Below are 111132 nucleotides of genomic sequence, written 5' to 3'. Positions count from 1 at the left end.
TGCCCGGTGGCCACCTGACCCTGACCATCGACCCGATCAAAGGCCAGCGCTACCAGGGCACCGTCGACCTGGACGGTGCCAACCTGTCGGAATGCTTCACCAACTACTTCGTGCAGTCGCAGCAGCTCAACACCCGCTTCTGGCTCAATGCCGAAGGCGGCAAGGCCCGTGGCCTGCTGCTGCAGCAGCTGCCACGCGATCGCCAGCCGGACGATGAGGAACGTGAAGACAGCTGGCAGCATGTAATTGCCCTGGCCAAGACGCTCAAGCCCGAGGAATGGTCGGAAGACAACGAAACCCTGCTGCACCGTCTTTACCACGAGGACGCGGTACGCCTGTTCGACATCCAGCCGCTGCGCTTCAAGTGCAGTTGCTCGCGCGAACGTTCCGGCAATGCGCTGGTCAGTTTGGGCGAACAGGATGCCAAGGCGCTGGTCGAGGAGTGCGGCGGAACGGTAGAGATCGATTGCCAGTTCTGTAACGAGCGCTATTTCTTCGATGCCAGCGATGTTGCGCAACTGTTTGCCGGTGGCGGCACGGAAGCGGCGTCAGAAACTCGCCACTGAAACGTTTAATTTCAGGGAAATCTCCTGTCGAATTGCGCAAAAGAGCGGTTCTGACAGGAGGGGCCTACTTTTTTTGGGCGTTTCTGGCATAATCCGGCCACTTTTTTCGCTGTAGTAGTTTTTTCGAGACAACTACAAAACGTTTGGAGCACTCGGCCTCGGGCCGGATGGGGTATCTCATGACGCAAGCCAACAACACCGTGTACACCGACCTGAGCGTCGATGAGCTGGTTAAAGAAGCGCTGTCCCGCGGTGAAGGCGTGCTGGCCGATACTGGCGCACTGGTAGTCGAAACTGGCCACCGTACTGGTCGCTCGCCGGCTGACCGTTTCATCGTCGAAGAACCTTCCACCCAGGCCGCCATCGCCTGGGGCCCGATCAACCGCAAGTTCCCGGCCGACAAGTTCGATGCCCTGTGGGACCGCGTCGAGGCGTTCAACAACGCCCAGGATCACTTCGTTTCCTACGTCCACGTAGGCGCTGCTGCCGAGCACTACCTGCCGGTGAAAATGACCACCCAGACTGCCTGGCAGAACCTGTTCGGTCGTTGCCTGTTCATCAACCCGGAGCAGTTCAACCCGGCTGGTCGCGACCAGTGGCAGATCCTCAACGTCGCCAACTTCGTTTGCGAACCTGAGCGTGACGGTACCAACTCCGACGGTTGCGTGATCATCAACTTCGCCCAGAAGAAAGTGCTGATCGCTGGCATGCGCTACGCCGGCGAAATGAAGAAAGCCATGTTCTCGGTGCAGAACTTCCTGCTGCCGGCCGCTGACGTGCTGCCGATGCACTGCGCTGCCAACATTGGCGAGGAAGGTGATGTCACCCTGTTCTTCGGCCTGTCCGGCACTGGCAAGACCACCCTGTCGGCCGACGAAAGCCGTTACCTGATCGGTGACGACGAGCACGGTTGGGGCGAAGGCGTTGTCTTCAACATGGAAGGCGGCTGCTACGCCAAGTGCATCGACCTGTCCGAGAAGAACGAGCCGGTCATCTGGAAAGCCATCAAGCATGGCGCCGTGCTGGAAAACGTCGTTCTCGACGCCAACAAGCACGCCGACTACGCTGACGTCAGCCTGACCCAGAACAGCCGCGCTGCCTACCCGCTGGAGCACGTCGCCAAGCGCGCCGAAGCCAACCTGGGTGGCGAGCCGAACGCAGTCATCTTCCTGACCTGCGACCTGACCGGTGTTCTGCCTCCGGTTTCGATCCTGAACAACGAGCAGGCGGCCTACCACTTCCTGTCCGGCTACACCGCGCTGGTCGGTTCGACCGAAATGGGTTCGGGCGGCGGCATCAAGTCGACCTTCTCCACCTGCTTCGGCGCGCCGTTCTTCCCGCGCCCGGCGGGTGAATACGCCGAGCTGCTGATCAAGCGTATCAACGCTTTCGGCTCCAAGGTCTACCTGGTCAACACCGGCTGGACCGGTGGTGGCTACGGCGTTGGCAAGCGCTTCAGCATCCCGACCACCCGTGGCGTGATCGCCGCTATCCAGAGCGGTGCTCTGGTCGGCGCCGAAACCGAGCACCTGGACATCATCAACCTGGACGTGCCAAAGGCCGTGCCGGGTGTGGAAACCGAGCTGCTCAACCCACGCAACACCTGGGCTGACAAAGCTGCCTACGACGAGGCCGCCAAAGGCCTGGCCAAACTGTTCATCGAGAACTTCAAGAAATTCGAAGTTTCCGATGCAATCAAGGCTGCTGGTCCAAAGCTGTAAGCTGAACCCCAGTCGTAACGAGAAAGCCGCCCTCCGGGGCGGCTTTTTTGTTTTTTGTAGGAGCGGCCTTGTGTCGCGAAAGGGCCGCAAAGCGGCCCCCTTGGCTAGCAGCGGCGCTGCTGAATCTACTGAAACTGCTGGAATTGCTGGGGCTGCTTCGCAGCCCTTTCGCGACACAAGGCCGCTCCTAGCTGGGATCGCGGGCACCCAAAGGTCTCGAATTTCTGTTTCACTGTCAGGATCCATTGCGCAGATACGAGCCAGCCTGATGACCGAATCCCCCAACCGCACGGCCTTCTCCCACTTCCACCCAGTCCTCACCCGCCCCCAGGACAACGATGTCAACGGCCACATCGCCGGCGCCACTGTGCATGGCTTCTTCGAAACCTCCATCCAGGCCTTCCTTGTCGAACAGGCCAACCTGGACCTGCGCGATGGCGAGTTGGCGGCCTTCGTGGTGAGTTCAGCGGCAGACTTCTTCGCCTTGCCGGGCTTCCCGGATGTGCTGGAGGTGGGGCTGGGGGTGACGCGGCTGGTGGGCAGTACCGTGGAGTACCGCCTGGCGCTCTATCGCCCTGGGGAGACCGATGCGTGCGCGGCGGGGACGGTGGTGCAGGTATTTATCGAGCGTGCCAGCGGCCGTCCGGTGGCGCTGCCCGAGCCGCTGCAGGTGATACTGGCCGGCCTGCAACTCGGCTCGCAGGCATGAAAAAGCCCTGCCGGTGAGGGCAGGGCTCTTTTTACCCGCAGGCTGAGCCTCAGGTATCAGTCGCGCCAGTGGCGCTTGTGCTTGCGGTGGCCGTAGTGGTGGCCACGGTCGTAATGACGACGGTCGTCGTAGTCACGACGGTAGCGACGCTCGTCATGGCGCTCGTCTTCATCGGCCTTGTTGCCCATGTAGTTACCCAGCGCACCACCAGCACCGCCGCCCGCGGCCGCACCGATGTAACTACCGGTGGTGCCGCCCATCGAGCGACCTACCACGTTACCGCCTGCAGCGCCCAGGGCGCCGCCGATGGCGGCCTCGCCACGCTGGCGCTTGTCGGCACCAAGGGCACCGCCGGCCGCACCGCCCAGGCCGGCACCAATTGCACCGCCCGTGCTACCACCGATGGAGTTGCCCACTACGGAGCCGAGTACCCCACCCAATGCGCCGCCAATTCCAGCCTCGGTATTGCCGCCTGCCATGGCAACGCCGCTGAGCAAGCTGAAAGACAACAACAGAATCGAGGAGTACTTCTTCATCGAGAAAGCCTCATAGGGATGACGATGGCGAATTTGAGGCTAAGGCGAGCGGCTGGCAACGAAAATCCGACGAGTAACACGAGTTGTACACAATTCTCTAAGTTACTGTATTTGCTGTGAAACTTTATCGTTTTTCGCTTGTCAGAGGTATTTGTGACAAAGCCCTGGACCTCGCGGTTCAGGGCTTTTTTGGTTTTTGCCGAGGCGCTTGCGTTACAGGATACGGCCGTCGTCCCGCGCGCGTTCCAGTTTGATGGCAACGAATTTGGAGGTCGGCGTATGGCTGCCGTCGCCGATGCTCTCCAGCGGAATCAGCGGGTTCACCTCCGGATAGTACGCCGCCGCCTGCCCGGCCGGGATGTCGAAGGCCAGCAATGTGAAGCCGTGCACACGGCGCACATGTTCATCACCCCACAACGAGACAATGTCGACCTTCTGCCCAGGCTGGAAGCCCAGGCGGATGATGTCGGCCTCGTTGGCAAAAAGTACCTCGCGCTGGCCGCGCACGCCTCGGTAGCGGTCGTCCAGGCCGTAGATGGTGGTGTTGTACTGATCGTGGGAACGCATCGATTGCATGATCAGGTCCGGCACCTGACCGCTGGCACGAACGCGCTCGTCGATCAGGGTGTCGGGCAGCAGGTTGGCCTTGAAGTTGGCGCGGCCAGTGCTGGTCTTCCACTGACGGCTGCCGGCGCTGTTGCCGAGGTAAAAGCCGCCCGGGTGGGCAAGGCGCTGATTGAAACCGGCAAATCCGGCAATGGTGTCGCCAATGAGGTCGCGAATGCGCGCGTAGTCGGCCACCAGCCAGTGCCAGTCCACCGGGTGTTTGCCAAGGGTGGCGGCCGCGATACCGGCGACCACGGCAGGCTCCGAGCGCATCTGGTGTGAAAGCGGCTTGAGCTGGCCATTCGAGGCGTGAACCATGCTGAACGAGTCTTCCACGGTGACAGCCTGAGGCCCGTCGGCCTGCAGGTCGATGTCAGTGCGGCCCAGGCACGGCAGGATCAGTGCTTGCTTGCCGTGGATCAGGTGGCTGCGGTTGAGCTTGGTGCTGATCTGCACGGTGAGTTCGCAGTTGCGCAGTGCCTTGGCGGTACGCTCGGTGTCTGGGGTGGCCTGGGCGAAGTTGCCGCCAAGGCCGATGAACACTTTCGAACGGCCATCGAGCATGGCGTGGATCGCCTCCACGGTGTTGTGGCCGTGATGTCGCGGCACCGGGAAGTTGAAGCGTTTTTCGATGGCATCGAGCAGCGCCACTGGCGGCCGCTCGTTGATGCCCATGGTGCGATCGCCTTGCACGTTGCTGTGCCCACGTACCGGGCACAGGCCGGCACCCGGCACGCCGATGTTGCCGCGCAGCATCTGCAGGTTGACGATTTCCTGGATGGTCGGCACCGAGTGGCGGTGCTGGGTGATACCCATCGCCCAGCACATGATCACGCGCTTGCCACGGCAATACATGCGTGCAGCCAGCTCGATGTCGGTCAGCGTCAGGCCGGATTGTGCCTGGATGTGCTCCCAGGAGGTGGCGTCCACCGCTGCCAGGTATTCGTCCACGCCATGGCCGTGTTCGGCGATGAACACATGGTCGAAGATGGCGGGCTCGCCGTTGGCCTGGGCTTCGCGCTCCCACTGCAAGACAAACTTGGCCATGCCGCGCAGCAAGGCCATGTCACCGCCCAGTGCCGGGCGGAAGAAAGCGGTGTTGGTCGGCCGGTCGCTGTTGGTCAGCATCTCCAGCGGGTTCTGCGGGTGCTGGAAGCGCTCCAGCCCACGCTCCTTGAGCGGGTTGACGCAGACCACCTGGGCACCACGTTTCACCGCATCGCGCAGTGGGTCGAGCATGCGTGGGTGGTTGGTGCCCGGGTTCTGGCCCCAGACGAAGATCGCATCGGCGTGCTCGAAATCGTCGTAGGTGACTGTGCCCTTGCCGACCCCGACGCTCTGGCTCAGGGCCACGCCGCTGGCCTCGTGGCACATGTTCGAGCAATCGGGGAAGTTGTTGGTGCCATAGGCCCGCACGAACAGCTGATACAGATAAGCCGCTTCGTTGCTGGCCCGGCCGGAGGTGTAGAACTCGGCCTGGTCGGGCGTGGCCAGCTTGTTCAGTTCCCGGGCGATCAGGGCGTAGGCGGCATCCCAGCTGATCGGCTGGTAGCGATCGGTTTGTGCGTCGTAGACCATTGGCTCGGTCAGGCGGCCCTGGTACTCAAGCCAATAGTCACTTTGCTGGAGCAATGCGCTGACGCTGTAGCGAGCGAAAAACGCCGCGTCGACACGGCGTTTGGTCGCTTCCCAGTTGACCGCCTTGGCACCGTTCTCGCAGAACTTGACCATGCCGCTCTCGGGCGAGTCGCCCCACGCGCAGCCGGGGCAGTCGAAGCCGCCGTTCTGGTTGGTCTTGAGCAGGGCGCGAATGTTCTTCAGCGCGTTGTCGCTGCCGACCCAGGCCTTGGCTACGCTGCGCAGCGCGCCCCAACCACCGGCGGGGCCGTGGTAGGGCTGGTAACGAGGGGTGGAGGCAGGGGCGTTATCAGGGAGTTGCTGGTACGAGGTCACGACTGTTACGACTCCGCCGCAGGGCTGTAGACCCGCGGTGCACTGTGTTTGGGCAGATGAATAAGGTTGAGGTTGTGCTTGCGCGCCCATTGCAGGGCCAGGCCAGTGGGCGCCGAGAGGCTGACCAGGGTCTGGATGCCGGCGCGCAGCACTTTCTGGATCAGCTCCAGGCTGCAGCGGCTGGTGACGATGGCCAGGCCGCCGGCAGTGCTGATGCCTTGGCGCAGCAGGGCGCCGATCAGCTTGTCGAGGGCGTTGTGCCGGCCAATGTCTTCGCGGCCCATCAGCAGTTCGCCCTGGGCGTTCATGAACAGCGCAGCGTGCACGGCACCGCAGTGCTGGCCCAGCGGCGTGAACCCATCGATCCGCTCGCGCAGGCCTGCCAGCCATTGCGCCGGCGGCAACGGCGCGCCAGGCAGAGCGGTCAGCTCTGGCAGCGCCTGTTCCAGGGCTTCCACCCCGCACAGGCCGCAGCCGCTGGTACCGGCCAGCTGGCGGCGCTGGTTCTTCAGGTTCCAGAACGCACGGCTGGAAATCTCCAGGTCGGCATACATCGCCGAGCCGCTGCCGGAAAGCTTCAGGTCATAGATTTCTGCAGTGCCTTCGACGATGCCGCTGCCAACGCTGAAACCGACCGCAAAGTCTTCCAGGTCGGTGGGACTGACCAGCATGACCGCCTGGTTCAGGCCGTTGTAGGCAATGGCCAGGGCGACTTCTTCGGCCAGTGGCGTGCAGGCGCGTTCGCCGTCGCTGAGCTGGACGTAGTCGTAGGTGTTGCTGGCGGCGGGCAGGGCCAGAGGCATGGAGGCTGCGCAGACCGGAGGTTTGCTTTGCATCGGGAAACTGACTGTTGGCGGCTGTTTGATAGCACCAGCCTAGGCCGCTGTGTCGAGCGCGTCTAATCGCTAGGGTCTATGCCTTGATAGACGGCGTCGATTGGTCGCAGTGGGGCGGGCAGGGCAATCCTGGCCTAGACTCCTGGCTCCGAGGTTTACGTCAACAAGGAGCGCGTCATGAGCCTGTTCAGTTTCGTGAAGGAAGCCGGCGAGAAGTTGATCGACCTGCTGACTCCCGGCAATGCCAATGCCGAGCAACAGCTGAAGAAACACGTGGAAAGTGTCGGCCTGGGCAACCCGAACATCTCGGCCACTGTAGAGGGTGACAAGGTCATTCTCAAGGGCGAGGTGGCCAGCCAGGAGGAGAAAGAGAAGATCATTCTTGCTGCCGGCAATATCGCCGGGGTGGCCAGCGTCGATGATCAGATCACCGTGACCGGGCCGGTCGTGGCGGCGGCAAGGTTCGTCACCGTGAAAAAGGGTGACACGCTGTCAGCGATTGCAGTGGTGGCGTATGGCAAGGCCGATTACATCAAGATTTTCGAGGCCAACAAGCCGATGCTCAAGCACCCGGACAAGATCTACCCAGGGCAGGTGCTGCGCATTCCTGACTGATCTGTGTGGCAGTTTCGCGGGCACGCCCGCTCCCACAGGAATGGCGCCAGCTTTTAACATGTGGGCAAGACAGTTGCTCCCACAGGATTTTCACTGGTCCTGTGGGAGCGGGCGTGCCCGCGAAGAGGCCCTTACAGGCCAACCAGCAAATCCCGGTAATCTTCGACCGCCGCGAATTCCTCGGTATCGCGCGGCTGCGCCTTGCTGTCCGGCTGGCGCACCGCCAACAGGTGCCCCACGCCAAACCGCCGCGCACTGCGCAGGATGGCCAAGGTGTCATCGATGAACAGGCTGCGCTGCGGATCAAAGCCGATATCCGCCTTCAAGGCGTCCCAGAACTGCGGGTTTTCCTTCGGATAGCCGTAATCGTGCGAACTGATCAGCCGCTCGAAGTACGGCGCCAACTCCACCCGCTCGAGCTTCAGCGACAGTGAATCGCGGTGGGCATTGGTGATCATCACCACGCGCTTGCCGGCCTTGCGGATAGCAGCCAGGAAGGTATCGGCATCGGGCCGCAGGGCGATCAGGTCGGCGATTTCGCGTTTGAGCTCGCGAATCGGCAATTTCAGCTCGCGGCTCCAGAAGTCCAGGCAGTACCAGTTGAGCGTGCCGGCATTGCGTTCGAACAGCGGTTGCAGCTCCATTTCCGCCATGGCCCGGCTGACCCCGTGCAGCTCGGCGTAGCGCTGGGGCAGGTGGTCGAGCCAGAAGCGGTTGTCGTAGTGCAGGTCGAGCAGGGTGCCGTCCATGTCCAGCAGGACGGTATCGATGGCAGACCAGGGAAGAACAGGCATGGGAAACTCTCGATCAGTCGGCAAGCCACGGTATAGTAACGCGTTCACGCCAAGGAGCTGCCCCATGCGCCAGAAACCCACCGTCCTCAGTCGCGAGATCGTCGCCAGCAGTCGCCTGTTCAGGGTCGAGGCCGTGCAGCTGCGCTTCAGCAATGGCAACGAGCGTACCTATGAGCGCCTGGTTGGCCGAGGCAACGGCTATGGCGCGGTGATGATCGTCGCCATGCTCGATGCCGAGCACGCGGTGCTGGTGGAGGAATACTGCGGCGGCACCGACGAATATGAGCTGTCGCTGCCCAAAGGCCTGATCGAGCCGGGTGAGGACGTGCTGGCCGCGGCTGACCGTGAGCTCAAGGAAGAAGCCGGCTTTGGCGCTCGCCAGCTGGAGCATCTGACCGAGCTGTCGCTGTCCCCAGGCTACATGAGCCAGAAGATCCAGGTGGTGCTGGCCAGCGACCTCTACGAGGAGCGCCTGGAGGGCGACGAGCCGGAGCCGATGCGGGTCGACAAGGTCAACCTGCGCGAACTCTCGGCCCTGGCCATGCACCCGCAGTTCACCGAAGGACGGGCGTTGGCAGCGCTGTACCTGGCCCGTGACCTGCTGATCCAGCGGGGGCTGCTCGAAGCATGAACGACCTGCAACTGATGCACGAAGTGGTCAAGCTCGCCCAGCAGGCCGGCGAGGCCATCCTGCCGTTCTGGCGCGCCGACGTGGCAGTGACCAACAAGGCCGACGACTCGCCGGTGACGGCTGCCGACCTCGCTGCGCATCGGGTCATCGCCGATGGCTTGCTGGCGCTGGCGCCGCAGATTCCGGTGCTGTCCGAAGAGGACTGCAATATCCCGCTGGCCGAGCGCCAGTGCTGGAGCCGCTGGTGGCTGGTCGATCCGCTCGACGGCACCAAGGAGTTCATCGCCGGCAGTGAGGAATTCACCGTCAACATCGCGCTGGTCGAGAACGGCGAGGTGGTGTTTGGCGTGGTGGCCATGCCGACCAACGGTCGCTGCTATTTCGGTGGCCGCAGCTTCGGTGCCTGGCGCTGCGAAGGGGCTGCCCAGGCGCAGCCGGTTCAAGTGCGCAATGCGCCGCCTGCCGGTGGCCGCTTCACCGTGGTGGCCAGCCGTCGTCATTCCAGCCCGCAGCAGGAAGCGCTGCTGGCTGGCCTGAGTGCTGCTGTGGGTGAACTGGAACTGGCGAATATCGGCAGTTCGCTGAAATTCTGCCTGCTGGCTGAAGGCAGCGCTGATTGCTACCCACGCCTGGCGCCGACCTCGCAATGGGACACGGCGGCGGCGCAGGGTGTGCTGGAAGGCGCCGGGGGCGAGGTGATCGAGGTCGATGGCCAGCCATTCCGCTACCCGGCGCGTGAGTCCCTGCTCAATCCGTTCTTCCTGGCGCTGCCTGCCAACGCTAGCTGGCGCCAGGCGTTCCTGAGCCTGATCTGACGCTCCATTGTGTGGGGTTCACCCGCGAACACCGGCGTAGCCGGTGCCATGCACCGCGTTGGATTCTTCGCGGCTAAAGCCGCTCCCACAGGGTATGCGGACCGCTTGCGAACTCAGTTCTCTGCGCGACAGCGCAGCCTGAAGGGCTGGGTGATCTCCCACTGGTATCGCGCCAGCCTTGTCAGCGGTGCAGGACGTACTGGCCGCTGAAGGTGACGGCGGGCTCGTCGCTGCCAGCGTTGCTGACCGTGGTCGCCAGCGTCAGCCGCGCCCGGCCACGGCGCTGGTACATCGTCAGGAACCGCTCCCAGGTCTTTTCGTCTGGTGCCGCGCAACGCGCCTGCGCCGTACCGGTCACTGGCAACGGATAGCTGATCTGGCCCTCCTGGATGACGATATGCCCGTCATCGATGCCCAGTTCGCGCAGACGCATGTGCAGCCAGCCCCAACCCACCAGCACCGCGGCGCAGTACAGGCTGCCGCCGAACATGGTGCTCTTGTGGTTCACGTTGGCGGCCAGCGGCAGTTGCAGGCGCAGGGTCTGGGCTTGCCAATCGATGACTTCCAGGCCCATCTCCCGGGTCAGGGGAATGTCGCCGTGCAGCACGGACTGCAGGTATTGGCTATCGGCACTCATGAACGGTTTTCCTCGTGGTCGTCGCTGCCGCTGCTACCGCCTTCGAAATGCAGGCCGTGCTTGCGTAGCTTGTCGTGCAGGGTCTTGCGCGGAATGCCGAGGGCTTCGGCGAGGCTGCGCATGGAGCTGTGGGGTTGGGCCAGTTCGGCGGCGATCAGCGAGCGTTCGAACTGCTCGACCTGTTCGCTGAGGTTGCCCAGCAGGATTGGCGCCGCCGTCGGGGCAGCAGCAGGTGCCTGGCCATCCAGGGCCAGCTCCAGGCCCAGGGCAAAGCGTTCGGCGGCGTTCTGCAGTTCGCGCACGTTGCCTGGCCAGTCATGGCGCAGCAGCATGGCCCGCTGGGCCGGTTGCAGGCTGTGGGGCGGCAGGCCATGCCGCTGGCTGGCGGCATCGGCGAAGTGCTGGAACAGCACCAGGATGTCGTCCCCACGCTCGCGCAACGGGGGGATGCGCAGTGGCGCCACGTTGAGGCGATAGTAGAGGTCGGCGCGGAAGCGGCCCTGGTCGGCGGAGGTGCGCAGGTCCTCCTTGGTGGCCGCGATGATACGGATGTCCAGCGGGATGAGTTGGTTGCCACCGAGCCTCTCGACCACTCGCTCCTGTAGCAGGCGCAGCAGCTTTACCTGCACGTCCAGGCTCATGCTCTCGATTTCATCGAGGAACAGCGTGCCGCCATTGGCGAACTCGAACTTGCCGATGCGGCGCTTCTGAGCACCGGTGAAGGCGCCCGGCTCGTGGCCGAACAGCTCGCTTTCGACCACCGACTCGGCCAGTGCGCCGGCGTTGATGGCCACGAACGGACCTTCGCGGCGGCTTGACAGGTCGTGCAGGGCGCGGGCGACCACCTCTTTGCCGGCACCGGTCTCACCAAGAATCAGGACATCGGCACGGGTGCCCGCCAGGGCGCCGATCTGTTCACGCAGGCGTTGCATCGACGGTGAATGGCCGACCAGGCGCGTGGCCAGTTGCTGGCGGTCGCTCAGGGCCAGGCGCAGGCTGCGGTTGTCCAGCACCAGGCGGCGCACGGCCAGGGCGCGGCGCACGCTGTCGAGCAGGGCGTCGCTGGCGAAGGGTTTTTCCAGAAAGTCGTAGGCGCCCGCGCGCATGGCCTGAACCGCCAGCGGCACATCGCCATGGCCGGTAATCAGCAACACCGGTAGTTCGCTGTCGCCACCGTGCAGCTGCTCCAGCAACTGCAGGCCGTCGATGCCTGGCATGCGAATATCGCTGACCACCACGCCCGGCCAATCAGGCTCGATGCGCTCGGCCAGGCCTTGGGCGTCAGCCAGCGTGACAACCTTGAGCCCGGCCAGGTCGAGGGTCTGGCTCAGGGCCTGGCGCAGGTGCGGGTCGTCATCCACCAGGATCACCTGGGCCTGGCTGTCGATGTTAGGCTCGGTCGTCATGCCGAGGAATCCTCCGAAGTGGGCAAGGTAGCGCCGGGTGCGGCCACGCGCAGTTGCAAGGTGAGCAGGGCACCACCTTCAGGGTGATTGGCCAGCAGCAGTTCACCGCCCAACGTGCGCATCAGGCTTTCGCAGATGGCCAGGCCCAGGCCCAGGCCCTGGGTGCGGGTCTTGGTGGTGAAGAACGGCTCCTTGGCGTGCTCGAGGGCCTGGCGGCTGAAGCCTGGGCCGTTGTCGCGAATGTACAGGTAGACGCAGTCCTCGTGCTTCTCGGCACTCAGCCACAGGCGGCGCGGGTTGGCCTTTTCGGTCAGGGCATCGAGGGCGTTGGCCAGCAGATTGCCTAGCACCTGGCGCAGGCGGGTTTCGCCGGCCTGCACCCACAGGGTGGCCTCGGGCAGGTCGCGGATCAGCTCCACGGCCATCGCCCGGCGGCGCTTGGCCAGCAGCGCCAAGGCATCATCCAGTGCCGGTTGCAGGGCCACGCTTTCCGGGGCGTGGCGGTCGCGACGGGCAAAGGCGCGCAGGTGGGCGATGATCGAGGCCATGCGCCCGGTCAGCTCGCCAATCAGCTTGAGATTGCCGCGGGCGTCCTCGGTGCGCTGATGGTCGAGCAGGATCTCGGCGTTTTCGGCGTAGCTGCGGATTGCCGCCAGGGGTTGGTTAAGCTCGTGGCTGATGCTCGCCGACATGGTACCGAGTACCGACAGCTTGCCGGCCTGGACCAGTTCATCCTGGGCGCGCACCAGCTCCTGCTGGGCGTTTTCGCGCTCCAGCACCGCGCTTTTGAGCCGGGCATTGAGGCCTTCGAGGGCCGCAGTACGCTCGGCCACGCGTGACTCCAGCTCTTGGCGGCCACGGGCTTCAAAGTCGATACGGTCGATGTAGTGGCGCCGCCGCTGCATCACCAGGCCGGTAAACAGCATCAGTACCAGCAGAGCGCCAGCGCCAATCGCCATCACTGTCTGCACCGAGCGATCAACCAACTGGCGCGGGGCGAGGATGCTCACCTGCCAGCCGGTTTCCTTGATGTCGCGGGTCTGGGTGAGCCAGGCGTCATGGTTGAGCACCAGCGGCTGCGGGGCCTGGGTCGGGTAGGGCTGGATAGCGATGATCGCCTGGCGCTCGGCGTCGGTCAGCTCACGGGTGGCGCGAAAACGCCATTCGGGGCGTGAGGTGAGGATCACCACGCCGTTGTGGTCGGTCAGCAACAGCTGTTCGGGGGTACGGCCCCAGAGGGTTTCGGTGTGGTCCAGGTCGACCTTGACCACCAGCACACCCACGATACGCTCGCGGTCGCGCACGGCGGCAGCGAAGAAGTAGCCGCGTTTGGCCGAGGTGGTGCCTTGGCCGAAAAAGCGCCCCAAATGGCCGGCCATGGCTTCGATGAAGTACGGACGGAAAGAGAAGTTACGGCCGACGAAGCTGTCCGGCTTGTCCCAATTGGAGGCCGCGAGGGTATTGCCACTGACGTCCATCAGGTACATCACTTCGGCGCCGGTCTGGTGGACGATGTCCTTGAGCAGGCGGTTGGCATTGGTGACGGCTTCGAGGCGGAACGGGTCGGCCAGCACGCCGCGTAGTGCCGGGAGGTCGCCGAGGATCTGCGGCAGGGTTTCGTAGCGGTGCAGGGTGCCGAGCAGGTTGGCGACGTACAGGTCGAGGGTCTGGCGGTTCTGTGAAGCCAGCTCATCCTGGTAGTAGCGCTCGGCCAGATGGTGCAGTGGCCACAACAGGGGCGCCAGGCACAGGGCCAGCAGGGCCAGGCTACGCCAGCGGGGTCGGCGTGGGGGCGTGGGTTTTGCAATCATCGGGTCAATGCGCCAGAAGGGTCTGGCGCAATTATGCGCTACTTGAGGCAGTCGATCAGTGCCTGCTGCCAGTGCGGCAGGTGTACATCCCACTCACCAGCCAGGCGCGAGCAGTCCAGGCGTGAGTTGGTCGGGCGACGCGCTGGGGTCGGGTATTCGCTGGAAGCGATCGGCACCAGCTCGGCGCAGGGCAGGCCGCGTGCCCTGAGCTGTTCGCCGATAGCCTGGGCGAAGCCGAACCAGGACGTCTCGCCTTGTGCGGTCAGGTGATAGGTGCCCCAGGCGCCGCGTTGCCCGGCTTGCCAACGGGCGATCAGTTGCCGGGTGGCGACGGCGATGGTCGTGGCCCAGGTGGGGGCGCCGATCTGGTCGTCGACCACGCGCAGTTGCGGTTTTTCCTGCAGCAGGCGTTGCATGGTCAGCAGGAAATTGCGCCCGTGCAGCGAATAGACCCAGCTGGTGCGCAAAATCAGGTGTTCGCCATCCACAGCGGTGATGGCTTGCTCCCCGGCCAGTTTGCTGCGGCCGTAGACGCCTAGCGGGTTGGGGCGGTCGAGCTCGGTGTAGGGCAGGGCCTTTTCACCATCGAAGACATAGTCGGTGGAGTAGTGAATCAGCGGCGCACCCAGGCGTACCGCTTCTTCGGCCAAGACCCGCGGGCCTTCTGCGTTGATTGCGAAGGCCAGGTCCGGTTCGCTTTCGGCCTGGTCCACTGCGGTGTGGGCGGCGGCGTTGATGATCAGTTGCGGGGCCAAGCGCCGCAGTGGTTCGCGCAGGGACTCGGGCCTGGCCATGTCCAATTGGTCGCGGCCAAGCAGGTGCACCTCGCCGAGCCCGCGCAACTGCACTTGCAGGGCCTGGGCGACCTGGCCATGGTGGCCACAGACGAGCATTCTCATGGGAACAGGTCCGCGTCTTTCAAAAACACTGCCGCCTGGTCCTTGGCCGACAGGGTCGGCTGCTGCACGCCCCAGTCGATGGCCAGATCAGGGTCGTCCCAGCGGATCGAGCGCTCGGCGGCGGGATTGTAGTAGTCGGTGGTCTTGTACAGGAAGTCGGCGGTTTCGCTCAGCACCAGGAAGCCATGGGCGAACCCTGGTGGAATCCAGAACTGCAGGTGGTCAGTGGCCGTGAGGCGCCGCGCCACCCAACGGCCAAAGGTCGGTGAACTCCGGCGGATGTCCACGGCAACGTCCAGCACCTCGCCCTGGACCACGCGCACCAGTTTCCCCTGAGGGTTGTCGATCTGGTAATGCAGGCCCCGCAGCACACCGCGCTGTGAGCGCGAATGGTTGTCCTGCACAAAATGGCCGTCGAACCCGGTCTGTAACTTGAATTCGCGCGCGTTGAAGCTTTCGAAGAAGAAGCCACGGCTGTCGCCGAAGATCTTCGGTTCGATGATGACTACGTCAGGTATCTCGGTCGCTATGATGTTCATGGAGGTTTCTTCGGTCAGTGTGCTGATGGTCCGACCTTGAAAGGTCCGCTCTAGGTCCGCCGCCCTGCAACCTGAGCCTAGATCGGCTGGCGGCGAGCCAGCATGAGACTACCTGCGGATTTCATCTTTACATTGGGTTATCGGCCACAAGCCCGGCTTCCCGAGCAGAAAGATGAAACAGATTTCATCTTGAGGCCTTTTGGCATCCTGGTGCAGCCTGCGCCAAGCGATTATATCGAAGGTAAGAGCCTCAACGGCTCTGGCGAGCCTTTTATCGATCTATATCGGTAAAATTTGCGTTTCTATCGGGGCAAAATGAATTTTGAGGCTTCTAAAGTCGATATGTATCGGTTATAAATTAGCCAGTCGCGGCGAGCATCCTGCACCGTCGGAAATGCCACATTCATTTGCCATCCATCGCCCAGTGCCTTGCAGAGGTCAACCATGAAAACCCTCAACTCCACCCCCCGCGCCGACGGCTTCCACATGCCCGCCGAATGGGCGCCGCAAAGCCAGGTCTGGATGGTCTGGCCGGAGCGCTCGGACAACTGGCGCCTGGGCGGTAAGCCAGCCCAGGCGGCCCATGTCACCCTGGCCAAGGCCATTGCCCGCTTCGAGCCGGTAACCGTGGCCGTTTCCGCCGGGCAGTACGAAAACGCCCGTCGTCAGCTCGACCTGCCGAACATTCGCGTGGTGGAAATCAGCAACGACGACGCCTGGGTGCGCGACACCGGCCCGACCTTCGTGATCAATGACCACGGTGAAGTGCGTGGTGTGGATTGGGGCTTCAACGCCTGGGGCGGCTTCGACGGTGGCCTCTATGCGCCGTGGAACCGCGATGAGGAACTGGCGGCCAAGGTGCTGGAAATGGAGCGGTGCCAGCGCTACCACACCGAAGGCTTCGTGCTGGAAGGCGGCTCGATCCATGTCGATGGCGAAGGCACCCTGATCACCACCGAAGAGTGCCTGCTCAACCGCAACCGCAACCCGCACCTGAACCGCGAGCAGATCGAAGAGATCCTGCGCGAGCACTTGGCAGTGGAAACCATCGTGTGGCTGCCCGATGGCCTTTACAACGACGAAACCGACGGCCACGTCGACAATTTCTGCTGTTACGTAAGCCCAGGCGAAGTGTTACTGGCCTGGACCGATGATTCCAACGACCCCAACTACGCCCGTTGCCACGCCGCCTACGAGGTGCTGAAAAACACCCGTGACGCCAAGGGCCGCGAGTTTGTGGTGCACAAAATGCCAATCCCTGGCCCGCTGTTCGCCACGGAGGAAGAATGCGCCGGTGTCGACCAGGTGGCCGGTAGCCAGGAGCGTGACCCGTCGGTGCGCCTGGCGGGTTCGTACGTGAACTTCCTGATCGTCAACGGCGGCATCATTGCGCCGAGCTTCAACGATCCGGCAGATGCTCAGGCCAGAGCGATTCTTGCCAAGGTCTTCCCGGATCATGAGGTGGTGATGATCCCAGGCCGCGAACTGTTGCTCGGCGGTGGCAACATTCATTGCCTGACCCAGCAACAGCCGGCACCGCTCAAGCGCTGATCGACTGCCACACGAAAAAGCCCGTCAGATGACGGGTTTTTTTTGCCCTGCCGATATGCGGAGGGTCCGGTGGCATACGTTTTGTATTGTTTTTCAGGGGGTTACCCACGCAGACCGGGCACACCGTTCTGTAACAATCAAGACGTAAATTAGCCGCTCACGGGCCAGGGAGTACGTGTGGACATGAACGCAGCAAGTGAGACGGCTTTGCGCCCATCGGCAGTCAATCACCAATCGCTCAGGGTTGTGGCGCAGTGGTTGAAACACCATGGAGGCAAACGGGTCAGGACGACCGACCCACGACGTCTGCTTGACGGCCGCTACCCTCAAGGGCTGATAAGCGACGCTGAGCTGGAAGCGCTGCTGGGGGTCTGGCACTGACCAGGGCAGGAGCCCGACCCATGAATAACGCCACCGCAATTGCGGTGGCGTTTTCGTTTGCGGGCTCGCAAAGGCGGGACCCAATGGTTCGGACTTACCTGATCGGTCAATCCGGCAAATCATACAAAGGCGAAATTGCCTTTGGTCTTGCTAAACAGGCATGGAAATGCACCAGGCAAGCGCTCGATTTTGGTTATAACAACCTGCAATTCACGACTTTTTGACATTTGTAATCGCCCACGGCTAGGATTCGGCCAACGCTTGCTGGCCACCCATGGCCATGCTGCTGCGAAAGGCCCGCCACACCATTGTCGGCGGGCCTTTCAGTTCGGATCCGCATAGCGTCGAACCTACGAAGGGGCGTTGGTTCCTGGCGTAATAGTGCAAAGCGTTTTTGATTTAGAAATAAGGAAAACAACATGTTGAAAACCAGGATCAGCCTGGTCGCCCTGGCGATGATCGCCGCGACCCAGGCCCAGGCCAACGATCAGGCCGACAGCAAGGGCTTCCTCGAGGACAGCCACGCCAACATTCTGCTGCGCAACGCCTATATCAACCGCGACAAGAAGCACGGCAAGAACGACCAGAGCGAATGGGGCCAGGCCTTCATCGGCAAGTTCTCCTCCGGTTTCACCCAGGGCACCGTGGGCGTGGGCGTTGACGCCTTCGGCCTGTACGCACTGCGCCTGGATGGCGGCAAGGGCCGTAATGGCGCGGCCGGCGTCGACTTCTTCAAGCCCAGCGACACCGCACCGACCAATTCGCCGCACAACCTGGCCCGTGGTGGCGCTGCCATCAAGTTCCGCGTCTCCAACACCGTGCTCAAGTACGGTGACATGATGCCTGAGCTGCCAGTGCTGCAGTACGACGACAGCCGCCTGCTGCCCGAGAGCTACACCGGTACATTCATCACCTCCAAGGAAATCGAAGGCCTGGAGCTGAATGCCGGTCACTTTACCGAGGAAGCTCGCAAGAGCGCCGAAGGGCGTGACAGCGGCCACCTGAAGTCGATCGATGTGTTCGGTGGCAGCTACAAGTTCACCAACAACTTCACCGCTTCCGCCTACACGTCGAACATCGAAGACGTGATGAAGAAGCACTACCTGGGCATGAACTACGTCTTCCCGATCGCGGTTGACCAGTCCCTGACCCTGGACTTCAACGGCTACAAGTCGGACATCAACAGCAAGTACGTCCAGAAAGCCGAGCTGACCGGTGACGAAAACACCATCTGGAGCCTGGCGGCCACCTACGCCTTTGGCCCGCACTCGGTGACCCTGGCGCACCAGCGCAGCACCGGCAGCACTGGCTACAACTACGGCTGGTACCAGGACCGCGGTGGCGTGGGTGACGGTGGTTCGACCATCTACCTGGCCAACTCCTACTGGTCCGACTTCAACGCCGAAGACGAGCGCTCCTGGCAGCTCGCCTACGGCCTGGACTTCGGCGCCTTCGGCATGCCGGGCCTGACCTACAAGATCGCCTACGTGGCGGGTGACAACATCAACACCCACGGCTTCGGCGAAGGTAAAGAGCGCGAAATCTTCAACCAGCTGCGCTACGTGGTTCAGGACGGCCCGGCCAAGGACCTGTCGGTCAAGCTGCGCGGTTCCTGGGTGCGCACCAACAACGCGGTACAACAGAACGGCTACTTCGACGACGGCAACGAAGTCCGCGTATTCGTCGAGTACCCGATCAGCATCTTCTGATCCTGACCACTCGTTACGAGCAGCCCCGGCCTATGCCGGGGCTGTTTCTTTGCGGCGTACGCTGGCGGCAGCCGGCGCGGCCGGTACATCGCCTGTCTCCGGCGCAAAGCTGTCACTGCGCGCCATCCGCCACATCCGTGCATAGAACTCGCTTTCGATCGAGCCACTGAGCAATTCGCCAGGCCTGAGGAACTGGTGCAGGTCGGAAAACAGGCTGATCTCGCTGGTGCTGATACGCCGCGCCAGGTGCTTGGGCTTGAGCTCCGAAGGGTGTTCAAGGCCTGCGGCAGCGAGCATTTCGGCCAAGGCATGCAACGTGTTGCGATGGAAGCTGGCCACGCGCTCGGCCTTGTCGGGCACCACCAGCGCACGCTGGCGCAAAGCATCCTGGGTGGCGACACCGGTCGGGCACTTGTTGGTGTGGCAGCTCTGCGACTGGATGCAACCGATGGCGAACATGAAGCCACGGGCCGAGTTGACCCAGTCGGCGCCGATGGCCAGCACGCTGGCGATATCGAAGGCGCTGACGATCTTGCCCGCCGCACCGATGCGGATACTCGAGCGCAAGTTCAGGCCGACCAGGGTGTTGTGCACGAACATCAGGCCTTCACGCATCGGCACGCCCATGTTGTCGCTGAACTCCCGAGGCGCCGCGCCAGTGCCGCCTTCCTTGCCGTCGACGACGATGAAGTCCGGGGTGATGCCGGTAACCAGCATGGCCTTGGCGATGCCCATGAACTCCCACGGGTGGCCCAGGCAGAACTTGAAGCCCACCGGCTTGCCGCCCGACAGCTCGCGCAGGCTGGCGATGAAGTGCAGCAGCTCTGTCGGGGTGCGGAACGCACTGTGCGCGGCGGGCGAGATGCAGTCTTCGCCCACGCGCACACCCCGGGTGGCAGCGATTTCCGGGCTGACCTTATGGGCCGGCAAAATCCCGCCGTGGCCGGGCTTGGCGCCCTGGCTGAGCTTGATTTCGATCATCTTCACCTGCGGGCTGCGCGCCTGTTCGGCGAATCGTTGTGCGTCGAAGTGGCCGTCTGCGGTGCGGCAACCGAAGTAACCGCTGCCGATTTCCCAGATCAGATCGCCGCCATGCTCGCGGTGGTAAGGGCTGATGCTGCCCTCGCCGGTGTCATGGGCAAAGCGGCCAAGGCGTGCGCCCTGGTTGAGTGCGGCAATCGCGTTGGCACTGAGCGCGCCAAAGCTCATGGCCGAAATGTTGAAGATCGACGCGCAGTAGGGCTGGCGGCATTGCGGCCCGCCAATGGCAATGCGGAACGATGCCGGGTCGGGTGTGGCGACCGGCAGCATCGAGTGGCTGATGAATTCGAAGCCGGGCTTGTAGGCATCGTTGAGCGTGCCGAAGGCTTTCTCGGCGCTCTCGTTCTTGGCCCGGGCATACACCAGCGAGCGCTGCGAACGGGAGAACGGCAGCTTGTCGTCGTCACCTTCGATCAGGTACTGGCGGATCTCGGGGCGGATGGTCTCGATCAGGTAGCGGATGTTGCCCAGGATCGGGTAGTTGCGCCGCACCGCGTGGTGGCTCTGGCGCAGGTCGTTGAGGCCGACCAGGCTGAGCAGGGCGGTGACCACCGTCAGTGGCCAGAGCCAACTGTGCTGGGCAAGGAACGGAATGCTGGCGAAGGTGAACAGCAGGCACAGGGCCAGGCAGGCATAACGGCTGGGGAGCGAATCTTTCATGGGTCCATCGCAGGCTGGATGACGCGGCCTAGGATAGGCAAACCCCAGGTCGGGAAAACCTGGGGTTTTGGTAAAAGACTATTACCTGAGCGTGAGGGGCTGGATCATCGGGGCAGCAAGACACTGACGCGCAAACCGCCGCCTTCGCGATTGTGCAGCAGCAATTCGCCGCCATGGCTGCTGGCGATGCGCTGGGCGATGCTCAGCCCCAGCCCATAGCCCCCGGAAGCCTGATTGCGTGACCCTTCGCCACGCACAAACGGATCGGTGATGGTGGTTAGCAGGCCCGGCGCGATGCCGGGGCCGCGGTCGTCGATGTGGATGTAAACGCCAGTGATGGTGGTTTCCAGCGTCACCGAAACCTGCCTGGCGTAACGCAGGGCATTGACCACCAGATTCTGCAGGCAGCGTTGTAACAACAGGGCATCGACCCGCAGGCTACCAGCCTTGCCATCTACAGGTAGTGGTTCCGCGCTGCTGGCAAGGTCCGCGCACAGCCGCGCCACCAGGCGGTCGAGGTCGACCTGCTGAAGGTTTTGCTGCTCGCCAGCGCGCAGGTAATCCAGCACCTGGCCGATCATGTTGTCCATCTGGGTGATATTCTGCCGCAGGCGTTCGCGCTGCTCATCGTCCGGCAAGCGCTCCAGGCGCAGGCGCATGCGCGTCAGCGGGGTGCGCAGGTCGTGGGACACGGCGGCCAGGAAATGGGCCTTGTCTTTGACCATGGCGATCAGCCGTTGCTGCATGGCGTTGAAGGCCAGCGCGGCCTGGCGCACTTCCTCGGGGCCGTCCAGGGCCAGCGCTGGCTGTTCCAGGTTGCTGCCCAGCCCACGCGCCGCGTCGGCCAGGCGCCGCAACGGGCGCAGGCACAGGCGCACTGCGATCAGGCAGACCAGCAGCACGGCGACGATGCGCAGCGCATAGACCCGTAGCAGGTAGTCACTGATCAGTACCCACGCCGACTCGCCGCTCCAGCCCTGCAGCTCCTGCCCGTCGATGCTCAACCAATGGCCATCGGGCAACGGCACGGCGAACTGGATATGCGCCTGGGCGGTGCGCAGGCCGAACAGGCTGCGCCAGACGATCGGCTGACCCTGTTCGTCGGTCAGTTGCACCTTCAGCAGGCGCACTGCCTGGGCATGGCCCAGTTCGTACTTGAGCGCCTGTTGCAGCAACAGTTCGACGCGCCGGCGCCCGCGCGGCTGATCCTCCTGCTGCACAGGTTGGTTCTCGGCGCAACGCAACTGGTAGTGCGCGGGCACCTGCAGGTCTTGCGTGTGGCAATTGGCCTGGGCAATCAGTGGAGCACTGCGTGCGGCCATGAGCCGGATCGGTGCCTCGAGCACCTGGGCGAAACGCACATCGAACCAGATGCTGCTCGACATCAACTGGACCACCAGCGTGCCGCTGACCATGATCAGCAGTAGCTGGCCAAACAGCGTGCGCGGCCACAGGCGACGGAGCCAAGGCATTTCAGCCCCCGGCCTCGGCACGGCCGAGGCTTAGCAGGTAGCCTTCGTTGCGGATGGTCAGGATCTGGATATCGCCGGCCGGTGCACGGCGCAGTTGCTGGCGCAGGCGGCTGATACACATGTCCACCGAGCGATCATCGGGGTGGTGGTCGCGGCCAAACGCACTGCGTGTCAGCTGATCACGCGAGACCACCCGGTTGTTGGCCTCCAGCAGTTCACGCAGCACGCGGTAATCGGAGCGGGGCAGGGTGAGGGTTTCGCCGTCGGGGCGGGTCAGCAGGCGTTTGACGTGGTCGATGCTGAAGCCTGCGAAATGCTGGGCTTCGGCCGCTGGCTCTTCGGCTGGAGTATCCAGGCGTTGCGGGCGGCGCAGCACCGCCTTGATGCGGGCGACCAGCTCGCGCGGTTCGAAAGGCTTGGCCAGGTAGTCGTCGGCACCCACTTCCAGGCCGATGATGCGGTCCAGCGTGCTGCCCTTGGCCGACAGCATGATCACCGCCAGGCCCGCCGTCGCCTGCAACTGGCGGCACAGGCTCAAGCCATCCTCGCCAGGCAGCATCAGGTCGAGCACCACCAGGTCGACCTTGCTCGCGGCCAGCTGCTCGCGCATGCCTTCACCGTCTGCTGCCGCCAGTACGGTGTAGCCGGCATCGGTAAGGTAATCGCAAAGAAGTTCGCGGATCTCGTCGTCATCGTCGACAACCAGCAAGGTTGTGCTCATCGGGAAAACACCTGTTCGGGAGGGCCGGCAGCGCTCGTTACGTTCAATTACATCCCGGTACAAGCCGGGTATGGAGCCCAAAGGGCGGATCCCTAGAATCGTAACAAAAAATCATCTGCGAATACGAAACCTTCCCAAATGAGCCTCAAGAGCGCCATGAACGACTTCACTCCTGTTGTCCGGGGCGGTAGCCGCCTGCACCCGCTTGCCTTCTTCATTGCCGTCGCCATCAGTGGCAGCGCCCTGGCAGCCGAAAGCCAGCCGCTGGAACTGGAGGCCACGCAGATCGAGGACAGTGCGCTGGTATCGGCAGACGAAACCGGCCAGCTCGGCTACACGGTGGAAAGCACCCGCAGTTCCACCGGCCTGCAGCTGACCCCACGGCAGACGCCGCAATCGGTCACCACCATCACCCGCCAGCAGATGGACGACCGCGATGTGCACTCCATCGAGCAGGCGCTGGACACCACGCCAGGCGTGAGCGCCACCAAGTCCGAAGTGGGTGGGCGCACTGACTTCCGTGCCCGTGGCTACTCGATCAGCAACTGGAAGGTCGATGGCCTGCAGTTCCAGGGCGGTTCCGACTTCAGCGGCGGCGGCAACGCGCTGAACATGGATCTGTACGAACGCATCGACATCGTACGCGGCGCCAACGGCCTGCTCGGTGGCACTGGCGACCCGTCGGCCACCGTCAACCTGATCCGCAAGGCCCCGACTAAAACCTTCGGCGGCAGCGCCTACGCCACCTACGGCAGTTGGGACAAACGCCGCCTGGGTGCGGACCTCAACCTGCCGCTGTCCGAAGATGGCCGCCTGCGTTCACGTTTCGTGATGACCCAGGGCGACGCCAACTCGTTCCGCGACAACCAGTCCGAGCGTTCGCGTGCGGCGCTGGCAAACTTCGAATTCGACATCGACGATGCCACCACGATTGGCGCCGGTTACCAGTACGAATACAACAAGGTGGTCGGTGGCGGCTGGGGCGCCAACATCCCGATCTGGTACAAGGACGGCAGCAAGACCGACTTGCCACGCAGCACCAACGTGGTGCCGAGCTGGAGCTTCGGCGAATACACCACTCGCACCGCCTTTGGCTCGCTGGAGCACCGCTTCGACAACGACTGGACCCTCGACCTCAAGGCGGCCCAGAGCACGGCAGAAGTGCTCAACCACCGCGGCCTGGCCAAGGTCAATTCGGCCGGACGTGGCAGTTACGGCGGCTACTGGGACCAGGATGGCAGCGGCGCGGTGCTCAACGGCCTGCACAGCTCCAGTGACACCACCCAGCAGTCCGCGCAGATCGACCTGTCCGGCCCGTTCCAGCTGTTTGGCCGCACCCATCAGGCGATGGTTGGCTACAACGACAGCCGTACCGTGGCCTGGTCGCCGGAATACAGCTGCAACATGGTCAGCGACGACCGCGTCAGCGCACCCTCGGTGGGCTGCCAGTTCCGCGCCAACAACGGTTTCCCGCTGACCGACTGGCACAACGGCGTGGACAGCGATTACGACATGATCGCCTCGCGCACCGGCCGCCACAGCAAGACCACCACCCGTTTGCAGGGCATGTACGCCGCCACCCGCCTGAGCATTATCGACCCGCTGTCAGTGATCGTCGGCGTGCGCACCACCGATTATTCGGCAACCACCAACAGTGTCGCCGGCGTGCGCAGCAACCAGCAGAACAATGGCATCGTCACCCCCTACCTGGGTGCGGTGTACGACCTCAACGACACTTACTCGCTGTATGCCAGCTACACCGACATCTTCAACCCGCAGACGGCCGAGACCGAAAGCGGTACCAAGGTCGAGCCGATTCGCGGCCAAAGCTACGAGACCGGCATCAAGGGCGAGTGGCTGGACGGGCGCCTCAACGCCTCGGCGGCTTACTTCCGCACCAAGCAGCAGAACAAGGCGGTGCTCGACGACGGCCTGACCACGCCAACCGGTGGTGATGCCTACAAGGCTGGCACCGGCCAGGAAACGGACGGTATCGACCTGGAAATTGCCGGTGCGCTGACGCCGAACTGGAACGTGTATGCCGGTTATACCTACCTGTATTTCCGCCGCGTCGACAGCGACGGGCGCAGCGACCCGTCGCACCTGTTCAAGGCTTCGACCACCTATCGTCTGTCTGGCTCGCTGGATCGCCTGACCCTGGGGGCTGGGGTGAAGGCGCAGACCAACATCCGCGCCATTTCCAGCCCGGCAGGGCAGCCTGTGAACGGCGTGAGTGCCGGGGCGACCGACGTGAACTGGTCTGGTTATGCGATCTGGAATGCCATGGCCAAGTACCAGCTGACGGATGACACCACGGTGAGCCTCAATGTCGACAACGTCTTCGACAAGCACTACTACACCCAGTACGGCTTCTATGCCGGGGCGATCTACGGTGACCCGCGCAACATGTCGCTGACGGTCAGCACCGCGTTCTGATCAGTTGGGGCCACCAAGCGGCCCCACTTTGTCGGGGGCAACTGTAATGTACAGACCTTGAAGTCGACGCGATCCCTGTGGGAGCGGGCTTGCCCGCGAACACGGGCGAAGCCCGTGCCATCCACCGCAGTACCTGCTTCGCGGCTGAAGCCGCTCCCACAAGCCATGCGCAAGGCTACTCGTCCTCTGGCATTTCATCGGTGACCATGACGCGTACATGCGAGCCGCACGGGTCTTCCATGTGCAAGCCAAAATAGCGGGAGTCGTTGGCATCCCAGAACGCCTCGACCTGCGCCATGGAGGCATTGGCCAGCAGCACTTCGGCGTTGTGTTCCAGGATGATCGAGTAACGGATTTCGGCATTCATTGCACAGGGGCTCACAACGGCGGATTGGATTAATTGCTGGCGATGCCATTATGCCAACCTGCTGATTTTCAATCTTCGCCACTCGTCGCACGGTGTAGTCCGTCGTCGGCAAGCGATGCTCCTAAGGCGTGCGGGAGCTGCGCTTGTCGTGGCGATGAACCGCGTCGATGGGCCGCCGAGTATTAGAATGTACCTCTCAGCGTCAGCAGGTAATTGCGCTGTTGCGAAGGACGCGGCTGCTAAGGCGAAGACCAAGCCTGAGTCCGATAGGCCAAGTGATTTCCTGGGCGCTGGGCAGATTGCGATAGCCCATTTGCATGGTCTGGTATACGTTACATTCATCCGCCGTTGTCACGAATATGGAACATGTACCACATTCTCATTACCAAGCGCTTGGGCGAGCAGATTCGAACACGTCGTTTGAACCTCGGCCTCACCCAAAGCCAACTGGCAGATCGAGCGCTCCTGACCCGGCAAAAAATCATTGCCATTCATTAAAAGTGGGCGGGATGAATATCCTGGATTGGCAATCAATGAATATCTCTGCATGTCTGTAGCCCAGGCTGCCGGCATTCCCGTCCCGCCGTTTTTCCTTTCTGACAATGCAAAACTGTTCGTCATGCGTCGTTTCGACAGGGATGAACAGAACGACCCGATCGGTTTTGAAGACATGGCTGCATTGATGGGGCTCTCGGCAGACCAGAAATACAGCAAAAGCTACGCAGCAATTGCCAAAGCCATCCGCCTTTTCTGCGCACCAGAAGCGGTACAGCCTTCGCTGAGGCAGCTGTTCGCGATGGTGGCACTCAGCTGCATCGTCGGTAATGGCGATGCACACCTCAAGAATTTTGGCTTGCTGTACTCAAGCCCCGCGCAACGCGATGCCTGCCTGGCTCCCGCCTATGACATCGTAAATACCACGGCCTACATCCCGGAAGATGTGCTGGCTTTGTCGCTGTCCGGAAACAAAACGCTTTTCGCCTCACGCTTGGGGTTGCTGGAGTTTGCTGAAACGTGTGGAGTTGATCAGCCCCCGGAAGTTATCAGGCAGCAGCTAACAGCCCTTGAGCGGGTACTGGCAAACGCTCCTGAGCTGTGTGAGCAGGCGCCTCAGGTCGTTGCAGCTATAAAGCGAAGCGCTGGGCCGTTCATTCAGTCATTTGGATGAAGGGCGATGAAGGCTGATTAGATAGCACCAGCTCCTTGAAATTGCCGGGCCGCCTGGCTGCCCATCGCAGCGGTTCGTCGCCACTGCACGCCAACTGGTTGAATAGCGACGTGTTTCCATATGACCTGCTGTGGGTAACTTCACAGCGAGTTTGATGCGGTGGTGCGGCGAGTTACTCGGTCTTCTTGGCACTGCGAAGGCGCGTGACGTTCTCGCTCGTCTGCTTGGCAAACTCATGCGGCGTCACATGGTCCTCGCGGTTCGCCTCCAAAAACCGGCTCCACCAGGTCATGATCATCCGGCGCTCTTCGAGGAACTCGGCCTTATGGGTATAAGCGGCCCGCACGTTGTTGCGTTCCTTGTGGCTCATCTGCCGTTCGATGGCCGTCTCCGACCACAGCCCGGACTCGACCAGCGCACTGCACGCCATGGCTCGGAACCCGTGGTCGCAGATATCCACCTTGGTGTCGTAGCCCATCGTCCTGAGCGCGGCATTCACCGTGTTCTCGGACATCGGTTTCCACGGCTTGGCATCCCCCGCGAACACCAGCTCGAACTGCCGGTGATTGCGTGGATCTGCTCAAGCAAGGCCAATTCGAGCCAAGCATGTGTAAGAAACAGCATATTTCAGGCTGATATTCCGAAACATTTCTATCCCTGTCCACGGCAGTCGACTGCGCTAAATTCCTCCTTCTCCGGCATTTATGCCGTCCACGATTACAGCCTTGCCTTATTGGGTAGACCGTTGAGAAAGTTTGCGTTTGTGAGTGCAGCCGCTGAGCGTGAGTACAAGGCTCTGCCGCAGGATGTTCAGGACGACTTCGGCAAAGACCTGCGCCGTATTCAGTATGGTCAGGACCCCGAGCGGCCGATCAAGTCGCTGACGGAGTCGGTGGGGGCGGGTGCGATAGAGCTCATCATCAACGGCAGCCCTGCATTTCGCTGCGTGTATGTGGCCAAATTTGCGGACATGATCGTAGTGCTGCATTCGTTCGTGAAAACGACCAACAGGTCCGACCGGCATGCGATGCAGGTTGCTGAAGACCGGATGAAGGAGTTCAAGCACGAGCTTCGCAAGATGGGGTATCGGGTCTAGTTGCCAGGCATTTGAGAGATGACGATCTGCGGAGGGGAACCGGCATCGTTAGAGGGCAGGGTAAGGGTCGTGCGAAAGCCGAGCTTGTCGAGCATGTCCATCATGGCGTCGAGCGTGAATTTCTCGATCTTGCCATTTGCCAACTCGGAAATGCGGGATTGGGTCACGTTCAGCCTGACCGCCGCATCATGCTGCTTGAGGCCCATTTTTTTGATGCAGTCGGTGATGAAGATCGACAGGTCCATCTTCAAGGCCATCTTGCTGGCGGTGTTGGCATCATGGGTGGCGTGGAAGGGGCTTTCGTGGAATTGAAGCGCCATGGGCTGGCCTCAGTAGGAATATCTAAAATTTAAGATAAAATCGTAGCGGCCTCTGGGTGGTGAGTCAAAGCGTTTTTAGCGATGGATTTGTCTTTGAGCCGGGATGGCGATCCGTCAATTCGGTCTGTGTGCAGGTCAAGATTGCTGGGGCTGCTTTGCAGCCCATCGCAGGCGAGCCAGCTCCCACACCGATCGCGAAGCGTTCAGGCTGTCCGCTAACCTGTTGGCGCTGATTGGTGTTCGTATCGGAGCATGGTGAGTGCGCGGATGCAGTGCACTAAACACAAAAAAGGCCCACCTTTCGGTGAGCCTTTTGAGTATTGCGTATGGTCGCACCAGGAGTCGAACTAATAAAAATATCATTATTTATCAACGGGATATAAATGGCTGGGTAATTAGTATCCCTATTTGTACCCTTTAAATTTGCACGAAGTACCGCATCCTCCGTGCTATCCCCTCTAGGCTCTGTACGAAAAGAGATGTCGCAAACACCGCATGGAGCAAGCCAGTGAGACCATGGCGGCATAACTTTTCGCGAGCTTGTCGATCCGCTTCAATCCATACGAGCTACCGACTGATAAAGCACACTGAAGTTTAGAGACTGAAAAGCCGCCCATCGAGGCGGCTTTCGCTAATCTGAAGAGCTATTTCTTTTGCTTGGATCGTAATCTCAATTCTTTTACACGCTTGATAACATATTGCTCAAAAAGCGGATGATCTTTAAGTCCGGGTAGCTCGTCTCGTGATATAAAGGAACGCAGAACACCCCCACAGATATCATGCTCGCTCAGGTGTTTGTTTTTCTCAAAAGCCGCTGACATGATGGCGTTTATGCTGTGAAGCTTAGGCTTAAGACATGTTTCTTCAAGAATCTGATTGAATACTTCACGCCAAGGTCGAGTATCTAGTTCTACTATTTCCTTGCCTTTGAAGAACCACGAGCAGAACGCCATTCCGTCTACAGAAAACTCTTCATATTTGTTATCTATATCTTTATAGAGGCGGCGAGGATAGGAGCTTCGATCATCATGGGGAGCGAACTTTGTACGCTTGGTTTGAGAGATGGTTCCATCGAATTCATTAAGGCGCGCGCAAGCAATGGGGGCGTCTAACTCATTGAAAATTTTGTAAAAGACGGCCTCTTTAGACGCCCCGGTCAAATTCAGAACTTTTTTAAAAAAAGATTCGACCGAGGTGCACTCAGTGAAGATGGCCTTTAACCATTCGGTCGGCATTAACAGTTCGGCTGCGAACCTATTGGCCTCTTGCTCCATGAGTGAATAGTCTTGATCGTCGGAACCAGGCTCCAGGTGGGATACTACGGTGCCTGTATGCCATGGGATAACGATATGTCCGATCTCATGGGCTAACGTGAAACGTTGCCTCGTATCAGGGCAATTACTGTTGATGTAGATGGTTGGTCGGGCCTGCTTTCCAATTCCAACAGTTATTCCGTCAGCCTTGAACGGAAAGTTTCTGTAGCGTACTTCGCCAAAACTGCTTGCCAATTCCAGAAGATCGTAGGGCGGCGTTAATCCTTTTCGTTGCAGTACTCGTGCAGCCATCCGTTCTTCTGGATACATCAACTAGCTTCCTCTTCCTTCAGCCAATCTATAATGCGCTTTGCTTCCAATGCGGAGGGCGCGCGAGCAGCCAGAGCATATCTATCTCTGTTCAACTCTTCTTCAAAGCTGATTCCGTGCCTGCGTGCTGACAGAATATACGGAAGCATTGAAGGGTTAGTGGACCAAACCGAATATTCTTCCCAGCTCATGCCGAGATACTCATGGAGGTCTTGGTCAACACCCTCCCTACCTTCGTGCCAGTCCTCAACGAAATCATCAATCTCGTCGGTCAAAACATCGCCTCTAAGGCAAAGCTCTACAAAGTTCATGTCAATCCCCTAGTTTGGGTTAAACCGCCGTCCTCTGACGGGTGGTTTCAAGGTAATCCCCGTTATAGGACATACCGAGCCCAAGTGGTAACCACGCTTATCAAAAACTTCAAACTCTCCGTGGAGAGAGTCCCAAGAATAGTAGCGCTGCTCATTGGGATCAAAATAGTACTGCCTCCCACCCTCGACCTTATGCTTCTTAAAGCTGTCGACAATGGAAGGTCTGGGTCGTGCGATGCCGCCCATCGGAGCTCCTTCGCCTCTGCTAGCCTCGCTCCGTTCACCCGTACGCGGAGCCATTTGGGCGAATGCTATCTGATAACGCTTCGATTGTCTGTAATTGCAAGGCTTTGGGGAATCTACGGATGCAGACTGCGTGGCTTCGAGAGATGGGCGAACTGCATGAGGCCAACCCTCGGGCCTGACCAGCCATCGGATCCGATGGACTGGCAAGATCTTGATTCACTGCGGGCTCAATGCGGCGAGTGGGGTTGAATTTCAGAGGGATTCAGTCTGTTCGCAAGAAACCTAACCGACCTAACCTTTTCCCCATGGCTCAACATCAAATCCAGCGCCCGTAAGAGGGGCGTCGTCAAATGTCACGTTCACATGATGCGTGGATACATCATTGCACCTAGATTTCCTTGATACGCAGGCTGCGCTTGCGGAGGACTGCTCACTCCGTTGAGTCGCACAAGCATCGGACTCAGTGCTCGATTCTGAAAAAACGTGTGATCTTTGCCCCAGTGCAAATTGATTACACGAGGCTGCATTGTTCCCCCGGCTACAACATGAGGGCTGGGATTGATAGTGGTGTTGCCCGCTGCCGTGTAAACCATGATCCAGTCGCCCGGATTAACCCATCCGGGTCCGAACCAAAGCATGTCATCCTTGACAGGTATCGCCCCCCCATCTGGAGTCGGCATGCTTAGGCTCTGTACGAAAAGAGATGTCGCAAACACCGCATGGAGCAAGCCAGTAAGACCATGGCGGCATAACTGTTCGCGAGCTTGTCGAAGCGGGTCACGATCCGGCGGTTCTCTTTCAGCCAGCCGAACATGCGCTCGATGATGTTGCGCTGTCGGTATTTGGGCCGCTCAAACAGTCTTGGTAAGCCAGGCTTGGGCTTGCGCTTCATCGAGCGCAGCGGGATGACGGGTTGTATTCGATATTGATCGCAGTAGCGGCGTAGCGCTTCTGCGTCGTAGCCCTTGTCGGCAAGTAGCCATTTGCAGCGCTTGCGCGGGCGGCCACGTTGGCTCGATGGAATGCTGACCTCGTCCAACAGTGGTTGTGCGTAGCTGATGTCACTGGCTTGACCGCCAGAGAGGAGAAAGCGCAGCGGTGTTCCGTTGGCGTCGCAGAGCATGTGGATTTTGGTTGTCAGGCCACCGCGACTGCGGCCTAGAGCATGATCGGCAGGCTCGTCAGGCCCCCTTTTTTCCCGGCGCCAGATGAGGCTCGGGTTGCGCGTATTGCGGTTGAGTCGATCATCCAAGTTTGCAGATCGATCAAGCCCTGCTCATTCAATCGCAGGTGCAGACGTTTGAGCATCTGCTCGAAAGTCCCTTGGTTTCGCCAGCCCCGAAACCGTTGATACACGGTTGACCATGGGCCGAAGCGCTCTGGCATATCTCGCCATGCAGCACCTGAGCAGAGCACCCACAGCACGCCATCGAGCATCAGCCGGTCGCTCAGTCGGGGCCGGCCTCGGCCATGGGTTTCGATGAAGAGATCGGAGACCACATCCCAGGCCTCGTCCGTGAGTTCGTAGCGCCTTGCCATCACAGAATTCCTTTCCGTTAATGGCGCGTGACTCTACAAAATCTCAGCGCTAAAGGAGCGACGATTAGGTTTCTCGGGATTTCGTACAGAGCCTAGAGTTGAGCCCTTTGAACTGGAAGGCACCGCCTACCTTCTCACGAGGTTGTCCAGCATGATCAGACTTTGGGTATTCTCCACGGGAATGTGATCCTCACCCGCCTGGTGAGGGTCACACCCCAAAAAACGAAAAGGGAAAAGAAATGGGTGAGATAAATATCCCTCGCTCCCAGCAGGACGCTTTGAAGGCAATCGATATTTCAGCACTGGATAAGGCTATCGATGGATGCATTGCTGGCGAGTCTGCTGCGTCTCTGCAGCGCTTCCGGCTTTCGACCTGCGGCCCATATGTGGCGAACCTTTTAAGGGTGTTTGAGCGAGCGGTGACCAGGCACGGTGACGCCAAGTCAGCTAAGAAACGTGCTGAGACTGAATATGAAGTCCGTACTGCTGGCGATGACCTGGCACACGCAGTCTCGCAGATGAAACACCGTCTGGAAGTCGAAGCGGAAGAAGGTTTGCACTTCTACGTCGATGACCAGTTTATGCAGCCGACCTACTTCACCGAGAAATTGAGCGCTCAGGTCAGTTACCGCTGGCGTCGGTCGACTAGCGATGGATGGGAGTACGGGACGATCACCTTTACACACCAGGCATGCTCTCACCTCCGCTATGTGATGCCGAGCACCAGTCGAAAGCCCAGCGCCGCCAAACAGAATCAAGACCTCCAAGACAAACTTAGAAGGGAGTGGGAACACTTGATGAGCCTTGGGCTTCAGGCTGTCAGAGATTATTTCAGAGAGGGGCGAAACGGCTCTGGGATTCCCGCGACGTTCCAAACTAAAGAAAATCAAGGGCTGAACAATTTCAGTTGTGACTTCTGGGTATTTGGGAAGTAGCCGAGGGTGCCGTCGAAGTCAGTTGTGACTAGCGGTGCGGATGGTTTTAAAAATTTAACTAGGTTGTTGCGGGTATGAAGATATCTTTGATTGATAACGGATTGGATTCCTTAGAGAAGGCATATGACCATCTAAAAAAATACGAGGAGGTAAAGGCTGCCGGTAAGGGTGAGCGCGAAAGATTTTTTTTATTGAAAGACGTTACGTTGGCTGTGCAACACGGTGTAGAAATACTGTTTAAGTGCTTGCTGAGAGATATAAATGAAATCTTGATCTACTCTGAAGTAAATGCCAAGTATAAACAGGCGTGTGTAAAGCGGCGGGCTGGGGAGATAGCGGAGCTCTACGAATATGACGGTGTTCACACCGTAAGCTTTAGTGAGTCGATTGATCGTCTTGTTGATATATGTGATGTTGAGATTGACGGTAAGCTAAAGGCCAATTTGCTTAAGGTTCAAAAATGGCGAAACAGCATCACTCATAGCTCGGCAACATTGAACGAGTACGAAGTCTCGTCTGTTCTCTCTAAGTTTATGGTTCAGTTAGATGTTTTCTTTTCTAAGGCGCTGGGAGATAAATATACGGGAAGTCAGAATAAGAAAAAGCTTGATAAGGCTTTTGAGTCGTACACGGCGGTTCATGGTGCCCATAGTAATAGAGCTAAGCATGAGGCGATAGGAAGGCTGGTGTCAGCCCTTGAAGAGAATAATATAAACGATGTTACGTGTCCTGGGGTGTTCTTAGTAGATAGTCCAAAAGTTGCGTGTGCGATTCTGAGAGCTATTCAAGGCGGGGAGGTTAGCTACGGGTTTGATATGGCTAACATGCACTGTTCAGGTGAATCTGAAGTTGTGGGGATTTCTCCGGATGATGTGCTCTCTATCTGGGCGAAAGACAATATGTGCGAGTATCAAATTGGCATATCTGGAATGGTTGTATACATTCCAGAGATTGATGGAAATATGTCGCCTCTAATTTATATCTACTCAGGCGGATTGCCGGAGCTTGGTGATACTCCATATCTCAGAGAATTTGACGGTACCCTGTGTCAGCGAGGATTCAGGACCGGTGGTCATGATTGCTGGGCTAAGGCGGAGTACATTGACTTTGCGGAAGGTAAAGACGAAACCGAAGAATGGTTACTGTTGGAGCGCTTCATATCCAGTGGTGGGGTTTGCTTTATGAATGTTCAAACACTTGATTATGGTAAGGCTGATAGTTTGATGGGGCGATATCCAACTGCTCAGGAGCTGTATGATGAGTTTCGTAAAGCTCTTGCGAAAAAGAAATAATTTTTTCTTCGGTAGTGATCGCAAGAACATTGGATCAGCAGACAGCTGAAAAATGTTCCTCCTCCGAATGTGAGACAGGTATGAGAAGGACCGCCGCATGCTCTGGACGCCTGGGGCCATATCCTGGCACGTACCGGTAATAGTGGTTGCCGGCGCCGTCTCACATCGCTAGTGCTTTGATCACGCTTGACGGACCACGGGCCAGGCTGCTGGCAGTAGCCTCTGTCGCCGGACGTCTGAGGTCTTCCCGGATCTTGAGGCCGTCAAAGTCGGGGACCTGGCCGCCTCATACCCCTGACAGACCTTTGACGGATTTTGGACCACTCTGGACAGATCGGCAGCAGGCGCTGCGCGGTGATGTTGGCGCTATGGCTTGTGATACCTGGGCTGCCGGCTTTGTGGTGGTCTGTTCCGGTCGAACGCCCGTCCAGAATCGCCTGGTGAGACTAGACCCGCACTAGACCCTACTAGACGGTGAGCGGTGGCCCCCTGCGCTGGATCACTTGCCGGGCTTGGCCTGGGCCTATGCGTGATGGGCTGGCACGGGCTACACCGTCTAGTGCCGAAGCCCGAATTCTGGACAGGCTCTGGGCGGATTTGCGCCAGCGCCAGCAGGTAGGACGCCATGAAGCCAGCCGCGTGCCTGGTGCGCGGGCAGCTCGATCATGCCTGGCCAGCTTGCTCTGTCCAGAATGGCCAGCACCCTAGACCCGCCCTTGACAGTCCTTGACGGAAATTTCTGACCACGCTTGACGGATTGAGCCGCTGACGCTTGTGCATGATCGGCTGTAAGCCTTGCTGTACAAGGGCTGGAGCTGAGTCTGACTGACCGGCTGGAGCGAAGGCTGTCAAAAGTCGCTGTGTATGTCCGTCAAGAAACGCTGGAAGGCTAGAACCTAGGCAAAACCTGGCCATTAGATGATCAGCTGAATCTTCTCTCCAGCTTCTCGAGCGCTCTCCGCAATACCTTACCTTCTCCGTCTGCGTGCTCCATCCGCGTTCTTAATTCGTCGGTCCAAGCGACCAGCGAATCGCGCGCGGCAAGATCTCCGGGATTGTCAGCAAAGCTATTTATGTTTTGGAGCCGGCTTTCCCAGAACGCACACCGGTTGGTCAATTCCACGCCGTTTCTGGCCGCGATAACATCAATCACGGTACACGCTTCCCTCAGTTCGGCCAGGAGTTTAGCTGACTCCGTCCGGTCATGCCGAATAGCTTCGTCGAAGAAGCCACTATCGTCCTGATGACGTAGCACAAGGTTGAGGCTGGCGATCGCCATGTGGGTTTCGAGCTTTTGCGCGGCTACCATCGCCTCCCAGATGTGGGTTAGCGATTTTCCATGAGTAATCTGTTTCTTCCATATATTGAACCCTAGCAATGCAACGCATGCGGCGAACAGGCCCGCAGCTCCTCCAAGGAAAGAGCCAAGATGATCCAAGATCTCAAACCCTTCTTTGATCCCTCTATCAAGAGCCAACAGTGTGCATTGCAATGCAATGGCCACGAAAAGCAGCGCGGTGTTCAGTAGGCCTGAGATCTGTTTCTGCATTGTTCATTCTCTCCGTGATTCGTCTGATTTTCTGACGCTGAGGCTCTGAGCGGCAAGGCACAAATGACGATGGAGTTCCCGCGGACACGGTCCTTGGTAGTGAGGAAGACAGCGAAAGGGCACCCTCGGCGAAACTACCTATATCGATCGACTCGCCCAGCTCCAGTGAGTGGATAACGACACGTTGTGTAGAAATCGACACGGTGGGTTGGCTCTCGACGCGGTACAGAGTCGGCAATAACGTCCGCCGCCGTGCGCTAGAACCAAGCAGACCTGGCGGCGGAGCAAGGGCAGGCCTAGGGCGACCTGATCCTGGCGGCGAAAGTCCGTCAGGCCAGGGTTGGCCAGGAGGTCTGACGAGAAAGCGCAGGAGCAACACAAATCTGCAGGTGACGCAGGCCCAGCAAACGACCGAGCTGCCCACCGTGGGCTACCGGGAGCTGGGCAGTTATCAGAAAATGAGGCGCGCAGTTCATCCTGTTAAGCACCATCACATCGAGGACCGCACCATGTCCGTTATCGACTGCGACTACCTACCCGACCCAGAACCGATCACTTTTCCGCCTGAGCTGGCGCTACTGATTGTCAGTAAGGCCGCTGCCATGGCTGAGGCATTCGAGAGCAAGGCGCTCGACCAGATGACCCTGGACGCCAGCCGGGCGCTACGCGATGGAATGGAGCCGCGCAGGATCATCAGGCAGATGGGGCTGTAATTACGGGATTCTCCGTAGTTGCCTGGACAAGTGGTTACTGTCATCGCAACACCCGCCAGCGAGCACTCAGGGTCATTGGGTGGTGAAGCGCCACCCCATCGTTCAGGGGAGTGGTACCCGGCTATACATAACCCCCTGGGCACCGCTTAAACAATGGCTATACACAACCCCCCTGGCATCGGCTTGGTTGCATGAGCAATCCAGCCCAGCCGGCGCTCACTGGGTCTCCCTCCGAGGCGGATGATTTGAGAAACGGGGAACGAACGGGGAAAAATCGAGGGCAAAACCCCAGAAACGAAAAAGGCCCACCGTAAGGTGAGCCTAAGTCGTTGATTTATATGGTGCCGGCACCAGGAATCGAACCCGGGACCTACTGATTACAAGTCAGTTGCTCTACCATCTGAGCTATACCGGCGATGGGGCGTCATTATAACGATCGGTTGGCGCCTGTAAACCACTTCCTTGCGAAAGCGTGCAAATAGCCTAAGTCACCGGCCCAAAAGGATATTTTCTTACCAGCCGCGGTGGATGGTGTTGACGTTCGGTTCGGTCTTGCCGGGGTTGAAAAACAGCTTGTCGTTGTCGCAGCCACGCTTGCGGCAGGGGCTTTCCACGCGCAGGGGCAGGCCGTTGTCGCCGCCCAGCTGCATGCCGGGGGTGTTCCAGTCCAGATTGCTGGCAGGGTGCGGGGCGGGATCGCTGGCGCAGGCGCCCAGGGTCAAGGTGAAGGCTAGCAGGGCGAGGGATTTGGCTTGGGTCACGATGGTTTAGTCCGTTAGTCCATTGTCGATTCTGGCGCAACGCCAGATGGTCGCAGGGCTGGCGGGCAGCGTGCGACGTAGCTTTTTAATGATTTGGGGGGCGGATGATACACCGTCGGGCCTCTTCGCGGGTGAACCCGCTCCCACAGAGACCGTGGTGATATTGTGAGGGATTTCTGAACTTGAGACTAAATGCTTCAGGATTGGAGTATTTGGGAATTATCCTACGCGCGCAGTCGACCCTTCACTGTTGGCGGGGAAGTACCCCACCGTTAACGTTCTCGGGTCGTCAAATCCTGGCGACCGGGTGTGAGAACCCGACTTGAATGTATCGGCTGCGTTATGGCGACCGTGCACGGGCAGACCTTGGTCTGGCCGAGCTTCCTACATTCACTCGGTTTCTCACCCCGTGTACGGTTGCCGCCTCTGTTCCGTGAGAAAGATCAAGAAGTGGCAATTCCTTAATGAATGTAGGAATTCGACCATGAAAAAGATCGTCCCTGATCCACCCCGTTGTTTGATTCAAACCCCATATTTCTCCGTCCACAGCGACATCTCCCCCGAAGACGCCGTCACCCATGGCGCCGAGCTCATCCGCGGCGTCGCCGAAACCATCGACGAACACTGCCGCCTTCACGCTGGCGAACCTGGCTTGAACACGCTGGCCAACGCCGCCTTTGCGGCCGAATCGGCACTGATCCTGTTCCAGCATGCGATGGCGAGCATGAGCGATGAAGAGGGGCAGGCGCATGAGTGATACCGCTAATACCATCGTCACGGCAGGCGTGGAAACCTTCCTGGAAGCAGGAAATCCGACAGTGGATTTGTTGCGCGTGCAGCCGGGTATCCCGATCGACCAGGCCTACGAGCATGTTTCGGTGTTGCTCGGCTATATCAAACACCTGGTGCGCGAGGGAGATATGGAGGATGACCATAAGCTTTTGGGCGCTGCGGATTATCTGCTGGCCCTGGCAAAAGCACTGATGAACGATATCGAGATTGCCAAGAACAAGGTGCATTGATTCGAGGGCCGTTTCGCGGGTGTGCCCGCTTCCACAGGAGGCCCATTGCCTAATCGAATGTTTGTTTATGCACAAGAGGCATTGCCGCCGTGCGCGAAAGGCATGCCGCTTCTGCGTACCGCCGGTCTTTGCGCAAACACCTGTTTTTACTGGGCTTGAGCCGCATCTAGGAATAAGCCAAGCGTTTGAAATAGCGCTTGGCTCCGTCCAGTCATCAAAAGCTTGTTCACAGAGTTATCCACAGGTTGTGCTGCGGCTAACGGCCACGTTCGGCCAGTAGCAACAGGTTGCGTGGGGTGAGCGGGTAGTCGCAGAAAGTGCCCAAACGCACGTCGTAGCCCTGTTCTTCGAGGAACAGGGCGCGATCGAGCACCAGCCACAGTTCCAGCGGGCGGCGGAACAGGTTGCGCAGGCGTTCGAGGTTGCGTACTTCGGCCAGGCGCTGCCAGCCGGCGGCCTCCAGCGCGGCCCAGTCCGGGTTACCGCGTAACGCCACACCGCGCAGGTCGGCCAGCTCACGGCAATACTGCTCGAAAGGCTTGTCCAGCCAGGCGACTGGCAGGGAAGGGGTGGACAGGTATTCATCGCACTGGCGCTGTTCGCGCTGCAGCAGGTCGAAGCCCAGGCGCCGGGCCATGGAGCAGTCGCGTTGGTGGCGCACGCGGGCGCTGGCGGTGACGGCTTCGTTCAGCGGCAGGCCCAGGTCGATCATGCTCAACTGCAGCGAGGAGTTCTGTGCGGCTGTGGATAACGGCTGATAGTACTCGCCCGGGATGCGGTTATAGCAGCAAGGGGCCACGGCCAGGTGGCGGCAGCCGTGCTGGCTGGCCTGGCGCAGCAGGTGCACGTGCAGTTCGCCGCAGGCGTGCAGGGCGACCACGCTTTTCTCGTGGTTCAGGTGCTGGGTGCTGTCGGCAGCCATCACATCCTGGTGGACGTGGGTCGCGGGCAGGTGATGGTGGTCGCTCAGGGCCTGGCCGGCGGCCACCAGCTCGGGATTGTATTCCAGGCATGTCAGCTGCTGGCCGGGTTGCAGCAGGCGGCGGCCGAGGTGGCCTTTGCCGGAGCACCAGTCGAGCCAGTGACGGGTGTGTTCGCGAAAGCCCAAGCGGCGGCTGAAGGCTTCGATCTGCTGCCATTTACGGCCGGGGACGTTGACGTCCAGGCGGTGGCCGGCGGTGGGCAGGCCGGTGTCGGGGAGCTCGCCTAGGGCCGACAGTTGCTCGGCTTGCGCCGCCAGTTGCGGGAATGGGGCGGGCAGGCCTTGTGGATTGGTGTCGGCTTCGGCGTCGGCCAGGGTGCACTGGCGCAGGTGGGCGGCGAGTTCTGGGTATTTGCTTTCCCAGTCCAGGCGCAGGGCGGTGAAGGGCCGGGGTTTCCACAGCGGTTGGTGCTCGGTCAGGAACTGGTCGAGGGCCTGGAAGCGGTCGTTCAGGTGGTGGCTGTGGAGGTAGGTGGACATGGGGCGGGGCTTGAGGTGTGTGGTGGTTTTGAGGGCCTCTTCGCGGGCACGCCCGCTCCCACAGGTATAGCGCCAACCTCAAGAATGGCGCAGTACCTGTGGGAGCGGGCGTGCCCGCGAAGACGGCAGTGAGAGTTTCAACGACCCTGGCAGGCGTCCACGCGCAACCAGCGCTCCAGCAGTTTGAAGCCTTGCACCAGCACGAACGAGATCACCAGGTAGAACACCCCGGCAGCGAAGAAGATCTCTACCGGCAGGTAGGTCCGGGCAATGATGGTACGGGCCATGCCGGTCAGTTCCAGCAGGGTCACGGTACTGGCCAGGGCACTGGCCTTGAGCATCAGGATCACTTCGTTGCTGTAGGCCGGCAGGCCGATGCGCGAGGCTCGTGGCAGCATGATGTAGAACAGCGTCTTGCCCCGCGACATGCCTAGTGCCCGTGCGGCTTCGATTTCACCCTTGGGGATCGACTGCAGCGCACCGCGCAGGATCTCGGCGATGTAGGCGGCGGTGTGCAGGGTCATGGTCAGCACCGTGCACCAGAACGGATCGCGTAGGTACGGCCACAGGCTGCTCGAGCGCACTGCGTCGAACTGCGCCAGGCCGTAGTACACCAGGAACAGCTGCACCAGCAGCGGCGTGCCGCGGAAGAAGAAAATGTAGCTGAACGGCACGGCGCGCACGTACCAGTGGCGCGAGGAGCGGGCGATGCCCAGCGGGATGGCCAGGATCAGCCCGGCAACCACGGCTATGGCCACCAGCTCCAGGGTCAGGGTCGCGCCCTGGGCCAGGCGCGGCAGCCACTTGATGATGACTTCCCAATTCATTATTCAGCCCTCGCAAAGCCGCGAGCGGCGCGTTTTTCCATGAAGTGCATGCCGGTCATGGCGATGATCGTGAGGCTCAGATAGATACAGGCGGCGACCATGTAGAAGGTGAACGGCTCCTTGGTCACGGTCACGCCGATCTGCGCATGGCGCATGATTTCTTCCAGGCCGATCACCGACACCAGCGCGGTGTCCTTCATCAGGATCATGAACAGGTTGCCCAGGCCCGGCAGGGCGATGCGCCACATCTGTGGCAGGATGATCCGCGACAGGATACGGCCCTTGGACAGGCCCAGTGCCAGGCCGGCCTCACGGTGGCCCTTGGGAATCGCCAGGATCGCGCCGCGAAACACTTCGGTGGCATAGGCGCCGAAGCACAGGCCCAGGGCGATGACACCGGCGGCGAACGCGCTCAGCTCGAGGCCTGGCATGTTCAGGGCTTCGCCGAGGCTGTTCATCAGGCCGACGGTGCCGAAGTAGATGAGCAGAACCCAGAGCAACTCGGGCACGCCGCGCACCAGGGTCGAGTAGAAACCGCCAAGCCATTGCAGCGGCTTGATCGTGGAAGTCTTGGCCAGGGCGCCGAGCAGGCCCAGGACCAGCCCCAGCAACAGGGCGCAGAGCGCCAGTTTTACGGTCATCAGGGTGCCAGCCATCATGGCCGGACCGAATCCGTGCAGGTCGATATTCATGGGCAGGTCATTCTAGGGACCTGCGCGCCCCGGGGCGCGCAGGTCGGAGCGGATCATTCGATGCTGAATGGGAAGTACTTGTCGTTGATCTTCTTGTACGTACCGTCAGCCTTGATTTCCGCCAAGGCCTTGTTCAGCTTCTCACGCAGAGGGTCACCTTTACGCACGGCGATGCCGATCTTGTCGCTGTCGACCACTGGCTCGCCCTTGAACTCGAAGTTCATGCCGTCCTTGCTCTTGAGCCACTCGTACTGCACGTACTTGTCGGCCAGGATGCCGTCGATACGGCCGGACACCAGGTCCAGGTAGGCGTTTTCCTGGGTGTCGTACAGCTTGATATCTACGTCGTTGCCGTAGTTGTCTTCCAGCCAGGTGCCCGCCAGGGTAGCGCGCTGGGTGCCGATCACCTTGCCTTTGAGCGACGCCTTGTCGGTCTTGAAGTCGACGTTCTTCGGCGCGATGAACTGCAGCTTGTTGGAGTAGTACGGGTCGGTGAAGTCGACGGCCTGCTTGCGCTCGTCGGTGATCGACAGCGACGACACCAGGAAGTCGAACTTCTTGGCATTCAGGGCCGGGATGATGCCATCCCAGTCGGAGGTGACCACGTCGCACTCGACCTTCATCTTGGCGCACAGGGCGTCGCCGATGTCCTTGTCGAAGCCGACGACGTTACCGCTGGCATCCTTGTTGTTGAACGGTGGGTAGGCGGCTTCGATACCCATGCGCAGTTTTTCCGCGGCCATGGCGTTTGCCGACATCACCAGGGTGGCAGCGGCTGCCAGGAGGAACTTCTTGTAAATGTGCATGTATTGCTCCGTTAGCGGTGGCTGGACATGAATTGCTTGCAACGCGCCGAGGTCGGGTTCTCGAAGACCTGCTGCGGCGATCCTTGCTCTTCAACCAGGCCCTGGTGCAGGAAGACCACTTCACTGGACACCTGGCGGGCAAAGTTCATCTCGTGCGTCACCAGCAGCATGGTACGGCCTTCTTCGGCCAGTGCGCGGATAACGTTAAGCACTTCCTGGACCATTTCCGGATCGAGCGCCGAGGTCGGCTCGTCGAACAGGATGACCTTGGGCTTCATGGCCAGGGTGCGGGCGATGGCAGCGCGTTGCTGCTGGCCACCGGAAAGTTGGGCGGGGTAGCTGTGGCGCTTGTCGTGGATGCCGACCTTGTTCAACAGCGCTTCGGCGGCTTCGATGGCTTCGGCCTTGCTCTGGCCGAGCACGCGACGCGGCGCTTCGATGATGTTGTCGAGGATCGACATGTGCGGCCACAGGTTGAAGTTCTGGAAGACGAAGCCGATCTCGCTGCGCAGGCGGTTGATCTGGCGATTGTCGGCGGCGATCAGGTCACCGTTCTTTGCGGCCTTGAGCTTGAGGCTCTCGCCGGCGACGAGGATTTCACCCTGGTGGGGGTTTTCCAACAGGTTGATGCAGCGCAGCAGGGTGGACTTGCCGGAGCCGGACGACCCCAGGATGGAGATCACGTCACCATCGCGCGCGGTCAGCGAAATGCCCTTGAGAATTTCCTGCTCGCCGTAGCGTTTGTGCAGATTGCGGATTTCCAGCGCGGGCGTGGCCTGGGCCATGTGCGGTCCTCATGTGATCGGGTGCGTTCCCAGCTGTTGGCGGCCTTCCTGGCGAGCGCCACGCTAGCATAGCGGCAATATGACGGCCAACAGGGTCGCAGGGGGCTCAAGGCGTTGCCGGGGCAGTTTGTCGCATCGTTGCAGTGCAACGTCGCGCAGATGTCCGCAAAGGGTCTCGCCCAGCGCCGTAGCCTTGATGAAAAAAGGCGCGATGGTGCCAGTTTTGGCCGGCACTGGGAAGCGCTTTTAGACCATTCGCGGGTCTGGCTCGTTGCTGCGGGTGCGACCGTAGCCTGTTGAAGTTGGCGGGGAGGGTTGTACCTGCTGGTTGCACTTTTGTGCATTGCACTGGTGCAAAGGTGTTACCGGGGAGCACCTTTGGTGCGATTGTAAGTGGGTATTTCCGTAATCCAGACTTGGCATGGAGATTTGGCGTCCTTTCGGTCAAAGATTGGCCGAATGCCCTGCAAGCCGCGTATTTGATAGGCTGGCATATCCACCTGACGAACGTTTTGCGCACATGGCGCGGTTATTGCCAGTAGGAAACCGCCGATTGCAGCGATGCCTAGGTCAACCCCAGGTACGCTCTGTTAACGCAATCGGAGTGGTCCACTCCTTACAAAGGTAGTTTTAATGAGCGGTAACAATTCCAATGACCTCGCTCAGGGGCTCAAACAACGGCATGTCACCATGCTGTCCATTGCTGGCGTTATCGGCGCCGGTCTGTTCGTGGGGTCCGGCCACGCTATCGCAGCGGCCGGCCCGGCCGTACTGCTGGCCTATGCCGCCGCGGGTACCTTGGTGGTACTGGTGATGCGCATGCTCGGTGAAATGGCGATTGCCTCGCCGGATACCGGTTCGTTCTCTACTTATGCCGACCGCGCCATTGGCCGCTGGGCCGGTTTTACCATTGGCTGGTTGTACTGGTGGTTCTGGGTGCTGGTGATTCCGCTGGAAGCCAACGCCGCTGCGGCCATTCTTCACGCCTGGTTCCCGTCGGTGGACCTGTGGGCCTTCTCGCTTCTTATTACCTTGGCGCTGACCCTGACCAACCTGTGCAGCGTGAAGAACTACGGTGAGTTCGAGTTCTGGTTCGCCCTGCTCAAGGTACTGGCGATCATCGGCTTCATCGTCGTTGGCTGCATCGCCATGTTTGGCTTCGTGCCAAGCAGCCAGGTGAGCGGCGCTTCGCACCTGTTCGATACCCAGGGCTTCATGCCTAACGGCCTGGGCGCGGTGCTGGCGGCCATGCTGACCACCATGTTCTCGTTCATGGGTACCGAAATCGTCACCATCGCTGCAGCCGAATCGAAAGACCCGGGCAAGCAGATCAGCCGCGCTACCAACTCGGTGATCTGGCGTATCTGCCTGTTCTACCTGGTGTCGATCTTCCTCGTTGTTGCCCTGGTACCGTGGAACGACCCGGCCCTGGCAGAAGTCGGTTCCTACCAGACCGTGCTGAGCCGCATCGGTGTGCCGAACGCCAAGCTGATCGTCGACATCGTCGTACTGGTCGCCGTGACCAGCTGCCTGAACTCGGCGCTGTACACCTCGTCGCGCATGCTGTTCTCGCTGAGCAAGCGTGGCGACGCCCCGGCCATCGCCCAGCGCACCACCAAGGCGGCTACCCCGCATGTGGCCGTGCTGCTGTCGACCGCTGCCGCGTTCCTCTGCGTGTTCGCCAACTACGTGGCCCCGGCCCAGGTGTTCGAGTTCCTGCTGGCCAGCTCTGGCGCCATCGCGCTGCTGGTGTACCTGGTGATTGCCGTGTCGCAACTGCGCATGCGCAGCCAGCGTGAGGCACGTGGCGAGAAGATTGCCTTCAAGATGTGGCTGTTCCCGGGCCTGACCTGGGCGACCATCGCCTTCATCGTTGCCGTGCTGGCGGTGATGGCGCTGCGTGAGGACCACCGTGCCGAGATCATCGCGACTGCGCTGTTGAGCATTGGCGTGGTGGCGGCGGGCTTGCTGGTGCACCGCAAGCGTGAAGCTGCCGGGCGGGTGGCGCTGGATAACTGATCCGCGCTGCTTGAAATGAAAAGGCCGCATCCTCTGCAGGGTGCGGCCTTTTTTATTGTCTGTACCGGCCCTTTCGCGGGCACGCCCGCTCCCACAGGTACTGCACCGCTTTCGAAACCTTTGGTGCTCCTGTGGGAGGGGGCTTGCCCGCGAAGAGGGGGGAACAGGTTACCAAGCCTGATCAGCCAAACTGCTTCTGTTGTTGCTGCTGCTTGGCCACCAGTTCGGAAGCGGCGATATAGGCTTCCTGGAACTCGTCACTCTCCAGCCAGGCCATGGTGGTGTCTTCGTCGGCGCCGTCGAGCCAGGTGCGGTAGGCGTTGAACACCAGCACGATGTAGTCGGTGGCGTGCTCTTCCTTGTGGCCCTTGAGTACCAGGGCCAGCAGCGGGTCGACCAGGAACACCGAGATCATTGCTACCAGGCTGGTTTCCTGGGCGGCTTTCATCTTCGCGAACAGCTCTTTGTAGCTGTCGGTCTCCATGGCCTTTTTGAACACCTGCTCGATGCTCGCGCTGTCACCGGCACTGGCCTTGACCGCCTGGCCGCTGCGCACCATGCGGTTCTGCTTGGCTTTGCTGGCGGCGCGCTTGGCGCGTTTCTGTTGCTTGGTTGGGGTGGCCATGGGTGAATCCTTGGGTGTCCGGAAATTGCGCGTATTGAAGCGCAGCGGCCGGGGTGATTCAACTGGTGGGCGCTGTCGGCTCGTCTCCCTCGAAACCGCGCGATGCGCGGCCGACCAACAGCTCATCGGGCGCATGAGCCACGCGGTGATCCTTCCCCGGATAATCCAGCGAATGCAGGAAGTGCCGGATACAGTTGATCCGTGCGCGTTTCTTGTCGTCCGACTTGATCACCGTCCACGGTGCATCGGCGGTATCGGTATGGAAGAACATCGCCTCCTTGGCTGCGGTGTAGTCTTCCCACTTGTCCAGCGACTTGATGTCGATGGGCGACAGCTTCCAGTGCTTGAGCGGGTCGTCCCGGCGCGAGATGAAGCGACGCAGCTGCTCTTCGCGGTTCACCGAGAACCAGTACTTGAACAGCAGGATGCCGCTGTTGCACAGCATTCGCTCCAGGTCCGGCGCCTGGCGCATGAACTCCAGATATTGCACCGGCGAGCAGAAGCCCATTACCTTCTCGACCCCGGCGCGGTTGTACCAGGAGCGGTCGAAGAAGACCATTTCACCCGCCGTGGGCAGGTGCTGGATGTAACGCTGGAAGTACCACTGCCCCAGTTCCTGCTCGGAAGGCTTCTCCAGCGCGACGATCCGGGCGCCTCGCGGGTTGAGGTGCTCCATGAAGCGTTTGATCGTGCCACCTTTGCCCGCTGCGTCACGCCCCTCGAACAGAATGACCACGCGCTGGCCGGTTTCCTTGACCCAGCTCTGGACCTTCAGCAGTTCGATCTGCAGTGCGTGCTTGGCCTTTTCGTAATCCTGGCGGCGCAGACGGGTGCGGTACGGGTAGCTGGCCGGCAGGCGTGCCGAGGTGCTGTCCTCGGTGCTGCCCTTCGGTGCGCTGGCCACTTCAAGTGCGGCAGGGGCCTGGCTGACCTGGGTGATGGCGGGCTCGGGTTTGCGCTGGCGAGGGCGGCGGGAGCGGGCTGCGGCGGGAGCGCGAGTCGAGGTCTCGTCGGGGGCGGGGAGTAGGAGGGTGGCTTCTTCGCTCATGGAGGTCCTTGCGAGGTCGGGTCGAATGTCCACTTCTGATTTTGAGTTTGGGTATGGGAGAAGTTGTTGATGCTGATCAATGCCGGTGGGCGGAGGATGTGGCGCTGCGCATTCAAATAGTTTGAAACACGTCCAGATTGATGTAGTGTGAACTACGGTTTACATTTTTCCCATGCACACACTATTACAAACCGACAGCTACAGAAGGTGGTTCGCCGCGTTGCGGGATGCTCGTGCACAGGCTCGTATCAATGTGCGCTTGCGGCGGGTCGAGCTTGGAGTGACTGGGGACTGTAGGCCGGTAGGTGAAGGAGTGTCCGAGCTGCGGATCGATTACGGTCCGGGCTATCGGGTGTATTTCGTTCAGCGAGGCTACGAGGTGATCATCCTCCTGGCGGGTGGCGACAAGTCCACTCAGGCCAGGGATATCAGATCAGCCCTGAAGCTGGCACGCGAGCTATAGGAGGCCGCCATGACTGATACCAAACTGACCAAGTGGGATGCCGCGGATCACCTCAAGACAGAGGAAGACATGGCTCTGTACCTTGAGGCCTGTCTTGAAGAAAACGATCCGGTGCTGCTTGCCGCTGCCTTGGGCGATATCGCGCGTGCTCGTGGCATGGCGCAACTGGCGCGTGATACGGGCCTGACTCGTGAGGGGCTATACAAAGCCTTGTCGGCGGAGGGTAACCCTAGCCTGGCGACCATCATGAAAGTGATGGCGGCACTCGGCCTGAGGCTACATGCCGAGGTGGTGTCTCCGCGAACTGCCGGGTAGGGCTCGAGGTGTGGTGTGGCAGCTACAGATGCTGCTCATCCAGAAAGCAAAAATCACAGACAACAAAAAACCCGCACTAGGCGGGTTTCTTGTGTCGCTTCGGGTAACTTTGCAACCACCAGAAGCTTGAAGGTGGTGCCCAGAGACGGAGTCGAACCGCCGACACGAGGATTTTCAATCCTCTGCTCTACCGACTGAGCTATCTGGGCGACGAGGTGAATTAAATAGATTTTCTGACGGCCCGTCAACGACTTTTTGAAAAAATTTTAAATTAATTCCGTCGCTTACGTTTCATGGGGTCATTCGGAGGGTGGAACGTAGCCTTCCGCCTGGGCGTATTCCTCGCCGGCGAAGAACTTGTCCATCTCGCCCTGGAGGAACTTGCGGTCCTCGCCGTTCATCATGTTCAGGCGCTTTTCGTTGATCAGCATGGTCTGGTGTTTCTTCCAGTCTTCCCAGGCTTTCTCCGAGATGTGGTCGAAGATGTCCTGGCCCTTGGCACCGGGGTAGGGCGGGCGGGCCAGGCCTGGGAGTTCTTCTTTGTACTTGCGGCACATCACGGTGCGGGTCATCGGGCTTCTCCTGCTATCAGTTCGTCGGCCGCGCGTTTGAGCAGCTTCTTGACCGGGGCGGCGAGGCCCAGGCGCGGCGGGGTGGCGAGGTTATACCAGAGCCAGTCGGCCTCGGCCACGTGCTGGCCGACCGGTTCGACACGTACCAGCCACGGCTCGATCGCCAGCTGGAAGTGGCTGAAGGTGTGGGTCAGGCCGTCCAGTGCGCGGCTTTCGGCCAGGCGCAGGCCGTGCTGGTAGGCAAGGTCGTCGAGCTGGGCGAGATCGTCCAGCTCCGGCAGGCTCCACAAGCCACCCCATAGGCCGCTGGATGGGCGGCGGTAAAGCAGAATGGCGCCTTCATCGTTGGCCAGCAGCGGCATCAACGTGCGCCGTTGCGGCAGTGCCTTGCGTGGCTTGGGCTCGGGGTAGCGGGTTTCTTCGCCGTGCAAATGTGCTTCGCAGCCTCGCTGCAACGGGCAGATCAGGCAACTGGGCTTGCTGCGCGTGCACAGCGTCGCGCCCATGTCCATCATCGCCTGGGTGTAGTGGTTGGCGCGCTGCTGCGGCGTGAAGCGCTCGGCTGTGGCCCACAGCTGGTTGGCCACCTTGGGCTCGCCGGGGTAGCCGGCCTGGGCGGTGTAGCGGGCCAGCACACGCTTGACGTTGCCATCGAGAATCGGCGCGCGAATGCCCATGCTGATGCTGGCGATGGCACCGGCAGTGGAGCGGCCGATGCCGGGCAGCGCGGTAAGCTGCTCGACGCTACGCGGAAATTCGCCGCCATGCTGTTCGACGACGATCTTCGCGGCCTTCTGCAGGTTGCGCGCGCGCGTGTAGTAGCCAAGGCCGGTCCACAGGTGCAGCACTTCGTCCTCGGGCGCTGCAGCCAGGGCCTGCACGGTTGGCAGGGCCTGCATGAAGCGGTCGAAATAGTTGAGCACGGTGCTCACCTGGGTCTGCTGCAGCATGATTTCCGACACCCACACGCGGTATGGGTTGATGCCCTGTTGCCAGGGCAGGTCGTGGCGACCGTGCTGGTCGTACCAGTCCAGCACGGCGTTGGAGAACTGCGTGGGGGTCATCGCTTGAACAGCCCCTTGAGCGCGTCTTTCAGTTCTGGGCTCACTTTATCTCCGAGTTTTTCATCGATCTTGTCTTTCAGGCGGTTGCCGGCCAGCTTGGCCGCGACCTTGCCCAGGCCGTCCTGGTCCAGGCGGCAAGCCTTGGCGCCGATCTCCAGCGGGCCGCGGCAGCGCAGCGGCACTTCCACGCCCACGAAGCGTTCGTTGACCTGGCAGGCCGGGTCGGGCATGGCGCGCTGATCGCCTTCGACGATCACCCCGACGTTGTAGTCCATGCCCAGCACGCGCAGGTCGAGGTCGCCATGGCCGTTGACGGTCAGGCCAGGGATGCGTGCCTTGAGGTCCGGGTTGCTGGCCACGCCATTGCGAATCACCAGGCTGCCGCGTAGCTCTTCGAACGGAGTGTCCTTGCCACGTGGTTCGCCGCTCAACGTCTTGCGGTTAAGGGTGGCGATGGCCTGGCACAGTTGCTGTTCAAGGTTGGCATTGACCAGCACGCCATCGTTGATGGTGAAGTTTGCGCTGCCATTGAGGGTGTCGACCAGTGCCTTCTGGCTGTTACCGGTGGCCGTCAGATCACTGGTCAGGGTCAGCAGGCCTTTGACCGGCGGCGTCTGCTCCTTGCCTTCAGCTTTGATGAAGTGCTCGACCGGCACCCGGTTGATCCTGGTGTTGATGCCGAGCTGCGGTACGGCAGGGCGCACGTCGACGTTGCCCTTGGCTTCGAAGGTGCCGTTGTAGAGGCCGCCCCGCAGGGTTTGCAAGGTCAGCAGCCCGCCCTGGGCGGTGGCCTGCAACTGAGCGTCGCTGATTGGCAGCTTGTCCAGGGTCAGCGCACCGAAGGCCAGGTCAGCTTGCAGGTCGAGCACGCGCAGGCGGTCTACCGGCAACAGCTTGTCGTCGCTCCAGGCTACCTGGGTCGGGGCATTGGGCAGTGGCGAGCTGCCGGCACCGGCGACTGCACTGGCTTCCTGCTGCTGGACCTCCGCCTGGCGTGCGGCAGTGGCGCCTTTGGCTTGCTCGCTCTTGGCCAGCAGGTAGCGATCGGCATCGAACCTGTCGCCTTTGAGCTGCAGGCGCAGGGCCTGCTTGGCGAAGTCGTCGATGGCCACGCGGCCAGTGAAGGTGGTGTCGTCCAGCTTCACAGCCAGGTCGGCCAGGGTCAGGCTGGACGGTGTGCCTTGCAGGCGGGTCACCAGCTCCAGCTTGCCGAAGGCTGCCGGGTCGTTGGTGGCCGGCAGCGGATGGCCGATGCCGTCGAGGAAGGTGCGCAGGTTGAACTGGGCGATGGACAGGCCGCCGCTCAGTTGCGGGGCCTTGTCCAGGTCGCGCAGGTTCAGTTCGCCGAGGGCGCGCAGCTGGTTCGCCGAGACTTTCAGGCCGCTCCAGGAGGCCACGTTGGCACCCATGTCGACCAGCAGCTGGCCCTGGGCGCCAAAGGTGACGGTCTTGCCAGCGGTAGGTTCGCCGGAGGTTTCGCCGGTCAGGCGCAGGTCTTCGAAGTTGTAGCGCTTGAGCTTGCGATCGAAGCGCAGCTCGCCGGCAAGCTCGGTGCGGGCCTTGATGGCCGGCTGGCTGGCGCTGAGGAAGGCGCTGGCTTTGAGGGCGATATTGGTGCCTTCGTGGACCGGGCCGGTGCTCAGCTGGATGCTTTCGGCGCTGTAGCTCTGGCCGCTCTTGGCATCGGTGTAGTAAACCCGGGCGTTGTTCACGGTCAGGCTGTCGATGTCGAGCTTCACCGCGCGCTCACTGCTGCTTTCAGCAGGCTTCGCCGGTTGCTCGGCAGGTGCCTGGGCCGGCGCACTGGCAGTGCCATCGGTGGTGGCCGGTAGCGGCTTGCCGATGTCCTCCCAGTTGCCGTGGCCGTTTTCGTCGCGTACCAAGGTCAGGTTGAGGCCCTCGACGCGTACATCGCTCATCTGCACTTCGCGGCGCAGCAGTGGCAGCACACGCACGGAGAGGCCGAGCATCTGCAGGTCGGCGAACGGCTCCTTGGGGTTGGCCAGCGTCGCGATACTGGCTTCGTGCAGCTCCAGGCCCAGCCAGGGGAACAGACTCCAGCCGATGTCGCCGTTGAGGGTCAGCTCGACGTGCGCCTTGTCCCGCGCCAGTTGGCGGATCTCGTCTTTGTAGTCGTTGGGATCGAAGAGGTGGGTCAGGGCGAAGCCCAGCGCCACGATGATCAGCAGCAACCCGAGAAGCCCCAGTCCCAGGATTTTGCCGAACGCTTTCATGGGCGAGTCCTTGTAGTCCGTAGTGTGAATTCCGAACGGCTGAGTATAGCGCCGCAGGGGTGGGCTCTGCGTATTCGACTAGCGATGCAGGGCGAATCTGATGATTTTGGGGTTCGACAGTTGTGGTTTCGGCAGTTCCTTCTGTGCTGGATTCTTCGCGGGTTTGCCCGCTCCCACAGGTTCATCACAGGTTTTGAGACCTGTGCAGTACCTGTGGCAGCGGGCGAGCCCGCGAAGAGGCCGGTGCAGATAGCGCCGAAATACCGATTCAGCCGCGAGAAAAATAACGATATCAGATTGCTTTCATGTCATCTGCGAACTGGTACCCTTGTGCCGCTTCGCGGAACGGCCGCGACCCATTGTCGCGGGCCGTTACCCCCGGAAAGGCCAGTTCGCCCTGCGTGCGAGAACAAGAGCTTGGGCAGCATCCGCCAGCACTGTCTACCTACAAAAGGATCGAATCCATGAGCAGTACCATCACGGCAGAGGGGCTGGCCAGCGCGCCGAGCTTCCTGTCGAAGGAGCGCATCATCGCCCGCCCGGGCTTCAACCGCTGGCTGGTCCCGCCAGCTGCCTTGGCTATCCATCTGTGCATCGGCATGGCCTACGGCTTCTCGGTGTTCTGGCTGCCGCTGTCGCAAGCCATCGGCATCACCGCGCCTGTTGCCTGTTCGGCGGACATGGGCTTCATCGCCCGCATGTTCAGCGCTGAATGCGACTGGCCGATCTCGATGCTGAGCTGGATCTACACTCTGTTCTTCGTCTTCCTCGGCTGTTCGGCAGCGGTGCTGGGCGGCTGGCTGGAACATGCCGGTCCGCGCAAGGCTGGCCTGGTATCGGCCCTGTGCTGGTGTGGCGGCATGCTGATCTCGGCGATCGGCGTAAAGACCCACCAGCTGTGGCTGATGTGGTTGGGGTCCGGTGTGATCGGTGGGATTGGCTTGGGGTTGGGCTACATTTCACCGGTCTCGACCCTGATCAAGTGGTTCCCGGATAAACGCGGCATGGCCACCGGCATGGCGATCATGGGCTTCGGTGGTGGCGCCATGGTGGGTGCACCGCTGGCTACCGCGCTGATGGGCCATTTTGGCAATGCGCATGAGGTGGGCGTATGGCAGAGCTTCGTCGCCATGGCTGCAATCTACTTCGTGTTCATGACGGCTGGCGCCCTGGCGTACCGCGTTCCGCCAACCGGCTGGAAGCCTGAAGGCTGGAGCGCACCGGCGAAGAAGGCCGGCAATGGCATGGTCACCGCCCGCCACGTGCACGTCAGCGTCGCCTGGAAAACCCCGCAGTTCGCCCTGGTGTGGCTGGTGCTGTGCCTGAACGTTTCGGCCGGTATCGGCATCCTCGGCATGGCTTCGCCGCTGCTGCAGGAAGTGTTTGCCGGCAAATTGCTGGGCAACGAGCTGAGCTTCAGCGAGCTGAACGCCGCGCAGCTGGCGCAGATCGCCGCCATTGCCGCCGGCTTCACCGGTCTGCTGAGCCTGTTCAACATCGGTGGTCGCTTCTTCTGGGCATCGTTCTCCGACTACATCGGCCGCAAGAACACCTACTTCGCCTTCTTCGCCCTGGGCGTCGGCCTCTACAGCTTGGTGCCGAACATGGGCCACCTGGGCAACGTGGCGCTGTTCGTGGCGGCGTTCTGCATCATTCTGTCGATGTACGGCGGTGGTTTCTCCACCGTGCCGGCCTACCTGGCCGACCTGTTCGGCACGCAGATGGTGGGGGCCATTCATGGTCGCCTGCTGACTGCCTGGGCGGCAGCAGGCGTGCTGGGCCCGGTGCTGATCACCTACCTGCGCGAATACCAGTTGGCGGCGGGCGTAGAGCGTGCAGCGGCCTACGACATGACCCTGTACATCCTCGCCGGCCTGCTGGTGCTGGGCTTTATCTGCAACATGCTGATCCGCCCGGTGGCCGACAAATACTTCATGACCGATGCCGAACTGGCCGCCGAGCGCGCGCTGAGCCACGACAAAGGTGCTGATGGTGCGCGTTCGCTGGAGTGGCATGCCTCGCCGGGTAGCTTGCCGCTGGTGCTGCTGGCCTGGGCTGTGGTGGTCGTGCCTTTGGCCTGGGGTGTGTGGATTACCCTGCAGAAGACCGCTGTACTGTTCCATTGATGTAACTGCCTGGGGGCGCTTTGCGCCCCTTTCGCGACACAAGGGTTTGCTGTCCCCTGTAGGAGCGGCCTTGTGTCGCGATGGGCTGCAAAGCAGCCCCAATTATCCGGTTGTATAGACCTGTAGGGCCGTCCGGCCCCGCAATTGCTTGCCATGCCATATGTCATCCGCGTTTCAAGCGGGCGCGTTCTGGGCCTATAATGGAGCCCTTTTCGCCCAATGATTTTGCGGAGCTGGTGATGGTCGAACGTAAGGCTTCCGTCGAGCGCAATACCCTGGAAACCCAGGTCAAGTGCTCGATCAACCTCGATGGCAGTGGCAAGGCCCGATTCGATATCGGTGTGCCTTTCCTTGAACACATGCTGGACCAGATCGCCCGCCATGGGCTGATCGATCTGGATATCGAGTGCAAGGGTGACCTGCATATCGACGATCACCATACCGTCGAAGACGTCGGTATCACCCTGGGCATGGCATTCGCCCAGGCCATTGGCGACAAGAAAGGCATCTTCCGCTACGGCCATGCCTACGTGCCGCTGGACGAAGCGCTGTCGCGCGTGGTCATCGACTTCTCCGGCCGCCCAGGCCTGCAGATGCATGTCCCTTACACCCGTGCCACCGTTGGCGGCTTCGATGTCGACCTGTTCCAGGAGTTCTTCCAGGGCTTCGTCAACCACGCCCTGGTGACCCTGCACATCGACAACCTGCGGGGCCACAACACCCACCACCAGATCGAAACCGTATTCAAGGCTTTCGGCCGCGCCCTGCGCATGGCCGTGACCCTCGACGAGCGCATGGCTGGGCAGATGCCGTCCACCAAAGGGTGCCTGTAAATGCAGACGGTAGCCGTAATCGACTATGGCATGGGCAACCTGCACTCGGTGGCCAAGGCGCTTGAACACGTCGGCGCCGGCAAGGTGCTGGTCACCAGCGACGCTGCGGTGATCCGCGAGGCTGACCGCGTGGTGTTCCCGGGCGTGGGCGCGATCCGTGACTGCATGGCCGAAATCCGCCGCCTGGGCTTCGACAGCCTGGTCCGCGAAGTCAGCCAGGACCGCCCGTTCCTCGGCATCTGCGTCGGCATGCAGGCGCTGCTCGAGCATAGCGAAGAGAACGACGGTGTCGACTGCATCGGCCTGTTCCCTGGCCAGGTGCGCTTCTTTGGCAAGGATCTCAAAGAAGACGGCGAGCACCTGAAGGTGCCGCACATGGGTTGGAACGAAGTCAGCCAGTCGATCGACCACCCGCTGTGGCACGACATTCCCGACCGTGCGCGTTTCTACTTCGTGCACAGCTACTACATCAATGCCGGCAAGCCGGGCCAGGTGGTCGGCCGCGGCCACTATGGCGTCGACTTCGCCGCCGCGCTGGCAGACGGCTCGCGCTTTGCCGTGCAGTTCCACCCGGAAAAAAGCCATACCCATGGCCTGCAGCTGCTGCAGAACTTCGTCGCCTGGGACGGGCGCTGGTAAATGAGCCGTTCGAAGACCAAGGCCCCGATCATCACCCTGGCCCCCGAAGAGGAACGCGAGGCGCTCGACACGCTCAAGCGCTTTCTCGAAGACCGCTTCGAGCTGCAGCTCGGGTCGTTCGAGGTGGCCGAGGTCCTCGAGCTGTTCAGCAAAGAAATTGCACCCCATTACTACAACAGGGCGATTGCCGATGTTCAGCTGCACCTCAAGGAGCGGTTCGAGAGTATCGAAAGCGATCTGTGGGCACTCGAAAAGCCCTGAAACCCTAAGAAAAGACAGGTTCCCAAGATGCTGATTATCCCCGCTATCGATCTGAAGGACGGTGCCTGCGTGCGCCTGCGCCAGGGCCGCATGGAAGATTCCACGGTATTTTCCGACGACCCGGTGAGCATGGCTGCCAAGTGGGTCGAAGGTGGCTGCCGCCGCCTGCACCTGGTCGACCTCAACGGTGCCTTCGAAGGCCAGCCGGTCAACGGTGAAGTGGTCACCGCCATTGCCAAACGCTACCCGAACCTGCCGATCCAGATCGGCGGCGGCATCCGCTCGCTGGAAACCATCGAGCACTACGTCAAGGCCGGCGTCAGCTACGTGATCATCGGCACCAAGGCGGTCAAGCAGCCTGAGTTCGTCGCCGAAGCGTGCAAGGCCTTCCCGGGCAAGGTCATCGTTGGCCTGGATGCAAAGGACGGCTTCGTTGCCACCGACGGCTGGGCGGAAGTCAGCTCGGTACAGGTCATCGACCTGGCCAAGCGTTTCGAGGCCGATGGCGTCTCGGCGATCGTCTACACCGACATCGCCAAGGACGGCATGATGCAGGGCTGCAACGTGCCGTTCACCAAGGCACTGGCCGAAGCCACTTCGATCCCGGTGATCGCCTCGGGCGGTATCCACAACCTGGGTGACATCAAGGCCCTGCTGGACGCCAAGGCCCCGGGCATCATCGGCGCCATCACCGGCCGTGCCATCTACGAAGGCACCCTCGATGTCGCCGAGGCCCAGGCTTTTTGCGACAACTACCAAGGCTGAGGACTGAACCATGGCACTGGCCAAGCGCATCATCCCTTGCCTGGACGTGGACAACGGCCGGGTGGTCAAGGGCGTCAAGTTCGAGAACATCCGTGATGCCGGCGACCCGGTGGAAATCGCCCGCCGCTACAACGAGCAGGGTGCCGATGAAATCACCTTCCTCGACATCACGGCCAGCGTTGACGGCCGCGACACCACCCTGCATACCGTCGAGCGCATGGCCAGCCAGGTGTTCATCCCGCTGACCGTAGGCGGTGGCGTGCGCACCGTGCAGGACATCCGCAACCTGCTCAATGCCGGCGCCGACAAGGTTTCGATCAACACCGCCGCGGTTTTCAACCCGGAGTTCGTCGGTGAAGCAGCGGACCGCTTCGGTTCGCAGTGCATCGTCGTGGCCATCGACGCCAAGAAGGTGTCCGCGCCAGGTGAAGCGCCACGCTGGGAGATCTTTACCCACGGCGGGCGCAAGCCGACCGGGCTGGATGCCGTTGAATGGGCGAAGAAAATGGAAGGCCTGGGCGCCGGCGAGATCCTGCTGACCAGCATGGACCAGGACGGCATGAAGAATGGTTTCGACCTGGGTGTAACCCGCGCCATCAGCGATGCGCTGGGGATTCCGGTGATCGCTTCGGGTGGTGTGGGTAACCTGCAGCACCTGGCAGACGGGATTCTGGAAGGGCACGCCAGCGCGGTGCTGGCGGCCAGCATCTTCCACTTTGGCGAGTACACGGTGCCAGAGGCCAAGGCCTACATGGCTTCGTGCGGGATTGTCGTTCGCTGACAGTATGCTGGGAGGGCTTTGCCCTCCTTTCGCGACACAAGGCCGCTCCTACAGGGATACGCGTTCCCGTGTAGGAGCGGCCTTGTGTCGCGAAAGGGCCGCAACGCGGCCCCAATTGCTTCAACCGTGATTCTTGCCAAGCAAGGCGTGATAGAGCTCGGTATCCCCAAGAATCCCCACCACCTTGTCATTCTCCTGCAGCACCAGCTTGTTCCCGGTCTGGTAACGAATCTGCAGCGCCTCACGCATCCCGATATCGGCATGCACCAAGGTCGGCTTGCGGCCCAGCCCTTCCACAGCCTGCCCCGGCACCCAGTTCTGCATGTCGAGCCCGTTCTGCCCCTGGCGTGCACGCTTGATCGAGTTCCCTTCGCCCAGGTCCAGCCACGAATCGCCACCCGGGTCCAGGCACACCGAGCCGTTGACCCGCTTGCAGTTGTCCAGGCTGCGCATCAGGCTGCGGCCGCACAGTACATTCAGCGGGTTGGTGTGGGCGACGAAGGTACGCACGTATTCGTCGGCCGGGTTCAGCACGATCTCTTCCGGCTTGCTGTACTGGATGATTCGCCCGTCCTTCATGATGGCGATGCGGCTGCCGAGCTTCAGCGCCTCGTCGAGGTCGTGGCTGACGAACACGATGGTCTTGCTCAGCTTGGCCTGCAGGCCCAGCAATTCGTCTTGCAGGCCTTGGCGGATCAGCGGGTCGAGGGCCGAGAACGGTTCGTCCATCAACAGGATGTCGGCATCCATCGCCAGCGCCCGGGCCAGGCCCACACGCTGCTGCATGCCGCCGGAGAGTTCGTCTGGTTTCTTGTTGCGCCACTGGGTCAGGCCGACCAGTTCGAGTTTCTCGTCGACCAGCTTGCGCCGTTCCTTTTCCGGGCGGCCCTGCATTTCCAGGCCGAAGCTGATGTTCTCGCGCACCGTCAGCCATGGCATCAGGGCGAATTTCTGGAACACCATGGCGATGCGCTTGGTGCGCATCATCTTCAGCTCTGCCGGGGTGCAGTGGGCAATATCGATGTGCTTGCCTTCATGTTCGACGAACAGCTTGCCGCGGCTCACGGTGTTGAGGCCGTTGATGCACCGCAGCAGGCTCGACTTGCCTGAGCCGGACAGGCCCATCAGCACGCAGATCTCGCCTTTGTTGATATCGAGGTTGGCCTTTTCCACACCGACCACCAGCCCGGTCTGCTTGAGGATCTGCTCGCGGGTCTGGCCTTTGTCCAGCAGCGCCAGCGCTTCGCGCGGCTTGTTGGAGAAGATGACGTCTACGTCTTCGAATCGAATGATGCTCATGCCTCACCCCTTACCGGCAGTTCCGGTTGCTTGCAGATACGGTCGAGCATGATCGCCAGCAGCACGATCGCCAGGCCTGCCTCGAAGCCCAGGGAGATATCGGCGGTGTTCAGTGCGTTGACCACAGGTTTGCCCAGGCCATCGGCACCCACCAGGGCGGCGATCACCACCATCGACAGTGACAGCATGATGCACTGGGTGACGCCAGCGGCGATGCTCGGCATCGCGTGCGGCAGTTCGATACGGGTGAGTAGCTGGCGGCGCGAACAGCCAAAAGCCTTGCCAGCGTCCATCAGCTCCTGAGGCACGTCGCAGATGCCCAGGTAGGTCAGGCGGATCGGTGCGGCGATGGCGAACACCACTGTCGAGATCAGCCCCGGCACCACGCCCAGGCCGAACAGGGTCAGGGTCGGGATCAGGTAGACGAAGGTTGGCACGGTCTGCATCAGGTCGAGCACCGGGCGCATTGCGGTGTAGAACATCGGCTTGTGCGCGGCGACGATGCCCAGCGGCACGCCAATGGCCACGCAGACCACGGTGGCGAAGGTCACCTGGGCCAGGGTTTCCATGGTTTCCTGCCAGTACCCCAGGTTGAGGATCAGCAGGAAGGAAAGGGCGACGAATGCGGTGAGCGCCCACTTGCGCTGGATGAAATGCGCCAGGGCGGCGAACAGGGCGATGAGCACGAACGGGTTGAAGAAAGTCAGGGTACTGGTGACGCCATGGATCATGAACTCCAGGCCTCGGGCAATGGCATCGAAATAGTTCGCGCCATTCTGGGTCAGCCATTCGACGAACGCCGCGATGTACTGACCCAAGGGTATTTTCTGATCGATAAGCATGATAGCGAGCTTCCACCTGCGAAGATTGAAAACAGTCCGGGGCGGGCACGGTCCCGCCCCGAGGTAGCGCTACGACGTATTGCGTTATTGAGTAAGTTTCGCCTTGGCCGCCTCAAGGCCGGGTTTGCCATCCACGGTGGTGACGCCCGCCAGCCAGTTGTCCAGCTTGCCGGGGTTGTCCTTGAGCCACTTCCTGGCGGCCGCCTCGGGCTTCATCTTGTCGTCCAGGACGTAGCCCATCATGGTGCTTTCATCCTTGAGTTCGAACGACAGGTTCTTCAGCAGTTGGCCGACGTTGCTGCATTCCTGCACATAGCCCTTGCGGGTGTTGGTCAGCACGGTGGCCTTGCCGAATTCGGGGCCGAAGAAATCGTCACCGCCGGTGAGGTACTGCATCTTGAAGCGGGTGTTCATGGGGTGTGGTTCCCAGCCCAGGAACACCACCGCTTCGCCACGCTTCTGTGCGCGATCGACCTGCGACAGCATGCCGGCCTCGCTCGACTGCACGATCTTGAAACCGGCGTCCTTCAGGCCGAAGGCGTTCTTGTCGATCATGCTCTGGATGGTGCGGTTGCCATCGTTGCCCGGCTCGATGCCGTAGATCTTGCCGTCCAGCTCCTTCTTGAACTTGGGAATGTCGCTGAAGTCCTTCAGCCCCTTGTCATACAGTGCCTGGGGCACGGCCAGGGTGTACTTGGCGTTTTCCAGGTTGGCGCGCACGGTTTCTACAGTGCCGGCATCGCGGTACTGCTTGATGTCGTTCTCCATGGTCGGCATCCAGTTGCCGAGAAACACGTCCAGGTCCTTGCCGGTGGCCAGCGACTTGTAGGTCACCGGTACCGAGATCATGGTGGTGTGGGTCTTGTAACCCAGTGCTTCGAGCACAACGCTGGTGGTCGCAGTGGTGACGGTGATGTCGGTCCAGCCGACATCGGAGAAGCGTACCGTCTGGCACTGCTCGGGCTCGGCGGCCTGGGCCAGCAGAGGCGCGGACAGCATCGCAACCAGCAACAGCGAGGGTGAACCTTTCATGGATGGACTCCTGTGATTTTGTCTTCGGGTTCGCGTGGGTCGCCGGGCTTTCTCAGGGTCCGGTCGACCAGGCCTGCAGAGGGCAGGATGCGTGGCCGTGCTTTACGAGTCGCTTTCGATAATCCTCCAGCGCCGGGCAATCGCCTACTGGTGGCGTCGTAACCAGTACGGAACGGGTCGCATCCAGTACGGGCGATGTCGTTTATGAGTTTTTCCACCCCTGTAGCCGCATTTTTGCGTCACCCGGTCGCTTGAAAGCGGCGACAAGGTGGCCGAAAAGGCTACGGCGCTGCTGGACAAAATTACGTCGGTTGCAGACGGCGAGGGGGTAGGCAAAAGCCCGATGATGCGTGCATTCGTGGCGGCTCGCAGCTTCAGCCTAGCAGTTGCCCCGCCCTGCGCATGGCGCGCAGAGACAAGCCCAGCAAGAGGTGATTCGACAATGGCCATCAGCGTGTTCGACCTGTTCAAGATTGGTGTCGGGCCCTCAAGCTCCCACACCGTCGGCCCCATGCGTGCCGGTGCCCTGTTCGTCCAGGGCCTGCGTGAACGCGGCGAGCTGGAACAGGTGCGCAGGATCGAAGTGCGGCTGTACGGTTCGCTGTCGGCCACTGGCATCGGCCATGGCACCGACAACGCCACCATCATGGGCCTGATGGGCGAGTGGCCGGACGCCATCGACCCGACCCAGATCGTCCCGCGGATCGCCGACCTGCGCGAAACCAACACCCTGAAACTGGATAACCGCCTGCCCATCGAGTTCGTCTGGGCCCGCGACATGCTGCTGCTGGACGAGAACCTGCCGTACCACCCCAACGCCATGACCCTGATCGCCGAAGGTGCCCAGGGCGAGCTGCATCGCGACACCTATTACTCGGTCGGTGGCGGCTTCGTGGTCGACGCCGCCCAGGCCGCCAGCGGCGTGCTGGATGCCGACCAGACGGTGCTGCCGTACGATTTCAACAGCGCCGCCGAGCTGCTGCGCCTGTGCAAGCAAAACGACCTCAGCGTGTCGCAATTGATGATGGCCAATGAGAAGGTATGGCGCAGTGAGGAAGAAATCCGCGCCGGCCTGCACAAGCTCTGGGAAGCCATGCAGGAATGCGTCAACAACGGCCTGAAGTACGAAGGCACGCTGCCCGGCGGGCTCAACGTGCGCCGCCGCGCCGCCAAGCTGCACCGCAGTCTGCAGGAGATAGGCAAGCCCAACGTGATCGGCTCGACCATGAGCGCCATGGAGTGGGTCAACTTGTTCGCCCTGGCCGTCAACGAAGAGAACGCCGCTGGCGGGCGCATGGTCACTGCGCCTACCAACGGCGCGGCGGGCATCATCCCGGCGGTGCTGCACTACTACATGCGCTTCAGTGATGCGGTAGACGAGTCGAGCGTGGTCGACTTCTTCCTCGGCGCCGCCGCCGTGGGCATCCTGTGCAAGAAGAACGCGTCGATTTCCGGTGCAGAAGTTGGCTGCCAGGGCGAGGTCGGTTCGGCCTGTGCCATGGCTGCTGCCGGCCTCGCCGAAGTGCTGGGGGCGACCCCGGCGCAGGTAGAGAACGCTGCCGAAATCGCTCTGGAACACAACCTCGGCCTGACCTGCGACCCGGTCGGCGGCCTGGTGCAGGTGCCGTGCATCGAGCGCAACGCGATAGCCGCAGTGAAGGCGATCAATGCCGTGCAGATGGCGTTGCGCGGCGATGGCGAGCACTTCATCTCCCTCGACCAGGTGATCCGCACCATGCGCGACACCGGGGCCGACATGCACGACAAATATAAAGAGACCTCGCGCGGTGGCCTGGCGGTCAGCGCCATTGAATGCTGAGATTTTAGGCAGGCCTCAGGGGCCTCTTCGCGGGCACGCCCGCTCCCACAGGGGCGCAATCCTGTGGGAGCGGGCGTGCCCGCGAAGGGGCCCTTGAATGTTTGTGGTGCACCGCGCCCCATTGCAGTGCGTACCGATCGTCGGCTGTCGCTATCAGTGCGGGCATTGTCGGTGACACTCAAGAGTGTCGTTTCTGGGCAACCAAGGCTGCGCGTGTCACCAAATTGCTCAGTTGTTACACGCAAGGCGCTAGCACGGCGCTTTGCGAAGAATTGCCAACTCGATCGAAGTCCCTGAATTGCCGAATGAAGGCGTCGTTTTCAGGTTTTTTCGGATGGTCGTTCAATTTCAGGCACGACCCTTGCGTTTAGATTGGCAGCAAGCCCCTGCACATGAACCTGGGGCCATAACAAGAAAATCAGTGCCCGCCTGAGGCACACCCTGCATTTGTGTGAGGAGAAATCGCGATGACGTCGTACACCTCCGGGAACCCAACCCAGAACCGCACAGCCCCCCAGTCCATCGGGTTTCTCCTTCTGGACAATTTCACCCTGATATCCCTGGCATCGGCCGTGGAGCCGCTGCGCATGGCCAACCAGCTTTCTGGTCGCGAGCTGTACCGCTGGCACACCCTGACCGTCGATGGCGGCCAGGTATGGGCCAGTGATGGCCTGCAGATCACTCCCGATGCCGCCATGCACAGCGCACCGCCGATCGACACCGTGATCGTCTGCGGCGGTGTTGGCATCCAGCGCACGGTCACCCGTGAGCATGTCACGTGGCTGCAGGCCCAGGCTCGCCAGTCGCGCCGCCTCGGTGCGGTGTGCACCGGCAGCTGGGCGCTGGCCTGTGCCGGCCTGCTCGATGGTTTCGATTGCAGCGTGCATTGGGAATGCCTGGCGGCCATGCAGGAGGCCTTCCCGCGGGTCAACATGAGCACCCGCCTGTTCACCCTCGACCGCAACCGCTTCACCAGCTCCGGCGGCACCGCGCCGCTGGACATGATGCTGCACCTGATCAGCCGTGATCACGGCCGTGAGCTGTCGGCGGCGATCTCCGAGATGTTCGTCTACGAGCGCATCCGCAACGAGCAGGACCACCAGCGCGTGCCGCTCAAGCACATGCTCGGCACCAACCAGCCGAAGTTGCAGGAGATCGTTGCGCTGATGGAGGCCAACCTCGAAGAGCCGATCGACCTGGATGAACTGGCCGTGTACGTGTCGGTGTCGCGCCGTCAGCTCGAACGGCTGTTCCAGAAGTACCTGCATTGCTCGCCGTCGCGCTACTACCTCAAGCTGCGCCTGATCCGCGCCCGGCAGTTGCTCAAGCAGACACCGATGTCGATCATCGAAGTGGCCTCGGTGTGCGGCTTCGTCTCTACCCCGCACTTCTCCAAGTGCTACCGCGAGTACTTCGGCATTCCGCCGCGTGACGAGCGCGTGGGCTCCAACACCGCGCAGCAGGTGGCAATGATGCCGATTCCGCAGGCCATGACCCTGTCGCCGCACAGCGGGCCGATGGCGGCCTTGAGCCAGGCGCGCAACGAGTCGACCTTTGCCAGCGTAAGGCTCTGAAACGGCACCGGCCCCTTCGCGGGCCAGCCCGCTCCCCCAGGTGTTGCACCGAGTTCAAAAACGGTGCCGTCTCTGCGGGAGCGGGCTGGCCCGCGAAGAGGCCGGGGCAGGAAAAGCCAGTCAGGCGCGTTTGTTGAACTGGGCCAGCGCGGGCAACAGCTGCTTGTCGATGGCCTGGCGCACCGCCGGCAGAATGGTTGCGCTACCGGTATACATCTGCTCGACCATCCCTTTCAGCGCCCGCGCATTCGGCTCGGTCAGCCCGCGCACCACCGCTTCGCAGGCCTGTTCGGCACTGGCTCCGGCGGGAATGTCGAACCCGCGCGCGCGCAGGTGGCCTGCCAGGTCGTCCTGGTCTATCAAATCCGCATGCATCATGGCTGTTGTCCCTTTTATCGCGAAGAGAGTGCTGCTGTGATTTACGACCGATTCTGTGTCTGCTGCGACAGGCCCGCAAGGGCAGAATGTCGCAATGGCTGGTTTGGCTAAGAACAGGTCGCTCCCGGCTAATTGCAGGGGCCGGGAAGCCAGCAGACTGCATGCATTCACGGCTCCCGAGGGTTTGGTCACCCTCACTCATGCACAGTGGATGTTGCTCGCTCTTGGCCCCGGATGCTCACGGCTTTCCGGGGTTATTTTTTTGAGCGCTCAGCGGGGTAGTTGCAGGACGCGGCCGACGAATTGCGCAGCAGGCAGGTCGCGTTGGCTATCCACCAGGCTTTGCAGCAAGGCCGCACTTTGCTCACTGAAAGGCGCCGACTTCGGCCCAGCCAGGTCCACATGCAACAGCATCTGCTCGCTCGCAGCCAGCACCTCGTTGAACCCGGCCCGGTGCAGGCTGTGGTAGACGTGCAGGCGCTTGTGATCGAAGCCGATGATCTGCGTTTGCACCCATACCTCGGTCCCTAGCTTCACCTCGTGCAGGTAGTTGATGTGCGCTTCCAGGGTGAACAGTGAGTTCCCGCTCTGCCCGCGGCTGTCAGCGTCCAGGCCGATGCGCTCCATCAGCGCATCGGTGGCGTAGCTGAAGATCAGCAGGTAAAAGGCATCGCGCAGGTGCCCGTTGTAGTCGACCCAGTCCTCCTGGACTGGGGTGCGGTAGGTGATCAGTGCGGGCATTGTCTGCTCCTCAATCGCCAAAGGCCATGCCGTGGCTGGCTTTGCTGGTCTTCACCGCTTCCAGTACGGCCAGCAGCGTGTCATCACGATAGCGCTCCAGCGCGGCGATGCTGCGCTCGCCCAGTTGTTCCGAGGTGCCTTCGACCACATCGTCGATCAGCTTGTCGGTCAGCTCCGGTGCTGGCAGGTAGGTCCAGGGCAGCTTCAGCGCCGGGCCGAACTGGGCCATGAAGTGGCGCATGCCGGCATCACCGCCTGCCAGGGTGTAGGTGAGGAAGGTACCCATGAACGACCAGCGCAGGCCGGCGCCGAAGCGGATCGCATCGTCGATTTCGCCAGTGCTGGCGACGCCATCGTTGACCAGGTGCAGGGCCTCGCGCCACAGCGCTTCGAGCAGGCGGTCGGCGATGAAACCGGGGACTTCCTTGCGTACATGCAGCGGGCGCATGCCGAGGGCGGTGTAGATGGTCTTGGCGGCTTCGATGGCTTCAGGTGCCGTGCGACTACCGCCGACGATCTCCACCAGCGGCAGGAGGTACACCGGGTTGAACGGGTGGCCGACCACGCAACGCTCAGGGTGCGTGGACGACTCGTAGAACTCGCTGGGCAGCAGCCCCGACGTGCTGGAGCCGATGATTGCATTGGGCTTGGCGGCAGCGCTGATCTTCGCATGCAGATCGAGCTTGAGGTCCAGACGCTCGGGTGCGCTTTCCTGGATGAAATCGGCGTCGCGTACGCATTCCTCGATGGTGGCCACGAATTTCAGCCGGTCCTGCGATGCACCCTCTGCCAGGCCTTGTTTCTCCAGTGCCGGCCAGGCGTTGGCGATGCGCTTGCGCAGGGCTTGCTCGGCGCCGGGGGCCGGGTCCCAGGCGACCACGTCCAGGCCATGGGCCAGGGCGCGGGCGACCCAGCCGCTGCCGATCACGCCGCTACCCAGGGCAGCGAAGGTCTTGATCTCGGTGATGAAGGGCATATCGGGTCCTCAGGATGAACAGAACTATTGGGATGAGCGCCGAACCTTGTGGGAGCGGCGTGATTGCAATCGTTGAAGGAATCAGCGGCGCTTGAGGTTCATTTTTTCCCGGCCTTCTGCCGGGCTGAGCACGCGGCCACCCATGCGGGTGATGATTTCAGCGGCGCGTTCCACCAGCTGGCCGTTGCTGGCCAGTACGCCACGGTCCAGGTACAGGTTGTCTTCCAGGCCCACCCGCACGTTGCCACCCAGAAGCACGGCCTGGGCCGCCATCGGCATCTGCATGCGGCCGATGCCGAAGCCTGCCCAGGTAACATTGGCCGGCAGGTTGTCGACCATGGCCTTCATGGTGGTGGTGTCGGCCGGTGCGCCCCACGGGATGCCCAGGCACAGCTGGAACAGCGGGTCCTCGAGCAAGCCTTCTTTCATCATCTGTTTGGCGAACCACAGGTGGCCGGTGTCGAAGATTTCCAGCTCGGCCTTCACCCCCAGTTCGGTGATGCGCTTGGCCCCGGCGCGCAGCTGCGCGGGGGTGGAGACGTAGATGGCGTTGCCGTCGCCGAAATTGAGGGTGCCGCAGTCGAGGGTGCAGATTTCCGGCAGCAGGGCTTCGACGTGGGCCAGGCGCTCCAGCGGGCCGATCAGGTCGGTGCCGGGGCCGAACTCCATGGGCGATTCGCCCGGGCCGATTTCCAGGTCACCGCCCATGCCGGCGGTGAGGTTGACGATGATGTCGACGTCGGCCTCGCGAATGCGCTCCATGACTTCGCGGTACAGCGCCACGTCGCGGCTGAAACGGCCGGTTTGCGGGTCACGGACGTGGCAGTGGACCACGGTGGCGCCGGCCTTGGCGGCTTCCACGGCGGATTCGGCGATCTGTTTGGGGGTGACGGGGACCAGGTGGCTCTTGGCGACCGTGTCGCCAGCGCCGGTGAGGGCACAGGTGATGATGACGTCGTGGTTCATGGCGGTTCCTTGTGGTGTCTGTGCTGGCCTATTCGCGGGCACGCCCGCTCCCACAGGATCAATGTGACCCTGAACTTTGCGCTGTACCTGTGGGAGCGGGCGAGCCCGCGAAAGGGCCCTGTCAGTTGGCGGTGAGCTTGAGGTTGTCCGCAGCCGGCTTGCCATCGAAGGTGGTCACCCCCTCAAGCCAGCGGGCCTTGTCCCCGGGGTGATCCTTGAGCCACTGACGGGCCGATTCCAGCGCGTCCTTGTGGTCGAGCAGCGGCTGCATCATGCGGCTCTCGTCCTCGGCGCTGAAGTTCAGGTTGGCCAGCAGGCGGTGGGCGTTGGGGCAGCGTTCGGCGTAGTCCGGCGCGGTCACCGTCCACACCGTGGCACGGCCTTCGTCCGGGCCCAGGGCGTCCTGGCTGTCGCCGAGGTAGGCCATGTCGATGTTCACGTTCATCGGGTGTGGCGCCCAGCCGAAGAACACTACCGCTTCCTTGCGCCGCACGGCGCGGTCGACGGCGGCGAGCATGCCGGCTTCGCTGGACTCGACCAGCTGGAACTTGCCCAGCTCGAACTGGTTCTTGCTGATCATGGCCTTGATCTGGGTGTTGGCACCGGAGCCGGGTTCTATACCGTAGATCTTGCCGCCCAGCTCTTTCTCGAACTTGTGAATGTCGGCGAAGGTTTTCAGGCCCTTGTCATACAGGTATTTCGGCACGGCGAGGGTGGCCCGGGCGTCTTCCAGGCTGGGTTTTTCAAGGACCTTGACCTGGTTGGCGTCGACGAACGGGGTGATGGTCTGGGTCATGATCGGGTTCCAGTAACCCAGGAACATGTCCAGGCGCTTGTCGCGGATACCGGCAAAGATGATCTGCTGCGAGGCGCTGGTCTGCTTGGTCTGGTAACCCAGGCCGTCGAGCAGCACCTGGGCCATGGCGCTGGTGGCGATGACGTCGGTCCAGTTGACCACGCCAAGGCGCGCGTTCTTGCAGGCCGCGGGCTCGGCGGCATAAAGCGGGGTGGCGGCGATGCTGCTCAGGGCAAGGGACAACAGGCTGCGGCGGATCAAGCGATGCATGGTGGCTCTCCATCGGCAGGACATTTTTTATAGGGGCCGGCCTCTCTGGGCCGTGTGAACACGCTACGCTGCTGCCAGGGGCGAAAATCGCACCCTGGCGACCAAGATTTGCACGGAGGCGACCACCTTCAGCCGTGGAGCATGCAATGCCGCAACTGATTCATTTCCTGTTGTTGCCGGGGTTCTCGGCGATGGGCTTCATCAGCGCACTGGAACCCCTGCGCGTGGCCAACCGCTTCAAGGGGCCGTCGTACCGCTGGCGCGTGCTGAGCCTGGATGGCGGGGCGGTGGAGGCGAGCAACGGCATGTCGGTGAATGCCGATGGCGCGTTGGGGGAGGGTGAGGCGGGCGGCGTGCTGCTGATCGTCGCCGGCTTCGAGCCGCTGGCTTGTTATGGTCCGAAGCTGCAGCAGGCGCTGCGTCGGCTCGATCATGATGGGGTGATCCTTGGCGGAATCGACACCGGCCCGGTGGTGCTGGCCGAGGCCGGCTTGCTCGATGGCTACCGCGCAACCTTGCACTGGGAGGCGCTGGACGCGTTCAAGGAACGCTATCCACGTTTGCAGGTGACCCAGGAGCTGTTCGAGATCGACCGGCGTCGTATCACCTGTGCCGGAGGCACCGCATCGATCGACCTGATGCTGGACCTGATCGCCCAGGCCCACGGCAGCGAGCTGGCGGTGCAGGTGTCCGAACAGTTCGTGCTCGGGCGCATCCGCCCGCGCCAGGACCACCAGCGCATGCAGATCGCCAGCCGCTACGGCATCAACAACAAGAAGCTGGTCAAGGTGATCGGCGAGATGGAGCGCAATATCGAGCAGCCGCTCAATACCCAGGTGCTGGCCGATGCTGTGCAGGTGACCCGGCGGCAGCTGGAGCGGCTGTTCCGCTTGCACCTGGACGACACACCCAGCGGCTTCTATCTGCGCTTGCGGCTGGACAAGGCACGGCAGCTGTTGCGCCAGACCGACATGAGCGTGCTGGAAGTGGCGGTGGCGTGCGGGTTCGAGTCGGCTTCCTACTTTACCCGCTGCTACCGGGGACGGTTCGAGCAGTGTCCGCGGGAGGACCGGTTGGCCCGGGTAGTCTGATGCTCTCCAGTGCCGGCCCTTTCGCGGGTAAACCCGCTCCCACAGGTGCACCATTGTCCTTGAGACTTGCGCAGTCAGGGTGGGAGCGGGTTTACCCGCGAAGAGGCAGGTGCACCATTGTCCTTGAGACGTGCGCAGTCAATGTGGGAGCGGGTTTACCCGCGAAGAGGCCGGAGCAGGATTATTGCTGGCCGATGGACTGCAGGTACTCCGAGCGGTCATCGCTGCGCTGCGCCACGCAGGTATCCCAGGCCGCCTGGAACGCCTTACTGCCGGGTTTCTCGGCATAGGTCTCGACCTTGCAGTCGGCATCCCGCAGCTGCGCCCACAGTTTCTCGGCGGCGTCCATGCGCCCGACCAGGGCGGTGGCCTTGTCGCCTTCGTCGGCATACTGGTCGCGAATGCGCTGGATCAGGTCGTCATAGGCCGCTTTCAGTTCGCGCTCGGCGGTCTGCTTGTTGAATGTCGCGCAAGCAAAGGTCTGCTGGTCGCTTTCGACGTTGTCGCACGGGGTGCTTTCTTCCTCGCCGGCGTGGGCGCCCGAGACGACCGCCAGCAGTACCAGCCATGCCATTGATTTCATCCGTTTTCTCCTTAACAGGCTGACGAATCGGCTGGATTCTCGCTCAGCCGCAGACAAGACGATAGCTCCCTGACGAAATGTTCATGAAGTGGCGTGAGATGTCGTTATCGAGACTGTCTCTCATCGCCAGGCGGCGCGCCAGAGGGCGCGATGTCGCGCATTGACGCTTTCGGCAAACCCCCTGTCGTTTTTGCACCGGGGCGTCGCAGGGCACAGGCATATGCTGGCCCCAAAGCGCCGACAGAAGATTTGGCGCGGCCCATATCAACAAAGGGGACAGCCTGATGAGCCCAGCCGAACTTCACGCCGACAGCATCGTCATTGACGGCCTGATCATTGCCAAATGGAACCGCGAGCTGTTCGAGGACATGCGCAAAGGCGGGCTGACTGCGGCCAACTGCACGGTGTCGGTCTGGGAAGGCTTCAAGGCGACTGTGGACAACATCGCCGCCAGCCAGAAGCTGATCCGCGACAACAGCGACCTGGTGATGCCGGTGCGCACCACCGCCGACATCCGCAAGGCCAAGGAACTGGGCAAGACCGGCATCCTCTTCGGCTTCCAGAACGCCCATGCGTTCGAAGACCAGATCGCCTACGTCGACGTGTTCAAGCAGCTGGGCGTGGGTATCGTGCAGATGTGCTACAACACCCAGAACCTGGTCGGCACCGGTTGCTACGAGCGTGACGGCGGCCTGTCGGGTTTCGGTCGCGAGATCGTCGCCGAGATGAACCGCGTCGGCATCATGTGCGACCTGTCCCACGTCGGTTCCAAGACCTCCGAGGAAGTGATTCTCGAATCGAAGAAGCCGGTCTGCTACTCCCACTGCCTGCCTTCGGGCCTGAAGGAACACCCGCGCAACAAGTCTGACGCCGAGCTGAAGTTCATCGCCGACCACGGCGGCTTCGTTGGCGTGACCATGTTCGCGCCGTTCCTGGCCAAGGGCATCGACTCGACCATCGACGACTACGCCGAGGCCATCGAGTACACCATGAACATCGTCGGTGAAGACGCCATCGGTATCGGTACCGACTTCACCCAGGGCCACGGCCAGGACTTCTTCGAGTACCTGACCCACGACAAGGGCTACGCCCGTCGCCTGACCAACTTCGGCAAGATCATCAACCCGCTGGGCATTCGCACTGTCGGCGAATTCCCCAACCTCACCGAGACCTTGCTCAAGCGCGGCCATTCCGAGCGCGTGGTGCGCAAGATCATGGGCGAGAACTGGGTCAACGTCCTCAAGGACGTCTGGGGCGAGTAAGCCGCTCTCCAAGCCTGATAGCCCCTGCCAGCAACGCCGGGGCACCCACATAAAAATTTTATAGAGTTGAGTTTCCATGGCCAAGATCGCCCCGCAATTGCCAATCGAAGTCGACAGCGAGACCGGTGTCTGGACCAGCGACGCCCTGCCGATGCTGTATGTGCCGCGCCATTTCTTCGTCAACAACCACATGGGCATCGAGGAAGTGCTGGGCGCTGACGCCTACGCCGAGATCCTCTACAAGGCCGGCTACAAGTCGGCCTGGCACTGGTGCGAGAAAGAGGCCGAATGCCATGGCCTGGAAGGCGTGGCGGTGTTCGAGCACTACATGAAGCGCCTGAGCCAGCGTGGCTGGGGCCTGTTCGAGATCCAGGACATCGACCTGGACAAGGGCACCTGCAGCGTCAAGCTCAAGCATTCCGCATTCGTGTACGTCTATGGCAAGTGCGGCCGCAAGGTCGACTACATGTTCACCGGCTGGTTCGCCGGCGCCATGGACCAGATTCTCGCTGCCCGCGGCAGCTCGATCCGCACCGTGGCCGAGCAGGTCTACGGCGGTTCGGAAGAAGGCCACGAAGATGGCCTGTTCGTCGTCAAGCCGTTGTAAGCCGGAGAAAGCGTCATGGCATTCGAAGCAATGTTCCAGCCGATCCAGATCGGCAAACTGACCATCCGCAACCGCGTGCTCAGTACCGCGCATGCCGAGGTCTACGCCACTGACGGCGGCATGACCACCGACCGCTACGTGAAGTACTACGAAGAGAAGGCCAAGGGCGGCATCGGCCTGGCGATCTGCGGCGGCTCGTCCGTGGTGGCCATCGACAGCCCGCAGGAATGGTGGTCGTCGGTCAACCTGTCGACCGACCGCATCATCCCGCACTTCCAGAACCTCGCTGACGCCATGCACAAGCATGGCGCCAAGATCATGATCCAGATTACCCACATGGGCCGTCGCTCGCGCTGGGACGGCTTCAACTGGCCTACCCTGATGTCGCCATCGGGCATCCGTGAACCCGTGCACCGCGCCACCTGCAAAACCATCGAGGTGGAAGAGATCTGGCGGGTCATCGGCAACTATGCGCAGGCTGCGCGTCGTGCCAAAGAGGGCGGCCTGGATGGCGTGGAACTGTCGGCCGTGCACCAGCACATGATCGACCAGTTCTGGAGCCCGCGGGTCAACAAGCGTACCGACGAATGGGGCGGTACCTTCGAAGGCCGCATGAAGTTCGGCCTGGAAGTGCTCAAGGCGGTGCGGGCCGAAGTCGGCGACGACTTCTGCGTGGGCATGCGTATCTGCGGTGACGAGTTCCACCCCGATGGCCTCAGCCACGAGGACATGAAGCAGATCGCCGCCTACTACGATGCCACCGGCATGATCGACTTCATCGGCGTGGTCGGTTCGGGTTGCGATACCCACAACACCCTGGCCAACGTCATCCCCAACATGAGCTACCCGCCAGAGCCGTTCCTGCACCTGGCCGCCGGCATCAAGGAAGTGGTCAAGGTTCCGGTGCTGCACGCGCAGAACATCAAGGACCCGAACCAGGCCACACGTATCCTCGAAGGCGGCTACGTCGACATGGTCGGCATGACCCGCGCGCACATTGCCGACCCGCATCTGATCGCCAAGATCAAGATGGGCCAGATCGACCAGATCAAGCAGTGCGTCGGTGCCAACTACTGCATCGACCGCCAGTACCAGGGCCTGGATGTGCTGTGCATCCAGAACGCCGCGACCTCCCGTGAATACATGGGCGTGCCGCACATCATCGAGAAGACCACCGGGCCGAAACGCAAGGTGGTCATCGTCGGCGCCGGCCCTGCCGGCATGGAGGCGGCCCGCGTGGCGGCCGAGCGCGGCCACGACGTCACCGTGTTCGAGAAGAAGGACCAGATCGGCGGGCAGATCACCATCGCCGCCAAGGCACCGCAGCGCGACCAGATCGCTGGCATCACCCGCTGGTACCAGCTGGAGTTCGCCCGCCTGAAGATCGACCTGCGCCTGGGTACCGCCGCTGACGTGGCGACCATCCAGGACCTGCGCCCGGATATCATCGTGCTCGCGGTTGGCGGCCATTCGTTCCTTGAGCAGAACGAACACTGGGGCGCTGCCGAAGGGCTGGTGGTCAGTAGCTGGGACGTGCTCGACGGCAAGGTTGCGCCGGGCAAGAACGTGCTGGTGTACGACACCATCTGCGAATTCACCGGGATGTCGGTGGCCGACTTCATCGCCGACAAGGGCAGCCAGGTCGAGATCGTCACCGACGACATCAAACCGGGCGTGGCCATGGGCGGTACGACCTTCCCGACCTACTACCGCAGCATGTACCCGAAAGAAGTGATCATGACCGGCGACATGATGCTGGAAAAGGTCTACCGCGAAGGCGACAAGCTGGTGGCGGTGCTGGAGAACGAATACACCGGTGCCAAGGAAGAACGTGTCGTCGACCAGGTGGTAGTGGAAAACGGCGTGCGTCCTGACGAGCAGCTGTACTACGCGCTGAAGGAAGGGTCGCGCAACAAGGGCCAGATCGACGTGGAGGCGCTGTTCGCCATCAAGCCGCAGCCGATCCTCAGCCAGCCGGGCGAGGGCTACCTGCTGTACCGCATCGGCGACTGCGTGGCCCAGCGCAACGTGCATGCGGCGATCTACGACGCCTTGCGCCTGTGCAAGGACTTCTGATCGCACTGTCGGCACACACCGGCCCCTGTGGGAGCGGGCGAGCCCGCGAAAGCGTCAGCATGAACAACAGAGTTGTCTGATCTGACGCATTCGCGGGCACGCCCGCTCCCACAGGGCCTGTGCAGGATTCCAGGGGCCTGAACCCCTTGCAACCGCTGTTGTGGGAGCCTCCCATGTTGAACACCCTTCTACCCATCCTGCTGTTCGCTGCCCTTGGCCTGGCAGTGCTCGGCGCCCTGCGCCGGGTGCGCATGTGGCGCCGTGGCCGGCCGAGCAAGGTCAACCTGATCGGCGGCCTGCTGGCCATGCCGCGGCGTTACCTGGTCGACCTGCACCACGTGGTCGAGCGCGACAAGTACATGTCCAAGACCCACGTGGCCACTGCCGGTGGCTTCGTGCTGTCGGCTGCGCTGGCGATCCTGGTGCACGGCTTCGGCCTGCAGAGCAAGATCCTCGGCTACGCGCTGCTGGTGGCCACCGTGATCATGTTCACCGGCGCCATCTTCGTCTTCAAGCGCCGCCTGAACCCGCCTGCGCGCCTGTCCAAGGGCCCTTGGATGCGCCTGCCCAAGAGCCTGTTGGTATTCGCTGCCAGCTTCTTCATCGCCACCTTGCCGGTCGCCGGCATCCTGCCGGCCAATACCGGCGGCTGGGTGATGGTCGGCATTCTCGGCCTGGGTGTGCTGTGGGGCGTGTCGGAGCTGTTCTTCGGCATGACCTGGGGCGGCCCGATGAAACACGCCTTCGCCGGTGCCTTGCACCTGGCCTGGCACCGCCGTGCCGAGCGCTTCGGCGGCGGCCGCTCCACCGGCCTCAAGCCGCTCGACCTGGAAGACCCGAACGCGCCGCTGGGTGTGGAAAAGCCGGTGGATTTCACCTGGAACCAGCTGCTCGGCTTCGATGCCTGCGTGCAGTGCGGCAAATGTGAAGCCATGTGCCCGGCGTTCGCCGCCGGCCAGCCGCTGAACCCGAAAAAACTCATCCAGGACATGGTCATCGGCCTGGCCGGTGGCAGTGACGCCAACTTTGCCGGCAGCCCTTACCCAGGCAAGCCACTGGGTGAACACAGCGGCAACCCGCACCAGCCGATCGTCAACGGCTTGGTCGATGCCGAGACGCTGTGGTCGTGCACCACCTGCCGGGCCTGCGTCGAGGAATGCCCGATGATGATCGAGCACGTCGATGCCATCGTCGACATGCGCCGCCACCTGACTCTGGAAAAGGGCGCGACCCCGAACAAGGGCGCCGAGGTGCTGGAAAACCTGATCGCCACCGACAACCCTGGCGGCTTCGCCCCCGGCGGGCGAATGAACTGGGCGGCCGACCTCAACCTGCAGCTGCTGTCGGAGGTGAAGTCCACCGAGGTGCTGTTCTGGGTCGGTGACGGTGCCTTCGACATGCGTAACCAGCGCACCCTGCGTTCGTTCGTCAAGGTACTCAAGGCTTCCGGTGTGGACTTCGCCGTGCTCGGCCTGGAAGAGCGCGACAGCGGCGACGTGGCGCGCCGCCTGGGCGATGAAGCGACCTTCCAGCAACTGGCCAGGCGCAATATCCAGACCTTGGCCAAGTACAAGTTCCAGCGCATCGTCACCTGCGACCCGCACAGCTTCCACGTGCTGAAGAACGAGTACGGCGCGCTGGGCGGTGACTACCAGGTGCTGCACCACAGCACCTACATCGCCGAACTGATCGCGGCCAGGAAGTTGAACCTCGGCCAACACAAAGGTGGCAGCGTCACCTACCACGACCCGTGCTACCTGGGCCGTTACAACGGTGAATACGAAGCCCCGCGTGAAGTGCTCAAGGCGCTGGGTATCGAAGTGCGCGAAATGGCGCGTTCGGGCTTCCGTTCCCGGTGCTGCGGTGGTGGCGGCGGTGCGCCGATCACCGACATCCCTGGCAAACAGCGGATTCCGGACATGCGCATGGACGATATCCGCGAGACCGAGGCCGAGCTGGTGGCTGTGGGTTGCCCACAATGCACCGCGATGCTCGAAGGTGTGGTTGAACCGCGTCCCCAGATCAAAGACCTCGCCGAGCTGGTGGCGGATGTGCTGATCGAAGAGGAAGCTGCCGCGGCCCCAAAGTCGCCAACGGTTAAACGCGAACCTGCGGAGGTGCACTGATGAGCGAGATTATCCGCCGCGACCCACGCGCCGAGTGGATCGCCCGTAACCGTCTGCATCCGCTGCATGCGGCGATGCAGACGCAACAGACCCGCTGGATGGGGCCCAACGGCCTGATCCGCAAGAATCCCCATGCGCTTGCCGCAGGTTTCATCGGTCCGGCCGGGCTCAAGCGCATCGACCGCAGCGGTGCCCAGCAGGGCACTGGTGTCGGCGGGCGGCGTACGGCGGCAGCCGAAGTACAGCTACCGCTGCACCAGGTTCCGGCGCCGGCGTTCTACATCGCCGTGGTACCGGACATGGTCGGTGGCCGCCTGAGCAGCCACGACCGCGACCTGCTGGGCCTGGCCCATGGCCTGGCCGGCAGCGACGGCGCAGTGCTGGCGGTGGTGTTTGGTGAACACAAGGAAAGCAACTTTTCCACAGCCGGTGTCGATCGCCTGCTGGTGCTCGATGGCGAGGCATTCGAAGGTTATGCACCAGAGCAACGGGTGCAGGGGCTGCGCGCTGTGGATAACCAGTTCGCTCCGCGTCACTGGCTGCTGCCCGATAGCCGCAGCGGCGGCGGCGAGCTGGGCCGGCGCCTCGGTGCGTCGCTCGGCGAGCGCCCGGCGACGCGTGTCTGGCAGGTCAAGGACGGCCAGTGCATCGGCCGCGCCGGTGCCGGCCAGCAAGACCTGCAACGTGCTGTGCCCCGCCTGATCCTGGGGGCGGCGGAGTGTGCCGAGCCTGTCAGCGAAACCCGTCACGAAGCGCTGCCGGTGGAGTTGTCCACAAGCGTGGTGCGTAGCCTGTCGCGCATCGAGGACCTGGGTGCGGTGGCGGTCGACCCGGCGACCATCGCCATGGCCGAGGCCGAATTCATCGTCTCGGGCGGCAACGGCGTCAAGGACTGGGGCCTGTACCACAAGGCCACTGCGGCCCTCGGCGCCACCGAAGGCGCCTCGCGGGTGGCGGTGGACGACGGCTTCATGCCGCGCAACCGCCAGGTCGGTGCCACCGGCACCTGGGTGACTGCGCGGGTCTATGTGGCTGTGGGTATCTCTGGCGCGATCCAGCACCTGCAGGGCATCGGCGCCTGCGACAAGGTGGTGGCGATCAACATGGACCCGGGTTGCGACATGATCAAACGGGCCGACCTGTCGGTGATTGGCGACAGTTCGGCGATTCTCAAGGCACTGATCGAAGCTGTGGACAACTTCCGCAGCGGCGGCCAGCGCGACGCGGCTTAAGGGCACGAGCATGAGTACGAAAGTGATCAGCCTGGTTTCCATCGGTGCCCATCCCAGCTCCGGGCGAGCTCGCCGCGCCGAGCAGGACGCCCGCGCCGTGGAGCTGGGCCTGCAGCTGGCTGGGGATAACTTGCAGGTGGTGCATGCCGGCGACCCTCGGGAAGAGGCACTGCGCGCCTACCTGGGCATGGGCCTGGGCCATCTGGACGTGCTGGAACAGCCGGCAGGGGCCGATGTGCTGGGCGTGCTGGGTGATTACCTGCGCGATGCTGGCGCTCAGCTGGTGCTGACCGGCAGCCAGGCCGAGACCGGTGAAGGGTCGGGCATGCTGCCGTTCCTGCTGGCCGAGAAGCTCGGATGGCCGCTGGTGGTAGGGCTGGCCGAAGTGGAGTCGATCGACAACGGCACTGCTCAGGTATTGCAGGCCTTGCCGCGCGGTCAGCGGCGTCGGCTTAAGGTGCGCCTGCCGTTGCTGGCGACTGTGGATAACGCAGCGCCCAAGCCGCGCCAGAGCGCCTTCGGCCCGGCGCGCCGGGGTGTGCTGGCGGCGCGCAATGTGGCGATCGTCGAGGATGAACTGCTGGCTGACGCCGAGCTGCAACCGGCGCGGCCAAGGCCCAAGCGGCTCAAGGTGATCAAGGCTAAGAGCGGTGCCGACCGGATGAAGGCAGCCACGGCCAAGGCCAGTGGTGGCGGCGGCAAGGTGCTGAAGGATGTTTCTCCACAGGAAGGCGCGGAAGCCATCCTCAAGCTGCTGGTGGAGGAGGGTGTCTTGCGCTGAGCCTGACCGCACTTTTTTGTAGGAGCGGCCTTGTGTCGCGAAAGGGCTGCGCAGCGGCCCCAGGATGTCAGCGCAATTGCACATATTGCTGGGGCTGCTTTGCAGCCCTTTCGCGACACGAGGCCGCTCCTACAAAAACAGCGGTTATTGCCGGACCACGTTGAACGCCCATTTCGCCAGCCTTTCGGTCACCGGCAGGAACGACACCCGCTCCCCCGCCGACAATCCCCCGTTCACCGCCGCACAACGCAACACCAGGTAGTTCCACGCTTGCCCCTCGGCGTGGATTACCCCCAATCCGTTGCCTTCATCGAACCATTTCACCGTCCCATTCAGGTGCCTGTGCATAAGTTATTCCTGAGTAGTGCCAAAATAGTGGCACCCACTGAAGCACAAGGGGCGATCTGGCGAAACTGGCAAAAATGTCAGGTGCAACGGAATTTTGCCCACGGAATCTGTTCGCCAAGGTGTGGATAAAGTGTTTGTGCTTCGCTGCAGGCCCTGAAGCCAAAGGGATTCAGGGAGTTGATCAAAGAACGTCCAACTCACTCGAATATTGCTAAATCCATGATGAATTGCTGTTTTTTGTATTTATCCACAGGTCAGTTGCAGAGTTGTTCAGGAATTCTGTTTATCGACCTGTGGACAAGGTGTTCGATAATCTCTGTGGCCCTTTAAAACAAAGGGATTCAGGGCTTTGATCAATATTTGACCAGGTCGACCTGTCAGTTTTACCAGTATCCAGATGGGGTCGTCGGCGTCATTGTCGACGTTACGAAAATCAGGGGCCGAGCGCTGAGCAATGAGACGATCCTGCTTGTTGGTGGCAGATATGCAGCGTTCGGCTCAGGGCGCTGTAGGTAACCAATGCTCGTATGAAAGGGCTTTCACTCCTTATGGATACGCGCCAGTTGCACCTGGTCCGCTGACCGCGTTTGCTGGCCAACGTCTTGACCCTCTGACAGCGTGTTATCACCTTGGCAACGGCCACCGGCTATATGGGCCCGGCCTGATGCGTTTTCTCAGTCCCGATAATCTGAGTCCCTTTGGCCAGGGTGGACTCAATTCCTACGCCTATTGCGCTGGAAACCCCATCAACTACATCGACCCCTCTGGCAAGTTCTGGACTGTTCTGGGGTCAATCGAAATGACCAGATCCACATCAGTTGCAGCTTATGTCGGCCTCAACCTTGCTGCGTTGACGAGCAGAATCCAGAGCCGCTCGGCGCTTTGGGCCAGTCGACAGCTCATGGTCGAGTCTGCGTTGGTACTGACCGGAGTGGGCATGCTGTTCAGCGGCTCGCAAAGATTGGAGCCAGTAGCCTTGGGCATGATAAGTCTTGGCAATGCGTCGTCGATCATCAAGTCCGGAGTCACCATCGCAAGAAATTTGGCGGGTGGCTTGAGGCAGGTTGCGAGCGTGGCCGGGCAGAATCTCAGGTATGTATCCGGTTTTGAGGTTTTGCCTGTTAAGGCCCGGTCAGCGCCCACTTCACCACCTCCCCAAGTGCAACTGGCTCAGCAACCTGCCGGGCATGTCGTGATCAATGTCAACCCGCATGTCGTGAACATTGATATGTCTCGACAGCCTTCTCCAGCGGAATCCGCCAGCAGCATCAGGCGCGAGAGACGGCACTCCACAGGATCGATCCAAACTATCCGACTGTGATTTTCCATGGACGCGCGTACCTTCACTGTCTACGGTACTTTTCATGGCATGCCCAACTCGCGCCTGGCATTCTGCGGCGAATATCGAGACCCTTTGACTGGCCATTATCATCTTGGCCGCGGCCATCGTACCTACGACCCATTACTGATGAGATTCCATAGCGCTGATGCCCTGAGCCCCTTCGGTATAGGCGGCATCAATGCGTACAGCTATTGCTCCGGCGATCCTGTCAATCGAGTCGATCGCAATGGCGCATTCTCCGTACCGAACTCACTTTTCCTGACAGCCTTGGCAGAGGGTGCCCTCAACGTCATCGATGGGGTCTTGTCAGCGCTCAAGGTAGTCGTACAGGGGCGTTTGCAGAATGCCGCGCCTTCACTTACCCAGCAACTTCAGGTACTCGCCAAGACACACAAGGGTACTTTGAAAGTGACTGCATCGGCTTTGGTCTGGTCCGAACTAGGCAGTCCAAGCGTTCCATTGATAAAGGACAGTATCGTGGTGGGGGCTGCGGCCACCAGCCTTGGTGTCACGGAGCGCTTGCTGAATATCCAGCAGCATGCGGCTGTGGTGGTGCCCTATCTGTGGCAGTCACCAGCCCAGTTGCCCAGTGTAGCCGTTGAAGCACTGGGGATCCTGACAGGGGTAACCCCGGTGCTGACGGCAGGCAAAAATATCATGCAGAGGATTCGTGGGAACGCGGTAGATCTGCCTGCTCGTGGATGAGCCAAGCACCAGGCAGCCAATCGCTTGCCTGCCTGGTTCGACCTGGCTATTGCGCCTGCACTTCCTTCAGATACGGCGCCGGCTCCGCCCCGAGGTTGTTCAACATCCGCTGGCTGTACCAGTCAATGAAGTTGACCACACCAAACTCGTAAGTCTTCGAGTACGGCCCAGGCTGGTACGCAGTGGAGTTGATCCCGCGCTGGTTCTCTTCGGCCAGGCGGCGGTCCTGGTCGTTGGTGGCGTCCCACACCTTGCGCATGTGCTCCGGGTCGTAGTCCACGCCTTCGACGGCATCCTTGTGCACCAGCCACTTGGTGGTGACCATGGTCTCCTGGGCGCTGATCGGCCACACGGTGAACACGATCATGTGGTCGCCCATGCAGTGGTTCCACGAGTGCGGCAAGTGCAGGATGCGCATCGAGCCCAGGTCCGGGTTCTTGATGCGGCCCATCAGCTTCTGGCAGGCCTGCTTGCCGTCCATGGTCATCGACACGGTGCCCTTGAGCAGCGGCATGCGCACGATGCGGTTACGCAGGCCGTGGCTCTTGTGCAGGTACGGGATCTTCTCGGCTTCCCAGGCAGCGGCGGAGTCGGCCACGTGGTCCTTGAAGGCCTGGTCGGCGCGAGGGTCGTTGGTGTCGTCCCACTCCAGCAGGGTTTGCAGCAGTTCTGGGTGGGAACCGGAGCAGTGGTAGCACTCGCGGTTGTTTTCCAGCACCAGCTTCCAGTTGGCCTTTTCCATCAAGGTGGTCTGCACCGCCACCTTGGTGTTCTCCATGTCGTACGGTTCCATGTAGTGGTCCAGGGTGGCCAGGAACTCGTCGATAGCCGGTGGGTTTTCCGCCAGGCTGATGAAGATATAGCCGCCGGCCACCTTCACGTGCACAGGCTTGAGGCCGTATTGCTTCATGTCGAAATCGGCGCCCATTTCGGTGCCCGCGAACAGCAGGCGACCGTCCAGCTCATAGGTCCACTGGTGGTAGTGGCAGACCAGCTTGGCCACCTTGCCTTTGTCGCTCACGCACAAACGCGAACCGCGGTGGCGGCAGACGTTATGGAAGGCGTGTACCTTGCCTTCGGCACCCCGCACCACGAGGATCGGGTTCTTGCCGATCTGCAGCGTGATGTAGTTGCCCTTGGCCGGGATCTCGCAGGTCATGCCGGCGATCAGCCATTCCTTCTGGAAGATCTCCTGCATGTCGATCTGGAACAGACGCTCGTCGGTGTAGAACGGCTGGGGCAGCGAGTAGGTGCGCTCGCGGGTCTGCAGCATCTCGGCGGTGGCCTTGCGTGCAGGTTCCAGTGGATCGCCCAGGCTCAGGGTTGCGGTGACGTCCATCGTGTATTCCTCGGGGCCGTGCGCGGCCGGCTAAAGGTGGCTAATCGTTGTTGTGGTGCCGCAAGGCTGCTTTTCGCAAACAAACAGCTGGTTGTTTTGCCGTGGAGTGTGCGTCCGAAGGCGCCATGAACCGTATCCATGGGCGACATGGCCGATTTGAATTACGACGCGCCAGCCCTTGTAGCGCGGGGCTGGTCGCGATAAGCACGCCGATGTCGCTGGCAGGAATGTACGTCGCTCACGGCTTGCGCATTATCGGAGCCATAAAAAGGGCCATAGTCGGCCGCTGGAGATGAACATGTCCGATACCTTCCTCAATCCGGTCACCACCCAGACCTGGGCCAACGGCCGCCACATCGTGCGCTGCGTCAAGGTCATCCAGGAGACCTGGGACGTGCGCACCTTCTGCTTCATGGCCGACCAGCCGATCATGTTCTTCTTCAAGCCCGGGCAGTTCGTCACCCTGGAGCTGGAGATCGAAGGCAAGCCGGTGATGCGTTCGTACACCATTTCCAGTTCGCCGTCGGTGCCCTACAGCTTCTCGATCACGGTCAAGCGCGTACCGGGCGGGCTGGTGTCCAACTTCCTCCACGACACCATGCACGAAGGCGCCGAGCTGCCGGTGCATGGCCCGGTGGGGTTGTTCAACGCCATCGATTTCCCGGCGGGCAAGGTGCTGTACCTCTCCGGTGGCGTAGGCATCACCCCGGTGATGTCGATGGCGCGCTGGTTTTACGACACCAACGCCAACGTCGACATGGTGTTCGTGCACAGCGCCCGTTCGCCGAAGGACATCATCTACCACCGCGAGCTGGAGCAGATGGCGTCGCGCATTCCCAACTTCAGCCTGCACATCATCTGCGAGAAGCATGGGCTGGGTGAGCCTTGGGCGGGCTACCGCGGTTACCTCAACCAGCGCCTGATGGAGCTGATCGCGCCGGACTACATGGAGCGCGTGGTGTTCTGCTGCGGCCCGACGCCGTACATGACCGCGGTCAAGCGCATGCTCGAAGCGGTCGGCTTCGACATGAAGAACTACCACGAGGAGTCGTTCGGCGCGACGCCCCCTGAGGCCAAGGCCGATGCCGTGGAACATGCCGAGCAGGCGGCCGACGCACCGGAAGTGGATGCATCGGACCTCAACCTGGTGGAGTTCATCGGCAGCGAGAAGAGCATTCGCGTCGCCCCGGGCGAAACCGTGCATGCAGCGGCAGCGAAGGTTGGCCTGATGATCCCGAAAGCCTGCGGCATGGGCATTTGCGGGACTTGCAAGGTGCTCAAGCTGGGCGGCGAGGTGGAGATGGAGCACAACGGCGGGATTACCGAGGACGACGAAGCCGAGGGCTACATCCTGTCGTGCTGCAGTGTGCCGAAGGGGGATGTGCGGATCGATTACTGATCCGAGATTGCCGGGGCTGCTTCGCAGCCCTTTCGCGACACAAGGCCGCTCCCACAGGTACTGCGCAGATTGAAGGCCTGCGCGGTACTTGTGGGAGCGGCCTTGTGTCGCGAAAGGGCCGCAAAGCGGCCCCGGCATTTTGAAGTCAGGTGCGGAACCGAGCCACCAGGCCATTGAGGTCCACCGCCAAACGCGACAGCTCGGCACTCGCTGCGCTGGTCTGGTGGGCCCCGGTAGCACTCTGCACCGACAGGTCATTGATGTTCACCAGGTTGCGGTCTACTTCCCGCGCCACCTGCGCCTGCTCTTCCGCCGCGCTGGCGATCACCAGGTTGCGCTCGTTGATCTGCGCCACAGCCCCGGCAATGGTATCCAGAGCCATGCCCGCACCCTTGGCGATATTCAGCGTCGATTCGGCGCGCTCGGTGCTGGTGCGCATCGATTCCACCGCCTCTTCGGTACCGCCCTGAATGCTGCCGATCATGCGCTCGATCTCGCTGGTCGACTGCTGGGTGCGGTGCGCCAGCGCCCGCACTTCATCCGCCACCACGGCAAACCCCCGCCCGGCCTCACCGGCACGCGCCGCTTCGATCGCCGCGTTCAGCGCCAGCAAGTTGGTCTGGTCGGCCAGGCCGCGGATCACGTCGAGCACCTTGCCGATATCACGCGACTGTTCGGCCAGGTGGGTGATCAGCCTGGCGGTGGCTTGTACGTCGCCGCTCATGCGCTCGATGGCACCCACGGTTTCCATGACCAGGTCACGTCCGTCGCCGGCCGAGCGGCTGGCTTCGCTTGAAGCTTCCGAAGTGCTGACCGCGTTGCGCGCCACTTCTTCCACGGCGCTGGTCATCTCGGTAACGGCGGTGGCCGCCTGTTCGATTTCATTGTTCTGCTGCTGCAGGCCGCGGGCGCTTTCGTCGGTGACGCAGTTCAGTTCCTCGGCTGCGGAGGCCAGCTGGGTGGCGGAACCGGCGATCAGTTGCAGAGTGTCGCGCAGCTTGTCCTGCATGCGCGCCATGGCGCGCTGCAGACGGGCTGCTTCGTCGGTACCTTCGGCGCGGATGACTTTTGTCAGGTCGCCGTCGGCCACCTGCTCGGCGGCCTGCAGCGCTTCTTCGATCGGCTTGACGATGCTGCGGGTCAGCAGGAAGGCACAGAGGAAGGTCAGCGCCGTGGCGGCAATCAACAGGCCGATCACCAGGGCGAACGCAGTGTCGTACTGCTGGGCGGCGGTTGCGTTGGTGGCGCGGGTCTGCTCGGTGTTGATCTGGACCAGGGTCTCCATGACCTTGTTGATCTGCTCGGAATTGGCCAGCAGGTCGCGGTTGAGCAAGTCACGCAATTCGTCGAGGCGGTCGGCCTGGCTCAGGCTGCGCATGCGCGACTCGAGCTGGCGGTACTGGTTGAGCAGCTGGGTGTACTGCTCGAAGGCGGCACGCTCGTCGGCTGCCGTGATCATTGGCAGGTAGGCCTGGCGGGCACGGTCGATCTGGGCGTTGCGCTGATCCAGCAGGTTGAGGGTGTCGCGCTGGGTTTCTGCTTCGCGGTTGAGCAGCAGCCGGTAGGACAATGAGCGCAGGCGCAGGTTGAGCGCAGCCAGTTCGTCGAGCGTCTTGATGCTGGGCACGCTGTTGACTTCAATGGTTACGCCGGCCTGTCGGATGTTGCCCATCTGCATGAGCGAGAAGATACCGAGGCCGAGCATGAGCGCGCCGATCAGAGCGAACCCGAGCAACGCGCGCGGTGCAATGTTCATGTTGCGTAGTGACATGGAGAGAGTCCAGGCTGGGTGGGGTGGCGCGGTCCATGCGACGGAATATGACCTACCTGTCTATCGGTCGTGACTGAACAGTCTTGAGGATGACCACATGAAACTTTTCAGCTCGCTGGCCCATTACCTGACCGGCGGTTGATCCAGGTCGGAACAAGGGGCCAGATACCCTGTCAATCTGCGGGTTAGAAACCTTGAGAATCCGATATTTAATGGCGGGGGCTCACGCTTTTCTTTATCGTGTGCGCCCTTTGCAACAACCCGAGATAGACCCATGCTGGAAGCCTCCCTGAATCAACTCGAGCAACTGGTCAGCGACCTGATGCAGAAAAACGCTCAACTCATCGAGCAGAACACCGCCCTCGACCAGGCACTGGCCCAGGCCAAGGAAGAAAACGAAACCCTGCAACTGTCGCTGATGGAGCAGGAAGAGAAGCACGGCGCCACCGCCGCGCGCATCCAGGCGCTGGTTGAACGCGCCAGCGCTGGCGTCGTCGGCGCATGAGACTGCAAGCGCAGCCGATCAATGTCGTGTCGATTCTTGGCAGCGACTATTCGATCAAGGCGCCCGCAGGCCAGGAAGAAACCTTGGCCCAGGCCGTGCGGATGCTCAACACCGCGCTGAGCGAGACCAAACGCCAGTACCCGACCCTGATCGGCGACAAGTTGCTGGTGCTGGCCGCGCTGAACCTGTGTTCCAAGCAGGTCGAACTGCAAAAGGAACACCAGCAGACCCTCGAGCGTACCCAGGCGCAGATCGACGCCACGGTGGACGCCATCGTCAAGACTATTGCTGAGTCCTGATCGAATGCTGGGGGGGCGTTGCGCCCCTTTCCGACCGGTCCGGCGCCCCGGCAAGGCCGCTCCTGCAACGCAAACGCGATCTCCTGTAGGAGCGGCCTTGTGTCGCGAAAGGACTGCAAAGCAGTCCCATTGTTCCAGATCACTGGATTAACTGAATACGCAAGTGTATACACTTCCCGCAAAACAATAATGAGCGGGGAACAGGGCATGCGTATCTGGCGTAAAAGCATCCAGTGGCAATTGATTGCAAGCATGGGCGCCGCCCTGCTGGCGAGCATCCTGGTGGTGGTGATCATCTTCACGGTGGCACTCAACCGCCTGACCGAACGTTACCTGGTCGACACCGCATTGCCGGCCAGCATCGAAGCCATCCGCAACGACATCGAGCGCATGCTCGGCCAGCCTCTGGTGGCTGCAGCCGACATTGCCGGTAATACGCTGCTGCGCGATTGGCTTGCCGCTGGCGAAAACCCCGCTCAAACCCCGCAATTCCTCGAATACCTGCAGGCCGCCAAGCAACGCAACCATGCGTTCACCACGCTGTTCGCCTCGACCGAAACGGGCAACTACTACAACGAGAATGGCCTGGACCGCATCCTCAGTCGCGGCAACCCCAATGACAAATGGTTCTACGGCTACATCGACAGCGGCGCCGAACGCCTGGTGAATATCGACATCGATCACGCCACGGGTGAGCTGGCGTTGTTCATCGATTACCGGGTGGAAAAGGCCGGCAAGCTGGTTGGCGTAGCCGGCATGGGCCTGCGCATGACCGAGCTGTCGAAGCTCATCCACGACTTCAGTTTCGGCGAGCACGGCAAAGTCTTCCTGGTGCGCAATGACGGCCTGATCCAGGTGCACCCGGACGCGGCCTTCAGCGGCAAGCGTCAGCTCGCCGAACAACTCGGCGCAGAAGCTGCCAAGGCGGTGATGACCGGTGGTGAAGGCCTGCGCAGTAGCCGCTTCAACCGCGACGGTGAAAGCTACCTGGCGCTCGGCCTGCCTCTGCGCGACCTCAACTGGACCCTGGTGGCCGAGGTACCGGAGCAGGAAATTTACGCGCAGATGCACCAGACGGTGGGGCTGACCAGCCTGATCGGCGGCAGCGTGGCCCTTGTGTCGCTGCTGCTGGTGGTGCTGCTGGCGCGTGGCCTGGTGCGGCCGATCCGCCGCGTCACCGCCGCGCTGGTACAGATCGGCAGTGGCGGTGGCGACCTCAGCCACCGGCTGGACGATGCCCGTCAGGATGAGCTGGGCGATCTGGCCCGTGGCTTCAATCGCTTCCTCGACAGCCAGCGTGGCCTGATCGGTGAAGTGTTGCGCACCAGCGAACGCCTGCACCAGTCAGTAGAGCAGGTGACCCAGGTGGTGAATAACACTGCCGAGCGCTCCGGCCGGCAGCAGGAAATGACCGAGATGGTCGCCACCGCCGTGCACGAGATGGGCCTGACTGTACAGGACATCGCCCGCAATGCTGGCGATGCGGCGCAGGCATCGCAATCGGCGCGGGATGAGGCGCTGCAGGCGCGCGAAGTGGTGCGGCGCTCGATCCAGGGCATCGAGGGCATGTCCGGGGATATCGGCAAGGCTGCCGATGCGGTCAGCCAGTTGGCCGATGAAGTCGCCTCGATCGATCAGGTGTTGGCGGTGATTCGCAGTATTTCCGAACAGACCAACCTGTTGGCGCTGAACGCTGCCATCGAGGCGGCCAGGGCAGGGGAGATGGGCCGTGGGTTTGCCGTGGTGGCTGACGAAGTGCGGACGTTGGCCCGGCGTACACAGCTGTCCACCGATGAAGTGCAGCAGATGATCCAGCGCCTCAAGCAGGGCGCGGGTTCTGCCGTGAGTTCGATGCAGGCGGGGCAGCAGGCGACTGGCAGTGGTGTGGCATCCAGCCAGCGTACTGGCGCGTCTTTGGGCGCGATTACCGACCAGGTCGAGCACATCAGCGACATGAACCACCAGGTGGCCACGGCGACCGAAGAGCAGTCGGCGGTGACCGAAGAGATCAACCGCACGGTGCAGGGGATTTCCGATTTGGCCCGGGAGACGGCGGCCGAGGTGCAAGGGTGTCGGGAGGAGTGCCAGGCGCTGCGTGGCCTGGCTGATGACCTGGCGCGGCAGATGGGTGGGTTCAAGCTCTAGATTGCCGGGGCCGCTTCGCGGCCCTTTCGCGACACAAGGCCGCTCCTACAGGTTATGCGTTCCCCTGTAGGAGCGGCCTTGTGTCGCGAAAGGAGGGCGAAGCCCTCCCGGCAATCTGTCAGGCGGTGATGATGCTGCGGATATCCGCCGCCAGTTCACGCACACGCTCTTGCTCGGTATCCCACGAGCACATGAACCGCGCCCCACCGCTACCAATGAAGGTATAGAACCGCCAGCCCTTGCTGCGCAGCGCTTCAATGGCAGGCTCCGGCATCTGCAGGAACACCCCGTTCGCCTCCACCGGGAACATCAGCTCGATCCCCGGCAGATCACTCACCAGCGACGCCAGCAACTGCGCACAATGGTTGGCGTGATTGCCATGGCGCAACCAGGCGCCATTTTCCAGCAACCCGACCCACGGCGCCGACAGGAAACGCATCTTCGACGCCAGTTGCCCGGCCTGCTTGCAGCGGTAGTCGAAGTCCTCGGCCAGCTGGCGGTTGAAGAACAGGATCGCCTCGCCCACCGCCATGCCGTTCTTGGTGCCGCCAAAGCACAGCACATCGACGCCAGCCTTCCAGGTCAGCTCGGCCGGGCTGCAGCCAAGGAATGCGCAGGCATTGGTGAAGCGCGCGCCGTCCATGTGCAGGTTCAGGCCCAGCTCCTTGCAGGTGGCGCTGATCGCCCTGAGCTCGTCGGGGCGGTAGACGGTGCCGACTTCGGTGGCTTGGGTGATGGTGACCACGCGTGGCTTGGGGTAGTGGATGTCCTGGCGCTTGAGCGCCACTTCGCGGATCGACTCGGGCGTCAGCTTGCCATTGACGCTGCGCGCAGTCAGCAGCTTGGAGCCGTTGGAAAAGAACTCTGGCGCGCCACATTCATCGGTTTCGACGTGGGCGGTCTCGGAGCAGATCACGCTGTGGTAGCTCTGGCACAGCGAGGCCAGGGCCAGGGAGTTGGCGGCGGTGCCGTTGAAGGCGAAGAACACCTCGCAGTCGGTTTCGAACAGGTTGCGGAAGTACTCCGATGCACGCTCGGTCCACTGGTCGTCGCCGTAGGCGCGGTCGTGGCCCCGATTGGCCTTTTCCATTGCGGCCCAGGCTTCGGGGCAGATGCCGGAATAGTTGTCGCTGGCGAATTGTTGGCTCTTGTCTGTCATGGCACTGTCCTGTGAACGACGCAGACCAGCACTCTAAACCATCGATTCAGCAGTTGCCTATACAAGCTGTGCGCGACCTGATTTTGCCTGTCCCGGCCCTTTCGCGGGCACGCCCGCTCCCACAGGGTTTCCATTGGCCTGCAAGCTTGCGCAAGGCCTGTGGGAGCGGGCGAGCCCGCGAACAAGCCAACACCACAACGAATGTCGTAAACGCGCCATTGCAAGGCGTGCGCAGGCATCTGACCTGCCCCGGCCAGTCATACCATCGCCACAAAGGGCCACAGTGCCCCACGACAAAAAACGATCGCTGCCGGGAGATACACGATGTTCAGCAAGCAAGACCAGATCCAGGGTTACGACGATGCACTGCTGGCGGCGATGAATGCCGAAGAACAGCGTCAGGAAGATCACATCGAGCTGATCGCCTCGGAAAACTACACCTCCAAGCGCGTGATGCAGGCCCAAGGCAGCGGCCTGACCAACAAGTACGCCGAAGGCTACCCGGGCAAGCGCTACTACGGCGGCTGCGAGCACGTCGACAAGGTCGAGGCCCTGGCCATCGAGCGCGCCAAGCAGCTGTTCGGCGCCGACTACGCCAACGTCCAGCCGCACTCCGGTTCTTCAGCCAACGGCGCGGTCTACCTGGCCCTGCTGCAGGCCGGCGACACTATCCTCGGCATGAGCCTGGCCCACGGCGGCCACCTGACCCACGGCGCCAAGGTGTCGTCCTCGGGCAAGCTGTACAACGCTGTGCAGTACGGCATCGACACCACTACCGGCCTGATCGACTACGACGAAGTCGAGCGCCTGGCTGTCGAGCACAAGCCGAAGATGATCGTTGCCGGCTTCTCGGCCTACTCCAAGACCCTCGACTTCCCACGCTTCCGCGCCATTGCCGACAAGGTGGGTGCCTACCTGTTCGTCGACATGGCCCACGTTGCAGGCCTGGTTGCTGCAGGCCTGTACCCGAACCCGATCCCGTTCGCCGATGTGGTCACCACCACCACCCACAAGACCCTGCGCGGTCCACGTGGCGGCCTGATCCTGGCCAAGTCCAACGAAGAGATCGAGAAGAAACTCAACGCTGCCGTATTCCCGGGCGCCCAGGGCGGCCCGCTGATGCACGTGATCGCTGCCAAGGCCGTGTGCTTCAAGGAAGCGCTGGAACCTGAGTTCAAGAGCTACCAGAAACAAGTGATCGAGAACGCCCAGGCCATGGCCCAGGTATTCGTCGATCGCGGCTACGACGTGGTCTCCGGTGGCACCGACAACCACCTGTTCCTGGTCAGCCTGATCCGCCAGGGCCTGACCGGCAAAGATGCCGACGCCGCCCTGGGCCGCGCGCACATCACCGTCAACAAGAACGCCGTGCCGAACGACCCGCAGTCGCCATTCGTCACCTCCGGCCTGCGCATCGGTACCCCGGCTGTGACCACCCGCGGCTTCAAGGTTGCGCAATGTGTCGCCCTGGCCGGCTGGATCTGCGACATCCTCGACAACCTCGGTGACGCCGACGTCGAAGCCGATGTGGCGAAGAACGTCGCGGCGCTGTGCGCTGACTTCCCTGTTTACCGCTGAGTGGAGTAAACGAACATGCAACGCTACTCGGGCTTCGGCCTTTTCAAACACTCCCTCAGCCACCACGAAAACTGGCAGCGCATGTGGCGCACGCCGACCCCTAAAAAGGTCTACGACGTGGTCATCGTCGGCGGTGGCGGCCATGGCCTGGCCACGGCCTACTACCTGGCCAAGGAACACGGCATCACCAACGTTGCGGTGATCGAAAAGGGTTACCTGGGTGGCGGCAACACCGCCCGTAACACCACCATCGTGCGTTCCAACTACCTGTGGGACGAGTCGGCGCACCTGTACGAGCACGCCATGAAGCTGTGGGAGGGCCTGTCCCAGGACCTCAACTACAACGTGATGTTCTCCCAGCGCGGCGTCTACAACCTGTGCCACACCCTGCAGGACATGCGTGACTCCGAGCGCCGCGTCTCTGCCAACCGCCTCAACGGCGTCGATGGCGAGCTGCTCAACACCGCTCAGGTCGCGGCCGAAATCCCGTACCTGGACTGCTCGAAGAACACCCGCTACCCGATCCTCGGCGCCACCGTTCAGCGCCGTGGCGGTGTAGCCCGTCACGATGCCGTGGCCTGGGGCTTCGCCCGTGCCGCCGACGCCCTGGGCGTGGACCTGATCCAGCAGACCGAAGTGATCGGCTTCCGCAAGGAAAACGGCGCGGTCATCGGCGTGGAAACCAACAAAGGCTTCATCGGCGCCAAGCGCGTCGGCGTGGTCACCGCCGGTAACTCCGGGCACATGGCCAAGCTGGCCGGCTTCCGCCTGCCGCTGGAATCGCACCCACTGCAGGCGCTGGTTTCCGAGCCGATCAAGCCGATCATCGACAGCGTGATCATGTCCAACGCCGTACACGGCTACATCAGCCAGTCCGACAAGGGCGACCTGGTGATCGGCGCCGGTATCGACGGCTGGGTCGGCTACGGCCAGCGCGGTTCGTACCCGGTGATCGAGCACACCCTGCAGGCCATCGTCGAGATGTTCCCCAACCTCTCGCGTGTTCGCATGAACCGCCAGTGGGGCGGCATCGTCGATACCTCGCCAGACGCCTGCCCGATCATCACCAAGACCCCGGTCAAGAACATGTTCTTCAACTGCGGTTGGGGGACTGGCGGCTTCAAGGCGACCCCGGGTTCGGGCAACGTCTTCGCCGCGAGCCTGGCCAAAGGCGAAATGCACCCATTGGCCGCGCCGTTCTCCATGGACCGCTTCTACAACGGCGCACTGATCGACGAACACGGCGCCGCCGCCGTCGCCCACTAACCGGAGCCACCGTCATGTTGCATATTTTCTGTCCCCACTGTGGCGAGCTGCGCTCCGAAGAAGAGTTCCACGCCTCTGGCCAGGCGCACATCGCCCGCCCGCTGGACCCCAACGCCTGTTCCGACGAGGAATGGGGTACCTACATGTTCTACCGTGACAACCCACGCGGTATTCACCACGAACTGTGGGACCACGTTGCCGGTTGCCGCCAGTACTTCAACGTCACCCGCAACACCGTGACCTACGAGATTCTGGAAACCTACAAGATTGGCCAGAAGCCGCAAGTGACCGCTGATGGCAAAGCTGCGATCGCACCGTCCGCCGTCAAAGGCCAAGGGGAAAAAGTATGAGCCAGACCTATCGCCTCGCCAGCGGCGGCCGTATCGACCGCAGCAAGGTCCTGAACTTCACCTTCAACGGCAAGACCTACCAGGGTTATGCCGGTGACAGCCTGGCCGCCGCGTTGCTGGCCAACGGCGTCGACATCGTTGGCCGCAGCTTCAAGTACTCGCGCCCACGCGGCATCATCGCCGCCGGTAGCGAAGAGCCGAACGCGATCCTGCAGATCGGCTCCAGCGAAGCCACCCAGATCCCCAACGTGCGAGCCACCCAACAGGCGCTGTACGCAGGCCTGGTCGCCACCAGCACCAACGGCTGGCCGAACGTCAACAACGACGTCATGGGCATCCTCGGCAAGGTCGGCGGCAGCATGATGCCGCCGGGCTTCTACTACAAAACCTTCATGTACCCGAAATCGTTCTGGATGACTTATGAGAAGTACATCCGCAAGGCAGCCGGCCTGGGCCGTGCGCCGCTGCAGAACGACCCGGACAGCTACGACTACATGAACCAGCACTGTGACGTGCTGATCGTCGGTGCCGGCCCTGCTGGCCTGGCCGCCGCGCTGGCCGCTGCCCGCAGCGGTGCCCGCGTGATCCTGGCTGACGAGCAGGAAGAGTTCGGCGGCAGCCTGCTCGACACCCGCGAAACCCTCGACGGCAAGCCAGCCGCCGACTGGGTCAACGCCGTGGTCAAAGAGCTGCAAAGCCTGCCGGAAGTGACCCTGCTGCCACGCGCCACGGTCAACGGCTACCACGACCATAACTTCCTGACCATCCACGAGCGCCTCACCGACCACCTCGGCGACCGCGCCCCGATCGGCCAGGTGCGTCACCGCGTGCACCGTGTCCGCGCCAAGCGCGTGGTCCTGGCTGCCGGCGCTCACGAGCGCCCACTGGTGTACGGCAACAACGACCTGCCGGGCAACATGCTGGCTGGCGCAGTTTCCACTTACGTTCGCCGTTACGGCGTGGCCCCAGGGCGCAAGCTGGTGCTGTCGACCAACAACGACCACGCCTACCGCGCCGCGCTGGACTGGCACGACGCCGGCCTGCAAGTGGTCGCCATTGCCGACGCTCGCCACAACCCGCGTGGTTCGCTGGTTGAAGAAGCGCGTGCCAAGGGCATCCGCATCCTCACCTCCAGCGCCGTGATCGAGGCCAAGGGCACCAAGCACGTCAGCGGCGCCCGTGTGGCGGCCATCGATGTGCAGGCGCACAAGGTCACCAGCCCCGGTGAAACCCTCGAATGCGACCTGATCGCCACCTCCGGCGGTTACAGCCCGATCGTGCACCTGGCTTCGCACCTGGGCGGTCGCCCGGTCTGGCGTGAAGACATTCTCGGCTTCGTGCCGGGCGATGCCCCGCAGAAGCGCGAATGCGTGGGTGGCATCAATGGCGTCTACGCCCTGGGCGATGTGCTTGCCGATGGTTTCGAAGGCGGTGCCCGCGCCGCCACTGAAGCGGGCTTCAAGGCCACCGTTGGCAGCCTGCCGAAAACCGTGGCGCGCAAGGAAGAGGCCACCGTGGCGCTGTTCCAGGTGCCGCACGACAAGGGCACTGCCCGTGCACCCAAGCAGTTCGTCGACCAGCAGAACGACGTCACCGCCGCCGCCATCGAACTGGCCACCCGCGAAGGCTTCGAGTCGGTCGAGCACGTCAAGCGCTACACCGCGCTGGGCTTCGGCACCGACCAGGGCAAGCTGGGCAACATCAACGGCCTGGCCATCGCCGCCCGTTCCATCGGCATCACCATCCCGGAAATGGGCACCACCATGTTCCGCCCGAACTACACGCCGGTGACCTTTGGCGCGGTAGCCGGTCGTCACTGTGGCCACCTGTTCGAGCCGGTGCGCTTTACCGCCCTGCATGCCTGGCACGTGAAGAACGGCGCCGAGTTCGAAGACGTCGGCCAGTGGAAGCGCCCTTGGTATTTCCCGAAAGCCGGTGAAGACATCCATGCCGCGGTTGCCCGTGAATGCAAGGCCGTGCGCGACAGCGTGGGCCTGCTGGACGCGTCGACCCTGGGCAAGATCGACATCCAGGGGCCGGATGCGCGCGAGTTCCTCAACCGCATCTACACCAACGCCTGGACCAAGCTCGACGTGGGCAAGGCCCGCTACGGCCTGATGTGCAAGGAAGACGGCATGGTCTTCGACGACGGCGTGACCGCCTGTGTCGGCGACAACCACTTCATCATGACCACCACCACCGGCGGCGCTGCCCGCGTATTGCAGTGGATGGAGCTGTACCACCAGACCGAATGGCCAGAGCTGAAGGTGTACTTCACCTCGGTCACCGACCACTGGGCCACCATGACCCTGTCCGGCCCGAACAGCCGCAAGCTGCTCAGCGAGCTGACCGACATCGACATGGACAAGGACGCCTTCCCGTTCATGACCTGGAAGGAAGGCAACGTCGGCGGCGTACCGGCCCGCGTGTTCCGTATCTCGTTCACCGGCGAGCTGTCGTACGAAGTCAACGTGCAGGCCAACTACGCCATGGGCGTGCTGGAGCAGATCATCGAGGCCGGCAAGAAGTACAACCTGACCCCGTACGGCACCGAGACCATGCACGTACTGCGCGCCGAGAAGGGCTTCATCATCGTTGGCCAGGACACCGACGGCTCGATGACCCCCGACGACCTCAACATGAGCTGGTGCGTGGGCCGCAACAAGCCGTTCTCGTGGATCGGCCTGCGTGGCATGAACCGCGAAGACTGTGTGCGCGAGAACCGCAAGCAACTGGTAGGCCTGAAGCCGATCGACCCGACCAAGTGGCTGCCGGAAGGCGCCCAGCTGGTGTTCGATCCCAAGCAGCCAATTCCGATGGACATGGTTGGCCACGTGACCTCCAGCTACGCCTCCAACTCCCTGGGCTATTCGTTCGCCATGGGTGTGGTCAAGGGCGGCCTCAAGCGCATGGGCGAGCGCGTTTACTCGCCGCAGGCCGATGGCAGCGTGATCGAGGCGGAGATCGTGTCTTCGGTGTTCTTCGATCCGAAGGGTGAGCGGCAGAACGTCTAAGGCCCCGGTACCAACCGATGTCCAGTTTGGAATGAGGTCTCTGTGGGAGCGGGCGTGCCCGCGAAGAGGGCGGTGAATCCACCCTCGCATTCGCGGGCATGCCTGCTCCCACAGGATGACCGTCTCCGGCAGGCATCGTGGTCGAATCCAGAATTCAAGGCAGGTAAGAAATGAGCGCTATCAACGTCTTCCAGCAAAACCCCGGCGCCGAGGCCAAGGCCCAGTCGCCACTGCACCACGCCGACCTGGCCAGCCTGGTTGGCAAAGGCCGCAAGAACGCAGGCGTGACCCTGCGTGAACGCAAGTTCCTCGGCCACCTGACGATCCGTGGCGATGGCCACGACCCGGAATTCGCCGCTGGCGTGCACAAGGCCCTGGGCCTGGAGCTGCCGGTTGCCCTGACCGTGGTCGCCAACAACGAGATGTCGCTGCAATGGGTCGGCCCTGACGAGTGGCTGCTGATCGTCCCGGGCGGCCAGGAACTGGCGGTCGAGCAGAAGCTGCGCGCGGCCCTCGAAGGCCAGCACATCCAGGTGGTCAACGTCAGCGGCGGGCAGAGCCTGCTGGAACTGCGTGGCCCGAACGTGCGCGAAGTGCTGATGAAATCCACCAGCTATGACGTGCACCCGAACAACTTCCCGGTCGGCAAGGCCGTCGGCACCGTGTTCGCCAAGTCGCAACTGGTGATCCGCCGCACCGCCGAAGACACCTGGGAGCTGGTGATCCGCCGCAGCTTCGCCGACTACTGGTGGCTATGGCTGCAGGACGCTTCGGCCGAATACGGCTTGAGCATCGAAGCTTAAGGAGAGCGAACATGAGTCGGGCACCGGATACCTGGATTCTCACCGCCGACTGCCCGAGCATGCTCGGCACCGTCGACGTGGTGACGCGTTACCTCTACGAGCAGCGCTGCTACGTCACCGAGCACCACTCCTTCGATGACCGGCTGTCGGGGCGTTTCTTCATTCGCGTGGAGTTCCGCCAGCCAGACGATTTCGACGAGGCGGGCTTCCGAGCCGGCCTCACCGAGCGCAGCGAAGCGTTCGGCATGGCCTTCGAGCTGACCGCACCCAATCACCGCCCCAAGGTGGTGATCATGGTGTCCAAGGCCGACCATTGCCTGAACGACTTGCTGTATCGCCAGCGCATCGGTCAACTGGCCATGGACGTGGTTGCGGTGGTATCCAACCACCCGGACCTCGAACCCCTGGCGCACTGGCACAAGATTCCTTACTACCACTTCGCCCTCGACCCGAAGGACAAGCCGGCGCAAGAGCGCAAGGTGATTCAGGTGATCGAGGAAACCGGCGCGGAACTGGTGGTACTAGCCCGCTACATGCAGGTGCTGTCGCCGGAGTTGTGCCGGCGTCTTGATGGATGGGCGATCAACATTCACCACTCGTTGCTGCCCGGGTTCAAGGGCGCCAAGCCTTATCACCAGGCCTACAATAAGGGCGTGAAGATGGTCGGCGCCACGGCGCACTACATCAACAACGACCTCGACGAAGGGCCGATCATTGCCCAGGGCGTCGAGGTGGTGGACCACAGCCATTACCCCGAAGACCTGATTGCCAAGGGGCGTGATATCGAGTGCCTGACCCTGGCGCGGGCGGTGGGGTATCACATCGAGCGGCGGGTGTTCCTCAACGCTAACCGGACAGTCGTTCTCTGAACATTTCTGGGGCTGCTTTGCAGCCCTTTCGCGACACAAGGCCGCTCCTACAGGTATCGCATTCGCCTGTAGGAGCGGCCTTGTGTCGCGAAAGGGCCGCACAGCGGCCCCGACTTTTCCCCTGCCGTTTAAAGGCATCTCCCTGTCGTTTCCAGTCAGTGCAAATCGCCGATTCAGGCCCACAATTCCTGCATTCCAGTAACACAAGCCGCCCACGGATGGCGGCGCTTTCCACCACCGCTGCATAAATAAAAATCAAGCGAGGTAAGAGCATGTCTGGCAATCGTGGAGTGGTGTATCTCGGCGCGGGCAAGGTCGAGGTGCAGAAAATCGACTACCCGAAAATGCAAGACCCACGCGGCAACAAGATCGAGCACGGCGTGATCCTCAAGGTGGTTTCCACCAACATCTGCGGCTCCGACCAGCACATGGTCCGCGGCCGCACCACTGCCCAGGTCGGCCTGGTCCTGGGCCACGAAATCACCGGTGAAATCGTCGAGATGGGGCGTGATGTAGAGCGCCTGAAGATCGGCGACCTGGTGTCGGTACCGTTCAACGTCGCGTGCGGGCGCTGCCGCTCGTGCAAAGAGATGCACACCGGTGTCTGCCTCACAGTCAACCCGGCCCGCGCCGGCGGCGCCTACGGCTACGTCGACATGGGCGACTGGACCGGTGGCCAGGCCGAATACGTGCTGGTGCCATATGCCGACTTCAACCTGCTGAAACTGCCGGACCGCGACAAGGCCATGGAGAAGATCCGTGACCTGACGTGCCTGTCCGACATCCTGCCGACCGGCTACCACGGCGCTGTCACTGCCGGTGTAGGCCCTGGCAGCACCGTCTACGTCGCTGGCGCCGGCCCGGTCGGCCTGGCTGCCGCAGCCTCGGCGCGCCTGCTGGGCGCCGCCTGCGTCATCGTCGGTGACCTGAACCCGGCCCGCCTGGCCCACGCCAAGTCCCAGGGCTTCGAAGTGGTCGACCTGTCCAAGGACACTCCGCTGCACGAGCAGATCGTCGACATTCTCGGCGAGCCGGAAGTGGACTGTGCTGTCGACGCGGTTGGCTTCGAGGCCCGTGGCCATGGCCACGAAGGCGCCAAGCATGAAGCCCCGGCCACCGTGCTGAACTCGCTGATGCAGGTGACCCGCGTGGCCGGCAACATCGGTATCCCGGGCCTGTACGTGACCGAAGACCCAGGCGCGGTGGATGCCGCCGCCAAGATCGGCGCACTGAGCATCCGCTTCGGCCTGGGCTGGGCCAAGTCGCACAGCTTCCACACCGGCCAGACCCCGACCATGAAATACAACCGCCAGCTGATGCAGGCGATCATGTGGGACCGCATCAACATTGCTGAAGTGGTCGGCGTGCAGGTGATCAACCTCGACCAGGCGCCGGAAGGCTATGGCGAGTTCGATGCAGGCGTGCCGAAGAAGTTCGTGATCGACCCACACAAGATGTGGGGCGCGGCTTGATCGCGTGATGTAACAAAAAGCCCCTCGACATGAGGGGCTTTTTTATGGCTGCTCGTTGGCGCCTTGCACGGCAAGGACAGAGCCTTTGTCATCGGTGGCCAACAAGCCGCCGGTGTGGGTTCCGTCTGAACTCAGCTCTGCCAGCGGTTGTTCCGCGTTGCGAAGGATGGCGCGATACTGATCGCCTTGCTTCACGGTGATCAGCTTGTCGCCCTGATAGAAGAAAAGCGTACCGTTCGATGCTTTGCTCATGATTCAAGTCCCTGAGGTGCTGGATGAATGGAGGCTGCTTAAGCCCATTCTGAACGGCCGCAGGGATTTTGATACTGGCAGAAATACTAGTTTTATGGCCTGACACGGAACCTGTGGGAGCGGGCGTGCCCGCGAAGAGGCCAGCCCTGCCAACCCATCACTCAGCGCATCATTCCCAACTCAGCATCGTCCATCAGCGCCTTGGCCAACGCGCTCAGATAATGTGACGCCCAAAGCAACTGCGGCTTGTTGTCCATCAGGCCGTCAATGGTCAAATCCCGCACATAGCCCATCAGTTCCGAAGCCTATTCCCGCGCACTCTGGCAGGGAATGCCCGGGGCAATGCAGAACAACGGGTGGGTCTGGCCTTCGCCTTGGTAGAAAAAAGTTTTGCCTACAGTGGTCTTGGTGTCGTCGCTGGTCATTTTTCTCTCCCCCTGAAGTTTCTCGACTGCCAGGCCCGGCCCTATCGCGGCTAAAGCCGCTCCTACAGGCCTTGCGCAATCCTTGTAGGAGCGGATTTATCCGCGAAGGGCCAGCCCAGCAAAAACACAAGCCTCAATTTCTAGTGCAATGTCCGCGGCTCCGCCGGCATCTGCACCTGGATCAACGCCGTCTCAAGCAGCACCCGCAGCGTTTCGAGCTCATGCATCGTGGCTATCATCAATATCGAAACCGGCGACTTGGGCTGCAGCAGAAGCGCCTGATGTGCGACGGTTTGGGCGCACAGCGCGTAGTCCGTGGCCTGGATGAGGGTATCTTCGAGGGAATGGGAGGTGTGGGGTGGATCGGGGACAATCTTAAGCATGATGGATGACCTCTAAGTGATGCCACCACCGGCCTGCTGTCAAACAAGAAGGCGGCAACTGTACATGGGTTGACAGACCGGTAGGTCAACCAAAACCCGGCGCACGTGAGTGCCCCATGCACAGCTGCCATAGAGGCAAAGCCATGTGGTTGACGAAGTCGGCCTGTCAAAGCCGGTCGCTGATTTCGCAACGACCGCCCGAGACTAGAGCCCGGCCCAGATCATCGCAATGGCTCAAGCGGCTTGGGACTGTAATTCAGAAACGTCCTACAGGTAAGCGTAAAAATCTGAAAGTCTTGGCGAGATTGGCGCGCTGAACATCCGCTTCGGCCTGAGTTAGATGTTTTTACTCAGTTTCATTCCCCCAGTAGACTGTCGAAGCTGTTGCTGCGCAAACGATTTGCGCGTGCATTCTGCTCCCTGTCGTATCTTATAAGTCTGGCAATATTTCGAATGCCGCCAAGCGTTTCTATATTGACGTCTCTTAAGGAATTTATGTCATGCAGATAGGGGTTCAACTCCAGGCCCAGGCTTTGTCCAAATATCCTAGGTACTCCGGGGAGTACGCCAGCTCGGGCGGCACCCATGGAAGCATCATTGTCTAAAATTTTTGATATGTAACGTTCAATGATCGGAACGGTGTGGCTTTTATTAGATTTAGATGTCTTTGCAAAATTGACGGCATCATTGTATGCAAGGTTGCTGATGATGGATTCAAAAGTGTCAGGTTCCCCGATCCTCTTGAAATAATCTTCTCGAGGGCGTGCGTATTTTGGTGAATTTGGTTTCAATGCACTGGCATAAGAAGTGGTACGTTTCAGTGTGGAAGGTTTGAATCTGTGAGGAAGTGCCACGGCTGAATTCGTGCTCACCATGGTCTGACCATTTTTAAGGTGGACAAGTACGTGGCCTGTCGGGTCCGTATAATTAACTGGATCCCCAGCGCAGTACACATAGCAGTTTATTCCACCCCTTCCAAAGGGGCTGAGGCTATCTGGTGATTGAAAGCGCATCAGGCTAGGTGAGTATGTTCGATATCCCTGCCCCAGTTGATAGCTTTTCAACGGTGGGTTTATGTATTCGCCGCTGAAGCCAAGAATGGCCCGTTCGGAGGGGAGTTTTACTGAAAATCCGAATGGAGAGTACGCATGACATTCATTGGCCCTGCCACTACTGGCATAAGTGGTGGGGTTATCTGAGTGGCTTGATGATATGTGTGGTGTTTTCATTCTTGTCACTTATGTGCTCGGTGAGTTTATGGTCAGTAGTCTGAGAGGACTTCGGCACTCAGTGTGTTGTAGATATTTAAATATTCCCCTGTTTGATAGCGGAGAAAGATAGGAGCGCCGTTACCCGCTGAGTGATCACTGGTTGTATGAATGTGCGGAAGGTTCAAATCCTAGGGTTCTAAGCTTAGTAATTGCGGGTGCGAGATGTTCCATGGTTGGTCGATAATGTCCTGATCGATTGTATAGGAAGACATCTCCCAGACTTCCGATGATCATTGTTCCGGAACTGATGATCTTGGTATTGGGAAGTATGTTGGCAATGGAAGGGTGTGAGGTGTAGCTGCTGGAGCCTTTCCCTCCAGATATGGAGACTGCCATTTCGTTGTTCTTGTTAATAACAAACTTGACTTCGACACCTATGCCAACTGATGTAAGGTCTGTGCCGGTTTTTACAATGCGCCTTGGATCGCCAGTCGTTTTGGTGTGGGCTTTCACAAGCGAAATTTCTTTTCTCAACAGTTCTGGGTAATGGTTTTTTAAGTATGCACTATGCTTCGATTTTGACGGCTTGAATAAGCGGCTAAGCCACGAGTGCCCAGTAGGATCACTTCGGTTAATAGGGTCGCCAGCGCAATAGGAATAGGCATTCATCCCGCCCAGGCCAAAAGGACTCAAGTTATCAGGTGAAAGGAATCTAAATCTATTGCTGCTGTATCCGCGATAGCCGAGACCCAACAAGTAAATCTTGGCTGCGTTGTCCATGTGGTTGCCGTTGAACCCTATGTTAATTAGGTTCGAGGGTTGTGATGCTGAGAAACCATAAGCTGAATAGGTATGCTCTTCTCTATTGCCAAAGCCTTCTACTGTGAGCACAGAGTTAGCTAGGTCTGTCGCAAGTAAGGCGGATTCGCTATTGTTAAGATTGTTGAGTTCCGCTAGTATGTGATTAGTGCTATGGAAGATTGTGCGCTTGGATGCTTTCGCTGTCAGCGTGTTGAGCTTATCTTTTCGGTAGAAAGCTAGCGTGATGTTTTCGCTTAGAGTCATCAGTCTTCTCCTGGTTTAATGCGCTAATTACGGCTCCGTTGGAGTAAGCCAGTATTCGTCAATACTTAATTTATGGCTACTGGCAAAAATATCAGGTGTGTGTAGGCCTCAGGGGCGGCTGAAACCATTATTTATAGTGCGTGGCTGAGCATAACTATGAGTATTTAAGAGAGTTTTCGCTATTGCCGTGATTAGCTATGTCCTTACCTGAGTCACGCTCAGGTGCTTGTTTGCTCCGATGTCCGTCTCGGAACAATCTATCAATTCCCGAGTCAAACCCGTCGTTTCCCAAGCCATCCCGGCCGACGAGGTCCCTCCCGATGAAAGCATTCACCCTGGCAACCCTGATGACCCTGGCCGCAAGCCCGGTGTTCGCCTTCAACCTCAGCGACGCCGCCAACGCCGTCTCCGCCATGCAGAACCAGAAGCAGCAAGGCCAGGTACAGGCACCCGCAGCACAGGCCAACCTGCTCAACACCCTGGGCAGCCAGCTGAACATCACCCCCGAACAGGCCGTGGGCGGGGCAGGGGCCATGCTGGGGCTGGCGCGCAACAATCTGAGCAGCGACGACTATGGCCAGCTGACCAAGGCTGTGCCGGGCCTGGACCTGCTGTCGGGCGCCAATGTCCTGGGCGGGTTGAGTGGGTTGGGTGAGTTGCTGGGCAACGACAAGGGCAGCCAGTCGGCCCTGGACAAGGCGCTGGGCAACGATGTGGAGAACCGTGGCGACCTGGACAATGCGTTCAAGGCGCTGGGGATGGATACCGGGATGATCGGGCAGTTTGCACCGTTGATTCTGCAGTACCTGGGGCAGCAGGGGATTGCCGGGTCGTTGTTGCAGAATCTGGGGAGTTTGTGGACGACTCCTGCGCCGTTGGCTCAGCCTTCGGTTTGATGGTTTCGTAGGGCAGCGCTGACATCCCAGCCTTGAGGACTTGCGCTGTGCCTGTAGGAGCGGCCTTGCGTCGCGAAAGGGGTGCGTAGCGCCCCCAGGATCTGAGCTTCGCAGCTGATATCGCTGGGGCCGCTTTGCGGCCCTTTCGCGACACAAGGCCGCTCCTACAAGGGATCGCGCAAGCCCGGGTAAGTGGAGTTAGGCTGTTTCTGTGAAGTCCACCAGGCGCACTGGGCGGCGGAAGCCGGCGGTCAGTACCGCCAGGTAAGCCAGGCCGAAGGCAAACCAGCACAGGCCGATCACCAAGGTCAGGGCCGACAGGCTGGTCCACAGCCATAGGGTCAGCGCCAACCCCACCAGCGGCACCAGGCCGTAGCACAGCAGCCCTTTGAGGTTACGCTGGGCGCCATCGTCCATCAGGTGCGTCTTCACCACCGCCAGGTTCACCGCCGAGAACGCTACCAACGCACCGAAGCTGATCAGCGAGGCGAGGGTCGCCAAGTCGATCACCAACGCCAGCAGCGAGAACGCCGACACCAGGGCAATGGCGAATACCGGCGTGCCGAAGCGTGGCGACAGGTAGCCAAAGCTGCGCCGCGGCAGCACGTTGTCACGCCCCATGGTGAACAGAATGCGCGACACCGCCGCCTGCGAGGCCAGCGCCGAGCCCAGGCTGCCAGCGACGTACGCGGCGGTGAAGAAGTTGGCCAGGAACTGGCCGCCTGCCTTGAACATCACCTCGTTGGCCGCCGCATCGGCATTGGCGAAGGTGGTGCCCGGCAGCACCAACTGGCTGACGTAGGCCAGCACGGTGAACAGCACACCGGCGAACAGGGTGGTGAGGATGATCGCCCGTGGCACGTCGCGGCGGGCGTCGCGGCACTCTTCGGCCAGGGTCGAAACGGCGTCGAAGCCGAGGAACGACAGGCACAGCACCGCCGCACCGGCCATGATCGCGCCAAAGCCGGGCTTGGAGCTATCACCCAGCAGCGGCGCCAGCAGGTCCAGCGGCTGGCCGGCCAGCGACTGGCACGACAGCGCGACGAACACCACGATGAAGACGATCTGCGCGCCAACGATCAGGTTGCTGGTCTTTGCCACCGAGTGAATGCCAACCACGTTCAGCACCGTTACCAGCACAATCGAGGCCAGGGCGATGGACCATGCCGGGATGGCCGGGAAGGCGATGTTGAGGAACAGGCCGATCAACAGGTAGTTGATCATCGGCAGGAACAGGTAGTCCAACAGCAGCGACCAGCCGGCGAGGAAGCCGACGTTGGGGCCGAAGGCCATGTTGGTGTAGGAGTACGCCGAGCCCGCGACCGGGAAGCGCTTGACCATGAAGCTGTAGGACGCGGCGGTGAACAGCATGGCCACCAGGGTGACCATGTAGGCGCCGGCAGTGCGGCCACCGGTGAGTTCGGTGACGATTCCGTAGGTGGTGAAGATGGTCAGCGGGACCATGTACACCAGGCCGAAGAACACCAGGGCGGGGAGGCCGAGGACACGGCGCAGTTGGGCGGAGTTGGAGCTGGGTGGGTTGGCCATCGATCGATCCAGGCATTTTTGTAGTTGTGCTTTGGTCGATTTTTATCCACTTGGGTGGGTAATGACAAAAAAGTATTACTTATTCTTATTATTAGCCTGGGTTTTAATTGGGGTTATTTGCATTTCTGTGCCGGCCTCTTCGCGGGCACGCCCGCTCCCACAGGGATGCCACAAGTCTTGAGCGCTGCGCTGTACCTGTGGGAGCGGGCGTGCCCGCGAAGAGGCCAGTACAGGCAATAAATTCAGTTCATCTCAGCGCGTAATTGCTCGATCCGCTGGTCCTTTTCCAGCCACAGCTGGTTGACCCAGGCCTGCACGGTCTGGCGGAAGGCCGGGTCATTCTCGTAATCCCCATCCCACAATGCCGGGTCCAGTTCACGCACCTGAATGTCGATAATCACCCGGCTAATGCTGCCATTGAGCAGGTCCCAGAACCCGGGCGCCTTGTTGCCGGGGTAGACGATTGTCACGTCCAGCAGCGCGTCCAGCTGCTCGCCCAGCGCGGCCAGCACGAACGCCACACCGCCCGCCTTGGGCTTGAGCAGGTAACGATAAGGCGATTGCTGTTCGCGGTGCTTGGCCTCGGTGAAGCGGGTGCCCTCGAGGTAGTTGACCACGGTGACCGGCTGGCGCTTGAACAGCTCGCAGGCGGCCTTGGTAATCTCCAGGTCCTTGCCCTTGAGCTCCGGGTGTTTTTCCAGAAACGCCTTGCTGTAGCGCTTCATGAACGGGTAATCGAGGCCCCACCAGGCCAGGCCCAGCAGCGGCACCCAGATCAGCTCCTTTTTGAGAAAGAACTTGAAGAACGGCGTGCGGCGGTTGAGGCTTTCGATCAGCGCCGGGATATCGACCCAGGTCTGGTGGTTGCTGACCGCCAGGTACGAGGTGTCCTTGCGCAGGTTCTCGACGCCGCGAATGTCCCACTGGGTCGGGATGCACAGGGCGAAGATGGCCTTGTCGATTTCCGACCAGGTTTCGGCGACCCACATCACCGCCCACGAGGCATAGTCACGCCCACGGCCCGGCAGCACCAGCTTGAGCAGGGCGAAGACCAGCAGCGGGCAGATCAACACCAAGGTGTTGAGCAGCAGCAGGATGGTCGTGAACAGGCCGGTAAGCAGGCGACGCATAAGGAAACTCTTGTTGTGGGAAATTAGCAGGGCGCAATGATAAGCAGCGCTGCGGCCTACGCCAAATGTCCAATGCCCGACGGCAGGGACAAATGTTTCACAACATGTTGGTTAGGCTTGTGACAGCGAACCTATCCTGCCAGTGCAGTCTAAGCACTGACCCTTCTCAAGGAAGCCTGCCTGTGAAATCTCTGCTTGCCCTGTTATCGCTGTTGGCGTTGCCGGTGATGGCCGCCGAACCCACGGTCTATGGCCGTTACGAGAACATCAAGTTGCCCGAGCTTGGCCAGACCCTGAAAGCCAAGATGGACACCGGTGCCTGGACGGCGTCGCTGTCGGCCAAGGACATCGAGCTGTTCACCCGCGATGGCGAGGAGTGGGTACGTTTCCGCCTGGCGACCAAGGACTCCGACGGCAAGGTGTATGAGCACGAGGTCTCGCGGATCAGCAAGATCAAGGGGCGTGCCGAGGAAGAGGACGAGGGCGATGCGCCGGAAATCTCCAAGCGGCCGGTGATCGACCTGGAGATGTGCCTGGGTGGCCAGAAGCGCACCATGGAGGTCAACCTGGTGGACCGCAGCCACTTCAACTACCCGTTGCTGATCGGTTCCAAGGCGTTGCGCCAGTTCAAGGCGGCGGTGAACCCGGCCAAGAAGTTTACGGCGGGCACGCCTGACTGCTGATTGTTGCTGCCTGTACCGGCCTCTTCGCGGGCCCGCCCGCTCCCACAATTACTGCACAAGCCTTGAATCCTGTGCAGTACCTGTGGGAGCGGGCGTGCCCGCGAAGAGGCCCTTCAGGCCACAGGTGCTGTTGCCACCATCGACGGCCGCTTGGCCACCTCGGCATACCACGCCGCCAGGCCAGGCTGGCGCTCACGCCAGCCGAACTGCGGCTGGCGCAGGTCCAGATAGCCTAGCGCACAGGCCACGCCGATCGCCGCAATATCGAACCCGGACGCCAGCTCCGCCAGGTGCTCCTGCTCAAGATTCGCCAGGCTGCGGCGAATCTTCTCGGCCTGCGCTTCGAGCCAGCCATCCCAGCGCTTTGCTTCAGGCCGCAGGAAGCTCTCGTAGCGGCTCAGCACCGCCGCATCCATGATCGCGTCAGCCTGCGAAGCCAAGGTCATGCGCCGCCAGCGCGCCGAGCCCTCGCGTGGCAGCAGCGGCTGGCCGACATGCTGCAGGTCGAGGTACTCGCAGATCACCCGGCTGTCGTGCAGCACGGTGCCGTCCTCCAGGCGCAGGGCAGGGATCTTGCCGATCGGGTTGTCCTGGTTGAGCTGCTCGTCGCCGTTCACCGGGCTGATGTTCACCGGCTGCAGCGCGACACGGTCAAGCTGGCCGGTCTCGTGCAGCACCACCATGACCTTGCGCACGAAAGGTGACAGCGGCGAGTGGAACAGGGTCATCGTGCTCATGGTTCAGTTGCCCTGCAGGCTAGGAGGCAGGCACACGCCGGTGCCGCCGATACCGCAGTAGCCGTCCGGGTTCTTGGCCAGGTATTGCTGGTGGTAGGCCTCGGCGAAGTACACCGTCGGCGCCTGGTCGATTTCGGTGGTGATTTCGCCGAAGCCGGCCTTGCTCAGTTCGGCCTGGAAGGCGTCGCGGCTGGCCTTGGCTTGCTCCAGCTGTTCCGGGCTGGTGCAGTAGATAGCCGAGCGGTACTGGGTGCCGATGTCGTTGCCCTGGCGCATGCCCTGGGTCGGGTTGTGCAGCTCCCAGAACATCGCCAGCAGCTCGCGGTAGCTGACCTTGTCCTTGTCGAACACCACCAGCACCACCTCGGTGTGGCCGGTCAGGCCCGAGCAGACTTCTTCGTAGGTCGGGTGCGGGGTGAAGCCACCGGCGTAGCCGACCACCGTGCTGACCACGCCTTCTCGCTGCCAGAAGCGGCGCTCGGCGCCCCAGAAGCAGCCCAGGCCGAAGATGGCGAAATCGATGGCGCCTTCGAAGAACGGGCCGAGCAGTGGGGTGTCTTTGAAGACGTAGTGGAATTCGGGCAGCTGCATGGGCGTTTCGCGGCCAGGCAGGGCTTGCTCCGCAGTTGGCATGACGTTTTTGTTCACCAGGATTTCCGAACGCAGGACCATGGCCGTTCCTCTGTATGTCTGTGAATGGATGCTGGGGCCGTTCGCGGGCAAGCCCGCTCCCACAGGGCCCGAATGGGTATTAGTGTGCCCGAGCTTGAAGCAGCTGTCAGGCCATTGGACCGCGCGGGTAGCGCTTGAGTTTTTCTTCAAGCTCGCGGCCGGGGATTGGCCGGTCGAACAGGTAGCCCTGGCCGACATCGCACCGGTGCCGACGCAGGAACGCCAGCTGCGCCGGCGTCTCGATCCCTTCGGCCACCACCTTGAGCTTGAGGTTGTGGGCCATGGCCACCACCGCCGAGGTGATTTCCATGTCGTCCTGGTTGTCGGGGATCTCGTTGATGAAGCTGCGGTCGATCTTGATGATGTCGATCGGGAATTTCTTCAGATAGCTCAACGACGAATAACCGGTGCCGAAGTCGTCCATGGCCAGGGTCAGGCCCAGGGCCTTGAGCTCGTCGAGCTGGCGGTGGGTGTCTTCGGTCGCTTCCAGCAGCAGGCCCTCGGTGAGTTCCAGCTCCAGCAGGTGCGGGGGCAGGCCTTCTTCCTTGAGGATCAAACCGATCGAGGCCACCAGGTCGGGGTCGGAGAACTGCTTGGGCGAGAGGTTGATGGCCACGTGCAGGCAGCCCATGCCGGCTTGCTGCAACTGCTGGCTCATGCGGCACGACTGGCGCACCACCCACTTGCCAATCGGGATGATCAGGCCGGTTTCCTCGGCAACGCTGATGAACTGGTCCGGACGGATCATGCCGCGCTCGGGATGGTTCCAGCGTAGCAAGGCCTCAAGGCCAAGCAGGCGGCCGCTGCGCAGGCACAGCTTGGGCTGGTAGAACACCTCCAGCTCGTTCTGGGTCAGGGCGCGGCGCAGGTTGTTCTCGACGAACAGCTTGTAGCTGGCTTCGGCATTGAGCACTTCGGTGAACACCTGCACCTGGTGCTTGCCGTTGGCCTTGGCCTTGTGCAGGGCGAGCCCGGCGTTCTTCATCAGGGTGGTCGGGTCGCTGCCGTGCAGCGGCGCGCACGCCAGGCCCACCGAGGCGGTGACGTTGATCAGCTGGTTGTCGACGAACATCGGTTTGTCGAGGGTACGCAGCAATTGCAGGGCTACGCCCTGGCCGTCTTCCAGGCCGGTGTCGTCGAGCAGCACGGCGAACTCGTTGCTGGCGAAACGGGCGAGCACGCCGTTGACGCTCAGGCTGTTGCGCAGGCGCCGGGCCAGGCTGATCAGCAGTTTGTCGCCGGTCTGGTGGCCGAGGCTGTCGTTGATCCGCTTGAAGTTGTCGATGTCCACCAGCAGCAGGCAGATCGGGTTCTCGCTGTCGCGGGCGAAGCGCTCGTCTAGCTTGCGGATGAATGCCGGGCGGTTGCCCAGGTTGGTCAGGTTGTCGGTGTAGGCCAGGCGCTCGATGCGTTGTTGGGCCAGCTTGGTCTGGGTGACGTCTTCGTAGATGCCGATGTAGTGCGTCAGCTCTCGGTTGTCGCCATACACCTTGGAGATCGACAGCTGGCCCCAGTAAGGTTCGAGGTTCTTGCGCCGGCTCTTGAATTCGCCTTGCCAGCTGTTGCCCATGGCCAGGCTCGACGGCGAGTCGAACAGCAGCTCGCTGAGGTTTTCCAGGGCGGGCAGCTCGGCCAGGTGGTGGCCCTGGACTTCCTCGGTGCTGTACTGGGTGATGGCGGTGAAGCTTGGGTTGACGTACTCCACCACGCCGTCGCGGTTGACCAGCAGGAAGGCGCTGGCGCTTTGTTCCACGGCCCGCTGGAACAGGTGCAGGGCGCTGGCGGCGGTGCGCCGGTTGTGGTTGGTGATGACCTGGGCGAACTGGTCGGCGAGCTCACCGGCAAAGGCGATTTCATCGGACTGCCAGGCGCGCGGTTGGCCGGTCTGCTCCAGGCACAACACGCCGACTACCTGGCCATCGACGCGGATGCTGGCGTCGAGCATGGCGTTGTTGTCGGCATACAGGCTCTCGGCCAGGTCACGGGTGCGCGGGTCGTGGTTGGCGTTGTGCGCGTCGATGGCACGGCTGGCGTGCAGGGCGTCCAGGTAGTCGGGGAAGCGGCTGGCATCGATCGGTTCGGGCAGGCGGTGCGCCTGCTCGTCGCGCAGCCAGGCGCTGATCGGCTCCAGACGCTGCTCTTCCAGGTGCCAGATGCTGGCGCTGTCAACCTTGTAGATCTCGCAGGCGCTGCGGGTGATCAGCTGGGCGGCTTCGAGCAGCGAGTTTTCGGAGCTGTAGCGCTGGCGGGCCAGGCGCAGGATGAGGTCTTGCTGGGCACGCACGCGTTCCAGGTGCTCAAGCTGCTCCTGCTGGGCACGCTGGTTGACCTGCAGGGCCAGTTGCAGGCGGTTGTTGCGCGATTCCAGGTCGTCGGTGTCGAGGTCACTGTCGTCGTCATCGAGCACCGTGAGGAAGCCGCGCAGCAGCTGGCGGTTGTGCTGCTTGAATGTCTCGCCGGCTTCCAGCAGGCGCAGCGCGCGGGCCTGGGTGTGCAGGGTGTAGCGCACACGGTAGTAGCCGCGGTTGCTCAGTTGCAGCTGGATTTCATCGTGCAGCCGGTAACGGGCCTCGGGCTCCATGAGGCTGGCATAGGGCGCATCGATCAGCGCACACAACTCGGCAGCGGGCAAGCCGAACTGGCGTTCGCAAGCAGGATCGAGGTAAAGCATCGCCCAGTTGGCTTCGTTCAGCCTTTCGAAACGCAGCATGCCGAGCCGCGAGGGCACGGGGAGCTGCGTCACGACCTCGGCCGCCACACGGCTGGCGGCATCGGGTTGGCTTTTCATCGAAGACTCGCTTGAAGGGGACGCGGCCTGGACGGCGGCGTATCTGGCAAGGTTGCATCATGTCCCTGAGGCTGGCAAGCGGCCATGAGGGCTGTCATGTATATGTTTTCGGCCGCCTGGCTGAAATCCTTAATTTGCCTTGAGAATTTGGGGCCGCTTTGCCCTCCCGGCTTTTCCACAGGCAAAAAAAAGCCCCGCCATTTGGCGGGGTTGAGGTACGAGCGTGGCAGCTCGAAAAGGGTGCTGCCCCTCCGCGGAGGGGCAGTGTGCCGCCTTACAGCAGCATGGTGCGGATATCGCCCAGCACGTCGCCCAGGCGCTTGGTGAAGCGCGCGGCGGCAGCGCCGTTGATCACACGGTGATCGTAGGACAGCGACAGCGGCAGCATCAGCTTCGGCTGGAAGGCCTTGCCATCCCAGACCGGCTGCATGGTCGCCTTGGAGACGCCCAGGATCGCCACTTCCGGCGCGTTGACGATCGGCGTGAAGCCGGTGCCGCCAATGTGGCCGAGGCTGGAGATGGTGAAGCAGGCACCTTGCATGTCGTCGGCCGACAGCTTCTTGGTGCGCGCCTTCTCCGCCAGTGCAGCGGCTTCGGCAGCCAGTTGCAGCAGGCTCTTCTGGTCGACGTTCTTGATCACAGGGACCAGCAGGCCGTCCGGGGTGTCCACGGCGAAGCCGATGTGCACGTACTTCTTGCGGATGATGGCCTTGCCGCTTGGCGCCAGCGAGCTGTTGAAGTCCGGCAGTTCCTTGAGCAGGAAGGCGCAGGCCTTGAGCAGCAGTGGCAGCACGGTCAGCTTGACGCCAGCCTTCTCGGCCACGGCCTTCTGCGCAACGCGGAAGGCTTCCAGCTCGGTGATGTCGGCGGAGTCGAACTGGGTCACGTGCGGCACGTTCAGCCAGCTGCGGTGGAGGTTGGCGGCACCGACCTGCATCAGGCGGGTCAGGGCCACTTCTTCCACTTCACCGAACTTGCTGAAGTCCACGGCCGGGATCGGCGGGATGCCAGCGCCGCCGGTAGCGCCAGCGGCTGCCGGGGCTTCCTTGGCCTTTTGCATCATCGCCTTGACGTAGACCTGCACGTCTTCTTTCAGGATGCGGCCGTGCGGACCGGTGGCGGCCACTGCGCCCAGGTCGACACCGAATTCACGGGCCAGCTGACGAACAGCCGGGCCTGCGTGAACCTTGGCGTTGCTGCCGGCAGCCGGTGCGGTAGCGACCGGCGCCGGAGCTGCGGCCGGAGCAGCAGCCGGAGCGGCCGCGGCAGGCGCGGCAGCCGGGGCAGGTGCAGCGGCGGCTGGAGCCGGGGCAGCAGCAGGCGCTGCGCCAGCCACCTTGAGCTTGAAGATCAGGTCGCCAGTGCCGACTTCGTCTTCCAGCTTGCACAGGACTTCTTCGACCACGCCGGCAGCCGGCGACGGGATTTCCATGGAGGCCTTGTCGGACTCCAGGGTAATCAGCGACTGGTCGGCTTCGACGGTGTCGCCGACCTTGACCAGCACTTCGATGATCTTGGCCTTGCCCGACGAGCCGATGTCTGGCACGTGGATGTCCTGCACGCTGGCGGCAGCCGGGGCTGCGGCCGGAGCAGGGGCGGCTTCGGCGGCCGGAGCCGGCGCAGCAGCCTGGGCTGGAGCAGCGGCAGCAGCCGGAGCCTCAGGGGCCGCAGCAGCGGCGCCCTCGGCTTCCAGAACCAGCAGCTCGTCGCCTTCTTTCAGGCGGTCGCCCAGCTTGACCTTCAGTTCCTTGATCACGCCGGCCTTGGGCGCCGGGATCTCCATGGAGGCCTTGTCGGACTCCAGGGTCAGCAGGCTCTGGTCAGCCTCGATACGGTCACCGACTTTGACGAACAGCTCGATGATTTCACCTTCACCGCTGCCGATGTCAGGTACGCGAATGAGTTCGCTCACTTAAAAATACTCCTCAGCAGTCCAGTGGGTTGCGCTTGTCCGGGTCGATGCCGAACTTGACGATGGCGTCAGCCACAACCTTGGGTTCGATCTCGCCGCGGTCAGCCAGGGCTTCCAGGGCAGCCAGCACCACGAAGTGGCGGTCGACTTCGAAGAAGTGACGCAGCTTCTTGCGGCTGTCGCTGCGACCGTAACCGTCGGTACCCAGGACCTTGAACTCTTTGCTCGGCACCCACTGGCGGATCTGCTCGGCGAACAGCTTCATGTAGTCGGTGGACGCGATGACCGGGCCCTTGCGACCGTTCAGGCACTGCTCGACGTAGGTCTGCTGTGGCTTCTGGCCAGGCTTCA

The 111132-nt window shown here is 61.7% G+C and carries 103 protein-coding genes, 2 tRNA genes and 7 pseudogenes (2 of these 112 only partly in view); 52 read left to right on the top strand and 60 right to left on the bottom strand.

What is annotated here, in order from left to right; genetic code table 11:
• From hslO to ACTORR_RS12515, 3 genes are all read left to right on the top strand, one after another.
• Positions 1–566, top strand: the 3' portion of a protein-coding gene (gene hslO, locus ACTORR_RS12525) for an Hsp33 family molecular chaperone HslO (RefSeq protein WP_054885908.1). It extends 334 nt beyond the left edge of the window; the window shows 566 of its 900 coding nt (coding positions 335–900); the start codon falls outside the window, past its left edge; it ends in the stop codon at positions 564–566.
• A 179-nt stretch (positions 567–745) separates the two neighbouring features.
• A complete protein-coding gene (locus tag ACTORR_RS12520; RefSeq protein WP_054885907.1) occupies positions 746–2287 on the top strand; it encodes a phosphoenolpyruvate carboxykinase in 1542 nt (513 codons plus the stop codon).
• A 268-nt stretch (positions 2288–2555) separates the two neighbouring features.
• On the top strand, positions 2556–2996 hold the full coding sequence (locus ACTORR_RS12515; protein ID WP_313364422.1) for an acyl-CoA thioesterase: 441 nt from the start codon (positions 2556–2558) through the stop codon (positions 2994–2996).
• Between the two features lie 56 nt (positions 2997–3052).
• Here the strand turns inward: ACTORR_RS12515 and ACTORR_RS12510 are convergent, their stop codons facing one another.
• From ACTORR_RS12510 to fdhD, 3 genes are all read right to left on the bottom strand, one after another.
• The gene (locus tag ACTORR_RS12510; RefSeq protein ID WP_054885905.1) at positions 3053–3532 is read right to left on the bottom strand and encodes a glycine zipper domain-containing protein; all 480 of its coding nucleotides are present in this window, start codon (positions 3530–3532) and stop codon (positions 3053–3055) included.
• A gap of 213 nt (positions 3533–3745) precedes the next feature.
• Positions 3746–6091: an FdhF/YdeP family oxidoreductase gene (locus tag ACTORR_RS12505; protein ID WP_054885904.1), complete on the bottom strand. Its 2346-nt coding sequence runs from the start codon at positions 6089–6091 to the stop codon at positions 3746–3748.
• A gap of 5 nt (positions 6092–6096) precedes the next feature.
• Positions 6097–6927, bottom strand: coding sequence for a formate dehydrogenase accessory sulfurtransferase FdhD (gene fdhD, locus ACTORR_RS12500; RefSeq protein WP_054885903.1), 831 nt, complete (start codon positions 6925–6927; stop codon positions 6097–6099).
• 177 nt (positions 6928–7104) lie between these two features.
• Between fdhD and lysM the strand changes: the two genes are divergently transcribed.
• Entirely contained in the window at positions 7105–7542 is a 438-nt protein-coding gene (gene lysM, locus ACTORR_RS12495; protein ID WP_313364423.1) for a peptidoglycan-binding protein LysM, read from the top strand.
• Positions 7543–7673: 131 nt separating this feature from the next.
• On the opposite strand, the gene yrfG is transcribed toward lysM, so the two are convergent.
• Positions 7674–8336, bottom strand: a complete 663-nt coding sequence (gene yrfG / locus ACTORR_RS12490) for a GMP/IMP nucleotidase (protein ID WP_254482029.1) — start codon at positions 8334–8336, stop codon at positions 7674–7676.
• 64 nt (positions 8337–8400) lie between these two features.
• Here yrfG and nudE point away from each other — a divergent pair, with 64 nt between their 5' ends.
• Together nudE and cysQ are read left to right on the top strand one after the other, a co-directional pair.
• A complete protein-coding gene (gene nudE, locus ACTORR_RS12485; RefSeq protein WP_015268611.1) occupies positions 8401–8967 on the top strand; it encodes an ADP compounds hydrolase NudE in 567 nt (188 codons plus the stop codon).
• A complete protein-coding gene (cysQ, locus tag ACTORR_RS12480; RefSeq protein WP_313365880.1) occupies positions 8964–9782 on the top strand; it encodes a 3'(2'),5'-bisphosphate nucleotidase CysQ in 819 nt (272 codons plus the stop codon). The genes nudE and cysQ overlap by 4 nt, the downstream gene beginning before the upstream one ends.
• 181 nt (positions 9783–9963) lie before the next feature.
• Here the strand turns inward: cysQ and ACTORR_RS12475 are convergent, their stop codons facing one another.
• From ACTORR_RS12475 to rfbC, 5 genes are read right to left on the bottom strand one after another with little or no spacing between them, the layout of a single operon-like run.
• Entirely contained in the window at positions 9964–10419 is a 456-nt protein-coding gene (locus ACTORR_RS12475; RefSeq protein WP_054885899.1) for a thioesterase domain-containing protein, read from the bottom strand.
• A complete protein-coding gene (locus ACTORR_RS12470; RefSeq protein ID WP_054885898.1) occupies positions 10416–11825 on the bottom strand; it encodes a sigma-54-dependent transcriptional regulator in 1410 nt (469 codons plus the stop codon). Before ACTORR_RS12470 ends, ACTORR_RS12475 begins: the two co-directional genes overlap by 4 nt.
• Positions 11822–13636 carry a sensor histidine kinase gene (locus ACTORR_RS12465; RefSeq protein WP_054885897.1) on the bottom strand — a complete coding sequence of 605 codons (1815 nt, stop codon included), beginning with the start codon at positions 13634–13636 and terminating at the stop codon, positions 11822–11824. Before ACTORR_RS12465 ends, ACTORR_RS12470 begins: the two co-directional genes overlap by 4 nt.
• A gap of 38 nt (positions 13637–13674) precedes the next feature.
• Positions 13675–14535, bottom strand: a complete 861-nt coding sequence (rfbD, locus tag ACTORR_RS12460) for a dTDP-4-dehydrorhamnose reductase (RefSeq protein ID WP_099813837.1) — start codon at positions 14533–14535, stop codon at positions 13675–13677.
• Positions 14532–15074 (bottom strand): dTDP-4-dehydrorhamnose 3,5-epimerase, encoded by a 543-nt coding sequence (gene rfbC, locus ACTORR_RS12455; RefSeq protein ID WP_054885895.1) that lies wholly within the window; start codon positions 15072–15074, stop codon positions 14532–14534. The genes rfbD and rfbC overlap by 4 nt, the downstream gene beginning before the upstream one ends.
• A 444-nt stretch (positions 15075–15518) precedes the next feature.
• Here rfbC and aguA point away from each other — a divergent pair, with 444 nt between their 5' ends.
• The 3 genes from aguA to ACTORR_RS12440 all read left to right on the top strand — a co-directional run bounded on the left by aguA (position 15519) and on the right by ACTORR_RS12440 (position 18715).
• Positions 15519–16625: an agmatine deiminase gene (gene aguA, locus ACTORR_RS12450; RefSeq protein ID WP_054885894.1), complete on the top strand. Its 1107-nt coding sequence runs from the start codon at positions 15519–15521 to the stop codon at positions 16623–16625.
• A gap of 401 nt (positions 16626–17026) precedes the next feature.
• The gene (locus tag ACTORR_RS12445) at positions 17027–17230 is read left to right on the top strand and encodes a hypothetical protein (RefSeq protein ID WP_313365054.1); all 204 of its coding nucleotides are present in this window, start codon (positions 17027–17029) and stop codon (positions 17228–17230) included.
• Between the two features lie 195 nt (positions 17231–17425).
• Positions 17426–18715 (top strand): OprD family porin, encoded by a 1290-nt coding sequence (locus ACTORR_RS12440; protein WP_054885892.1) that lies wholly within the window; start codon positions 17426–17428, stop codon positions 18713–18715.
• A 30-nt stretch (positions 18716–18745) separates the two neighbouring features.
• Here the strand turns inward: ACTORR_RS12440 and ACTORR_RS12435 are convergent, their stop codons facing one another.
• The 3 genes from ACTORR_RS12435 to ACTORR_RS12425 all read right to left on the bottom strand — a co-directional run bounded on the left by ACTORR_RS12435 (position 18746) and on the right by ACTORR_RS12425 (position 22609).
• Positions 18746–20416, bottom strand: coding sequence for an FMN-binding glutamate synthase family protein (locus tag ACTORR_RS12435; RefSeq protein WP_313365053.1), 1671 nt, complete (start codon positions 20414–20416; stop codon positions 18746–18748).
• A 104-nt stretch (positions 20417–20520) separates the two neighbouring features.
• The gene (locus ACTORR_RS12430; RefSeq protein WP_313365052.1) at positions 20521–21888 is read right to left on the bottom strand and encodes an ATP-binding protein; all 1368 of its coding nucleotides are present in this window, start codon (positions 21886–21888) and stop codon (positions 20521–20523) included.
• A 1-nt stretch (position 21889) separates the two neighbouring features.
• Positions 21890–22609 carry a response regulator gene (locus ACTORR_RS12425; RefSeq protein WP_099813833.1) on the bottom strand — a complete coding sequence of 240 codons (720 nt, stop codon included), beginning with the start codon at positions 22607–22609 and terminating at the stop codon, positions 21890–21892.
• Between the two features lie 156 nt (positions 22610–22765).
• Between ACTORR_RS12425 and ACTORR_RS12420 the strand changes: the two genes are divergently transcribed.
• Complete coding sequence (locus ACTORR_RS12420; RefSeq protein WP_409521026.1) at positions 22766–25045, top strand: TonB-dependent siderophore receptor; 2280 nt, start codon at positions 22766–22768, stop codon at positions 25043–25045.
• Between the two features lie 175 nt (positions 25046–25220).
• Here the strand turns inward: ACTORR_RS12420 and ACTORR_RS12415 are convergent, their stop codons facing one another.
• Positions 25221–25412, bottom strand: coding sequence for a hypothetical protein (locus tag ACTORR_RS12415; protein ID WP_054885888.1), 192 nt, complete (start codon positions 25410–25412; stop codon positions 25221–25223).
• 366 nt (positions 25413–25778) lie between these two features.
• On the opposite strand from ACTORR_RS12415, the pseudogene ACTORR_RS12410 reads away from it, so the two are divergent.
• Positions 25779–25904 (top strand): annotated as a pseudogene (locus tag ACTORR_RS12410) (transcriptional regulator); the annotation flags it as partial.
• Positions 25888–26580, top strand: a pseudogene (locus tag ACTORR_RS12405) (HipA domain-containing protein); the annotation flags it as partial. The pseudogenes ACTORR_RS12410 and ACTORR_RS12405, both read left to right, overlap by 17 nt.
• 172 nt (positions 26581–26752) lie before the next feature.
• Here ACTORR_RS12405 and ACTORR_RS12400 read toward each other — a convergent pair.
• Positions 26753–27174 (bottom strand): annotated as a pseudogene (locus ACTORR_RS12400) (tyrosine-type recombinase/integrase); the annotation flags it as partial.
• A gap of 151 nt (positions 27175–27325) precedes the next feature.
• On the opposite strand from ACTORR_RS12400, the gene ACTORR_RS12395 reads away from it, so the two are divergent.
• Positions 27326–27676: a type II toxin-antitoxin system RelE/ParE family toxin gene (locus ACTORR_RS12395; RefSeq protein ID WP_313365050.1), complete on the top strand. Its 351-nt coding sequence runs from the start codon at positions 27326–27328 to the stop codon at positions 27674–27676.
• Here the strand turns inward: ACTORR_RS12395 and ACTORR_RS12390 are convergent.
• The 6 genes and pseudogenes from ACTORR_RS12390 to ACTORR_RS12365 form a co-directional block, all read right to left on the bottom strand.
• The gene (locus ACTORR_RS12390; protein ID WP_313365049.1) at positions 27673–27996 is read right to left on the bottom strand and encodes a helix-turn-helix domain-containing protein; all 324 of its coding nucleotides are present in this window, start codon (positions 27994–27996) and stop codon (positions 27673–27675) included. The genes ACTORR_RS12395 and ACTORR_RS12390 overlap by 4 nt on opposite strands.
• Positions 27997–28454: 458 nt before the next feature.
• Positions 28455–28547, bottom strand: a pseudogene (locus tag ACTORR_RS12385) (IS5/IS1182 family transposase); the annotation flags it as partial.
• A 93-nt stretch (positions 28548–28640) separates the two neighbouring features.
• Positions 28641–29579, bottom strand: coding sequence for an ImmA/IrrE family metallo-endopeptidase (locus ACTORR_RS12380; RefSeq protein WP_313365048.1), 939 nt, complete (start codon positions 29577–29579; stop codon positions 28641–28643).
• A complete protein-coding gene (locus ACTORR_RS12375; RefSeq protein WP_313365047.1) occupies positions 29579–29890 on the bottom strand; it encodes a hypothetical protein in 312 nt (103 codons plus the stop codon). Before ACTORR_RS12375 ends, ACTORR_RS12380 begins: the two co-directional genes overlap by 1 nt.
• A gap of 9 nt (positions 29891–29899) precedes the next feature.
• Complete coding sequence (locus ACTORR_RS12370; RefSeq protein ID WP_260777537.1) at positions 29900–30136, bottom strand: colicin E3/pyocin S6 family cytotoxin; 237 nt, start codon at positions 30134–30136, stop codon at positions 29900–29902.
• A 682-nt stretch (positions 30137–30818) separates the two neighbouring features.
• Positions 30819–31675 (bottom strand): IS5 family transposase gene (locus ACTORR_RS12365; RefSeq protein WP_441343646.1). Its coding sequence is split into 2 segments (ribosomal slippage): positions 30819–31331 and positions 31334–31675, totalling 855 coding nucleotides; the frame shifts between segments, so codons are not numbered across the junction.
• Positions 31676–31914: 239 nt separating this feature from the next.
• Between ACTORR_RS12365 and ACTORR_RS12360 the strand changes: the two genes are divergently transcribed.
• Both ACTORR_RS12360 and ACTORR_RS12355 read left to right on the top strand, forming a co-directional pair.
• Entirely contained in the window at positions 31915–32610 is a 696-nt protein-coding gene (locus tag ACTORR_RS12360; protein WP_313364473.1) for a hypothetical protein, read from the top strand.
• Positions 32611–32684: 74 nt separating this feature from the next.
• Positions 32685–33902, top strand: a complete 1218-nt coding sequence (locus tag ACTORR_RS12355; RefSeq protein ID WP_313364474.1) for a hypothetical protein — start codon at positions 32685–32687, stop codon at positions 33900–33902.
• A 922-nt stretch (positions 33903–34824) separates the two neighbouring features.
• Here ACTORR_RS12355 and ACTORR_RS12350 read toward each other — a convergent pair.
• Positions 34825–35451, bottom strand: coding sequence for a hypothetical protein (locus ACTORR_RS12350; RefSeq protein ID WP_313364475.1), 627 nt, complete (start codon positions 35449–35451; stop codon positions 34825–34827).
• A gap of 509 nt (positions 35452–35960) precedes the next feature.
• Between ACTORR_RS12350 and ACTORR_RS12345 the strand changes: the two genes are divergently transcribed.
• On the top strand, positions 35961–36164 hold the full coding sequence (locus ACTORR_RS12345) for a hypothetical protein (RefSeq protein ID WP_313364476.1): 204 nt from the start codon (positions 35961–35963) through the stop codon (positions 36162–36164).
• Between the two features lie 339 nt (positions 36165–36503).
• Here ACTORR_RS12345 and ACTORR_RS12340 read toward each other — a convergent pair.
• Both ACTORR_RS12340 and ACTORR_RS12335 read right to left on the bottom strand, forming a co-directional pair.
• Positions 36504–36579 (bottom strand) — tRNA-Thr (locus ACTORR_RS12340).
• 97 nt (positions 36580–36676) lie between these two features.
• Entirely contained in the window at positions 36677–36925 is a 249-nt protein-coding gene (locus ACTORR_RS12335) for a hypothetical protein (protein ID WP_313365985.1), read from the bottom strand.
• Positions 36926–37409: 484 nt separating this feature from the next.
• Here ACTORR_RS12335 and ACTORR_RS12330 point away from each other — a divergent pair, with 484 nt between their 5' ends.
• Positions 37410–37682, top strand: a complete 273-nt coding sequence (locus ACTORR_RS12330) for a hypothetical protein (RefSeq protein WP_313365986.1) — start codon at positions 37410–37412, stop codon at positions 37680–37682.
• Positions 37675–37947, top strand: coding sequence for a DUF3077 domain-containing protein (locus ACTORR_RS12325; protein WP_313365987.1), 273 nt, complete (start codon positions 37675–37677; stop codon positions 37945–37947). The genes ACTORR_RS12330 and ACTORR_RS12325 overlap by 8 nt, the downstream gene beginning before the upstream one ends.
• Positions 37948–38203: 256 nt before the next feature.
• On the opposite strand, the gene ACTORR_RS12320 is transcribed toward ACTORR_RS12325, so the two are convergent.
• The 5 genes from ACTORR_RS12320 to ACTORR_RS12300 form a co-directional block, all read right to left on the bottom strand.
• Positions 38204–39409, bottom strand: a complete 1206-nt coding sequence (locus ACTORR_RS12320) for a methyltransferase (protein ID WP_313365988.1) — start codon at positions 39407–39409, stop codon at positions 38204–38206.
• 137 nt (positions 39410–39546) lie between these two features.
• Entirely contained in the window at positions 39547–40236 is a 690-nt protein-coding gene (locus ACTORR_RS12315; protein ID WP_054886716.1) for an ABC transporter permease, read from the bottom strand.
• Complete coding sequence (locus ACTORR_RS12310; RefSeq protein WP_054886715.1) at positions 40236–40928, bottom strand: ABC transporter permease; 693 nt, start codon at positions 40926–40928, stop codon at positions 40236–40238. The genes ACTORR_RS12315 and ACTORR_RS12310 overlap by 1 nt, the downstream gene beginning before the upstream one ends.
• Before the next feature lie 53 nt (positions 40929–40981).
• Complete coding sequence (locus ACTORR_RS12305) at positions 40982–41734, bottom strand: ABC transporter substrate-binding protein (RefSeq protein WP_099813793.1); 753 nt, start codon at positions 41732–41734, stop codon at positions 40982–40984.
• Between the two features lie 11 nt (positions 41735–41745).
• The gene (locus ACTORR_RS12300) at positions 41746–42519 is read right to left on the bottom strand and encodes an ABC transporter ATP-binding protein (protein WP_054886713.1); all 774 of its coding nucleotides are present in this window, start codon (positions 42517–42519) and stop codon (positions 41746–41748) included.
• Between the two features lie 633 nt (positions 42520–43152).
• On the opposite strand from ACTORR_RS12300, the gene gabP reads away from it, so the two are divergent.
• Positions 43153–44538 carry a GABA permease gene (gene gabP / locus ACTORR_RS12295; RefSeq protein WP_054886712.1) on the top strand — a complete coding sequence of 462 codons (1386 nt, stop codon included), beginning with the start codon at positions 43153–43155 and terminating at the stop codon, positions 44536–44538.
• A gap of 181 nt (positions 44539–44719) precedes the next feature.
• On the opposite strand, the gene ACTORR_RS12290 is transcribed toward gabP, so the two are convergent.
• The gene (locus ACTORR_RS12290; protein ID WP_313365267.1) at positions 44720–45163 is read right to left on the bottom strand and encodes a hypothetical protein; all 444 of its coding nucleotides are present in this window, start codon (positions 45161–45163) and stop codon (positions 44720–44722) included.
• Positions 45164–45221: 58 nt separating this feature from the next.
• Complete coding sequence (gene ppk2 / locus ACTORR_RS12285) at positions 45222–46211, bottom strand: polyphosphate kinase 2 (RefSeq protein WP_441343645.1); 990 nt, start codon at positions 46209–46211, stop codon at positions 45222–45224.
• Positions 46212–46383: 172 nt separating this feature from the next.
• Between ppk2 and ACTORR_RS12280 the strand changes: the two genes are divergently transcribed.
• Together ACTORR_RS12280 and ACTORR_RS12275 are read left to right on the top strand one after the other, a co-directional pair.
• Positions 46384–46674, top strand: coding sequence for a type II toxin-antitoxin system RelE/ParE family toxin (locus tag ACTORR_RS12280; protein WP_313365269.1), 291 nt, complete (start codon positions 46384–46386; stop codon positions 46672–46674).
• A gap of 9 nt (positions 46675–46683) precedes the next feature.
• Complete coding sequence (locus ACTORR_RS12275) at positions 46684–46989, top strand: addiction module antidote protein (protein ID WP_159412912.1); 306 nt, start codon at positions 46684–46686, stop codon at positions 46987–46989.
• A gap of 133 nt (positions 46990–47122) precedes the next feature.
• Here the strand turns inward: ACTORR_RS12275 and ACTORR_RS12270 are convergent.
• The 4 genes from ACTORR_RS12270 to ACTORR_RS12255 all read right to left on the bottom strand — a co-directional run bounded on the left by ACTORR_RS12270 (position 47123) and on the right by ACTORR_RS12255 (position 50859).
• A tRNA-Phe gene (locus ACTORR_RS12270) sits at positions 47123–47198 on the bottom strand.
• A 90-nt stretch (positions 47199–47288) separates the two neighbouring features.
• Positions 47289–47561 (bottom strand): oxidative damage protection protein, encoded by a 273-nt coding sequence (locus ACTORR_RS12265; protein ID WP_027917574.1) that lies wholly within the window; start codon positions 47559–47561, stop codon positions 47289–47291.
• Positions 47558–48625 carry an A/G-specific adenine glycosylase gene (gene mutY, locus ACTORR_RS12260; RefSeq protein ID WP_313365270.1) on the bottom strand — a complete coding sequence of 356 codons (1068 nt, stop codon included), beginning with the start codon at positions 48623–48625 and terminating at the stop codon, positions 47558–47560. The genes ACTORR_RS12265 and mutY overlap by 4 nt, the downstream gene beginning before the upstream one ends.
• Complete coding sequence (locus ACTORR_RS12255; RefSeq protein ID WP_313365271.1) at positions 48622–50859, bottom strand: AsmA family protein; 2238 nt, start codon at positions 50857–50859, stop codon at positions 48622–48624. The genes mutY and ACTORR_RS12255 overlap by 4 nt, the downstream gene beginning before the upstream one ends.
• A gap of 464 nt (positions 50860–51323) precedes the next feature.
• Between ACTORR_RS12255 and ACTORR_RS12250 the strand changes: the two genes are divergently transcribed.
• The 6 genes from ACTORR_RS12250 to hisF all read left to right on the top strand — a co-directional run bounded on the left by ACTORR_RS12250 (position 51324) and on the right by hisF (position 56264).
• Positions 51324–52985: an OFA family MFS transporter gene (locus tag ACTORR_RS12250; protein ID WP_313365272.1), complete on the top strand. Its 1662-nt coding sequence runs from the start codon at positions 51324–51326 to the stop codon at positions 52983–52985.
• Positions 52986–53224: 239 nt separating this feature from the next.
• A complete protein-coding gene (gene hisB, locus ACTORR_RS12245; protein WP_027917570.1) occupies positions 53225–53818 on the top strand; it encodes an imidazoleglycerol-phosphate dehydratase HisB in 594 nt (197 codons plus the stop codon).
• Entirely contained in the window at positions 53819–54457 is a 639-nt protein-coding gene (gene hisH, locus ACTORR_RS12240) for an imidazole glycerol phosphate synthase subunit HisH (protein ID WP_054886705.1), read from the top strand.
• The gene (locus tag ACTORR_RS12235) at positions 54458–54718 is read left to right on the top strand and encodes a DUF2164 domain-containing protein (RefSeq protein WP_027917568.1); all 261 of its coding nucleotides are present in this window, start codon (positions 54458–54460) and stop codon (positions 54716–54718) included. It begins immediately after the preceding gene.
• Positions 54719–54745: 27 nt separating this feature from the next.
• Positions 54746–55483 (top strand): 1-(5-phosphoribosyl)-5-[(5-phosphoribosylamino)methylideneamino]imidazole-4-carboxamide isomerase, encoded by a 738-nt coding sequence (gene hisA, locus ACTORR_RS12230; RefSeq protein WP_023382794.1) that lies wholly within the window; start codon positions 54746–54748, stop codon positions 55481–55483.
• Positions 55484–55493: 10 nt separating this feature from the next.
• The gene (hisF, locus tag ACTORR_RS12225; RefSeq protein ID WP_313365699.1) at positions 55494–56264 is read left to right on the top strand and encodes an imidazole glycerol phosphate synthase subunit HisF; all 771 of its coding nucleotides are present in this window, start codon (positions 55494–55496) and stop codon (positions 56262–56264) included.
• Between the two features lie 120 nt (positions 56265–56384).
• Here the strand turns inward: hisF and choV are convergent, their stop codons facing one another.
• The 3 genes from choV to ACTORR_RS12210 all read right to left on the bottom strand — a co-directional run bounded on the left by choV (position 56385) and on the right by ACTORR_RS12210 (position 59437).
• Positions 56385–57563, bottom strand: coding sequence for a choline ABC transporter ATP-binding protein (gene choV / locus ACTORR_RS12220; protein WP_054886704.1), 1179 nt, complete (start codon positions 57561–57563; stop codon positions 56385–56387).
• Entirely contained in the window at positions 57560–58408 is an 849-nt protein-coding gene (gene choW / locus ACTORR_RS12215; RefSeq protein WP_176509202.1) for a choline ABC transporter permease subunit, read from the bottom strand. The genes choV and choW overlap by 4 nt, the downstream gene beginning before the upstream one ends.
• 81 nt (positions 58409–58489) lie before the next feature.
• A complete protein-coding gene (locus tag ACTORR_RS12210) occupies positions 58490–59437 on the bottom strand; it encodes a choline ABC transporter substrate-binding protein (RefSeq protein WP_099813789.1) in 948 nt (315 codons plus the stop codon).
• 442 nt (positions 59438–59879) lie between these two features.
• Between ACTORR_RS12210 and ACTORR_RS12205 the strand changes: the two genes are divergently transcribed.
• Both ACTORR_RS12205 and ACTORR_RS12200 read left to right on the top strand, forming a co-directional pair.
• The gene (locus ACTORR_RS12205; protein WP_054886701.1) at positions 59880–61256 is read left to right on the top strand and encodes an L-serine ammonia-lyase; all 1377 of its coding nucleotides are present in this window, start codon (positions 59880–59882) and stop codon (positions 61254–61256) included.
• 467 nt (positions 61257–61723) lie between these two features.
• Positions 61724–62830, top strand: a complete 1107-nt coding sequence (locus ACTORR_RS12200) for a GlxA family transcriptional regulator (RefSeq protein ID WP_054886700.1) — start codon at positions 61724–61726, stop codon at positions 62828–62830.
• A 120-nt stretch (positions 62831–62950) separates the two neighbouring features.
• Here ACTORR_RS12200 and ACTORR_RS12195 read toward each other — a convergent pair whose 3' ends face one another.
• The 5 genes from ACTORR_RS12195 to choX form a co-directional block, all read right to left on the bottom strand.
• Positions 62951–63208 carry a hypothetical protein gene (locus ACTORR_RS12195; RefSeq protein ID WP_003255717.1) on the bottom strand — a complete coding sequence of 86 codons (258 nt, stop codon included), beginning with the start codon at positions 63206–63208 and terminating at the stop codon, positions 62951–62953.
• Between the two features lie 270 nt (positions 63209–63478).
• Positions 63479–63949 carry a thioesterase family protein gene (locus ACTORR_RS12190; protein ID WP_441343643.1) on the bottom strand — a complete coding sequence of 157 codons (471 nt, stop codon included), beginning with the start codon at positions 63947–63949 and terminating at the stop codon, positions 63479–63481.
• 10 nt (positions 63950–63959) lie between these two features.
• Complete coding sequence (locus ACTORR_RS12185) at positions 63960–64925, bottom strand: L-carnitine dehydrogenase (protein WP_313365377.1); 966 nt, start codon at positions 64923–64925, stop codon at positions 63960–63962.
• Between the two features lie 81 nt (positions 64926–65006).
• On the bottom strand, positions 65007–65891 hold the full coding sequence (locus ACTORR_RS12180) for a 3-keto-5-aminohexanoate cleavage protein (protein ID WP_054886697.1): 885 nt from the start codon (positions 65889–65891) through the stop codon (positions 65007–65009).
• A 121-nt stretch (positions 65892–66012) separates the two neighbouring features.
• Complete coding sequence (choX, locus tag ACTORR_RS12175) at positions 66013–66957, bottom strand: choline ABC transporter substrate-binding protein (protein ID WP_313365378.1); 945 nt, start codon at positions 66955–66957, stop codon at positions 66013–66015.
• A 146-nt stretch (positions 66958–67103) separates the two neighbouring features.
• On the opposite strand from choX, the gene ACTORR_RS12170 reads away from it, so the two are divergent.
• Positions 67104–68048, top strand: coding sequence for a GlxA family transcriptional regulator (locus tag ACTORR_RS12170; protein ID WP_313365379.1), 945 nt, complete (start codon positions 67104–67106; stop codon positions 68046–68048).
• A 181-nt stretch (positions 68049–68229) separates the two neighbouring features.
• On the opposite strand, the gene ACTORR_RS12165 is transcribed toward ACTORR_RS12170, so the two are convergent.
• Positions 68230–68631 (bottom strand): lysozyme inhibitor LprI family protein, encoded by a 402-nt coding sequence (locus tag ACTORR_RS12165; RefSeq protein ID WP_054886694.1) that lies wholly within the window; start codon positions 68629–68631, stop codon positions 68230–68232.
• Between the two features lie 284 nt (positions 68632–68915).
• Here ACTORR_RS12165 and ACTORR_RS12160 point away from each other — a divergent pair, with 284 nt between their 5' ends.
• The 6 genes from ACTORR_RS12160 (at position 68916) to etfB (ending at position 76715) form a co-directional block, all read left to right on the top strand.
• Positions 68916–69893 carry a dipeptidase gene (locus tag ACTORR_RS12160; RefSeq protein WP_016392223.1) on the top strand — a complete coding sequence of 326 codons (978 nt, stop codon included), beginning with the start codon at positions 68916–68918 and terminating at the stop codon, positions 69891–69893.
• A 76-nt stretch (positions 69894–69969) separates the two neighbouring features.
• Positions 69970–70500 (top strand): DUF5943 domain-containing protein, encoded by a 531-nt coding sequence (locus tag ACTORR_RS12155; RefSeq protein ID WP_054886693.1) that lies wholly within the window; start codon positions 69970–69972, stop codon positions 70498–70500.
• A 15-nt stretch (positions 70501–70515) separates the two neighbouring features.
• Entirely contained in the window at positions 70516–72576 is a 2061-nt protein-coding gene (gene dgcA, locus ACTORR_RS12150) for a dimethylglycine demethylation protein DgcA (RefSeq protein ID WP_054886692.1), read from the top strand.
• A 173-nt stretch (positions 72577–72749) separates the two neighbouring features.
• The gene (gene dgcB, locus ACTORR_RS12145; RefSeq protein ID WP_054886045.1) at positions 72750–74702 is read left to right on the top strand and encodes a dimethylglycine demethylation protein DgcB; all 1953 of its coding nucleotides are present in this window, start codon (positions 72750–72752) and stop codon (positions 74700–74702) included.
• On the top strand, positions 74702–75934 hold the full coding sequence (gene etfA, locus ACTORR_RS12140; RefSeq protein ID WP_441343642.1) for an electron transfer flavoprotein subunit alpha: 1233 nt from the start codon (positions 74702–74704) through the stop codon (positions 75932–75934). The genes dgcB and etfA overlap by 1 nt, the downstream gene beginning before the upstream one ends.
• Positions 75935–75944: 10 nt before the next feature.
• Positions 75945–76715: an electron transfer flavoprotein subunit beta gene (gene etfB, locus ACTORR_RS12135; protein ID WP_099813784.1), complete on the top strand. Its 771-nt coding sequence runs from the start codon at positions 75945–75947 to the stop codon at positions 76713–76715.
• Positions 76716–76859: 144 nt separating this feature from the next.
• On the opposite strand, the gene ACTORR_RS12130 is transcribed toward etfB, so the two are convergent.
• Positions 76860–77063, bottom strand: coding sequence for a cold-shock protein (locus ACTORR_RS12130; protein WP_441343641.1), 204 nt, complete (start codon positions 77061–77063; stop codon positions 76860–76862).
• A 454-nt stretch (positions 77064–77517) separates the two neighbouring features.
• On the opposite strand from ACTORR_RS12130, the gene ACTORR_RS12125 reads away from it, so the two are divergent.
• Both ACTORR_RS12125 and ACTORR_RS12120 read left to right on the top strand, forming a co-directional pair.
• The gene (locus ACTORR_RS12125; protein WP_313365348.1) at positions 77518–78384 is read left to right on the top strand and encodes an RHS repeat-associated core domain-containing protein; all 867 of its coding nucleotides are present in this window, start codon (positions 77518–77520) and stop codon (positions 78382–78384) included.
• A gap of 6 nt (positions 78385–78390) precedes the next feature.
• The gene (locus ACTORR_RS12120) at positions 78391–79110 is read left to right on the top strand and encodes an RHS repeat-associated core domain-containing protein (RefSeq protein WP_313365347.1); all 720 of its coding nucleotides are present in this window, start codon (positions 78391–78393) and stop codon (positions 79108–79110) included.
• A gap of 46 nt (positions 79111–79156) precedes the next feature.
• Here ACTORR_RS12120 and gbcA read toward each other — a convergent pair whose 3' ends face one another.
• The gene (gbcA, locus tag ACTORR_RS12115; protein ID WP_313365346.1) at positions 79157–80449 is read right to left on the bottom strand and encodes a glycine-betaine demethylase subunit GbcA; all 1293 of its coding nucleotides are present in this window, start codon (positions 80447–80449) and stop codon (positions 79157–79159) included.
• 298 nt (positions 80450–80747) lie between these two features.
• Between gbcA and gbcB the strand changes: the two genes are divergently transcribed.
• Positions 80748–81848 carry a glycine-betaine demethylase subunit GbcB gene (gene gbcB / locus ACTORR_RS12110; RefSeq protein ID WP_054886038.1) on the top strand — a complete coding sequence of 367 codons (1101 nt, stop codon included), beginning with the start codon at positions 80748–80750 and terminating at the stop codon, positions 81846–81848.
• Between the two features lie 145 nt (positions 81849–81993).
• Here the strand turns inward: gbcB and ACTORR_RS12105 are convergent, their stop codons facing one another.
• Together ACTORR_RS12105 and ACTORR_RS12100 are read right to left on the bottom strand one after the other, a co-directional pair.
• The gene (locus ACTORR_RS12105) at positions 81994–82857 is read right to left on the bottom strand and encodes a methyl-accepting chemotaxis protein (protein WP_371263254.1); all 864 of its coding nucleotides are present in this window, start codon (positions 82855–82857) and stop codon (positions 81994–81996) included.
• Positions 82849–83604 (bottom strand): annotated as a pseudogene (locus tag ACTORR_RS12100) (MCP four helix bundle domain-containing protein); the annotation flags it as partial. The gene ACTORR_RS12105 and the pseudogene ACTORR_RS12100, both read right to left, overlap by 9 nt.
• A 289-nt stretch (positions 83605–83893) precedes the next feature.
• Between ACTORR_RS12100 and ACTORR_RS12095 the strand changes: the two are divergent.
• The 4 genes and pseudogenes from ACTORR_RS12095 to ACTORR_RS12080 all read left to right on the top strand — a co-directional run bounded on the left by ACTORR_RS12095 (position 83894) and on the right by ACTORR_RS12080 (position 86568).
• On the top strand, positions 83894–84124 hold the full coding sequence (locus tag ACTORR_RS12095; RefSeq protein WP_313365344.1) for a hypothetical protein: 231 nt from the start codon (positions 83894–83896) through the stop codon (positions 84122–84124).
• The gene (locus ACTORR_RS12090) at positions 84121–84423 is read left to right on the top strand and encodes a cell division protein ZapA (protein ID WP_054886035.1); all 303 of its coding nucleotides are present in this window, start codon (positions 84121–84123) and stop codon (positions 84421–84423) included. Before ACTORR_RS12095 ends, ACTORR_RS12090 begins: the two co-directional genes overlap by 4 nt.
• Positions 84424–84612: 189 nt before the next feature.
• Positions 84613–85704: pseudogene (locus tag ACTORR_RS12085) on the top strand (HAMP domain-containing protein); the annotation flags it as partial.
• A 126-nt stretch (positions 85705–85830) separates the two neighbouring features.
• Positions 85831–86568: a methyl-accepting chemotaxis protein gene (locus ACTORR_RS12080; RefSeq protein WP_441344119.1), complete on the top strand. Its 738-nt coding sequence runs from the start codon at positions 85831–85833 to the stop codon at positions 86566–86568.
• A 118-nt stretch (positions 86569–86686) separates the two neighbouring features.
• On the opposite strand, the gene ACTORR_RS12075 is transcribed toward ACTORR_RS12080, so the two are convergent.
• Positions 86687–87727, bottom strand: a complete 1041-nt coding sequence (locus ACTORR_RS12075) for a threonine aldolase family protein (RefSeq protein ID WP_441343640.1) — start codon at positions 87725–87727, stop codon at positions 86687–86689.
• 324 nt (positions 87728–88051) lie between these two features.
• Here ACTORR_RS12075 and ACTORR_RS12070 point away from each other — a divergent pair, with 324 nt between their 5' ends.
• From ACTORR_RS12070 to fdhA, 7 genes are all read left to right on the top strand, one after another.
• Complete coding sequence (locus tag ACTORR_RS12070; protein WP_054886032.1) at positions 88052–89305, top strand: serine hydroxymethyltransferase; 1254 nt, start codon at positions 88052–88054, stop codon at positions 89303–89305.
• 15 nt (positions 89306–89320) lie between these two features.
• Positions 89321–90571, top strand: a complete 1251-nt coding sequence (locus ACTORR_RS12065) for a sarcosine oxidase subunit beta family protein (RefSeq protein WP_003255680.1) — start codon at positions 89321–89323, stop codon at positions 90569–90571.
• Positions 90572–90585: 14 nt separating this feature from the next.
• Positions 90586–90921, top strand: a complete 336-nt coding sequence (locus ACTORR_RS12060) for a sarcosine oxidase subunit delta (protein ID WP_054886031.1) — start codon at positions 90586–90588, stop codon at positions 90919–90921.
• The gene (locus ACTORR_RS12055) at positions 90918–93935 is read left to right on the top strand and encodes a sarcosine oxidase subunit alpha (protein ID WP_441343639.1); all 3018 of its coding nucleotides are present in this window, start codon (positions 90918–90920) and stop codon (positions 93933–93935) included. Before ACTORR_RS12060 ends, ACTORR_RS12055 begins: the two co-directional genes overlap by 4 nt.
• A 170-nt stretch (positions 93936–94105) precedes the next feature.
• Positions 94106–94738, top strand: a complete 633-nt coding sequence (locus tag ACTORR_RS12050) for a sarcosine oxidase subunit gamma (RefSeq protein WP_099813778.1) — start codon at positions 94106–94108, stop codon at positions 94736–94738.
• 11 nt (positions 94739–94749) lie between these two features.
• The gene (gene purU / locus ACTORR_RS12045) at positions 94750–95607 is read left to right on the top strand and encodes a formyltetrahydrofolate deformylase (protein ID WP_313366028.1); all 858 of its coding nucleotides are present in this window, start codon (positions 94750–94752) and stop codon (positions 95605–95607) included.
• 272 nt (positions 95608–95879) lie between these two features.
• On the top strand, positions 95880–97079 hold the full coding sequence (gene fdhA / locus ACTORR_RS12040; protein WP_051095434.1) for a formaldehyde dehydrogenase, glutathione-independent: 1200 nt from the start codon (positions 95880–95882) through the stop codon (positions 97077–97079).
• Between the two features lie 42 nt (positions 97080–97121).
• On the opposite strand, the gene ACTORR_RS12035 is transcribed toward fdhA, so the two are convergent.
• The 5 genes and pseudogenes from ACTORR_RS12035 to ACTORR_RS12015 form a co-directional block, all read right to left on the bottom strand.
• Complete coding sequence (locus tag ACTORR_RS12035; RefSeq protein ID WP_099813776.1) at positions 97122–97331, bottom strand: hypothetical protein; 210 nt, start codon at positions 97329–97331, stop codon at positions 97122–97124.
• Positions 97332–97492: 161 nt separating this feature from the next.
• A pseudogene (locus ACTORR_RS12030) lies at positions 97493–97756 on the bottom strand (DUF3077 domain-containing protein).
• A 140-nt stretch (positions 97757–97896) separates the two neighbouring features.
• Positions 97897–98139: a hypothetical protein gene (locus ACTORR_RS12025; RefSeq protein ID WP_099813774.1), complete on the bottom strand. Its 243-nt coding sequence runs from the start codon at positions 98137–98139 to the stop codon at positions 97897–97899.
• Positions 98140–98495: 356 nt separating this feature from the next.
• Positions 98496–99368, bottom strand: a complete 873-nt coding sequence (locus ACTORR_RS12020; protein ID WP_099813773.1) for an RHS repeat-associated core domain-containing protein — start codon at positions 99366–99368, stop codon at positions 98496–98498.
• Between the two features lie 135 nt (positions 99369–99503).
• Positions 99504–100415, bottom strand: coding sequence for an RHS repeat-associated core domain-containing protein (locus tag ACTORR_RS12015; protein WP_313365229.1), 912 nt, complete (start codon positions 100413–100415; stop codon positions 99504–99506).
• A gap of 320 nt (positions 100416–100735) precedes the next feature.
• On the opposite strand from ACTORR_RS12015, the gene ACTORR_RS12010 reads away from it, so the two are divergent.
• The gene (locus tag ACTORR_RS12010; RefSeq protein ID WP_313365230.1) at positions 100736–101311 is read left to right on the top strand and encodes a DUF2780 domain-containing protein; all 576 of its coding nucleotides are present in this window, start codon (positions 100736–100738) and stop codon (positions 101309–101311) included.
• A 198-nt stretch (positions 101312–101509) separates the two neighbouring features.
• On the opposite strand, the gene ACTORR_RS12005 is transcribed toward ACTORR_RS12010, so the two are convergent.
• Together ACTORR_RS12005 and ACTORR_RS12000 are read right to left on the bottom strand one after the other, a co-directional pair.
• Positions 101510–102859, bottom strand: coding sequence for an APC family permease (locus tag ACTORR_RS12005; protein ID WP_313365231.1), 1350 nt, complete (start codon positions 102857–102859; stop codon positions 101510–101512).
• Positions 102860–103101: 242 nt separating this feature from the next.
• Positions 103102–103989 (bottom strand): acyltransferase, encoded by an 888-nt coding sequence (locus tag ACTORR_RS12000; protein ID WP_313365232.1) that lies wholly within the window; start codon positions 103987–103989, stop codon positions 103102–103104.
• 182 nt (positions 103990–104171) lie between these two features.
• Between ACTORR_RS12000 and rloA2 the strand changes: the two genes are divergently transcribed.
• Positions 104172–104672 (top strand): retropepsin-like aspartic peptidase RloA2, encoded by a 501-nt coding sequence (rloA2, locus tag ACTORR_RS11995; RefSeq protein WP_054886023.1) that lies wholly within the window; start codon positions 104172–104174, stop codon positions 104670–104672.
• Positions 104673–104785: 113 nt separating this feature from the next.
• Here the strand turns inward: rloA2 and ACTORR_RS11990 are convergent, their stop codons facing one another.
• The 5 genes from ACTORR_RS11990 to aceE form a co-directional block, all read right to left on the bottom strand.
• Positions 104786–105409, bottom strand: a complete 624-nt coding sequence (locus tag ACTORR_RS11990; protein ID WP_054886022.1) for a glutathione S-transferase — start codon at positions 105407–105409, stop codon at positions 104786–104788.
• Between the two features lie 3 nt (positions 105410–105412).
• Positions 105413–106081, bottom strand: a complete 669-nt coding sequence (gene msrA, locus ACTORR_RS11985; RefSeq protein WP_186602869.1) for a peptide-methionine (S)-S-oxide reductase MsrA — start codon at positions 106079–106081, stop codon at positions 105413–105415.
• 106 nt (positions 106082–106187) lie between these two features.
• Positions 106188–108869, bottom strand: a complete 2682-nt coding sequence (locus tag ACTORR_RS11980; RefSeq protein ID WP_099813763.1) for a putative bifunctional diguanylate cyclase/phosphodiesterase — start codon at positions 108867–108869, stop codon at positions 106188–106190.
• Between the two features lie 274 nt (positions 108870–109143).
• Positions 109144–110781 carry a dihydrolipoyllysine-residue acetyltransferase gene (aceF, locus tag ACTORR_RS11975; RefSeq protein ID WP_262109034.1) on the bottom strand — a complete coding sequence of 546 codons (1638 nt, stop codon included), beginning with the start codon at positions 110779–110781 and terminating at the stop codon, positions 109144–109146.
• 13 nt (positions 110782–110794) lie between these two features.
• Positions 110795–111132: the 3' end of a pyruvate dehydrogenase (acetyl-transferring), homodimeric type gene (gene aceE, locus ACTORR_RS11970; protein WP_054886018.1), read on the bottom strand. It continues 2308 nt past the right edge of the window; the window shows 338 of its 2646 coding nt (coding positions 2309–2646); its start codon lies beyond the right edge, outside the window — the gene reads right to left on this strand; its stop codon occupies positions 110795–110797.

This window comes from Pseudomonas sp. SAR267 (assembly GCF_052077595.1).
GTDB classification, from domain to species: domain Bacteria; phylum Pseudomonadota; class Gammaproteobacteria; order Pseudomonadales; family Pseudomonadaceae; genus Aquipseudomonas; species Aquipseudomonas vlassakiae.
This window is presented reverse-complemented; position numbering and strand designations above follow the sequence as displayed.

Excerpts from the sequence above, each read along its gene's own strand:
- ACTORR_RS12310 (WP_054886715.1), bottom strand. The coding sequence starts at position 40,928 with ATGAATATCGACCTGCACGGATTCGGTCCGGCCATGATGGCTGGCACC.
- ACTORR_RS12205 (WP_054886701.1), top strand. The coding sequence starts at position 59,880 with ATGGCCATCAGCGTGTTCGACCTGTTCAAGATTGGTGTCGGGCCCTCA.
- msrA (WP_186602869.1), bottom strand. The coding sequence starts at position 106,081 with ATGGTCCTGCGTTCGGAAATCCTGGTGAACAAAAACGTCATGCCAACT.
- ACTORR_RS12190 (WP_441343643.1), bottom strand. The coding sequence starts at position 63,949 with ATGCCCGCACTGATCACCTACCGCACCCCAGTCCAGGAGGACTGGGTC.
- ACTORR_RS12415 (WP_054885888.1), bottom strand. The coding sequence starts at position 25,412 with ATGAATGCCGAAATCCGTTACTCGATCATCCTGGAACACAACGCCGAA.
- nudE (WP_015268611.1), top strand. The coding sequence starts at position 8,401 with ATGCGCCAGAAACCCACCGTCCTCAGTCGCGAGATCGTCGCCAGCAGT.
- ACTORR_RS12470 (WP_054885898.1), bottom strand. The coding sequence starts at position 11,825 with ATGACGACCGAGCCTAACATCGACAGCCAGGCCCAGGTGATCCTGGTG.
- ACTORR_RS12020 (WP_099813773.1), bottom strand. The coding sequence starts at position 99,368 with ATGAAAACACCACACATATCATCAAGCCACTCAGATAACCCCACCACT.
- ACTORR_RS12515 (WP_313364422.1), top strand. The coding sequence starts at position 2,556 with ATGACCGAATCCCCCAACCGCACGGCCTTCTCCCACTTCCACCCAGTC.
- ACTORR_RS12375 (WP_313365047.1), bottom strand. The coding sequence starts at position 29,890 with ATGAACTTTGTAGAGCTTTGCCTTAGAGGCGATGTTTTGACCGACGAG.
- ACTORR_RS12235 (WP_027917568.1), top strand. The coding sequence starts at position 54,458 with ATGAGCCGTTCGAAGACCAAGGCCCCGATCATCACCCTGGCCCCCGAA.
- ACTORR_RS12055 (WP_441343639.1), top strand. The coding sequence starts at position 90,918 with ATGAGCCAGACCTATCGCCTCGCCAGCGGCGGCCGTATCGACCGCAGC.
- rfbD (WP_099813837.1), bottom strand. The coding sequence starts at position 14,535 with ATGAGAATGCTCGTCTGTGGCCACCATGGCCAGGTCGCCCAGGCCCTG.
- gabP (WP_054886712.1), top strand. The coding sequence starts at position 43,153 with ATGAGCGGTAACAATTCCAATGACCTCGCTCAGGGGCTCAAACAACGG.
- ACTORR_RS12035 (WP_099813776.1), bottom strand. The coding sequence starts at position 97,331 with ATGAGCAAAGCATCGAACGGTACGCTTTTCTTCTATCAGGGCGACAAG.
- ACTORR_RS12360 (WP_313364473.1), top strand. The coding sequence starts at position 31,915 with ATGGGTGAGATAAATATCCCTCGCTCCCAGCAGGACGCTTTGAAGGCA.
- yrfG (WP_254482029.1), bottom strand. The coding sequence starts at position 8,336 with ATGCCTGTTCTTCCCTGGTCTGCCATCGATACCGTCCTGCTGGACATG.
- ACTORR_RS12165 (WP_054886694.1), bottom strand. The coding sequence starts at position 68,631 with ATGAAATCAATGGCATGGCTGGTACTGCTGGCGGTCGTCTCGGGCGCC.
- ACTORR_RS12000 (WP_313365232.1), bottom strand. The coding sequence starts at position 103,989 with ATGCGTCGCCTGCTTACCGGCCTGTTCACGACCATCCTGCTGCTGCTC.
- ACTORR_RS12160 (WP_016392223.1), top strand. The coding sequence starts at position 68,916 with ATGAGCCCAGCCGAACTTCACGCCGACAGCATCGTCATTGACGGCCTG.
- hisA (WP_023382794.1), top strand. The coding sequence starts at position 54,746 with ATGCTGATTATCCCCGCTATCGATCTGAAGGACGGTGCCTGCGTGCGC.
- ACTORR_RS12015 (WP_313365229.1), bottom strand. The coding sequence starts at position 100,415 with ATGACTCTAAGCGAAAACATCACGCTAGCTTTCTACCGAAAAGATAAG.
- ACTORR_RS12195 (WP_003255717.1), bottom strand. The coding sequence starts at position 63,208 with ATGATGCATGCGGATTTGATAGACCAGGACGACCTGGCAGGCCACCTG.
- fdhA (WP_051095434.1), top strand. The coding sequence starts at position 95,880 with ATGTCTGGCAATCGTGGAGTGGTGTATCTCGGCGCGGGCAAGGTCGAG.
- ACTORR_RS12305 (WP_099813793.1), bottom strand. The coding sequence starts at position 41,734 with ATGCACATTTACAAGAAGTTCCTCCTGGCAGCCGCTGCCACCCTGGTG.
- ACTORR_RS12250 (WP_313365272.1), top strand. The coding sequence starts at position 51,324 with ATGAGCAGTACCATCACGGCAGAGGGGCTGGCCAGCGCGCCGAGCTTC.
- dgcA (WP_054886692.1), top strand. The coding sequence starts at position 70,516 with ATGGCATTCGAAGCAATGTTCCAGCCGATCCAGATCGGCAAACTGACC.
- etfB (WP_099813784.1), top strand. The coding sequence starts at position 75,945 with ATGAGTACGAAAGTGATCAGCCTGGTTTCCATCGGTGCCCATCCCAGC.
- ACTORR_RS12065 (WP_003255680.1), top strand. The coding sequence starts at position 89,321 with ATGCAACGCTACTCGGGCTTCGGCCTTTTCAAACACTCCCTCAGCCAC.
- hisB (WP_027917570.1), top strand. The coding sequence starts at position 53,225 with ATGGTCGAACGTAAGGCTTCCGTCGAGCGCAATACCCTGGAAACCCAG.
- ACTORR_RS12070 (WP_054886032.1), top strand. The coding sequence starts at position 88,052 with ATGTTCAGCAAGCAAGACCAGATCCAGGGTTACGACGATGCACTGCTG.
- ACTORR_RS12200 (WP_054886700.1), top strand. The coding sequence starts at position 61,724 with ATGACGTCGTACACCTCCGGGAACCCAACCCAGAACCGCACAGCCCCC.
- ACTORR_RS12120 (WP_313365347.1), top strand. The coding sequence starts at position 78,391 with ATGGACGCGCGTACCTTCACTGTCTACGGTACTTTTCATGGCATGCCC.
- etfA (WP_441343642.1), top strand. The coding sequence starts at position 74,702 with ATGAGCGAGATTATCCGCCGCGACCCACGCGCCGAGTGGATCGCCCGT.
- ACTORR_RS12345 (WP_313364476.1), top strand. The coding sequence starts at position 35,961 with ATGTCCGTTATCGACTGCGACTACCTACCCGACCCAGAACCGATCACT.
- ACTORR_RS12445 (WP_313365054.1), top strand. The coding sequence starts at position 17,027 with ATGAATAACGCCACCGCAATTGCGGTGGCGTTTTCGTTTGCGGGCTCG.
- dgcB (WP_054886045.1), top strand. The coding sequence starts at position 72,750 with ATGTTGAACACCCTTCTACCCATCCTGCTGTTCGCTGCCCTTGGCCTG.
- ACTORR_RS12265 (WP_027917574.1), bottom strand. The coding sequence starts at position 47,561 with ATGACCCGCACCGTGATGTGCCGCAAGTACAAAGAAGAACTCCCAGGC.
- ACTORR_RS12180 (WP_054886697.1), bottom strand. The coding sequence starts at position 65,891 with ATGAACCACGACGTCATCATCACCTGTGCCCTCACCGGCGCTGGCGAC.
- ACTORR_RS12430 (WP_313365052.1), bottom strand. The coding sequence starts at position 21,888 with ATGCCTTGGCTCCGTCGCCTGTGGCCGCGCACGCTGTTTGGCCAGCTA.
- hisH (WP_054886705.1), top strand. The coding sequence starts at position 53,819 with ATGCAGACGGTAGCCGTAATCGACTATGGCATGGGCAACCTGCACTCG.
- ACTORR_RS12130 (WP_441343641.1), bottom strand. The coding sequence starts at position 77,063 with ATGCACAGGCACCTGAATGGGACGGTGAAATGGTTCGATGAAGGCAAC.
- ACTORR_RS12170 (WP_313365379.1), top strand. The coding sequence starts at position 67,104 with ATGCCGCAACTGATTCATTTCCTGTTGTTGCCGGGGTTCTCGGCGATG.
- ACTORR_RS12025 (WP_099813774.1), bottom strand. The coding sequence starts at position 98,139 with ATGCTTAAGATTGTCCCCGATCCACCCCACACCTCCCATTCCCTCGAA.
- ACTORR_RS12465 (WP_054885897.1), bottom strand. The coding sequence starts at position 13,636 with ATGATTGCAAAACCCACGCCCCCACGCCGACCCCGCTGGCGTAGCCTG.
- ACTORR_RS12380 (WP_313365048.1), bottom strand. The coding sequence starts at position 29,579 with ATGTATCCAGAAGAACGGATGGCTGCACGAGTACTGCAACGAAAAGGA.
- ACTORR_RS12325 (WP_313365987.1), top strand. The coding sequence starts at position 37,675 with ATGAGTGATACCGCTAATACCATCGTCACGGCAGGCGTGGAAACCTTC.
- cysQ (WP_313365880.1), top strand. The coding sequence starts at position 8,964 with ATGAACGACCTGCAACTGATGCACGAAGTGGTCAAGCTCGCCCAGCAG.
- ACTORR_RS12320 (WP_313365988.1), bottom strand. The coding sequence starts at position 39,409 with ATGTCCACCTACCTCCACAGCCACCACCTGAACGACCGCTTCCAGGCC.
- ACTORR_RS12080 (WP_441344119.1), top strand. The coding sequence starts at position 85,831 with ATGACCGAGATGGTCGCCACCGCCGTGCACGAGATGGGCCTGACTGTA.
- choV (WP_054886704.1), bottom strand. The coding sequence starts at position 57,563 with ATGAGCATCATTCGATTCGAAGACGTAGACGTCATCTTCTCCAACAAG.
- ACTORR_RS12105 (WP_371263254.1), bottom strand. The coding sequence starts at position 82,857 with ATGCAGGACAAGCTGCGCGACACTCTGCAACTGATCGCCGGTTCCGCC.
- ACTORR_RS12155 (WP_054886693.1), top strand. The coding sequence starts at position 69,970 with ATGGCCAAGATCGCCCCGCAATTGCCAATCGAAGTCGACAGCGAGACC.
- ACTORR_RS12300 (WP_054886713.1), bottom strand. The coding sequence starts at position 42,519 with ATGGCCCAGGCCACGCCCGCGCTGGAAATCCGCAATCTGCACAAACGC.
- ACTORR_RS12125 (WP_313365348.1), top strand. The coding sequence starts at position 77,518 with ATGAGACGATCCTGCTTGTTGGTGGCAGATATGCAGCGTTCGGCTCAG.
- ACTORR_RS12510 (WP_054885905.1), bottom strand. The coding sequence starts at position 3,532 with ATGAAGAAGTACTCCTCGATTCTGTTGTTGTCTTTCAGCTTGCTCAGC.
- ACTORR_RS12005 (WP_313365231.1), bottom strand. The coding sequence starts at position 102,859 with ATGGCCAACCCACCCAGCTCCAACTCCGCCCAACTGCGCCGTGTCCTC.
- ACTORR_RS12090 (WP_054886035.1), top strand. The coding sequence starts at position 84,121 with ATGAGACTGCAAGCGCAGCCGATCAATGTCGTGTCGATTCTTGGCAGC.
- gbcA (WP_313365346.1), bottom strand. The coding sequence starts at position 80,449 with ATGGACGTCACCGCAACCCTGAGCCTGGGCGATCCACTGGAACCTGCA.
- ACTORR_RS12255 (WP_313365271.1), bottom strand. The coding sequence starts at position 50,859 with ATGAAAGCGTTCGGCAAAATCCTGGGACTGGGGCTTCTCGGGTTGCTG.
- ACTORR_RS12010 (WP_313365230.1), top strand. The coding sequence starts at position 100,736 with ATGAAAGCATTCACCCTGGCAACCCTGATGACCCTGGCCGCAAGCCCG.
- fdhD (WP_054885903.1), bottom strand. The coding sequence starts at position 6,927 with ATGCAAAGCAAACCTCCGGTCTGCGCAGCCTCCATGCCTCTGGCCCTG.
- gbcB (WP_054886038.1), top strand. The coding sequence starts at position 80,748 with ATGTCCGATACCTTCCTCAATCCGGTCACCACCCAGACCTGGGCCAAC.
- ACTORR_RS12095 (WP_313365344.1), top strand. The coding sequence starts at position 83,894 with ATGCTGGAAGCCTCCCTGAATCAACTCGAGCAACTGGTCAGCGACCTG.
- choX (WP_313365378.1), bottom strand. The coding sequence starts at position 66,957 with ATGCATCGCTTGATCCGCCGCAGCCTGTTGTCCCTTGCCCTGAGCAGC.
- ACTORR_RS12520 (WP_054885907.1), top strand. The coding sequence starts at position 746 with ATGACGCAAGCCAACAACACCGTGTACACCGACCTGAGCGTCGATGAG.
- ACTORR_RS11990 (WP_054886022.1), bottom strand. The coding sequence starts at position 105,409 with ATGAGCACGATGACCCTGTTCCACTCGCCGCTGTCACCTTTCGTGCGC.
- lysM (WP_313364423.1), top strand. The coding sequence starts at position 7,105 with ATGAGCCTGTTCAGTTTCGTGAAGGAAGCCGGCGAGAAGTTGATCGAC.
- ACTORR_RS12425 (WP_099813833.1), bottom strand. The coding sequence starts at position 22,609 with ATGAGCACAACCTTGCTGGTTGTCGACGATGACGACGAGATCCGCGAA.
- ACTORR_RS12075 (WP_441343640.1), bottom strand. The coding sequence starts at position 87,727 with ATGACAGACAAGAGCCAACAATTCGCCAGCGACAACTATTCCGGCATC.
- ACTORR_RS12475 (WP_054885899.1), bottom strand. The coding sequence starts at position 10,419 with ATGAGTGCCGATAGCCAATACCTGCAGTCCGTGCTGCACGGCGACATT.
- hisF (WP_313365699.1), top strand. The coding sequence starts at position 55,494 with ATGGCACTGGCCAAGCGCATCATCCCTTGCCTGGACGTGGACAACGGC.
- purU (WP_313366028.1), top strand. The coding sequence starts at position 94,750 with ATGAGTCGGGCACCGGATACCTGGATTCTCACCGCCGACTGCCCGAGC.
- ACTORR_RS12435 (WP_313365053.1), bottom strand. The coding sequence starts at position 20,416 with ATGAAAGATTCGCTCCCCAGCCGTTATGCCTGCCTGGCCCTGTGCCTG.
- ACTORR_RS12390 (WP_313365049.1), bottom strand. The coding sequence starts at position 27,996 with ATGGCGCTTCAATTCCACGAAAGCCCCTTCCACGCCACCCATGATGCC.
- ACTORR_RS12060 (WP_054886031.1), top strand. The coding sequence starts at position 90,586 with ATGTTGCATATTTTCTGTCCCCACTGTGGCGAGCTGCGCTCCGAAGAA.
- ACTORR_RS12185 (WP_313365377.1), bottom strand. The coding sequence starts at position 64,925 with ATGCCCTTCATCACCGAGATCAAGACCTTCGCTGCCCTGGGTAGCGGC.
- aguA (WP_054885894.1), top strand. The coding sequence starts at position 15,519 with ATGAAAACCCTCAACTCCACCCCCCGCGCCGACGGCTTCCACATGCCC.
- ACTORR_RS12370 (WP_260777537.1), bottom strand. The coding sequence starts at position 30,136 with ATGGGCGGCATCGCACGACCCAGACCTTCCATTGTCGACAGCTTTAAG.
- rfbC (WP_054885895.1), bottom strand. The coding sequence starts at position 15,074 with ATGAACATCATAGCGACCGAGATACCTGACGTAGTCATCATCGAACCG.
- ACTORR_RS12050 (WP_099813778.1), top strand. The coding sequence starts at position 94,106 with ATGAGCGCTATCAACGTCTTCCAGCAAAACCCCGGCGCCGAGGCCAAG.
- mutY (WP_313365270.1), bottom strand. The coding sequence starts at position 48,625 with ATGACCCCCACGCAGTTCTCCAACGCCGTGCTGGACTGGTACGACCAG.
- ACTORR_RS12315 (WP_054886716.1), bottom strand. The coding sequence starts at position 40,236 with ATGAATTGGGAAGTCATCATCAAGTGGCTGCCGCGCCTGGCCCAGGGC.
- ACTORR_RS12420 (WP_409521026.1), top strand. The coding sequence starts at position 22,766 with ATGAACGACTTCACTCCTGTTGTCCGGGGCGGTAGCCGCCTGCACCCG.
- ACTORR_RS12290 (WP_313365267.1), bottom strand. The coding sequence starts at position 45,163 with ATGGCCACCCCAACCAAGCAACAGAAACGCGCCAAGCGCGCCGCCAGC.
- ACTORR_RS12350 (WP_313364475.1), bottom strand. The coding sequence starts at position 35,451 with ATGCAGAAACAGATCTCAGGCCTACTGAACACCGCGCTGCTTTTCGTG.
- ACTORR_RS12355 (WP_313364474.1), top strand. The coding sequence starts at position 32,685 with ATGAAGATATCTTTGATTGATAACGGATTGGATTCCTTAGAGAAGGCA.
- ACTORR_RS12280 (WP_313365269.1), top strand. The coding sequence starts at position 46,384 with ATGCACACACTATTACAAACCGACAGCTACAGAAGGTGGTTCGCCGCG.
- ppk2 (WP_441343645.1), bottom strand. The coding sequence starts at position 46,211 with ATGAGCGAAGAAGCCACCCTCCTACTCCCCGCCCCCGACGAGACCTCG.
- ACTORR_RS12440 (WP_054885892.1), top strand. The coding sequence starts at position 17,426 with ATGTTGAAAACCAGGATCAGCCTGGTCGCCCTGGCGATGATCGCCGCG.
- ACTORR_RS12210 (WP_099813789.1), bottom strand. The coding sequence starts at position 59,437 with ATGAAAGGTTCACCCTCGCTGTTGCTGGTTGCGATGCTGTCCGCGCCT.
- ACTORR_RS12275 (WP_159412912.1), top strand. The coding sequence starts at position 46,684 with ATGACTGATACCAAACTGACCAAGTGGGATGCCGCGGATCACCTCAAG.
- ACTORR_RS11980 (WP_099813763.1), bottom strand. The coding sequence starts at position 108,869 with ATGAAAAGCCAACCCGATGCCGCCAGCCGTGTGGCGGCCGAGGTCGTG.
- ACTORR_RS12330 (WP_313365986.1), top strand. The coding sequence starts at position 37,410 with ATGAAAAAGATCGTCCCTGATCCACCCCGTTGTTTGATTCAAACCCCA.